Annotated in this window: 90 protein-coding genes, 2 pseudogenes and 1 riboswitch (1 of these 93 only partly in view); of the genes and pseudogenes, 29 read left to right on the plus strand and 63 right to left on the minus strand. The window is 70.8% G+C overall.

The annotated features are described in order from the left end of the window. Positions 1-41: 41 nt before the first annotated feature. Entirely contained in the window at positions 42-1244 is a 1203-nt protein-coding gene (locus OHB04_RS11000) for a hypothetical protein (protein ID WP_326807381.1), read from the minus strand. Between the two features lie 126 nt (positions 1245-1370). After that, positions 1371-1955 (minus strand): TetR/AcrR family transcriptional regulator, encoded by a 585-nt coding sequence (locus tag OHB04_RS11005; RefSeq protein WP_326687492.1) that lies wholly within the window; start codon positions 1953-1955, stop codon positions 1371-1373. A gap of 53 nt (positions 1956-2008) precedes the next feature. Here OHB04_RS11005 and OHB04_RS11010 point away from each other — a divergent pair, with 53 nt between their 5' ends. Next, the gene (locus OHB04_RS11010) at positions 2009-2851 is read left to right on the plus strand and encodes an alpha/beta fold hydrolase (RefSeq protein ID WP_326687493.1); all 843 of its coding nucleotides are present in this window, start codon (positions 2009-2011) and stop codon (positions 2849-2851) included. A gap of 107 nt (positions 2852-2958) precedes the next feature. Here OHB04_RS11010 and OHB04_RS11015 read toward each other — a convergent pair whose 3' ends face one another. The 3 genes from OHB04_RS11015 to OHB04_RS11025 form a co-directional block, all read right to left on the minus strand. Continuing rightward, on the minus strand, positions 2959-3618 hold the full coding sequence (locus tag OHB04_RS11015; RefSeq protein ID WP_326687494.1) for an NADPH-dependent F420 reductase: 660 nt from the start codon (positions 3616-3618) through the stop codon (positions 2959-2961). Between the two features lie 148 nt (positions 3619-3766). Further along, positions 3767-4999: an alpha/beta hydrolase family protein gene (locus OHB04_RS11020; RefSeq protein WP_326687495.1), complete on the minus strand. Its 1233-nt coding sequence runs from the start codon at positions 4997-4999 to the stop codon at positions 3767-3769. 486 nt (positions 5000-5485) lie between these two features. Then, a complete protein-coding gene (locus OHB04_RS11025) occupies positions 5486-5962 on the minus strand; it encodes a phospholipase (RefSeq protein ID WP_326687496.1) in 477 nt (158 codons plus the stop codon). A 151-nt stretch (positions 5963-6113) separates the two neighbouring features. On the opposite strand from OHB04_RS11025, the gene OHB04_RS11030 reads away from it, so the two are divergent. The 6 genes from OHB04_RS11030 to OHB04_RS11055 all read left to right on the plus strand — a co-directional run bounded on the left by OHB04_RS11030 (position 6114) and on the right by OHB04_RS11055 (position 14658). Beyond that, positions 6114-6974, plus strand: coding sequence for an alpha/beta fold hydrolase (locus OHB04_RS11030; RefSeq protein WP_326687497.1), 861 nt, complete (start codon positions 6114-6116; stop codon positions 6972-6974). Next, positions 6974-8281 (plus strand): PP2C family protein-serine/threonine phosphatase, encoded by a 1308-nt coding sequence (locus tag OHB04_RS11035; protein WP_326687498.1) that lies wholly within the window; start codon positions 6974-6976, stop codon positions 8279-8281. Before OHB04_RS11030 ends, OHB04_RS11035 begins: the two co-directional genes overlap by 1 nt. Before the next feature lie 228 nt (positions 8282-8509). Then, positions 8510-10309 (plus strand): sensor histidine kinase, encoded by a 1800-nt coding sequence (locus tag OHB04_RS11040; protein WP_326807382.1) that lies wholly within the window; start codon positions 8510-8512, stop codon positions 10307-10309. A gap of 62 nt (positions 10310-10371) precedes the next feature. Further along, entirely contained in the window at positions 10372-11046 is a 675-nt protein-coding gene (locus tag OHB04_RS11045; protein ID WP_405807560.1) for a response regulator, read from the plus strand. 185 nt (positions 11047-11231) lie between these two features. Beyond that, positions 11232-12017, plus strand: a complete 786-nt coding sequence (locus OHB04_RS11050; protein ID WP_326807383.1) for an ABC transporter ATP-binding protein — start codon at positions 11232-11234, stop codon at positions 12015-12017. A 58-nt stretch (positions 12018-12075) separates the two neighbouring features. Further along, a complete protein-coding gene (locus OHB04_RS11055) occupies positions 12076-14658 on the plus strand; it encodes an ABC transporter permease (protein ID WP_326807384.1) in 2583 nt (860 codons plus the stop codon). Between the two features lie 79 nt (positions 14659-14737). Here OHB04_RS11055 and OHB04_RS11060 read toward each other — a convergent pair whose 3' ends face one another. From OHB04_RS11060 to OHB04_RS11075, 4 genes and pseudogenes are all read right to left on the minus strand, one after another. Then, on the minus strand, positions 14738-14947 hold the full coding sequence (locus tag OHB04_RS11060) for a DUF397 domain-containing protein (RefSeq protein WP_326687503.1): 210 nt from the start codon (positions 14945-14947) through the stop codon (positions 14738-14740). After that, a pseudogene (locus OHB04_RS11065) lies at positions 14929-15734 on the minus strand (DUF5753 domain-containing protein). The gene OHB04_RS11060 and the pseudogene OHB04_RS11065 overlap by 19 nt, the downstream one beginning before the upstream one ends. 317 nt (positions 15735-16051) lie before the next feature. After that, positions 16052-16822, minus strand: a complete 771-nt coding sequence (locus tag OHB04_RS11070; RefSeq protein WP_326807385.1) for an alpha-ketoglutarate-dependent dioxygenase AlkB — start codon at positions 16820-16822, stop codon at positions 16052-16054. Continuing rightward, on the minus strand, positions 16806-18035 hold the full coding sequence (locus tag OHB04_RS11075; RefSeq protein ID WP_326687505.1) for a hypothetical protein: 1230 nt from the start codon (positions 18033-18035) through the stop codon (positions 16806-16808). Before OHB04_RS11075 ends, OHB04_RS11070 begins: the two co-directional genes overlap by 17 nt. 792 nt (positions 18036-18827) lie before the next feature. On the opposite strand from OHB04_RS11075, the gene OHB04_RS11080 reads away from it, so the two are divergent. Beyond that, a complete protein-coding gene (locus tag OHB04_RS11080; protein WP_326807386.1) occupies positions 18828-19196 on the plus strand; it encodes a transposase in 369 nt (122 codons plus the stop codon). Between the two features lie 35 nt (positions 19197-19231). Continuing rightward, positions 19232-19666 carry a transposase gene (locus tag OHB04_RS11085; protein ID WP_326809429.1) on the plus strand — a complete coding sequence of 145 codons (435 nt, stop codon included), beginning with the start codon at positions 19232-19234 and terminating at the stop codon, positions 19664-19666. Here OHB04_RS11085 and OHB04_RS11090 read toward each other — a convergent pair. Continuing rightward, entirely contained in the window at positions 19650-20192 is a 543-nt protein-coding gene (locus OHB04_RS11090; RefSeq protein WP_326687507.1) for a GNAT family N-acetyltransferase, read from the minus strand. The genes OHB04_RS11085 and OHB04_RS11090 overlap by 17 nt on opposite strands. Positions 20193-20464: 272 nt before the next feature. Between OHB04_RS11090 and OHB04_RS11095 the strand changes: the two genes are divergently transcribed. The 3 genes from OHB04_RS11095 (at position 20465) to OHB04_RS11105 (ending at position 22216) form a co-directional block, all read left to right on the plus strand. After that, positions 20465-21445 carry a helix-turn-helix domain-containing protein gene (locus OHB04_RS11095; RefSeq protein WP_326687508.1) on the plus strand — a complete coding sequence of 327 codons (981 nt, stop codon included), beginning with the start codon at positions 20465-20467 and terminating at the stop codon, positions 21443-21445. A gap of 160 nt (positions 21446-21605) precedes the next feature. Continuing rightward, positions 21606-22091, plus strand: coding sequence for a rhodanese-like domain-containing protein (locus OHB04_RS11100; RefSeq protein ID WP_326687509.1), 486 nt, complete (start codon positions 21606-21608; stop codon positions 22089-22091). Then, a complete protein-coding gene (locus tag OHB04_RS11105) occupies positions 22085-22216 on the plus strand; it encodes a hypothetical protein (RefSeq protein ID WP_326687510.1) in 132 nt (43 codons plus the stop codon). Before OHB04_RS11100 ends, OHB04_RS11105 begins: the two co-directional genes overlap by 7 nt. A 249-nt stretch (positions 22217-22465) precedes the next feature. Here OHB04_RS11105 and OHB04_RS11110 read toward each other — a convergent pair whose 3' ends face one another. Both OHB04_RS11110 and OHB04_RS11115 read right to left on the minus strand, forming a co-directional pair. Beyond that, positions 22466-23809 (minus strand): class I SAM-dependent RNA methyltransferase, encoded by a 1344-nt coding sequence (locus OHB04_RS11110; protein ID WP_326687511.1) that lies wholly within the window; start codon positions 23807-23809, stop codon positions 22466-22468. Between the two features lie 226 nt (positions 23810-24035). Beyond that, positions 24036-26183, minus strand: a complete 2148-nt coding sequence (locus OHB04_RS11115) for an APC family permease (protein ID WP_326687512.1) — start codon at positions 26181-26183, stop codon at positions 24036-24038. A 70-nt stretch (positions 26184-26253) separates the two neighbouring features. Here OHB04_RS11115 and OHB04_RS11120 point away from each other — a divergent pair, with 70 nt between their 5' ends. Together OHB04_RS11120 and OHB04_RS11125 are read left to right on the plus strand one after the other, a co-directional pair. After that, positions 26254-26922 (plus strand): potassium channel family protein, encoded by a 669-nt coding sequence (locus OHB04_RS11120; RefSeq protein WP_326687513.1) that lies wholly within the window; start codon positions 26254-26256, stop codon positions 26920-26922. Beyond that, positions 26919-27581, plus strand: a complete 663-nt coding sequence (locus tag OHB04_RS11125; protein WP_326687514.1) for a potassium channel family protein — start codon at positions 26919-26921, stop codon at positions 27579-27581. Before OHB04_RS11120 ends, OHB04_RS11125 begins: the two co-directional genes overlap by 4 nt. A 32-nt stretch (positions 27582-27613) precedes the next feature. On the opposite strand, the gene OHB04_RS11130 is transcribed toward OHB04_RS11125, so the two are convergent. The 7 genes from OHB04_RS11130 to OHB04_RS11160 all read right to left on the minus strand — a co-directional run bounded on the left by OHB04_RS11130 (position 27614) and on the right by OHB04_RS11160 (position 38103). Then, positions 27614-28654 carry a DUF3048 domain-containing protein gene (locus OHB04_RS11130; protein WP_326807387.1) on the minus strand — a complete coding sequence of 347 codons (1041 nt, stop codon included), beginning with the start codon at positions 28652-28654 and terminating at the stop codon, positions 27614-27616. A gap of 126 nt (positions 28655-28780) precedes the next feature. Beyond that, complete coding sequence (locus OHB04_RS11135; RefSeq protein WP_405805861.1) at positions 28781-29590, minus strand: DUF3159 domain-containing protein; 810 nt, start codon at positions 29588-29590, stop codon at positions 28781-28783. Between the two features lie 3 nt (positions 29591-29593). Beyond that, the gene (locus OHB04_RS11140; RefSeq protein ID WP_326687516.1) at positions 29594-29998 is read right to left on the minus strand and encodes an OB-fold nucleic acid binding domain-containing protein; all 405 of its coding nucleotides are present in this window, start codon (positions 29996-29998) and stop codon (positions 29594-29596) included. A gap of 167 nt (positions 29999-30165) precedes the next feature. Then, positions 30166-30852: a response regulator gene (locus OHB04_RS11145; protein WP_326687517.1), complete on the minus strand. Its 687-nt coding sequence runs from the start codon at positions 30850-30852 to the stop codon at positions 30166-30168. 33 nt (positions 30853-30885) lie between these two features. Continuing rightward, positions 30886-33477, minus strand: a complete 2592-nt coding sequence (locus OHB04_RS11150) for a sensor histidine kinase KdpD (RefSeq protein WP_326807388.1) — start codon at positions 33475-33477, stop codon at positions 30886-30888. A 10-nt stretch (positions 33478-33487) separates the two neighbouring features. Next, the gene (locus OHB04_RS11155) at positions 33488-37108 is read right to left on the minus strand and encodes an NACHT domain-containing protein (protein WP_326807389.1); all 3621 of its coding nucleotides are present in this window, start codon (positions 37106-37108) and stop codon (positions 33488-33490) included. 284 nt (positions 37109-37392) lie between these two features. Then, complete coding sequence (locus OHB04_RS11160) at positions 37393-38103, minus strand: ABC transporter ATP-binding protein (protein ID WP_326809430.1); 711 nt, start codon at positions 38101-38103, stop codon at positions 37393-37395. Positions 38104-38321: 218 nt separating this feature from the next. Here OHB04_RS11160 and OHB04_RS11165 point away from each other — a divergent pair, with 218 nt between their 5' ends. Continuing rightward, the gene (locus tag OHB04_RS11165) at positions 38322-39479 is read left to right on the plus strand and encodes a glycoside hydrolase family 88 protein (RefSeq protein WP_326807390.1); all 1158 of its coding nucleotides are present in this window, start codon (positions 38322-38324) and stop codon (positions 39477-39479) included. 80 nt (positions 39480-39559) lie between these two features. Here the strand turns inward: OHB04_RS11165 and OHB04_RS11170 are convergent, their stop codons facing one another. The 7 genes from OHB04_RS11170 to OHB04_RS11200 all read right to left on the minus strand — a co-directional run bounded on the left by OHB04_RS11170 (position 39560) and on the right by OHB04_RS11200 (position 46451). After that, positions 39560-40207 carry a potassium-transporting ATPase subunit C gene (locus OHB04_RS11170; RefSeq protein WP_326807391.1) on the minus strand — a complete coding sequence of 216 codons (648 nt, stop codon included), beginning with the start codon at positions 40205-40207 and terminating at the stop codon, positions 39560-39562. Further along, positions 40207-42345 (minus strand): potassium-transporting ATPase subunit KdpB, encoded by a 2139-nt coding sequence (gene kdpB / locus OHB04_RS11175; protein ID WP_326807392.1) that lies wholly within the window; start codon positions 42343-42345, stop codon positions 40207-40209. Before kdpB ends, OHB04_RS11170 begins: the two co-directional genes overlap by 1 nt. Then, entirely contained in the window at positions 42345-44006 is a 1662-nt protein-coding gene (kdpA, locus tag OHB04_RS11180) for a potassium-transporting ATPase subunit KdpA (RefSeq protein ID WP_326807393.1), read from the minus strand. The genes kdpB and kdpA overlap by 1 nt, the downstream gene beginning before the upstream one ends. 8 nt (positions 44007-44014) lie before the next feature. After that, complete coding sequence (gene kdpF, locus OHB04_RS11185) at positions 44015-44113, minus strand: K(+)-transporting ATPase subunit F (RefSeq protein WP_326687524.1); 99 nt, start codon at positions 44111-44113, stop codon at positions 44015-44017. Between the two features lie 343 nt (positions 44114-44456). Continuing rightward, positions 44457-45248, minus strand: coding sequence for a DUF3710 domain-containing protein (locus tag OHB04_RS11190; RefSeq protein ID WP_326687525.1), 792 nt, complete (start codon positions 45246-45248; stop codon positions 44457-44459). 1 nt (position 45249) lies between these two features. Next, complete coding sequence (gene dut, locus OHB04_RS11195) at positions 45250-45834, minus strand: dUTP diphosphatase (RefSeq protein ID WP_326687526.1); 585 nt, start codon at positions 45832-45834, stop codon at positions 45250-45252. Beyond that, positions 45831-46451 (minus strand): PaaI family thioesterase, encoded by a 621-nt coding sequence (locus OHB04_RS11200; protein WP_442814813.1) that lies wholly within the window; start codon positions 46449-46451, stop codon positions 45831-45833. The genes dut and OHB04_RS11200 overlap by 4 nt, the downstream gene beginning before the upstream one ends. A 57-nt stretch (positions 46452-46508) precedes the next feature. Here OHB04_RS11200 and OHB04_RS11205 point away from each other — a divergent pair, with 57 nt between their 5' ends. After that, a complete protein-coding gene (locus OHB04_RS11205; RefSeq protein WP_326687527.1) occupies positions 46509-46976 on the plus strand; it encodes a DUF3093 domain-containing protein in 468 nt (155 codons plus the stop codon). Between the two features lie 53 nt (positions 46977-47029). On the opposite strand, the pseudogene OHB04_RS11210 reads toward OHB04_RS11205, so the two are convergent. The 4 genes and pseudogenes from OHB04_RS11210 to OHB04_RS11225 all read right to left on the minus strand — a co-directional run. Then, a pseudogene (locus OHB04_RS11210) lies at positions 47030-47839 on the minus strand (hypothetical protein); the annotation flags it as partial. After that, positions 47752-48051, minus strand: a complete 300-nt coding sequence (locus OHB04_RS11215; RefSeq protein ID WP_016910133.1) for a DUF4193 domain-containing protein — start codon at positions 48049-48051, stop codon at positions 47752-47754. The gene OHB04_RS11215 and the pseudogene OHB04_RS11210, both read right to left, overlap by 88 nt. Before the next feature lie 538 nt (positions 48052-48589). Continuing rightward, positions 48590-49867, minus strand: coding sequence for a sensor histidine kinase (locus OHB04_RS11220; protein ID WP_326687529.1), 1278 nt, complete (start codon positions 49865-49867; stop codon positions 48590-48592). 6 nt (positions 49868-49873) lie between these two features. After that, positions 49874-50527 (minus strand): response regulator transcription factor, encoded by a 654-nt coding sequence (locus tag OHB04_RS11225; RefSeq protein WP_326687530.1) that lies wholly within the window; start codon positions 50525-50527, stop codon positions 49874-49876. Between the two features lie 363 nt (positions 50528-50890). Here OHB04_RS11225 and OHB04_RS11230 point away from each other — a divergent pair, with 363 nt between their 5' ends. After that, entirely contained in the window at positions 50891-51070 is a 180-nt protein-coding gene (locus OHB04_RS11230) for a hypothetical protein (protein ID WP_326687531.1), read from the plus strand. Between the two features lie 188 nt (positions 51071-51258). On the opposite strand, the gene OHB04_RS11235 is transcribed toward OHB04_RS11230, so the two are convergent. Further along, a complete protein-coding gene (locus OHB04_RS11235) occupies positions 51259-52089 on the minus strand; it encodes an inositol monophosphatase family protein (protein WP_326687532.1) in 831 nt (276 codons plus the stop codon). Positions 52090-52108: 19 nt separating this feature from the next. Next, on the minus strand, positions 52109-53269 hold the full coding sequence (locus OHB04_RS11240) for a ferrochelatase (protein ID WP_326687533.1): 1161 nt from the start codon (positions 53267-53269) through the stop codon (positions 52109-52111). 168 nt (positions 53270-53437) lie between these two features. Between OHB04_RS11240 and OHB04_RS11245 the strand changes: the two genes are divergently transcribed. Next, positions 53438-54691 (plus strand): MFS transporter, encoded by a 1254-nt coding sequence (locus OHB04_RS11245; RefSeq protein WP_326807395.1) that lies wholly within the window; start codon positions 53438-53440, stop codon positions 54689-54691. Next, complete coding sequence (locus tag OHB04_RS11250; RefSeq protein ID WP_326807396.1) at positions 54648-55979, plus strand: D-arabinono-1,4-lactone oxidase; 1332 nt, start codon at positions 54648-54650, stop codon at positions 55977-55979. The genes OHB04_RS11245 and OHB04_RS11250 overlap by 44 nt, the downstream gene beginning before the upstream one ends. Before the next feature lie 102 nt (positions 55980-56081). On the opposite strand, the gene OHB04_RS11255 is transcribed toward OHB04_RS11250, so the two are convergent. Next, positions 56082-57338 (minus strand): hypothetical protein, encoded by a 1257-nt coding sequence (locus tag OHB04_RS11255; protein WP_326807397.1) that lies wholly within the window; start codon positions 57336-57338, stop codon positions 56082-56084. Between the two features lie 439 nt (positions 57339-57777). Between OHB04_RS11255 and sepH the strand changes: the two genes are divergently transcribed. After that, entirely contained in the window at positions 57778-58884 is a 1107-nt protein-coding gene (gene sepH, locus OHB04_RS11260; protein WP_326807398.1) for a septation protein SepH, read from the plus strand. Positions 58885-58978: 94 nt separating this feature from the next. On the opposite strand, the gene OHB04_RS11265 is transcribed toward sepH, so the two are convergent. Further along, positions 58979-59866 carry a sulfurtransferase gene (locus OHB04_RS11265; protein WP_326687538.1) on the minus strand — a complete coding sequence of 296 codons (888 nt, stop codon included), beginning with the start codon at positions 59864-59866 and terminating at the stop codon, positions 58979-58981. Between the two features lie 251 nt (positions 59867-60117). Between OHB04_RS11265 and OHB04_RS11270 the strand changes: the two genes are divergently transcribed. After that, the gene (locus OHB04_RS11270; RefSeq protein WP_326687539.1) at positions 60118-60912 is read left to right on the plus strand and encodes a VOC family protein; all 795 of its coding nucleotides are present in this window, start codon (positions 60118-60120) and stop codon (positions 60910-60912) included. Here the strand turns inward: OHB04_RS11270 and OHB04_RS11275 are convergent. The 4 genes from OHB04_RS11275 to OHB04_RS11290 all read right to left on the minus strand — a co-directional run bounded on the left by OHB04_RS11275 (position 60878) and on the right by OHB04_RS11290 (position 66505). Beyond that, positions 60878-61621, minus strand: a complete 744-nt coding sequence (locus OHB04_RS11275) for a thymidine kinase (RefSeq protein WP_326807399.1) — start codon at positions 61619-61621, stop codon at positions 60878-60880. The two genes, OHB04_RS11270 and OHB04_RS11275, sit on opposite strands and share 35 nt — an antisense overlap. A 163-nt stretch (positions 61622-61784) precedes the next feature. After that, positions 61785-63086, minus strand: a complete 1302-nt coding sequence (locus tag OHB04_RS11280) for an alkaline phosphatase family protein (protein ID WP_326807400.1) — start codon at positions 63084-63086, stop codon at positions 61785-61787. Continuing rightward, positions 63083-63685, minus strand: coding sequence for a DUF5998 family protein (locus OHB04_RS11285; RefSeq protein WP_326687542.1), 603 nt, complete (start codon positions 63683-63685; stop codon positions 63083-63085). The genes OHB04_RS11280 and OHB04_RS11285 overlap by 4 nt, the downstream gene beginning before the upstream one ends. Positions 63686-63757: 72 nt before the next feature. After that, the gene (locus tag OHB04_RS11290) at positions 63758-66505 is read right to left on the minus strand and encodes a bifunctional acetate--CoA ligase family protein/GNAT family N-acetyltransferase (RefSeq protein ID WP_326687543.1); all 2748 of its coding nucleotides are present in this window, start codon (positions 66503-66505) and stop codon (positions 63758-63760) included. Between the two features lie 161 nt (positions 66506-66666). Here OHB04_RS11290 and OHB04_RS11295 point away from each other — a divergent pair, with 161 nt between their 5' ends. Continuing rightward, positions 66667-66948 carry an HPr family phosphocarrier protein gene (locus OHB04_RS11295; protein ID WP_326687544.1) on the plus strand — a complete coding sequence of 94 codons (282 nt, stop codon included), beginning with the start codon at positions 66667-66669 and terminating at the stop codon, positions 66946-66948. A gap of 136 nt (positions 66949-67084) precedes the next feature. On the opposite strand, the gene OHB04_RS11300 is transcribed toward OHB04_RS11295, so the two are convergent. The 3 genes from OHB04_RS11300 to OHB04_RS11310 all read right to left on the minus strand — a co-directional run bounded on the left by OHB04_RS11300 (position 67085) and on the right by OHB04_RS11310 (position 71125). Then, entirely contained in the window at positions 67085-67918 is an 834-nt protein-coding gene (locus OHB04_RS11300) for a M23 family metallopeptidase (RefSeq protein ID WP_326807401.1), read from the minus strand. A 14-nt stretch (positions 67919-67932) separates the two neighbouring features. Continuing rightward, positions 67933-68090: riboswitch (cyclic di-AMP (ydaO/yuaA leader) on the minus strand. 240 nt (positions 68091-68330) lie between these two features. Beyond that, positions 68331-69701 carry a M16 family metallopeptidase gene (locus tag OHB04_RS11305; RefSeq protein WP_326692678.1) on the minus strand — a complete coding sequence of 457 codons (1371 nt, stop codon included), beginning with the start codon at positions 69699-69701 and terminating at the stop codon, positions 68331-68333. Between the two features lie 38 nt (positions 69702-69739). Then, positions 69740-71125, minus strand: a complete 1386-nt coding sequence (locus tag OHB04_RS11310; protein ID WP_326687546.1) for a M16 family metallopeptidase — start codon at positions 71123-71125, stop codon at positions 69740-69742. A gap of 355 nt (positions 71126-71480) precedes the next feature. Between OHB04_RS11310 and OHB04_RS11315 the strand changes: the two genes are divergently transcribed. Next, the gene (locus tag OHB04_RS11315; protein WP_326687547.1) at positions 71481-73940 is read left to right on the plus strand and encodes a DNA gyrase/topoisomerase IV subunit A; all 2460 of its coding nucleotides are present in this window, start codon (positions 71481-71483) and stop codon (positions 73938-73940) included. A gap of 196 nt (positions 73941-74136) precedes the next feature. Here the strand turns inward: OHB04_RS11315 and OHB04_RS11320 are convergent, their stop codons facing one another. Beyond that, positions 74137-75384, minus strand: coding sequence for a CobW family GTP-binding protein (locus tag OHB04_RS11320; RefSeq protein WP_326807402.1), 1248 nt, complete (start codon positions 75382-75384; stop codon positions 74137-74139). 230 nt (positions 75385-75614) lie between these two features. On the opposite strand from OHB04_RS11320, the gene OHB04_RS11325 reads away from it, so the two are divergent. Both OHB04_RS11325 and OHB04_RS11330 read left to right on the plus strand, forming a co-directional pair. Next, positions 75615-76625, plus strand: coding sequence for a sucrase ferredoxin (locus tag OHB04_RS11325; protein ID WP_326807403.1), 1011 nt, complete (start codon positions 75615-75617; stop codon positions 76623-76625). A gap of 328 nt (positions 76626-76953) precedes the next feature. Then, complete coding sequence (locus tag OHB04_RS11330; protein ID WP_326687550.1) at positions 76954-78693, plus strand: sensor histidine kinase; 1740 nt, start codon at positions 76954-76956, stop codon at positions 78691-78693. Here OHB04_RS11330 and OHB04_RS11335 read toward each other — a convergent pair. The 3 genes from OHB04_RS11335 to OHB04_RS11345 all read right to left on the minus strand — a co-directional run bounded on the left by OHB04_RS11335 (position 78671) and on the right by OHB04_RS11345 (position 83099). Next, a complete protein-coding gene (locus OHB04_RS11335; protein ID WP_326807404.1) occupies positions 78671-80383 on the minus strand; it encodes a solute symporter family protein in 1713 nt (570 codons plus the stop codon). The two genes, OHB04_RS11330 and OHB04_RS11335, sit on opposite strands and share 23 nt — an antisense overlap. Beyond that, complete coding sequence (locus tag OHB04_RS11340; protein ID WP_326687552.1) at positions 80380-80856, minus strand: DUF485 domain-containing protein; 477 nt, start codon at positions 80854-80856, stop codon at positions 80380-80382. The genes OHB04_RS11335 and OHB04_RS11340 overlap by 4 nt, the downstream gene beginning before the upstream one ends. Positions 80857-80975: 119 nt before the next feature. Further along, positions 80976-83099, minus strand: coding sequence for a DNA gyrase/topoisomerase IV subunit B (locus OHB04_RS11345; protein WP_326687553.1), 2124 nt, complete (start codon positions 83097-83099; stop codon positions 80976-80978). Between the two features lie 502 nt (positions 83100-83601). Here OHB04_RS11345 and OHB04_RS11350 point away from each other — a divergent pair. Beyond that, entirely contained in the window at positions 83602-83832 is a 231-nt protein-coding gene (locus tag OHB04_RS11350) for a DUF7455 domain-containing protein (protein ID WP_326687554.1), read from the plus strand. 324 nt (positions 83833-84156) lie between these two features. Here the strand turns inward: OHB04_RS11350 and OHB04_RS11355 are convergent, their stop codons facing one another. The 7 genes from OHB04_RS11355 to OHB04_RS11385 all read right to left on the minus strand — a co-directional run bounded on the left by OHB04_RS11355 (position 84157) and on the right by OHB04_RS11385 (position 96245). After that, entirely contained in the window at positions 84157-84969 is an 813-nt protein-coding gene (locus OHB04_RS11355; protein ID WP_326687555.1) for a serine protease, read from the minus strand. A gap of 267 nt (positions 84970-85236) precedes the next feature. Continuing rightward, complete coding sequence (locus OHB04_RS11360; protein WP_326687556.1) at positions 85237-86835, minus strand: RNA polymerase sigma factor; 1599 nt, start codon at positions 86833-86835, stop codon at positions 85237-85239. A 771-nt stretch (positions 86836-87606) separates the two neighbouring features. Further along, entirely contained in the window at positions 87607-88623 is a 1017-nt protein-coding gene (locus OHB04_RS11365; protein ID WP_326692679.1) for a FadR/GntR family transcriptional regulator, read from the minus strand. Between the two features lie 291 nt (positions 88624-88914). After that, entirely contained in the window at positions 88915-91749 is a 2835-nt protein-coding gene (locus OHB04_RS11370; protein ID WP_326807405.1) for an ATP-binding cassette domain-containing protein, read from the minus strand. A 127-nt stretch (positions 91750-91876) separates the two neighbouring features. Further along, positions 91877-92635, minus strand: coding sequence for an NUDIX hydrolase (locus tag OHB04_RS11375; RefSeq protein ID WP_326687559.1), 759 nt, complete (start codon positions 92633-92635; stop codon positions 91877-91879). Between the two features lie 109 nt (positions 92636-92744). Continuing rightward, positions 92745-94847, minus strand: coding sequence for a glycogen debranching N-terminal domain-containing protein (locus tag OHB04_RS11380; protein ID WP_442814815.1), 2103 nt, complete (start codon positions 94845-94847; stop codon positions 92745-92747). A 114-nt stretch (positions 94848-94961) separates the two neighbouring features. Beyond that, the gene (locus OHB04_RS11385) at positions 94962-96245 is read right to left on the minus strand and encodes a DUF4192 domain-containing protein (RefSeq protein WP_326807407.1); all 1284 of its coding nucleotides are present in this window, start codon (positions 96243-96245) and stop codon (positions 94962-94964) included. A 140-nt stretch (positions 96246-96385) separates the two neighbouring features. Between OHB04_RS11385 and OHB04_RS11390 the strand changes: the two genes are divergently transcribed. Together OHB04_RS11390 and OHB04_RS11395 are read left to right on the plus strand one after the other, a co-directional pair. Then, positions 96386-98584: a DEAD/DEAH box helicase gene (locus tag OHB04_RS11390; protein ID WP_326807408.1), complete on the plus strand. Its 2199-nt coding sequence runs from the start codon at positions 96386-96388 to the stop codon at positions 98582-98584. 160 nt (positions 98585-98744) lie between these two features. Then, complete coding sequence (locus tag OHB04_RS11395) at positions 98745-99491, plus strand: hypothetical protein (RefSeq protein ID WP_405805827.1); 747 nt, start codon at positions 98745-98747, stop codon at positions 99489-99491. Positions 99492-99580: 89 nt separating this feature from the next. On the opposite strand, the gene OHB04_RS11400 is transcribed toward OHB04_RS11395, so the two are convergent. The 8 genes from OHB04_RS11400 to nrdR all read right to left on the minus strand — a co-directional run bounded on the left by OHB04_RS11400 (position 99581) and on the right by nrdR (position 108916). Further along, on the minus strand, positions 99581-100201 hold the full coding sequence (locus OHB04_RS11400) for a hypothetical protein (protein ID WP_326807409.1): 621 nt from the start codon (positions 100199-100201) through the stop codon (positions 99581-99583). 113 nt (positions 100202-100314) lie between these two features. Then, a complete protein-coding gene (locus tag OHB04_RS11405) occupies positions 100315-100992 on the minus strand; it encodes a ribonuclease HII (protein WP_326687564.1) in 678 nt (225 codons plus the stop codon). Between the two features lie 174 nt (positions 100993-101166). Further along, the gene (locus tag OHB04_RS11410) at positions 101167-102321 is read right to left on the minus strand and encodes an ADP-ribosylglycohydrolase family protein (RefSeq protein WP_442814816.1); all 1155 of its coding nucleotides are present in this window, start codon (positions 102319-102321) and stop codon (positions 101167-101169) included. Continuing rightward, a complete protein-coding gene (locus tag OHB04_RS11415) occupies positions 102321-102977 on the minus strand; it encodes a histidine phosphatase family protein (protein ID WP_326687565.1) in 657 nt (218 codons plus the stop codon). Before OHB04_RS11415 ends, OHB04_RS11410 begins: the two co-directional genes overlap by 1 nt. Before the next feature lie 15 nt (positions 102978-102992). Next, positions 102993-103715: a YdbC family protein gene (locus tag OHB04_RS11420; RefSeq protein WP_326687566.1), complete on the minus strand. Its 723-nt coding sequence runs from the start codon at positions 103713-103715 to the stop codon at positions 102993-102995. Between the two features lie 176 nt (positions 103716-103891). Next, positions 103892-104959, minus strand: coding sequence for an outer membrane protein assembly factor BamB family protein (locus tag OHB04_RS11425; RefSeq protein WP_326687567.1), 1068 nt, complete (start codon positions 104957-104959; stop codon positions 103892-103894). A 233-nt stretch (positions 104960-105192) separates the two neighbouring features. Beyond that, positions 105193-108090: a vitamin B12-dependent ribonucleotide reductase gene (locus OHB04_RS11430; protein ID WP_326687568.1), complete on the minus strand. Its 2898-nt coding sequence runs from the start codon at positions 108088-108090 to the stop codon at positions 105193-105195. 166 nt (positions 108091-108256) lie between these two features. After that, positions 108257-108916 carry a transcriptional regulator NrdR gene (nrdR, locus tag OHB04_RS11435; RefSeq protein WP_326687569.1) on the minus strand — a complete coding sequence of 220 codons (660 nt, stop codon included), beginning with the start codon at positions 108914-108916 and terminating at the stop codon, positions 108257-108259. Positions 108917-109376: 460 nt separating this feature from the next. On the opposite strand from nrdR, the gene lexA reads away from it, so the two are divergent. Then, positions 109377-110174 (plus strand): transcriptional repressor LexA, encoded by a 798-nt coding sequence (gene lexA / locus OHB04_RS11440; protein ID WP_326687570.1) that lies wholly within the window; start codon positions 109377-109379, stop codon positions 110172-110174. 210 nt (positions 110175-110384) lie between these two features. Here the strand turns inward: lexA and OHB04_RS11445 are convergent, their stop codons facing one another. The 3 genes from OHB04_RS11445 to OHB04_RS11455 form a co-directional block, all read right to left on the minus strand. Continuing rightward, a complete protein-coding gene (locus OHB04_RS11445; RefSeq protein WP_326687571.1) occupies positions 110385-112361 on the minus strand; it encodes an ATP-dependent DNA helicase in 1977 nt (658 codons plus the stop codon). Between the two features lie 95 nt (positions 112362-112456). Continuing rightward, complete coding sequence (locus OHB04_RS11450; RefSeq protein ID WP_326692681.1) at positions 112457-114196, minus strand: IucA/IucC family protein; 1740 nt, start codon at positions 114194-114196, stop codon at positions 112457-112459. 397 nt (positions 114197-114593) lie between these two features. Further along, on the minus strand, positions 114594-115343 hold the 3' portion of the coding sequence (locus OHB04_RS11455; RefSeq protein WP_326687572.1) for a GNAT family N-acetyltransferase. It continues 9 nt past the right edge of the window; 750 of the gene's 759 nt are visible here — the last part of the coding sequence; its start codon lies beyond the right edge, outside the window; the stop codon is at positions 114594-114596.

Below are 115343 nucleotides of genomic sequence, written 5' to 3' on the forward strand. Positions count from 1 at the left end.
GCGGGCGCGGACGGGCGTGCGTCCGGCGGAGGGCCGCGAGCTCAGTCCGTGCCGCTGTCGCCGGGGAAGCGGGACCAGGTGCGGCCTCCGTCGCGGGAGGTCCACAGGCCCTCGCCCTTCACCCTTCCGTAGGAGGGCGTGGCGGAGTCGGCGATCCCGTAGAGCGTGCGGGCCCGCGCGGTCAGCGAGGTGAAGGCGACGGGCCCGTCGACCTCGTGGAAGGAGCGGTTCCGGCCCTCGTCCGCCAGCCAGTAGGGCCCGCCGTCCTGACCGGCCAGCACTCTCCCGTCGGCCAGGACACCCAGGGACGCCATCGCCGGGTCCTTCTTCAGCCGGTCCAGGGGAAGGTCACGTGAACTGCCCAGCGTGCGCCAGCTCTTGCCGTCGTCCCCGCTGATCAGCAGCCCGTCGACGCGGCCCGCCTCACCGGCGCCACGGCCGTGGCGGGCCAGCGCGAAGACCGCGGTGCCCCCGTCGGCGGCGACCACCGGGACCGACGTACGCTCCGGCAGCGTGTGGCGCCGCGTGTGTCCGTCGCGCACGCTGACGACGCTGTCCCTGGACGCGGTCAGCCGCTGCTCCGCCGCCCATACGACACCCCGGCTGTCGACCGCCAACTCCAGTGCTTCGTCCGACAGTCCGGCGACGGGCGCGAGGGTCCGCGAGGAGGGCCGGTAGACGAGCGTGGGCTCCAGGGCGGAGACGAGCACGTCCCCGCGCCGGGCCCCCAGCGGCTTGTCGCCGGTGCGCACAGAATGCCGCGTGCCGCGCGCGTCGAGGAAGTAAGCGCCCTCGGCGCTCTCGCCCCGGGGCGCCGCGACGAAGCCGTCCGCCGTCCCGACGAAGCGCCGCGTCGCGGCGTCGGCCCGCGTGTGCTCGGCGCGCTCGGCGACCTTCTTCCCGTCCGGCGAGAACAGCCGCCAGGCGAACGCGGCGGGCCCCTCGTCGTCCTCCACGTTCTGCGCGGCGTAGGTCAGCAGCACGGACCCGTCCCCGGCGCGCGCGACCGCCGCCGGGGCCCCGGCGGCGCGGACGACGTCCCGCGCGCGGGGTGAGGGGTCCTCGATCACCTTCCGGTACTTCTCGGCGCGCCCCACGTTCCCGTCTCCGCCCCCGCATCCGGCTCCGAGGAGGGCGACGAGCGCGATCGGGACGGCGAGGGCAGGGCGGACACGGCAGGTCGCGGTACGGCGGCCCTGGTGCCCGGGGCCCTGGTGCCCGGGGCCCTGGTGTCGGGGTGCCATCACCTGTCGCCTCCTCGGCTAGATCTCCGGGCCACCGTATGCGGCGCGGGGTTCGCGGCGCACATGACCGGTGACGCTGTCGGCGGAGGCCCCGCACTCGGCCGCGACAGCGGGCGAAGGACCGGCCTACCGCGCCGTCTTCGCCGACACGGCCAGCGAGCCGACGTACGTCGCGAGCGTGCGGCCGGCGGCGAGGAAGGGTTCGGTGGAGCGCAGCCCCCGGGCCAGCAGGAACGCCCCTTCGAGCGCGGTCAGGAGCGCGTACACCACGCTGCGCGCGTCCGCTTCGGACAGCCCGCGCCCGGCGAGGTAGCAGAAGCCCTCCTCGACCCAGGACTCCATCACCTCCGCCGCCGCCTCCCGGAGTTCGGGTTCGGTGTCGGCGATCTCGGCCGCGACGGTGCCCACGGGGCACATGTTGGCCCAGCCCGTGGTCCGCATGTCCTCACCCGCCGCGACGAAGGCCGCCTCGATTCCGGCGGCGAGATCGTCGTGGCCGTCGAGCAGCATCGGCAGCAGCTGGATGTAGGCGGCTCCGGCCTGCCGCAGAGCAGCCGCCGCGATCTCGCGCTTGCCGCCCCTGAAGTGGTGATAGAGGGAGCCCGTGGGCGCCCCGGCCGCGCGCGCGACCTGATTGATGCCGGTGGCGGCGTACCCCTGCGTCCGCAGCAGCTCCGCCATCGCCAGCGCGATCCGCTCCCCGGTTTCCATGCGGCCATGGTAGAACAATCTCTCTAGAGAGCTCGTTCTAGCGGGAGGCCGCCATGAGGACCGCCGAACTGCCGGCCGGTGTCGTCGAGTACGAGGAGAGCGGGTCGGGCCCACCCGTGGTCCTGCTGCACGGGCTGCTGATGAACCACACGGTGTGGGACCGCGTACTGCCGCTCCTCCCCGAGGGGTTCACCTATGTGCGCCCCGTCCTGCCACTGGGAGCGCATCGCCGCCCGATGAAGCCGGATGCCGACCTGACGCTGCGCGGGCAGGTCCGGGTGGTCGCCGACTTCCTCGACGCGCTCGGCCTGGAGGACGTCACCATGGTGCACAGCGACTGGGGCGGCGGGCTGTTCCTCACCGCGTACGGGCACGACAGGCGCGTCGCCCGCCAAGTGGTGCTCCCCTGCGAGGCGTTCGACAACTTCCCGCCCGGCCTGCCGGGCAAGATGGTGGGAATCGCCGCCCGGATGCCCGGTGGCCTCCAGTTCGCCTGCCGCCAGTTGCGCGTCGGGTGGCTGCGCCGGCTGCCCCCGCTGTTCGGGCAGCTGGCCCGGCATCCGATCCCCGACGACCTCGTCCGCGCGTGGACCGAACCGCTCCTGCGCGACCCCGGCATCCGGCGCGACCTGCGCGCCTACTGCCTCAGTACGTTCGACAAACCCGAGCTCATCCGCGCCACCGAGGCGTTGCGCGGGTTCAAGGGCGACACGCTGGTGCTGTGGTCGCCCGACAACCGGATGATGCCGCCCCAGCACGGCCCCCGGCTGGCCGAACTGCTGCCCGCCGGGCGCTACGCGGAGGTGCCCGGCGCGTACGTGCTCTCGATGCTGGACGCCCCGGAGACCGTCGCCCACGAGATCGGCCGCTTCCTCACCGGTCCCTCCGCCGAGTAGCCGCGCGCGGAGACGCGGTCACACGGGCACACAGCCACGCGCACACAGCCTCGCGCGCGAGACCGCGCGGACAGCCGCACGCGAAGGCAGCGGCCCGCTGTGCTCCGTTACGCCCGGAACTCCGAGGGCCGCTCGGAGGGGGCCGCGGCGAGCGCCGCCGTGACCTCGGTGACATCCCCGCGCAGCCCGTAGACGGGCGTGCCGGGCTGCTGGCGCCAGGAGTCGTCGATGCCGCCCGCGTCCACCGAGTCGAAGCCCAGCTCCCCGATCAGGTCGCGCACGGCCGTCTTCGCGCCCTCGTCGTCCCCGGCCACCGGGAGCGCCAGCCGCCCGGGGTCACCCTCCGGACGCGGCTTGTCGAGGAGGTCCTGGGCGTAGGTGCCGTTGAACGCCTTGACGACGGGATGGCCGAGGTACCGCTCGACCCAGCGGCTCTCCGGCAGCCCCTCCTCGATGGGGGCGATCCTCCCGTCGCGCTGCCGCGGGTAGTAGTTGTTGGTGTCGATCAGGGCGAAGCCCTCCGCGGCCTCGTCGAGCAGGCCCGAGGGCAGGTCCGGGACGCTCTTGAGCGGCACGGTCACCACGACGGCCTCCGCGCCGCGCGCCGCCTCCGACGCGAGGACGGCGGTGGCCCCCGTCTCCTCGGCGAGCGCCGCCAGGGTGTGCGGGTCGCGCGAGTTGGCCACGGACACCTCGTGCCCGAGCGCGGCGAGCCGCCGCGTGAGATTGCCGCCGATGTTCCCCGCGCCGACGATGCCGATCTTCATGAGTCTCCTCCCTTGCCGCGACCACCTGTCGCAGACCACCTGTCGCGCATACGCCAACCCCACCATCGAGCGCGCTATTTCCTCCCGGGTGAGGTGCTTCCGGGCATTCGGGGCTGGGCTCCCCCTCCCCGCGACCGAGGCTTCTGCCTCATCGTGACTGGAAAGCGACCTCGGGGTTGCGGGCGGAGGGCCCGTCGAGCAGGGGCTGGTGGACGCCGCGGAGCTTCTGGTCGAAGAACGCGCCCACGTACGCCGTGGTGATCTCTCCGCAGCGTTCGCCGGACAGGGGCGCCGACGGGTCGGTCTCACCCAGCTGCCCGCCCAGGACGGGCAGGTCGATGAAGGAGAAGTGTCCGGCACCCTCGACAGTGAGCCAGCGCTTCCAGCCGGTGAGGCGCCGCCAGTCACGTGGCCATGTCCTGTCGGCGCTGTCGGGCATGTGGCCGGACTTGGTGCCCAGCAGGAGGAAGGGGCGTCCCAGACCCGAACGCGGCAGCGGCGCGAAGAAGGAGCCGTCGAGATTCACACCGGCACGGATGCGCTGGTCGCGGCCCATCGCGTAGCCGGCGGCGTTGCCGCCGAGCGAGTGTCCGGCCGCGCCGACACGGCGGGCGTCGATCATCTCCGAGTGCTTCCAGAAGGGCGCGGACCCATGGCCGCGGGGCCCGGTCAGCTTGTCGAGGAGGAAGGAGATGTCGCCCGCCCGGCCCACGGCGGCCTTGGCGAGCAGCTTCTTCTCTTCCTCGTCCGACGGCGCCTCTTCGACCTTCTCGCACGCGGTGCAGGTGAGGACGCGGCCCTTGGGGAAGGTCGCGCCGAAAGCCTCGTGGGCGTGGTCCAGGAGGGCGACGACGTAGCCGCGCGAGGCCAGGTCCTCGGACAGGAGGGTGAGGGTGGTCCGGGGGAGGGTGAAGCCGGGCGAGAGCACCACCAGCGGATGCTTGCCCCCGACGGGAGCGGCTCCCGGACGGGCGTGGGTGCGCGTGGCGGCGACTTGGCGGGCGCTGAAAGAGCCGCTCAGCTTCAGGCCCTTGAGGAGCAGCCCGGCCTCCACCCGGGACATGTAAGGAGCGGGGTCTTCATGGCTGCCGGCCTTGGCCGGGTAGTACATCGACACCATGGACTGCCGGGCGGCTCCGGGCTCCCACAGGTCGCGGCGCTCTCGGTCGACGAGATGACGGGTGTCGCGGCCGACGGCGTAGGGGCCGCCGAGTTTCGGGATCTTGAGGCGGACGGAGGAGGAAGAAGCCGAGGCGACGGAGTCGGACGAAGCCGACGGATCCGATGGAGCCGATGGAGCCGATGCGCAGGCCACGGTGGTCAGCAGGGAGCACAGAACGCCAAGAACAGCGGCGGCGGGACGACGAGGGCGCGGGGTCATGACGCGGAGCGTAGGAGGCGCCCCACGGCGTGCCCCACTGACGAAAGTAACCGTCATCGGTGCCCAAAGTCCCTGACGGGACGCGGTATCGCGAGGGGGCCTGGGATAACACGGTGTTCGCTGCGTTCGAAGACGTAACGCGCGGAGCGCCGGCACCGTCCGCAGCTCCGCCCCCGGTCATGAACCCCAGCACCGAGGACACCCGCGCCCGCAGCCTCATCGCCGCGCTGTACGAGTCCCTCGCCGCGCAGCAGGCCGCCCGGGACCGTCCGGTCCGTCGACCACGAGGACCCCGAGGGCCCCGGGGCGAAGGAGAGCCGCATCCGCAAGGCCCGCCTGCTGAACAGCCGGCTGCCGGGCGTGCAGCACGCCCGGCACCCACGCGACGGGACCGCCACCGGAGACAGCCACACGTCAGGCGGCCTCGGTAAGGCACCCTCCATCAGACGGGGTCTCCATCAGACGGTCTCCATCAGACGGCTCCTGTCAGGCAGCCTCGTCCGCTCCCTTGAGGCCGAAGATGTCGACCGCGTGGTAGTACGTCCACGCGGTCGAATTGCAGGCGGTCTTGGTGGCCCCGGAGTAGTTGTTGCAGACGCGCTTGAGGTCCTCGTAGAAGGCGGAGTCGATGCGGGCCTTGTTCGCCGGGAAGGCGCCGGCCGCCTTGTAGTTGCGATAGCCGAAGTCATGGCGGGCGCAAGCGGTCTGGAAGGGGAAGCCGAAGGGGTTGTCGGGCGAGGAACTGCAGTAGTCCGTCGACCAGTCGAAGCCGTAGGCCGCCCACTGCCCCTGGTTTTGCCGGGCGTTGTTCCAGGCGTTGTAGCTCGTGGCGCTGGTCTGCGTCCAGGAGCTGAGGACCTGCGGTTTGTCGGCGGGGGCCGCCGAGGCCGAACTGGCGGGAACGAGCGCCGCGGGCAGCGCCAGAGCGGCGGCGGCGAGGGGAACGGCGAAGCGACGGCGCATGGAGACCTCCGGTATGAGGTGGCCGGGACACCCCGCGGGGGTTTGCGAGGCGGTCCCAGCTTGGCGGCTCCGCATCGTTCTGAATAGGTCATGTCAATTCACATTTGAGTGACCTTCAGGTGTCGACGATGATCGCTGAGTAGGGTGCAAAATGAGCAATGTGGATATTCAAGACAGGCGAGACCGGAATCATGTGACGGTGACCGGGCGTGCCGACGGTCCGGTGGTGATGCTGTCGCACGGCTTCGGGTGCGACCAGAACATGTGGCGTCTGGTGGTACCGACGCTGGAGCCGGATTTCCGCGTGGTGCTCTTCGACCACGTGGGGGCCGGGCGGTCGGACCTGTCGGCCTGGAGCGAGGAGCGCTACAGCACCCTGGAGGGCTACACCGAGGACGTACTGGAGCTGTGCCACGAGCTGGACATGGGGCCTGTGGTGTTCGTCGGCCACTCGGTGAGCGCGATGATGGGCGTGCTGGCAGCCGCGCGGGAGCCGGAGTGCTTCGCCGGGCTGGTCCTGCTCACCCCGTCACCGTGCTACATCGACGACCCCGCCACCGGCTACCGGGGCGGGTTCAGCGCGCCGGACATCGACGAGTTGCTGGAGTCGCTGGAGTCCAACTACCTGGGCTGGTCGAAGACGATGGCGCCGGTCATCATGGGCAACCCGGACCGCCCCGAACTGGGAGAAGAGCTGACCAACAGCTTCTGCCGCACCGACCCGGACATCGCCCGCGTCTTCGCCCGCGTCACCTTCTTGTCCGACAACCGGGCCGACCTCGAAGGCGTCCGGGTCCCGGCCCTCGTAGCGCAGAGCGCCCAGGACGCGATCGCCCCCCGCGAGGTGGGGGACTTCGTGCACTCGCGGATCCAGGGCAGCACGCTGGTCACTCTGCCTGCCACCGGGCACTGCCCCCAGCTCAGCGCCCCCGAGGCCACCGCGGCGGCGATCGCGGAGTTCGCCGCCGAAGTGGCCGGGTCCGGAGCGGCCGGGTCCGGAGCGGCCGGGTGATGTGTGGGGCCGGCGACGGCCGGGATCGCGAGCCCGGCACGGAAAGCGGGGCGGCGGAAAGCGGGGCGGACAACGAGCGTGCACGCTTCTCCTCGCTGCTGGAGGAGAGCGCCGAGGACCTGTACGAGAACGCACCCTGCGGCTATCTCTCCACCCTGCTGGACGGACGGATCGCGAAGGTCAACCACACCCTGCTGAGCTGGCTCGGCTACCGCCGCGAGGATCTGCTCGGCCGCAGACGCTTCGCCGACCTGCTCACCGTCGGCGGCAAGCTCTACCACGAGACCCACTTCGCCCCGTTGCTGCGGATGCAGGGAGAAATCAGCAGTATCGCGCTGGAGCTGGAGGCCGCGGACGGCAGCCGGCTGCCGGTTCTGGTGACCGCCACTCTCCAGAAGAGCGACGAGGGGGAGCCGCTGCTGATCCGCACCACCGTCCTCGACGCACGTGACCGGCGCGCCTACGAGACCGAGCTGCTGCGCGCCCGGCAAGAAGCCGACCGGGAACGCGAACGCCTCCAGCGCCTGGCCACCACGCTCCAGAAGACGCTCATGCCGCCCGTGCTGGAAAATGTGCCCGGCCTGGACGTCTCCGCGTACTACCACGTCGCCTCCGTCGACGAGGTCGGCGGAGACTTCTACGACCTGTTCCCGCTGGCCGCCGGAACCTGGGGGCTGTTCCTCGGCGACGTACGGGGCAAGGGCGCGGGCGCAGCCGCCATCACCTCCCTGGTCCGCTACACCCTGCGCGCGACCGCCGTCTACGAACCCGACCCGGCCGCCGTGCTCGGCCACCTCAACACCGTGCTGAACCGCGAGGCCGACAGCGTCGACCCGCACAGCGCCGACCCGGACGGTGCCGACCCGCGGTTTTGCACCGTCCTCTTCGGCCGGCTCACCCCCGACGACCGGGGCGGCTTCCGCGTCGCGCTGGCCAGCGGCGGACACCCGCCGGCGGTCCTCATGCGCGCGGACGGCAGCGCCGATTTCCTGCCCACCCCGGGCGGACAGATGGTCGGCGCCCTGCCGGCCGCCGACATCGCCACCACCACCGTGCAACTGGCCCCCGGCGACACCCTGCTGCTGTACACCGACGGCCTCACCGAGGCCCGCACCGCCCTGGAAGGCGAACGCTACGGCGACGAGGCCCTGCTGGAGCTGTCCCACTCCCTCTCCCCCACCACCGCCCGCTCCTTGGTGACCACCCTGAAAAACCTGCTGGAATCCCTCGGCGCGGGCGTGGAGGACGACACCGCCCTCCTGGCCATCACGGTGCCCCAGCCGGACGGGGGAGGACAGCACCCGTGAGCGAAGGTCTTGAAGCTCCAGAAGCCCGTGGCCGGTTCCCTCAACGACCTCGCCCGGACTGTGGCCGGTCGTGCCGTGCGTCAGCACTGTGGCAAAGGCCCGGTGTACGTCCCGGTCTTCTCGGTTGAGCCGGAGGCAGGGTTCCGCCTGGCCGCTCCCCCATCCGGCAGAGCTACGTCTCCTCCCCAGGTCGTGTCGTACGCGCATCGCCGCCCTGACAATTGACCGATGGCAACCACCTCCGGCTCTCCCGCCTCCGCCGCCCCCCGAAGCCCTTTTGCGGCCCCTGGTGCACAGGGCCGGGGGCTGTGGCGCGCGTTCGCGGAAGTGACCGCCGCCGGGTTGGTGGTGGCCCTCTCCCACCTGGGCCTCCAGGAACTGGGCGACGCGTATCCCGGCTGGCTGCTGTTCCTTCTCGGTGCCGCCGTCCTCGCCCTGCTCGCCGTCCGCCGTCGCCACCCCGTCACGAGCCTGCTGGGCGTGTCGGCGCTCCTGGGTGTGCTTCCCGCCGCCGGGCTGCCGGCCGCCGTGATCGCGCACACCTCGGCCAGACAGCTGGCGGCCCCCCGGCGGCGTAACACCGCGTTGCTCGCCTCGGCCGTCCTGACCGTGCTGGCCTGCGCCGTCTTCGCCCCCGTCACCGGGTTCGGCGGCCATGCCTTCGGGCTGACGCTCGGGGCCGTGCTCGCTGCCACCACGCTGGTCGTGCCGGGGCTCGTCGGCACCTCCGGCGGACAGCAGGACCGGCTGCTGCGTGCCCTCCAGGAACGGGCCGCCGCAGCGGAGACGGCCCGCCGGCTCGCTGACAGCGAGTCCCGGATCCATGAGCGGTCCCGTATCGCCGCCGAGATGCACGATCTGGTCGGCCACCGGCTCAGTCTGATCTCGCTGCATACGGGCGGCCTGGAGATGGCGCTGCAAAAGGAGTCGCCCGAGCTGCGCGACGAGGCGGCCCTGGTCCGCCGTGCCACCGGGGACGCGATGCGGGAGCTGCGCGAAGTGCTCGGCGTCCTGGGCCCGTTGGGGCAGGACACCGGCACGGGAGCCCTGACCGGCACCACGGGCACCCGGTCCGATGTCGAGGCGCTGGCCGAGGAGTCGCGCAGGGTTGGCATACCGGTCGACCTCACCTGGAACGGGCCCGACCTGGGCGACCGCCCGGCCCAGGTGCGACGCGCGGTGCACCGCGTGGTGCGCGAGTCCCTGACCAACGTGCACCGGTACGCCGCCGGGGCGCACGTCGGCGTGGTGGTCACGCACACCGACGACCGGGTGGACGTGCTCGTACGCAACGGGCGTCCGTCCGTGGCCCCGGAGGCGGCGACGGGGCTCGGCTCCGGGCGCGGCCTCGTCGGGCTGCGGGAGCGGGTGACGCTGCTCGGCGGCACCCTGGAGGCGGAGCCGACTCCGGCCGGAGGCTTCGCCGTGACGGCGCGCATCCCGGCGCAGCCGGATCCGGGAGCGATCCTCGCGAGTACGGAGGCCCCGGCGCCCGACTCGCCCACCGGGCCGGACCCGGCCTCGGGACGGGGCTCCAGCCGCCGGTTCGGCGGTGTCGGGCGCCGGTTCGTGAGCGCTGTCACCGGGCTCCTCGGGCTGGCGGGCGTGGGCGTGATGATGACGCTCGGCCTCCTCCTCGTCACCGAGGCCGCGCCGCAGTCCGAACCGCCCGAGGCCCCGGAACCCCGGGTCGGGATGACCCGCGACCAGGTGGAGGAAGCCGGGGAGTGGGAAGACGCCACGGCACGCGCGGCGGCGACCGGCCACGAGCCGTCCCGCCCGAAGTCCGTGACGAGCTGCATGTATCCGACGGTGTCGTCCGAGGACTTCGTACCGCTGACCGAGGGCGAGGGCAAGCGGCCCACCGGGTCGCCCGAGCCGCGACGCGAGGACGCCGACCCGTACGCCGAGGACGGCCCCGGCAAGCTCTTGATCACCCGGTACTGTTTCCGGGCCGACAAGCTGACCGCGATCGATCGTTTCACCGTGCCGGTGGTGTCGCAGACGCCACCGTGGGAGTCCCCTTGACTGAGCTGCCCGCTTCTTCCGACGACCGCCCGGTCCGGGTCCTCCTCGCCGACGACGAGGAGATGATCCGCACCGGCGTCCGGCTGATCCTCCGCCACGCGGAGGGCATCGAGGTCGTCGGGGAGGCGGCGAACGGCGAGGAGGCGGTACGCGTCGCCACCGAGACCCGTCCCGACGTGGCACTGATCGACGTCCGCATGCCCGTGCTCGACGGGCTCGCCGCGATCGAACGGCTCCTCGCGCTCCGGCCCCCGCCGCAGGTCGTCATGCTCACCACGTTCGGCGACGAGGAGAACGTGACGCACGCCCTGCGGTCCGGCGCCACCGGCTTTCTCCTCAAGGACGAGGGCCCGCAGGAGCTGATCAGCGCAGTGCGGGCCGCCGCGACGGGCGACGCGGTCCTCTCCCCCGGCGTCACCGGCACGGTCATCGCGCGCATGCTGGGCGGCGGCGCGGGCGGCAGTGCCGCTACCGGTTCCGGTACGGCGGAGGCCGAGAAGGCGGGCGGCCCGGCGCCGGACTCCGGCCCGGGACAGCAACTGGCGGCGCTCACCGGCCGGGAGCGCGACGTCCTCGTACTGCTGGGCCGGGGCCTGGCCAACGTCGACATCGGCCGTCAACTGGGCATCGGCATCGGCACGGTGAAGACCCACGTCAGCGCCATCCTGGAGAAGACGGGCACGGACAGCCGGGTCCAGGCGGCGGTGCTGGCACACCGGGCGGGACTGCTGACCTGAGCCCGCACTCTGCCGTTCGGCAGAGACGGGGCGTCCGCCCGGAGGATTACACACGCGCCGTCGACCGACCTTCGACAGGTGCCGGATCCACCTCCCGAGGCCGAGGATCCGGGAGTACGGGGCGACAAGGATGAGAGGCAGTCGCACGTTCTCATCCCCCTCGTCCCCGTATCTCTGGAGCAGCCATGTCGATGCAGGCAGCCGCCCCCGCGCCCGCCCACTCCCCCGCGGGTTCCGCCGCCGCCCGCGCCACCGGGCTGAGCAAGGTCTACGGCGAGAGCGAGACCCGGGTCATCGCCCTGGACTCGGTCTCGGTGGAGTTCGCACGCGGCCGGTTCACCGCGATCATGGGCCCGTCCGGTTCGGGCAAGTCGACGCTGATGCACTGCATGGCGGGCCTCGACTCGGTCTCCGCGGGCTCCGCGCGCATCGGGGACACCGAGCTGACAGGGCTGAAGGACCGGCAGCTCACCCGGCTGCGCCGGGACAGCGTCGGCTTCGTCTTCCAGGCGTTCAACCTGCTGCCCACGCTGACGGCGCTGGAGAACATCACGCTGCCGATGGCCATCGCGGGCCGTAAACCGGACCAGCGGTGGCTGGACACGATCGTGGCGATCGTCGGCCTCTCCGGACGGCTGAACCACCGTCCGTCGCAGCTCTCCGGCGGCCAGCAGCAGCGCGTCGCCGTGGCCCGCGCCCTCGCGTCCCGGCCGGAGATCGTCTTCGCCGACGAGCCGACCGGCAACCTGGACTCGCGCTCCGGCGCCGAGATCCTGAGCTTCCTGCGGGACTCCGTACGGGAGTTGGGCCAGACCGTCGTGATGGTCACCCACGACCCGGTGGCCGCCGCCTACGCCGACCGCGTGGTCTTCCTGGCCGACGGCCGGCTCATCGACGAGCTGCTCTCACCGACCCCCGAGGGCGTACTGGACCGGATGAGGCGCTTCGAGGCGCAGAGCCGTACGAGCTGACAGGCCGCCACTCTCCACCCGCACGACATCCATCACGCATCCCTGGAGTGGGACCCCCATGCTGCGTACAGCCCTGCGCAACGTCTTCGCGCACAAAGCCCGGTTGATCATGACGGCCCTCGCGGTCATGCTCGGCGTCGCCTTCGTCTCCGGCACGCTCGTCTTCGGCGACAGCGTCGCCTCGGCCCTTCGCGGAGCCTCGGCCAAGAACCTGAAGGACGTGGCCGTATCCGTACAGGCCGAGTCGGAGGAGTCCGAGGGCCCCGCCGGCGCGGACGACGGCGGCCGGTCCACAACGCTCACCGGTGACCTGGCCGACAAGGTCCGTACGCTGCCCGGCGTCACGTCCGTACGCGCCACCGTCAACGGCACCGCCACCCTGGCCGCCAAGGACGGCAAGCCGCTGAACGCCGACAACAGTTGGCAGAACCTGGCACTCAACTACGCACCGGACAAGCAGCGGGGCGGAGGGGACAGCCAGTTCCCGCTGGCTTCGGGACGCGGCCCCGCCACCGGCGGCGAGATCGCCCTGGACCGCCGTACAGCCGAGAAGGCCGGCTACGCCATCGGCGACACCGTCCGCTTCGCCACCGACGGCCCGGCCCTCACCAAGAAGCTGGTGGGCACCGTCGACACCGATGACCCGCGCGTCACCGCGGGCGGCAGCCTCGCGCTCCTCGACACCGGGACCGCACAGCGGCTCTTCCTACAGCCGGGCCAGTTCGACGAGCTGACCGTCGACTCGAAGCCCGGCACCGACAACGAGAAGCTCACCCGCGAGATCCGCGAGCTGCTGCCCACCGAGGGCATGACGGTGACCAGCGGCGCCAAGCTCGCGGACGAGCAGGCGAAGCAGATCGCCGACAGCACCAAGGGCCTCACCCGGATTCTCCTGGCCTTCGCCGCGATCGCGCTGTTCGTCGGCGTCTTCATCATCGCCAACACCTTCACCATGCTGATCGCCCAGCGCAGCCGGGAGACAGCGCTGCTGCGCGCCGTGGGGGCCTCGCGCCGCCAGGTCGTCCGCGCGGTCCTCATCGAGGCGGGGCTCCTCGGACTCGGCGCCTCGACGGCCGGTTTCGCGCTGGGGCTGGGCATCGCGACCGCCCTGCGACCGCTGCTGAACGCGAGCGGCGCGGGCCTGCCGGGCGGCCCCCTGGTGATCTCCACGAGCGCACTCGTCTGGTCCGTCGTGGTGGGCGTCGGCGTGACCGTGTTCGCCGCGTGGCTGCCGTCCCGTAAGGCGGCGAAAATCGCCCCGGTCGAGGCGCTGAGCAGCGTCGACCAGGCACCGCCGAAGCGCGGCATGGTGCTCCGCAACAGCATCGGCGGCGTCCTCGCGGGCCCGGGCATCCTGATCATGTTGTACATCTCCACGCAGAAGGACGGCGCCGAGAAAAACATCATGATCGCCATGCTGGGCGCCGTGCTCACGCTCACCGGCATGATCGTGCTGGCACCGCTCCTGTCCCGTCCGCTGGTCTCCTTGGCGGGCGTACTCACCACCCGGCTCTTCGGCGTCAGCGGCAAGCTCGCCAAGGAGAACGCGCTGCGCAACCCGCGCCGCACCGCCGCCACCGCCTCGGCCCTGATGATCGGGCTCACCCTGATCACGGGCATGACCGTGGCCGGCAACTCCACGGAGGCCGCCCTCAAGCAGGAGGCGGTACGCGGCCTGACCGCGGACTACAAGGTGTCCAACGCCGGTTACGGCGGCATCGACCCCGCACTGGGCGCAAAGGTCGCCAAGGTCCCGGACGTGGCGAACTCGGCACCCGTCGCCTCCTCGGGGCTGACGGCACGAGGTGAGTTCGCCCTGCTCACCGGAGCGGACCCGCGACAGCTCGGCAAGGTCTCCGACCTGGACTTCAGCAGCGGCTCGCTCGACGCCATCGGCCCCGGAAAGATCGCGCTCTCCGACGAACTGGCCAAGACGACCGGCCTGTCGACGGGCGACACCTTCCGGGCAACGCTGGGCCTCGACGACGACGCCAAGAAGAAGCTGACCGTCGTCGGCGTCTACGACCGCACCCGCGCCGTCGAGGACGCCATCGGCACCATGCCCGACGTCCTGCCGTACGCCGAGGCCAAGAAGCTCGACAACATCCTGGTCAAGGCCGCACCCGACGCGAATCCGGGCGTCGTCGACCAGGGCATCCGCAAGGCCCTCGGCAACAGCCCGCTCCTCCAGGTACGGAACCAGGAGCAGCTCACCAAGGCAGAGTCCGGCGAGATCGGCATGATGCTCAACATGATGTACGGGCTGCTCGGCATGGCCGTCGTCATCGCGGTCCTCGGCGTCATCAACACCCTGGCCATGTCGGTCTTCGAGCGCACCCGCGAGATCGGCCTGCTGCGCGCGATCGGCCTCGACGACAGGGGCGTCAAGAAGATGGTGCGCCTGGAGTCCGTGGTGATCTCCCTGTTCGGCGCGGTCCTGGGCGTCGCCACCGGCATCTTCCTGGCCTGGTCCTGCGGCAGCCTCACCGGCTCCTCCCTGGCCACGTACGAAACGGTCCTGCCCTGGGCCCGCCTGGGCCTGTTCCTCCTGCTGGGCCTGGTGATCGGAGTCCTGGCAGCGGTATGGCCGGCCCGCCGAGCGGCCCGCCTGAACGTGCTGAACTCGATCGGCGCGCAGTAGCGGGCGTCCGCCCGCCACACGGACGACGGCCTCGCGAGCGGTGTACTCCGCTCGCGAGGCCGCGACGTTCCACTGAGGTTCAGGCGCTCAACTGTCCGTCCCGCACGGCCGTGACGAAGGCCGACCAGCCGTCGGCCGGGAACACCAGCATGGGGCCGTGCGTCGCCTTGCTGTCCCTTACCGGGACGACGGTGGCGAAACCGTCAGCCACCTCGACACACGCACCACCGTCCTGATTGCTGTGAGAGCTTTTGCGCCATGTGACAGCGCTCAGGTCGATGGATCGCATGTCGCTTCCTCCAACATCCGCAAGATGAGTTCGCGCGACTCCGTCCGGGGGAGCGCGAGGTCGCGCACCGCAGAGTACGCCTTCTGGAAACGCACAACCGGGCCGGAATCCTCGATGAGTTCGCCCCGGTACCCGTTCTCGATATACGCGACGGTTCTGCCCTCGGGAAGGAGCAAGTACCACGTGTCGGTGCTCATCAGACCGTGCATCCCCGCGGTTTGCGGAAGCACGTGCACCGCCACGTTGGCCCGCTCCGTAGCATCCAACAGGTGTTGCAGCTGTTCGCTCCACTCCTTCTTGTCCCGCAACGGTGTCCTCACACCGCCTCGGAGAGGATCGTCCGGAACGGAGGCGCGTCGTCCCCGTCCAACAACTCCCGCCGTCCCATCCGAGCTTCGCCCTGCTGGTCCAGTTCCTTCCCCCGGAGGCCGCCCGCAGCGAGCACCTCCCGCGCGTAGGCGGGGGTCTGCAACAACCCCGGCAGCACACTCACGGCGAAGTGCCACAGGCTCACCGCTTCCGACTCCAGCGCCATGTAACGCCGGTACCGCTCGCGGAACTGGGTGTGGTCCCCGGCGGCGATCTCCCACAGGACGAGCAGCAGGCCCGGTGTCCTGTAGTACGTGTCGAGGGCCTGGACGACCTCGGGGCTGCCGAGCGTCTTCCCCTTCTCCATCTAGCCGAACAGGGAGTAGTCCCAGCCCAGTCGCTCGCCGAGCTGCCGCAGGCTCGCCCCGTCCCGAGAAGGACGGGGCCAGGCCTCCGGCCGCGCCCGCCCAGTCCACAAGAATTCCCGTACGACAACCAGCGCGTACGACAGCCAAGGAGTCCCATGTCCAAGCCGCCCCTGCCCCCGAGGCATTCCTCGGCCATCTCCACAGTCGCGGCGTCCTCCTGACCGACCGAACGCAAGCCCGCTGCGATCGATGGGTCACCCGACACCGCCACTACCAAGCAGAAGACTCCGACACTTCCTGATCTGGTCGGCTGACGCCCGCCTGGCCCCACCACGCATCGCCATCGCTGCAGCCCAGATGGCAATGTCTGATACTGGCTCTGCCTGGAGTTGCATGACCATGGATGGTTATTCAAAAGCCCTCAAGGTCAGCCGGGCGGCATCAGATCGCTCTCGCTGATGGTGTACGTCAGCAGGGGGTAAATGAAGTCCGTTTCATTGTTCTCACGGCGCCGTAGTCGGTAAAACTCGCGCCTCTGCTCCTCATCGGCCGACATGAGGCGCGTACCCTGCGGGAGGTATACACGTCCTTCGCGAAACCGAACGAAGGTCTTTGACGTTCGAAAGGTTACACCCAACCATTGGTTGTCCGCCGCTTGGACCGGCGCGTCCAGTACGATCCTGTGCCTGAGTCGCCGATTCGAGTCGACAGAAAACGCGACGATACTGTTGTGGGCGAGGGGGATCTCGAACTTCTCGCCACCTGACTCCTTTGATTCGAAGATCAGCTTCCTGGGCGGGCTCGCTTCGGGGTGTTGGTAGCAGGAGAAGACGGCAATAAACGATTCGTTGGCCAGATCGAGGGCTTGGTCCGAATGGCTGCCCATGGTTGTGTAAGCGTTCGTGTAGCTCTCGATGAGAGCGTTGTTGAAGCCGACCGAAAGCGCCGCACGTTCTTGAATCTGTTGCGCCAGCCGTTCGTGCACCGCCCGGAAACGCTGCGTCGGGCTGCTGTATCGAGTGGTAGTACGTACGAGAGGCACACCACCCGCCTCGTCGATCTTGGTAAGCGCGGCGCCTCGCCGGCCTTTTCCTACGTCTTCCAGACGAGCCGACGCGGACAGCTCCGCAAAGAGATTCTTCTCAGTTGGCAAAGCGCACGAGAGGATCTCATCCGAGATCCTAGACTCGGGGGTCAACGTAATCTCCCGTGTTCATACTGAAGAGAAATTCGTCGCCGTAATCGATGAAGGACGAGGTCCTGTTCTCCTCGGCGTACAGCCTGCGCAGCTCATTCATGCCGGCCGGTGTGGGTGGCCCCAGCTTCACCAAATCTCCGGCCACTTTGAGGAACGTGTGGCCGTTCTTGTGAAGGGCTTCGGCGCTCGAACAGCGCACCACGTATCCCAGGCGGGTCGGGAGCAACTCGGCGTCCAACGTTGAGGGCCGGATTTCGTGCGTATACAGGCGGTTGGTGGACAGCGGCATGAAGAACACGGAGCCGGGATAGAGAGTCACCGTGAACTGCGGGGGGAGCGCGACCCCGTCGCGTTCCTCGGCCGGCCCCTTGAGGCGAAAGTGGAGTTTGGTCAGCCCGCTGGCACCCTTCACACCGTAGTCGAAGACGTCTTCGGCCAGGGGCTGCAGCTTGTCGAGCCGGTCATAGAAGGTGCAGAAGGCCATGATGCCATTGACGGGCATGTCCTTGGTCTTGTCGGCATGGGCCGAGATCTTGGCCTTGGACTGCTTGCGCTCGGCCGTGGCAAAGGTGTTGTGGTAGATCTGAGCGAGGACGTGATTTAGTGGTGCCTGGTTCCGGAAGACAGCGGCGGCCTCGCGGTTCAGAGCCTCGACGATGCGCGTGTCGGTCGGGCGAAAGTTCTCGGTCGGCCCCGAGAGATTTGTGGAGCACCGGAGCAAGCGGAAATGTAGTTCGTCACCGTTTCGCGTGACGGGCGTCAGGTAGATTCCGCTGCGATGAGCTGTTCCCGGCTTGGTGGACTCAGTCAGGGACTGGAACGCGTGCTCCGCACTGATCCGTCCGAAATGATCGGCGCCGAGTCCGAAAAAGCGGCGATAGTACACGCCGACGCCATGTACGCGGACGGGAACTCGGCCGAGGCCGACGAGAGTCCGAGGTTTGTCGACGCCCTCGTGGTAACCGTGTGATAGCTCCCGGATAACAAATACCCGGGCAGCCGCATGCAGTTGGCGGTCGCTGATCCCGGATATATCGCCACACAGGTAGACGGTCTTCTGCGCAAGGTTGGGCGAACCAGAAGCAAGGTCCTCTGGCGTGATTGTGGACCCGAAGAAGTCCCCGATCAAGTCATTATCTTGCAACATCGAAGGCGCAACCAAGATGTTGCTCGCATCCTCGATGCAGGCTTCTGTTAGCCCTGTTGTGCACATCAAACGGTACCTGTCATTTGCAGATCTTGGTGGACTGCTCAAAACCGTGGACATGGCGATGGCCCGCACTCCCTAATTTGCATTGCGAATACGCAAACGAAAGGCGACGGACCGTTGAATCTTGATGCTCTCACGGGGCTCGACAGCGGGCAACGGGTTCTGCCGGTAGCGCGCTCTCCTGGGCCGCGCCCGAGGCCAGGGGCCCTATCCGTGAGCGGCCCTGCGCCGAACCCGCCGCGCATGCGGCCGACCCTGAACCCCCAACGGCAGAGCCCGGCATGCCTGAGCGTCCACGTAGCAACAGGCCGACCGGCCGGGCCCGACTTCAGCCCGGTCTCAGGACGGGCCGGGAAATGCCTCTGGATCGGGCTCCGGGCAGTGCGTTCGACCACCGGGTGGCTGCGAGGCTGTCGGCGAGACGGAGGAGGTCCGCGCTCAGCGGGAAGTCCGCGTTTCACGCGGCTTCGAAGGAACTCTGTACCTCGCGCCCTTCGTCCGCGAGCAGCCGGTGGCACGTCGGGCGAGGCGAGCTTGGAGCGCGGGCCCATCGCCGAGCCGAGGCGCAACTTCGGCCACTTCTCCAGGACTTGATACCGGCGTGGCGTCTTCGGGGGCCTGGGGAGGGTTAGGGGGCTCCGGGGTCCGCCGGGGGCCCGATATAACCAGAAGCTATATGCGCCCCGTACGCGGATGCTGCCTGGCGTCCGCCAAGGCGTGCATCGAAAGTAGATCTTGGTCGGGCTATGATCTTGGTTCCTGGCACGTGGAGATCTGACGGACGAGCAATGGGCGGTGCTGGAACCGTTGTTGCCGAAGGGCAAGAAGCCCGGCCGCCCGCTGACGTGGGCCCGGCGACAGCTGATCGACGGCCTACGGTTCCGGGACCGCACCGGTGTTCCGTGGCGGGACATGCCCGCCGAGTACGGACCCTGGGGTCGGGTGCAGGACCTGTTCCGCCGATGGCAGCGGGACGGCATCTGGCATCGGATCTTCACCGCGGTGCAGGCCTTGGCGGATGCCAAGGAGCTGATCACCTGGGACCTCAACGTAGACTCCATGGTCGTGCGCGCCCACCAGCACGCCGCCGGTGCGCGTAAAAAGGGGAGTTCCAACAGAAACCGCCTGGCGGTGTCGCCTGCGAGCCAGACGACCACGGGCTAGGACGCTTCCGCGACGGTCTTACCACCAAGCTGCACCTGGCCTTCGAACAGAGGCAGAATCCCATGTCCAACGTGATCACGGCCGGGCAGCGCGGGGATTCTCCGCAGTTCGAGGTCGTGCTGGGCCGCATCCGGGTGCCCCGACTGGGGTGCGGCAGGCCCCGCGTGCGCCCGCGACGGGTGCGGGCGGACAAGGCGTACGCGTCCCGCAAGAACCGCGCCTACCTGCGGCGGCGCGGTATCCGCTGCACCATTCCGGACAAGGCCGACCAGGCCTGGAACCGCGAGAAGCGCGGGTTCAGCGGGGGTCGGCCACCGAAGTTCGACCCAGAACCACAAGGCCCGGCACGCGGTCGAGTACGGCAGCAGTCGCCTCAAGAGACATCGAAGCGTGGGACCACCAGGTACGACAAACTCGCGGTCCGCTACGAGGCTGCCGTCCTCGTTGCCGCCATCAACGAGTGGTTGTGACGTACTGGTCCGACGACAACTCGAACACCCGTACTCGCCGACCGCCGGTGGGATTGACGGTCTCACGGACCGGATGCATCCCCAGTTTGGTCATGATCCGTTCGGAGGCGTCGTTGCCCACTTGAGTGATGCTGACGATCCGCTCCAGCCCTCGCTCTTCGAACCCGAACCGTACAGCGGCCGTAGCGGCCTCGGTGGCCAAGCCCTGCCCCCAGTGGGAACGTCCCAGCCGCCAGCCGACCTCAACCGCCGGCAGTACCTCCGGCAAGAAGTCGGGCACCGAAAGGCCGGTGAAACCGGCCAGTTCGCCAGTGGACCGGATCTCCACGGCGAACAGGCCGAAGCCCTGTCCCTCCCACTCGCTCTCCCATGCCTGGACCCCGCCGCGAGTCTGCTGTTCGTCACGGACGCTGCCGTCACGGATCCACCGCATGACCTCGGGGTCTGCATTGACGGCAGCCATGGGCGCAATGTCTTCCTCGCGCCAGCGACGCAGGATCAAACGGGGAGTCTCAAGCGTGACCATCCGATCATTCTGGATCACAAATGGCTCTCCGCCATCCTCACCAGGCACTTTCGAGACACGCCCCTGACGGAACAAGCAACCCTCCCCGTGACCATTCATTAGCGCGCAATCCGGCAGAGTTCCCGGCGGCACCCGGTTCCTGCTCCACCATCGACCAGATCCCCACCCCGTAACGGCCCCGGCTGGGCCCTGGCCCCGCCCCCCGCCCAGTCACCTCATCGCGCCGCCCGCGCCCGCCATGGCTGGATCTTGGTGATTATTAAAATGCGGCCATGACGAAGACGCATGTGGTGGCTGTACTGGCCTTCGACGGAATGGCACCCTTCGAGCTGGGCGTGGTGGCGGAGGTCTTCGGCCTGTCCCGGCCTGAGCTGGGAGACCTGCCCTGGTACGAGCTGCGGGTATGCGCCGAGGAACCCGGCCGGGATCTGCGGGCGGTCGGCGGGTTCACGCTGCGCGCCGAGCACGGGCTCGATGCGCTGGCCGCGGCGGACACGCTGATCGTGCCGGGGGTGGCCAAAGCCGGGGCGGAGGTCTCGCCCGCCCTGGTGGAGGCGCTGCTGCGGGCCCATGCGCGGGGGGCGCGCCTGGTCTCGATCTGCTCGGGGGCGTTCGTGCTGGCCGCGACCGGCCTGCTGGAGGGCCGGCGCGCCACCACCCACTGGCGCTATGCCCGCGCGCTTGCCGAACGGCATCCCGGGATCGAGGTCGACCCCGACGTGCTGTACGTCGACAACGGCGATGTCTTCACCAGCGCGGGCAGCGCGGCCGGTATCGACCTGTGCCTCTACCTGGTCCGGGCTGATCACGGTGCGGCCGTCGCCAACGCGGTGGCGCGCCGCTTCGTCGTTCCGCCGCACCGCGAGGGCGGGCAGGCCCAGTTCATCGAGGCGGCGGTGGGAGAGATCGGCCCCGAGGACGACGGCGTCACGCAGAGCATGAACTGGGCGCTGCGTCATCTGCACACACCTCTGTCCGTGCCCGCCCTGGCCCGGGCTGCGTGCATGTCGGAACGCTCGTACTTGAGGCACTTCACCCGCCGCAACGGCGTGAGCCCCATGCGCTGGGTCATCACTCAGCGGGTGGCTGTCAGCCTGCCGCTGCTCGAGTCCGGCGAGGGCACCGTGGACGAGGTCGCCGCCGCGGTCGGCTTCGACAGCACCGCGACGTACCGGCACCACTTCACCCGCCAGATGCGTACGACGCCGACGGCCTACCGCAAGACGTTCACCCGCGTCCCCGCGCACCCGTAAGGGTCACTCCGTACGACTGGCGGAATCTTGGCGACTTCAGGCATTTACGCCACTCGTGGGGCGGGCCCAGGGATCAAAGGATGGAGACGTCGTCGGCCGGGGATACCCGGCACGGCCCACCGGACCCCGTCCCGACCAGCAGGAACAAGAGGTACTCCCCATGCCTGCCACCGCTTCCGCCGCGATCACCAGTGCCGTCCTGAGCGTGCCCGCCGCCGCCCCGGCCGAGGCCGCCGCCCACTACGCCGCCCGTCTCGCCTTCGAGGCGGATGTCTCCGACGTCCACGCCGATCTGGCATCCGGCTCACCCGGCGTCGTGGTGGTCGACACCCGCAGCAATGCCGCCTGGGACCAGGGTCACATCCCCGGCGCCCTCCACATCCCCACCGCACAGATTGCCGACCTGGCACCGCAGCTGATCGACCCGGCCCAGACCGTGGTCACCTACTGCTGGGGCCCCGGCTGCAACGGCGCGACCCGCGCGGCGCTGGCCTTCGCCCGCCTCGGCTACCAGGTCAAGGAAATGCTCGGCGGCTTCGAGTACTGGGCACGCGAGGGCTTCGCCTACGACTCCGCCACCGGTGCCGAGCAGCGTCCTGTCGACGACCTGGCCGCCCCGCGCTCGGGCATCTCCTGCGCATGCTGAAGGACACCGCACGGCCGGGCGGCGTGATCCGTCCGGCCACCGCGGCCGACCTGCCGGCGACAGCCCACCTGTGCGCCGCCCACGCTGCCTTCGAGCCAGACCTCAAGCCCTGTCTCGGCAACTAAAGCCCGTACGCACCCCGCTCCTACTGCGCCTGGTCGCCGCCAACGACCCAGGAATTCACGCCAAGAGACGGTGAAGTCCGACGGCCAGCAAGTGGCATCCGACCCAACGTTACTCACACGAGAGGCTGCCTGACACCCCATCAGGACGAGCGTCAAGACAGCTACGAAAGCGTCATTTCAGCGCCAAGACATCGCCCGTAACGCCCACACCGCAACACCACACACAATGCCTACGAGAAAAAACGCAGCTCAGGCGCCTTCCTTCACCGGCTCCAGAATCGCCACACACTCCATGTGGTGCGTCATCGGGAAGAGGTCGAAGGCGCGGAGGAAGCGGGGCTTGTAGCCCTGGGCCGCGAAGTAGGTGAGATCGCGGGCCAGGGCCGCGGGGTCGCAGGCCACGTAGGCGATGCGGCGGGGGCCCAGTGCCGCGATGGACTCCACGATGCGCTTGCCCGCGCCGGTCCTGGGCGGGTCGAGGACGACGAGGTCGGCCTCGGTGATGCCGGTGCGGGGCAGGACCTGCTCGACCTTGCCGTGCTCGATCCGTACGCGCGGGAAGTCCTCAAGGTTCTTGCGGGCGTCCGCCGCCGCGCGCTTGCCGGACTCGATGCCCAGCACCGCGCCCTTCTCCCCGATCCGGTCCGCCAGCGCGCCCGCGAACAGGCCCACGCCGCAGTACAGGTCGAGGGCCATCTCGCCCTTGCGCGGGGTGAGTCCGCGCATGACGGCGTCCACCAGGACCTCCGCGGCGCGGGGGTGGACCTGCCAGAAGCCGCCCTCGCCGACGCGCCAGGTGCGGTCGTCGGCCCGCTCGCGGACGAAGTCGCGACCGTGCACGCGGTGCACGGCCCCGTCCTTCTCCCCGACGCGCAGGACGGACACCTCGCGGTCCAGCTCCACGATGGGCAGCCGGCCGCCGGGGCGGGGGGTGAGGATGACCTGGCGGTCGGTGGAGCCGGTGGCGGCGATCGCGTCCACGGACGCGATCTGCGGCCACTCCCGGCTCTCGATGCCCAGTTCCTCGACGCCCGGCGCGGCGATCAGGCAGCGGTCGACGGGCTCCACCTCGTGGGAGCGGTGCCGTCGCAGTCCCGCGCGGCCCTCGGTGTCGACGGCGTACCCCACCCGGGTGCGCCAGGCGGGCACCTCGCCGGGGGCGACCTTGTCGCCGGGGGCGGGCTCGACGGTGCCGTCCCAGGCGACGTCCTCGGGGGTGAGCCCGGCCAGCCGGCTGAGCTGCTCGGTGAGCACGTCGCCCTTGAGCCTGCGCTGCGCTCCCGGCTTGACGTGCTGCCAGTCGCAGCCGCCGCAGCGCCCGGGGCCCGAGAAGGGGCAGGGTGCCTCGATGCGGTCCTTCGCGGGGTCCAGCACCTGTACGGCGTCGGCCCGCAGGAAGCGGGAGTCGGCGCGGCCCTCGGTCACACGGGCCACCACCCGCTCGCCGGGCAGCGTGTGCCGGACGAAGAGGACCTGGCCCTCCTCCGTACGCGCGACACAGTGGCCGCCGTGCGCGACGGGGCCGATCTCGACCTCGTACTCCTCCCCCACCAGGGAGGGGGCGAGCTGTCCTGACGCGCTGGCTTCGGGCATGGCGGAGTGACTCCAGGAACGGGGGCGGCGCGGGCCCGTGCCGGGCCCGGAGAGCGGCGTGGGCCGCGGCGGCGGGAGCCGCTGCGAGCCGCAACCGCCGAGTCTACTTCCCGCGCCGGTCGTCCCCACCCCGCGCCGGTTGTCCCCGTCCGAAGCCCGTACCCGACGCCCTCGCCGACGGCCGAAGCCCGTACCCGACGCCCCGCCGCCGAAGGCAAGGCCCGTGCTACTTCTTCCGCTGCCGCGTCAGACCCGTCGAGCCGTCCGCGCCAGGAGAGCCGTCCGCCCCCGGGGAGCTGCCGGGTGCTCCGGACCCCGGCCCGGACCCCGCCTTGGCGTTCTTCCCGTCCTTGCGGGGCGAGAGCACCGGACCCCGGCGCACCGAGCCCGGCGCGTTCCACTGCTCGCGACGCCTGGCCCGCTTCCTGGCCAGCTCCGAGGACTCCAGCTGATAGGGCACGGAGGTCACCATGACGCCGGGGGTGTAGAGCAGGCGGCCCTTGAGCCGCAGTGCGCTCTGGTTGTGCAGCAGGTGCTCGTACCAGCGGCCGACCACGTATTCGGGGATGAAGACGCTGACCAGGTCGCGCGGCTGTTCCTTGCGCAGCCGCTTGACGTAGTCGATGACGGGCCGGGAGATCTCGCGGTAGGGCGAGTCGAGGATGGTGAGCGGGATGTCGATGCCGCTCTCCTCCCACTCCCTGCGCAGCTGGTCGGTCTCGGCCTGGTCGACGTTGACGGTGACGGCCTCCAGGGTGTCCGAGCGCATCAGTCGGGCGTAGCGCAGGGCCCGCAGCGTCGGCTTGTGCATCTTGGAGACGAGGACGAAGGAATGCACCCGCGAGGGACGCACCTTGGTCCCGCCCGGGTCGTCGGACGCCAGTTCCTCGGAGACCCCGTCGTAGTGCCTGCGGATCGCGGTCATCACGGCGTAGAACAGGCCCATGCCCACCAGGGAGACCCAGGCACCGTGGGTGAACTTCGTCACCAGCACCACCACGAGCACCAGCCCGGTGAAGAAGGCCCCGAAGGTGTTGATGGCCCGGGAACGGATCATGTGGCGGCGGCGTGCCACGTCGGTCTCGTCGGCCAGCAGCCGGTTCCAGTGCCGGACCATGCCGGTCTGGCTGAGCGTGAAGGACACGAAGACGCCCACGATGTACAGCTGGATCAGCCGTGTGGAGTCGGCCCCGTAGACCACCACGAGTATCGCGGCGGCGCCGGCCAGCAGCACGATGCCGTTGGAGAAGGCCAGCCGGTCGCCGCGGGTGTGCAGCTGGCGGGGCAGATAGCGGTCCTGGGCCAGGATCGAGCCGAGGAGCGGGAAGCCGTTGTAGGCGGTGTTGGCCGCCAGGAACAGCACCAGCGCCGTCGCCGCGGAGAGGAAGATGAACGGGAACGTGCCGTCGCCGAACACCGCTGCCGCCACCTGGGAGATGACCGGGTTCTGGGTGTAGCCGGAGCCCACCGGCTTGCCGTCGATCAGCAGGTCCTTGGCCGGGTTCTCGGCCATCTTCACGTCGGTGACGAGCGCGAGCGCGATGATGCCGCAGAACATGGTGACCGCGAGCACGCCCATCATCGCCAAGGTGGTCGCCGCGTTGCGCGACTTGGGCTTGCGGAAGGCGGGCACCCCGTTGCTGATCGCCTCGACGCCGGTGAGCGCCGCGCAGCCCGAGGAGAATGCCCGCAGCAGCAGGAAGGACAGCGCGAAGCCGGTCAGCCCCGACTGCTCGGAGTGGATGTGGTAATCGGCGGTGGGCGCGCGCATCTCGTCACCCAGGAGGACCCCGCGCACCACCCCCCACACCAGCAGCGCGAAGACCCCCACGACGAAGCAGTAGGTGGGAATCGCGAAGAGCTTGCCCGACTCGCGGACCCCGCGCAGGTTCATCAGCGTCAACAGCACGATGACGGCGACGGCGCACAGCGTCTTGTGCTCGACGACGAACGGAATGGCCGACCCGAGGTTCTCCACCCCCGAGGAGATGGAGACGGCGACGGTCAGCACGTAGTCGACGAGCAGCGCGCTGGCGACCGTGAGGCCCGCCCTGCGGCCGAGGTTGGTGGTGGCGACCTCGTAGTCGCCGCCGCCGCTGGGGTAGGCGCGGACGTTCTGCCGGTAGGAGGCGACCACCGTGAACATCAGCACCACCACGGCGACCGCGATCCACGGGCTGAAGTGGTAGGCGGAGACTCCCGCGATCGAGAGGACCAGCAGTACCTCGCCCGGCGCGTACGCCACGGAGGAGAGCGGGTCCGAGGCGAAGACAGGCAGCGCGACACGCTTGGGGAGAAGGGTCTCCCCGAGCTTGTCGCTCCGCAGCGCCCTCCCGAGGAGGAGTCGTTTCGGTACGTCGGTCATCCTGGACACGCAGAGGATCGTATGCGGTCAGTCATGCGATGCTGAGACGGCCCGCTTGTACGGGACGAAGGGACGGGCGTTGCACATTGTGATCATGGGCTGCGGGCGAGTGGGAGCAGAGCTCGCGCAGACCTTGGAGCGACAAGGCCATACGGTGGCGGTCATCGATCAGGACCCCACCGCCTTCCGGCGTCTCGGCTCCGGCTTCGGCGGGCGCCGTGTCACGGGCGTCGGCTTCGACCAGGACACCCTGCGCGAGGCCGGGATAGAGGAGGCGGGAGCCTTCGCCGCGGTCAGCAGTGGCGACAACTCCAACATCATCGCTGCCCGGGTGGCGCGCGAAATGTTCGACACGGCACACGTGGCGGCCCGCATCTACGACCCCAAACGGGCCGAGGTCTACCAGCGGCTCGGCATCCCCACCGTGGCGACCGTGCGCTGGACGGCCGACCAGATGCTGCGCAGGCTGCTGCCCTCCGGCTCCGAGCCGCTGTGGCGGGACCCGAGCGGCTCGGTGCAGCTTGCCGAGGTGCACATCTCCTCCTCGTGGGTCGGCGAGCGCGTCAGCCGTCTCCAGGAGGAGGCGGACGTGCGCATCGCCTACCTCACCCGGCTGGGCGAGGCGGTATTGCCCACGTCGCGGACAGTCCTGCAAGAAGGCGACCTGGTGCATGTGATGATGCGCTGCGACGAGGTCGCGCGCGTGGAGGAAGTGTTCGCGGTGGGGCCTGAGGAGGCACGCTCGTGAGGGTTGCTATCGCCGGTGCGGGCGCCGTGGGCCGCTCCATCGCGGGCGAGCTGCTGGAGAACGGGCACGAGGTGCTGCTCATCGACAAGGCGCCGACGGCCATTTCGGTCGAGCGGGTGCCGCAGGCGGAGTGGCTGCTGGCCGACGCCTGCGAGATCACCTCGCTCGACGAGGCGGCGCTGGAGCGCTGCAACGTGGTGATCGCGGCCACCGGGGACGACAAGGTGAATCTCGTCGTCTCGCTGCTCGGCAAGACCGAGTACGGCGTGCCGCGCGTGGTGGCGCGGGTCAACAACCCCAAGAACGAATGGCTGTTCAACGAGTCCTGGGGCGTCGATGTGGCCGTCTCGACCCCGCGCCTGATGTCGGCGCTGGTCGAGGAGGCGGTCAGCGTGGGCGATCTGGTGCGGCTGATGCGGTTCTCGCAGGGTGACGCGAACCTCGTCGAGCTGACGCTGCCTCCGGAGTCGACGCTGGCGGGCACCCGCGTGGGCGATGTGAGCTGGCCGGAGGACACGTCGCTGGTCACCATCATCCGGGGCAACCGCGTGCTGACGCCGGACCCGGACGACGTACTGGAGGCCGGTGACGAACTGCTGTTCGTGGCGGCCCCGGCGCGCGAGGAACAGCTGGAGGAGCTGCTCTCGGCGAGGGGGTGACGGGGCGGAGGCGACGGGGCGGGGCGGCGCCCTCAGTCCTTCGGTACCAGCGCGGTCCACACCTGGCCGCGCGCGAAGGGCAGCCGGTGTCCCTCGCTGTCGGTGAAGGTGGTGCCCCGGTCCGCCGAGGGGCGTGACCAGCGCGCCCGGTACTCCTTGCCGTCCCGCAGCACCAGTGCCCTCCCCTGGCCGACGGTCTCGGTGTACGGCGTGACGCTGCCCGAGCTGTCCCGGAAGCGGGACGCGCGGGCCGTCACGTACTGGACCACGACCGTGGCCGGGGCGAGCCGCCCGTCGCCGCGTGCGTGCGCGGGGGCTCCGTCCATCGAGACCAGCCAGCGGCGCCGGTCCGCCGACCAGTTGAACGAGAAGCGGGCCGCCGGATAGCGGACACTGTGCTCGCCGACGCGGCGTCCGCCGTCGGGCGCGGGGCCGAAGCGGAACCCGATGTCGCGCGGTGCGGAGGCGTCCTTCGCCGCGTCCACGGCGGTGCGGGCCCGCAGATAGAGGTTGTGCGGGGCCGGGCGGCTCGGGTCCCGCTCATAGCCGTCGCCGAGCTTGCCGGGCGGCACCAGCCGCAGCGGAGCGGCCTCCAGCGTGGGCATCAGCTTCGACTGGACGCCGGAAAAGGCCAGCGCGGGCCTGCCGAACTGCCGCAGCAGCTCCAGGTCGGACTCACGGGCGCTGCGCACCGGGCCGACGCTGGCCGGCACCCGGGAGGCGAAGACGGCCAGGATGCGGCTGAGGCCCGCCTCGACCTCCTCGGTGTAGACGAGGTCGGCCTGATCGAGACCGGTCTGCGGGCGGGCCGGGTCGACGTTGTCGATCTTCACGGCCAGTACGTGGTCGCCCTTTTCGCTGCCCCCGGTGAACGGGGAACGGTCCTGGTCTCCCCTGCTCCCGCTCCCACTCCCGCTGCCGGAGGACTCGCATCCGGTGACCGCGCCCGCCGCGGCGAGGGTCACCGCCGCCAGCGCCGTGCCCAGCACCGCCCTGCGGGAGGCGTACGGCATCGCCGGGCGCCCGCCCGGGCCGTCGGCTTCGGGCCGTCCGGGCTCCGCCGTCCGTTCCATCTCGCACCCCATGTCGCCTCGCCTCCGGTCCCCCGTCTCCTCCGTACCCTGCCCGGGAAGCGGGCAGACGGCGCGCCGTGCGGGGCCGGTCGGTCTAAGACAGGGGGCGGGGGCGGGAGGGGGCTCTCAGCGGCGGTGGCGGCCCGCGGCGCCGGCTTCGGCGGTGGCGGCCTTCGCCGCCTCCTTCTCGGCCTTGGCGGCCTCCGCCTCGGCCTCGATCTCCGCGATGACGTTGATGGGTGCCGGCGCCTTCGCCAGGAAGATCCAGGTGAGGTAGACCGCGAGCAGGAACGGCGGGATCTTCAGCGCGACCGTCACCCAGCCGAACTGCGCCGTGTTGCCCCAGAAGTAGAGCGGGAAGAGGACGGCGCACTTGGCCAGCAGGATGAAGCCCCAGGCGTAACTCGCCTTCGTGTACGCCTTCTTGCGCCCCGGGTTCCGCTTGCGCCAGGACAGGTTCTCCTTGAACACCGGCCCCAGCACCAGGCCGAGCAGCGGTACGCCCGCCATCGACGTGATGAGGTAGGCCAGCGCCAGGCCCAGTGTGTAGAGCATGCCGGGCAGGTAGAAGTCCTTCGCGTTGCCCGTCATCATCGCGAAGAGCACGCCGAAGCCGACCCCGAAGATCCCGCTGAAGGCGTGCTTGACGGTGTCCTTGCGCAGCAGCCGGAAGACGACCATCGCGCCGGAGATCACCAGCGCGGTGATCGCGGCGGTGTGGATGTCCTTGTTCACCGTGTACATCGCGATGAACACCAGGCCGGGCACGGTCGTCTCGACCAGGCCGCGGACGCCGCCGAAGGCTTCGAACAGCGCGGCTTCGGTGACGGCGCGCGATCCGGCCTCCTCCGGTGTGCCGGCTCCGTCGGCTCCGTCGGTCTCATGGGCCGAGGACACCGGCTCGTCCGGTTCCGTCCGCTTGTCGGGGAGGGTCACCCGCTACTCCTGTCCGAGGGGTCGCAGCTCGTATTTGGGGTTGAACATCACGGGACGGCCGTGGTTGGCGGTGATCCGCCCCCAGACGATCAGCTTGCGGCCCGGCTCGATACCCGCGATGGAGCGGCGGCCCAGCCAGACGACGTCCAGCGGGGCCGAGCCGTCGAACAGCTCCGCCTCCAGGGTGGGCACTCCGGCGCGTGGCCGCAGCGTCACGGTGCGCAGCGTACCTGTCACACGCACCATGTCGCGGTCGCTGCACTCGGAGATCCGGGTGCAGCCCGTGCCCTCGGCTTCCTCACGCAGCTCCGCGGAGCGCAGATCCTCCTCGGAGGAGGACAGCCGTTCCAGGAAACGTCGGAACCGTCCGTTGCCGGGGCCCCGCTGCTCTCGGGTGGCGCCAGTCATGGGGCCAGCGTACCGCCGCCACGGCCCCCGCCCCACTTCCACCGGACTCCGGCTGTTTCTCGCGGCGGCGGCCCATCCCCGCTACCTCTCGAACCGGTAGCCCATCCCCGCCTCCGTGACGCTGCATCCTCCCGGGGGACAACCCCCGAACCCCCGGCCCGACGCCGCTACCTCTCGAACCGGTAACCCATCCCCGCCTCCGTGACGAAGTGGCGGGGGTGGGACGGGTCGGTTTCCAGTTTGCGGCGGAGCTGGGCCATGTAGACGCGCAGGTAGTTGGTCTCGGTGCCGTAGGAGGGGCCCCAGACCTCCTTCAGGAGCTGCTTCTGGCTCACCAGGCGGCCCGGGTTGCGGACCAGCACCTCCAGCAGGTGCCACTCGGTGGGGGTGAGGCGTACGTCCTTGCCGTGGCGGTGCACCTTCTTCGCCGCGAGGTCCACGCTGAAGTCGTCGGTCTCGATGACGCCCGCGTCCTCGGGCATCCCGGCGGGCGGCTCGGCCCGTCGCACGGCGGCCCGCAGCCGGGCCAGCAGTTCGTCCATGCCGAAGGGCTTGGTGACGTAGTCGTCGGCGCCGGCGTCCAGCGCCTCGACCTTCTCGTCGGAGGTCTGCCGGGCGGACAGGACTAGGATCGGGATCCTGGTCCAGCCCCGGATGCCGCGGATGACGTCCACGCCGTCCATGTCGGGCAGGCCCAGGTCGAGGACGACGACGTCGGGATGGCGGTCGGCCGCCAGGCGCAGCGCGGTGGCGCCGTCGTGTGCGGCGTCCACCTCGTACTTGCGCGCCTTGAGGTTGATCACAAGGGCGCGGACGATCTGCGGCTCGTCATCGACCACGAGCACCCGGTGCATGCTGTCTTCCTCTCGATTCCGTTGTGAACCCGCTCAGGCGCCCGTGCGCTGCCGCGCGTGCGGTGCGGGGGGCTCGGCACGTACGGGTCTGCGCCCGTGGGCCGCGCGCAGGGTGAGGACCATGGTCATGCCGCCGCCGGGGGTGTCCTCGGCCTCCAGGCTCCCGCCCATGGCCTCGGCGAAGCCGCGGGCGACCGCGAGGCCGAGGCCGACTCCGGCGCCGCCCGGTGCGTCACCGTAGCGCTGGAAGGGCTCGAAGATGCGGCCCTTGTCGCTGTCGGGCACGCCGGGGCCGCGGTCGATGACCCGCACCTCGACGCGTTCGGCGAGCGCACTGGCTTTGACCAGCACCTTCTTGTCGTCGGGGCTGTACTTGACCGCGTTCTCGACGAGGTTGGCGACGGTGCGCTCCAGCAGCCCGGGGTCGACGGCGACCAGCGGCAGCACCTCGGCGACGGCCAGCCGCACGCTGCCCTCGGGGACGCCGCCGAGGGCCTTGGGGACGACCTCCTCCAGGCTGATGTCGCGGATGAGCGGGGTGACGGTGCCGGTCTGGAGGCGGGACATGTCCAGCAGGTTGCCGACGAGGTTGTCGAGCTTGTCGGCGCCCTCCTCGATGGCGCCCAGCAGCTCTGCCTCGTCCTCGGGGGACCACTGGACGTCGTCGGAGCGCAGGGAGGAGACCGAGGCCTTGATGGCGGCCAGCGGGGTGCGCAGGTCGTGCGAGACGGCGGCCAGCAAGGCGGTGCGGATGCGGTTGCCCTCGGCCAGCTCGCGCGCCTGTTCGGCCTCGCCCAGCAGCCGCTGACGGTCCAGGACGCCGACCGCCTGTGCGGCGAAGGCGGACAGCACCCGGCGGTCCTCGGCGGGCAGCACCCGGCCGCACAGGACCAGCATCATGTTGTCGCCGATGGGCATGTCCACGTCGCCGTCCTCGGGCGTCAGCGGAAGCCTGCCGCCCTCGGCGGCGCCGACGCTGCCCGCGCGGGTCCACGGGGCGCGCTCGTCCGCGCGCTCCAGCAGGGCGACGGACTCCATGCCGAAGGTCTCGCGGACCCGGTCCAGCAGCGCGTCGAGGGTGTCCTCGCCACGCAGCACGCTGCCCGCGAGCATGGACAGGATCTCCGACTCGGCGCGCAGCCTGGCCGCCTGGTGGGTGCGGCGGGCCGCCACGTCGACCACGGAGGCGACCGCGACGGCGACGGCGAAGAATACGGCGAGGGAGACGACGTTGCGGAAGTTGTTGATGGTCCAGGTGTGGACGGGCTCGGTGAAGTAGTAGTTCAGCAGCCCCGAGCCCACGGCGGCGGAGGCCAGCGCGGGCAGCAGCCCGCCCACCAGCCCCGCGGCGACGGTCAGCACCAGGAAGAGCAGCACGTCGTTGGCGAAGCCGACGTCCGGGTCGAACGTCAGCATCGCGAAGGTGAGCAGCGCCGGGGCGCCGAAGGCGGTGAGCCAGCCGGCGAGGATCCGGGAGCGGCCCAGCCGCCCGGAGCGGGCGACGGGCAGTCCCCGCCCCTTGGCGACCTCGTCGTGGGTGACGATGTGGACGTCCAGGTCGGGCCCCGAGTCGCGGGCGACGGTGGTGCCGACGCCGGGCCCGAAGACGTACTGCCAGGTCTTGCGGCGGGAGGAGCCCAGCACTATCTGGGTGGCGTTGACGCCGCGCGCGAAGTCCAGCAGGGCCTCGGGGATGTCGTCGCCTATGACGTGGTGGTAGGTGCCGCCGAGGTCCTCGACGAGGGTGCGCTGGACGGCCAGCTCCTTGGGCGAGGCCGAGGTGAGGCCGTCGGCGCGGGCTATGTAGACGGCGAGGATCTCGCTGCCCGAGCCCTTGGCGGCCATGCGGGCCGCGCGGCGGATGAGGGTGCGCCCCTCGGGACCGCCGGTGAGGCCGACGACGATGCGCTCGCGGGCCTGCCAGGTGGAGCGTATGCGGTGCTCGGAGCGGTATTGCTGGAGGTACTCGTCGACCCGGTCGGCGGTCCACAGCAGCGCCAGCTCGCGCAGCGCTGTCAGGTTGCCGGGGCGGAAGTAGTTCGACAGCGCCGCGTCGACCCGGTCGGGCGCGTAGATGTTGCCGTGCGCCATACGGCGGCGCAGCGCCTGGGGCGACATGTCGACCAGCTCGATCTGGTCGGCCCTGCGCACCACCTCGTCGGGCACGGTCTCGCGCTGCCGTACACCGGTGATCGACTCGACGACGTCGCCCAGTGACTCCAGGTGCTGGATGTTGACGGTCGACACGACGTCGATACCCGCCTCCAGCAGCTCCTCGATGTCCTGCCAGCGCTTGGCGTTGCGCGAACCGGGAGCGTTGGTGTGCGCCAGCTCGTCCACGACGGCCACGACGGGGCGGCGCGCGAGCACCGCGTCGGTGTCCATCTCGGTGAACGTCGCACCCCGGTGGGCCACCTCGCGGCGGGGCAGCTGCTCCAGCCCGTGGAGCATCACCTCCGTGCGAGGCCGGTCGTGGTGCTCCACGAAGCCGACGACGACATCGGTGCCCCGTTCGATACGGCGGTGCGCCTCGGACAGGACGGCATAGGTCTTGCCGACACCGGGTGCCGCCCCGAGATAGATGCGCAGCTTTCCGCGCCGCGGCTGCGCTCCTGCTGACGCCATGCGTCCATTGTCACCGCTGCGCGCGGAGATCCCCCGCCGGAGCCGGGGTCAGGACGTCAGGGTTCCGTATGGATGCCCCCGCCGCCACCTCCGGCCCGGCCGCCTCCAGCCAGGCCAGCAGCTGCCTCAGCCGGAGCCTGCGCGGGGCGTACGTCTCGGGATCCGCGATGAGGTGCCGTATCCAGCCGGCTGCCTCATGGGTGGCCTCGGCGGCCTGGATGTCGATGAGGAGGGACAGCTCCGCCCCCTGGGGAGGGGACGGGTTTCCGAGAAGGTAGCGCCACAGCTCGTGCGCGTGAGCGGTCTCCCGCATGGCGGCCAGTTCACGGGCGATGTCACAGCCTCGCGCCCAGAGGAGCCGGCCGGGGGTCCTGGCGACCTCGACCAGGTACGGGGCGGCTTCCCGTCCCTCGACGCGGGTGAGGATCCGCAACGCGTGGGACACGTCGTCGGCGCTCGCGGAGGAAAGAGCGACCAGCTCACGCGCGAGGTGGCTGATGGTGGCGTCCGTCCTGGTCGCTTCGTGCTGAGGAAGGGCGGAAAGGACGCCCCGCAACCAGGCGGAGTCCTGGGCGAGACCGGGAACCTCGCGCCACAGCTCCGTCAGGCGCGGCCCGGCATCCTCGCCTCGTGTCTTCAAGAGCACCTTGGCCGCCCGGGTGTATCCGAAGGCAATGGCGTTGGGCGTCCTGAGCGCCCCTTCCGCCAGGGCGGACGCTCTGTCGTTGTGTCCCGCTTCGAGCAGCGCATCCGCGAGGGTGGAGCGATCGTACTGGCACAGCTGCCGCCCCTCACCCGTCGCCTTCATGATCGCTTCCACGGCGGGGGCGCCCGAGGAATTGACCCAGGCGCGCAGGAGCTCTCCCACCAGGAAGCCTCCCCACGCGTGCTGCGCGAGCGCGCCCCGGGCCAGGTTCGCGATCTCCTCTTCGTGTGCGAACTCCGCGAGGGGCTGCACCAGCACGCCGGGCACCTGTAGAGAGTGCCCCGCATCCGCACCGCTCGCGCGGACGGCGGCCCATACCTCAGCGGCGCCGTCTCCGCCGCGCACGGCCATCCAGATCTGCACCGCCTGGGCCAGATCGGCGGCGGACGGTGAGCCCCCGGCCAGCACCTCACCCGCGATCCTGGCCGCGGCCTCGGGCTCGCCCTCCTTGTCCAGGGCCTCGGCCACAGCGAGACGGGCGCCCTGACCGCCCGCGACCCGCCGCATCCCGAACGCCTCCAGCTCGGCCACGGCGCCGGGACCACCGACCGCGAGCCACGCCTCGGCGGCGCGCCTGACGCATCCCGTCCCCGCTGTCGGCACCCCCAGCGCGGCGCGCGCCATGCGGGCCGCCTCATCGGCCTCGCCCAGGCAGACCAACGTCTCGGCCCCGTACGACAGTTCGTAGTCATCCGTGTCCGGCTCGGTCGCCATGGCCCGGGCCCGGTCGCGCACCGCGTCGCGCGCGGTGTCGCCGAGCGCGCAGGCGACCCGTGCGGCACGGGGAAGCTCCGAGTAGAGCCCGCCGAGGCACGCGCGCAGCAGCCGCTCGGCGACATGCGGGTCGCCCGCACGGCTGTACGCGTCCACGGCGTACAGCCGACGCGACACGTAGATGCCCTCGGAACTCGCGATCCGGTCCAGCAGGGCCAGCACCTCGGGACGCTGTCCGAGCGCCCCCAGCACCTCGAACGCCCGCTTGCTGTCCTCGGCGTCGAGCGCCGAACGCCCGATGGCCTCCAGGTGGTCGAGCACTCGGGTACGGTGCAGCTCGCCGAAGGCGACGCCTTCCGCGAGCAGCATGCCCGCCAGCAGGGGCCGCTGGTGACCGCCGGGAGCTCCGTCCAGCAGGCGTTCGGCGACCAGGTCGGCGGGGCATTCCACCCGCTGGGCCCACATGCAGAAGACGAAGACCGCGAGGGTGCGGTCGTCGCCGGTGAAGCCCCTGCGGATCCAGTCCTCCATGTCGGGGAAGTCCGGTGTGATCGACTCGGCGTAGGAGCGGGCGGCGATGAACTCCGCGAAGGAGTGGTGGAGAAAGCGGTAGTCGTCGCCTTCACTCACCAAGAGCCCGGTGCTCTGAAGGAAGTCGGCCAGATCGGTGTCCCAGCCCTCGTGGGGCGCGCCTTCCCACTGGCGCGCCCACTCGACCGCCGCCTCCCACAGCGAGCCCTCGCCCTCCAGCCGGCAGCGGCCGAGGACGCCGAGAAGTTCGCGTTTGTGGCGGTCGAGTCGCAGGCGGAAGTCCCGGCGTTCCGGATCGTCCTCGAAGTGGCCGCGGACGGTGGCGCGCGCCGCGGGGCGTCCGTGGCCACGGCTCAGCAGATGGTCGCAGAAGTGCTGATAGAGGCTGAGCCGGCTGGTGGGGAGGGGGCGGGCCGGGGCGACGGTGGCGTTGACGGCGGCGATGGTGGCGAGCAACGGATTGTGGACGAGTTCTTTGATGCGGCTGTCCTCAGCCTCCTCGAGGAAGCGGTCAGCCGTGGCCCGGGCACGCTCGGCCTCGCCCTCGTACTGCGCGGCGAACCACTTGCCCGCGAAGTCCCGCAGCTCCGTCTCGCCGAACGGTTCCATGCGGTACGCGCCGACGAGCGGGCCACGCAGCGGGGCGAGTTCGGCCTCCGGCAAAGGACGGCTGGTGACGACGAAGCGGTAGTCGCTGCCGGCGCGGGCGTGTTGGGCGAGGGTGCGGATGACGCCGACCCGGGCGTCCCGGTCGGCGATCTCGTCGAGGCCGTCGACCATGACGAGCCAGCGCGCGCCCAGAACGCGCCCGGCGAAGAGCCCCACGTCCGGTTCGGTGACCAGCGCGCTGCCCAGGCTGCGGCAGACGGCCTGGCGCAGGACGGCACTCCAGGAACCGCTCCGGCCGACGAGAGCGCGGGCGGCGATACGTACGGGGATGACGGGTTCGGCCAGGGGCGCGTTCTCGCCGCTGTCCTTGCGCAGCCAGATGCGCGACAGGGTCCAGGCGAGGTGGCTGGAGAAGGTGGACTTGCCGGCGCCGGGCTCGCCGGTGATCAGAAGGTGCTCGTGCCGGGCGAGCGCGTCGGGCGCCGGGAGCACGGAGTCGGCCGACTCCTCATCGCCGTCGCGCCGGGGCCCGTCGGCGCGGCGGACAGGGTCGGCGGCGCCCACGCCGCCGGGGCCCTGCCCGCCGTCGACCTTCATGACCGAGGTGCGAATGCGCTGGCGTACGTATACCGCGGACAGCGGGGGTTCCTCGACACCGAGCATGTCGTACGGGAGGCGTTCGACGGCCTTGCTCTGCGCCTCTACGAGGTTGCTGACGGCGAGCGTCGGCTTGGGGAGCTGGGTCCAGGAGGTGAGGCGGGGCGCTTCGGCCGACTGACGTTCCTCCTCGGCCCGCTCCATGCCCTGTTTGGCGCGCAGCCACAGCGACTCGACCTCGTCCGGGTCGCGTCGCAGGCCGACGGCGATGGCACGGACGATCTGGAGCGGGAGGAAGCGGGTGGCGTTGTGGAGGTCGTACACCGCGTTCTTGTGGGCGAGTTCGGCCCGGACGACGGCGTGGGGGCTCTCGTACCCGGCGTCGGCCATCGCCTGTCGGAACCACGCCGACAGCTCCTCCAGTTCCAGGAAGCGCTGCGCGGCGCCCTCCTTCGGCGGACGCCCACCCGGCATGTATCCCCCTCGGTTTCCGGCTGTTTCTCCAGCCTAGAGGGAAACCCGTGTCCGTCAGCAGAGTTGGGGCATGCCTCTCGACACCGCACACCCGGCCCTCTTCGCGGCGCTCGCCGCGCTGCCCACCGTCGCGCTGCTCCTGCGCACCTGGATCAGGCACCGTACGGCCGTACGACTGGAGGAGGAGCACACCCGCAGGGTCCGCATGGCGCTGGCGGACTCGCTGGCCGCGCACCGGGCGGAGATCGTACGGGCGTGTGCCGAGCTGGAGTCGGCCTCGCGCGTCACGGAGCGGGCGCGGGTGCCGGGGTCCGCTCCTGGAGTACCCCGTCCTCCAACTCGACCACCCGGTCGGCGAGATCCAGCAGGCTCTCGTCGTGTGTAGCGACGAGAGCGGTGACGGCCTCGCCTTCCGCCGTGGCGTCACCGCGGACCACCGCGCGCAGCAGTTCCATCACCCCGTGCCCCGTCTCCGCGTCGAGCTGGCCGGTGGGCTCGTCGGCCAGGAGGAGGGAGGGGCGGTTGGCGAGAGCGCGGGCTATGGCGACGCGCTGCTGCTGGCCGCCGGAGAGCTCGCCGGGGCGCTGCTGGGCGTGGTCGGTGAGGCCGACCAGGGCGAGCAGCAGCGCGACGCGCTCCTCGCGCTCGGCGGCCGGGACCTTGCGCAGCCGCAGCGGGACGCCGACGTTCTCGGCCGCCGTGAGGACGGGCAGCAGTGCGAAGGACTGGAAGACGAAGCCGATCCGGTCCCTGCGCAGCGCCAGGTTCCCGCTCTCGCCGAGGGTGGCCAGGTCGGTGCCCTCGACGCTGATCCGTCCCTGGTCGGGGGCGTCGAGGCCGGCGACGAGGTTGAGCAGGGTGGTCTTTCCCGACCCCGACCTGCCGCGTACGGCGACGAGTTCGCCGCGCGGGACGCTCAGCGAGACGCCGCGCAGCGCGTGCACGGCGGTCGGGCCGCGTCCATAGGTGCGGTGCACATCCTCGACCTCCACCATGTCCGCCGCCCCGTACCGCTCCCGCTCCAACTGCCCGCCCCCATCCACACGTTCGACCGGCCCCGGCCGCGCGCCAGTATGCGCGGCCCACGGGGCGCACGGCAACGGGAGGGCTTCCCCGTACCGGCGTTCCCCTGCATGATGACGACGCGTCACAAGAGAGAACAGCGTTCACCATACGGAACTGCCCGGAACAGCCATCCTCCGGAGGCGCCCCCATGAACCGACGCCGGCTACTCCTGCGCGCAGCGGCACTGAGCGCCGCCGCCACCCCCTCCCTGCTCCCCCCGCTGCTCCCCTCCGCCCAGGCGGCCCCCGCCCGCGCATCCCGCGCCAAGGCCGGGCCGCCATCACGCGACGAGGTGACCGAGGCGGTCACCAGAGCCGCCGACCACTGGATATCCGCCCACGCCGACCCCGGCAACAACCAATGGGCCCGCGCCACCTTCTTCAGCGGCCTGATGGCCCTGCACCGCGTCACCGGCCAGGCCCGCCATCTCGCCTACGCCCGCTCCTGGGCCGAGAAGCACGACTACGCGCTGCACGACGGCGTCAGCACCCGGCACGCCGACGATCACAACGCGGGACAGGCGTACCTCGACCTGTACGAGGCCGAAGGCTCCCGCGACGAGGCGAAGATCGCCGCCATCGAAGAATCGCTGCACCGGATGACGTTCACCGACCGTCCCGACAAGAACGACGACTGGTGGTGGGACGACGCGCTCCATATGGCGATGCCGCCGTTCGCCCGGATCGCCGTGCTGCGGGGCGAGCCCGCCTACGCGGACAAGCTGTACCGGCTCTACACCCACACCAAGAGTGCCCAGGGCGGCCCGGGCCTGCTCGACCCCGGCACCGGCCTCTGGTACCGCGACGACCGCTTCCTGCCCGGCGGCATCGCCTCGCCCGGCGGCAAACCGGTGCTGTGGTCACGGGGCAACGGGTGGGTGGCGGGCGGCCACGTCAAAACGCTCAAGGCCCTGGCGGGCGGCGCCGCGCATACGCGGGAGTACCGCACGACGCTGGCGCGGCTCCTCGCCGGCGTCCGCGCCGTCCAGCGCGACGACGGCTTCTGGAACGTCAACCTCGCCGATCCCGGGCACCTGCCCGGCCCCGAGACCAGCGGCACGGCGTTCTTCACGTACGCCACCGCGTACGCGCTGCGCGCGGGGCTGGTACCGCCGCACTACGGCGACGTCGTCGCCCGCGCCTGGCGGGGCCTGGTGACCACCGCGCTGCATCCGGACGGCTTCCTCGGCTACGTCCAGGGCGTCGGCGACCGCCCCGAGTCCAGCCAGCCGGTCACCTACGAGACGACGTCCGACTTCGCCGTGGGGGCGTTCCTCCTGGCGGGGGCGGAGCTGCTCACCCGTTGAAGTGGCCGGACGGGGCTGATTTCAGCCCCGTCCGGGGGCACCTCCCGGCCGAAGGCCGGGGGCGGGGCAGAGGGGCCGAATCAACGGGAGGCGGCCCGGCGCACGGCCACGTTCAGCTCCAGGACGTTCACGTGGGGCGCCCCCAGGAACCCCGCGGTGCGCCCATCCGTATGGGCATCCACCAACCCCCGCACGGCGCCCCGCGAAAGCCCGTTCTCCCGCGCGACCCGCGCGGCCTGAAGCCGCGCGTAGTCGGCCGAAACGTGCGGGTCGATCGCCGAGGAGGACCCGGTCACCGCGTCCTTTGGCACCTCGGACTCGGGCACCCCGTTGAAGCGGGCGACCTCGTGCCGCGCCTCGCGCACCGCCTTCACCAGCCGGGGGTCGTCGGCGCCGAGCTGGCTGGAGCCGGTGGCCCGGGGGTCGTAGCCGGAGTGGGAGGGGCGGCCCTGGAAGTACCGGGGGTCGGGCTTGTCCGATCCCGGCCGGTTCCAGCTCTGGCCGATGAGCGAGGAGCCCACCTCCTTGCCGTCGGCCCGCACGGGCGAGCCGTCGGCCTTGTCGTGGAAGGCGGCCTGTGCGACCCCGGTGACGGCCAGCGGGTAGATCACGCCGCAGACGACGGTGAGGACGAGCAGGGCCCGGAGCGCGGCCCACACGAGCCGGCCGCCGTTGCGTACAGAGGTGTTGCGGGGGTACGGGGGCCGTCCCCCGGAAGAACGCGGCATCAGCCCACTCCCGGAATCGCAGTGATGAGCAGGTCGATCAGCTTGATGCCCACGAACGGGGCGACGAGGCCGCCCAGCCCGTAGACGGCGAGGTTGCGCCGCAGCATGCGGTCCGCGCTCATCGGGCGGTAGCGCACGCCGCGCAGCGCGAGGGGCACGAGGGCGACGATGATCAGCGCGTTGAAGATCACCGCCGAGAGGATCGCGGACCGCGGCGAGGACAGGTCCATGATGTTGAGCTTGTCCAGGCCCGGGTAGGCCACGGCGAACATCGCCGGGATGATGGCGAAGTACTTCGCGACATCGTTGGCGATCGAGAAGGTGGTCAGCGCACCGCGCGTGATCAGCAGCTGTTTGCCGATCTCCACGATCTCGATGAGCTTGGTGGGATCGGAGTCCAGGTCCACCATGTTCCCGGCCTCCTTGGCGGCCGAGGTCCCGGTGTTCATGGCCACGCCGACATCGGCCTGGGCCAGCGCGGGCGCGTCGTTGGTGCCGTCTCCGGTCATGGCCACCAGCCGCCCGCCCGCCTGCTCCCGCCGGATGAGGGCCATCTTGTCCTCGGGGGTGGCCTCGGCGAGGAAGTCGTCCACGCCCGCCTCGTCCGCGATGGCCTTGGCCGTCAGCGGGTTGTCGCCCGTGATCATGACGGTCTTGATGCCCATCCGGCGCAGCTCGGCGAAACGCTCGCCCATTCCTTCCTTGATGACGTCCTTGAGGTGGATGACGCCCAGTGCCCGCGCCCCCTCGCCGTCCTCGATCCCGACGACGAGCGGGGTGCCGCCCGCCTGGGAGATCTCCTCCACCGTGCGGTGGACCTCGTCGCCGACCGTGCCGCCGAGCTCCGCCACCCACGCGCACACCGAACCGGCCGCGCCCTTGCGGACCTTGACGCCGTCGGTGTCGACCCCCGACATCCGGGTCTGCGCCGTGAACGGCACGAACGTGGCCCCCTCCAGCTCCCCCTCGTGCCGCTCGCGCAGCCCGTGCCGCTCCTTGGCGAGGACGACCACGGAGCGCCCCTCGGGTGTCTCGTCGGCCAGCGAGCTGAGCTGCGCCGCGTCGGCGAGCGCCGCCTCGCCGGTGCCGGGGGCGGGGACGAAGGCGGCAGCCTGCCGGTCGCCCAGGGTGATGGTGCCGGTCTTGTCCAGCAGCAGCGTGGACACATCTCCGGCGGCCTCCACGGCGCGGCCCGAGGTGGCCAGTACGTTGCGCTGCACCAGCCGGTCCATGCCCGCGATGCCGATGGCCGACAGCAGCGCCCCGATCGTCGTCGGGATGAGGCAGACCAACAGCGCGGTGAGCACCGTCAGGGACTGCTCGGCACCGGCGTGGACCGCGAACGGCTGGAGGGTGACGACCGCGAGCATGAACACGACGGTGAGCGAGGCCAGCAGGATGTTGAGCGCGATCTCGTTCGGCGTCTTCTGCCGCGCGGCACCCTCGACCAGGGCGATCATGCGGTCGATGAAGGTCTCGCCGGGCCTGGTGGTGATCCGTACGACGACGCGGTCGGACAGCACCTTGGTGCCGCCGGTCACCGCGCTGCGGTCGCCGCCCGACTCCCGGATGACCGGGGCGGATTCGCCGGTGATGGCGGACTCGTCGACGGAGGCGACTCCCTCGATGACGTCGCCGTCACCCGGGATCAGGTCGCCCGCCTCGCACACGACGAGGTCGCCGACGCGCAGTTCGGTGCCGGGCACGGTCTCCTGGGCGCCGTCGGCCTGCTCCCGGGAGCCGGTCAGACGGCGCGCGACGCTGTCCGTCTTGGCCTTGCGCAGGGTGTCGGCCTGCGCCTTGCCGCGGCCCTCGGCGACGGCCTCGGCGAGGTTGGCGAACACCACGGTCAGCCACAGCCAGGCCGCGATGACCCAGCCGAACCAGTCGCCGGGGTGCGCCACCGCGAGCGCTGTCGTCAACGCCGAGCCGACCTCGACGACGAACATCACCGGCGACTTGACCATCACGCGCGGATCGAGCTTGCGCAGCGCCTCCGGCAGGGACCTCACCAGCTGGGCGGGGTCGAAGAGGCCACCGCCGACGGGCCCGCCAGGGGTGTGGTGCGCTCCTGGTGCGGGCCCTCCGGACGGGGTGCCGTCCTCGTGCCCGGTACGTACGGGTGTCGCTGGGCTCATCAGGAGAGTCCCTCCGCGAGCGGCCCCAGAGCCAGGGCCGGGAAGAAGGTGAGACCGGCGATGATCGCGATCGCGCCGGTCAACACCCCCGTGAACAGGGGCTTGTCGGTGCGCAGCGTCCCCGCCGTGACGGGCACGGGCGCCTGCTTGCCCAACGACCCGGCGAGCGCGAGCACGAACACCATGGGCACGAAGCGGCCCAGGAGCATGCACAGCCCGAGGGTGGTGTTGAAGAAGGGCGTATCGGCACCGAATCCGGCGAACGCGCTGCCGTTGTTGTTGGACGCGGAGGTGTAGGCGTACAGGACCTCGCTGAAGCCGTGGGCCCCGAGGTTGGTCATGGCCGCCTTGCCGTCGGGCAGGGCCATGGCCGTCGCGGTGCCGCCGAGCACGAGCGCGGGGGTGACGAGGATGGAGGCAGCCGCGAACTTGATCTCGCGGGCGCCGATCTTCTTGCCCAGGTACTCGGGGGTGCGCCCCACCATGAGCCCGGCGATGAAGACGGCGACGACGGCCATGACGAGCATGCCGTAGAGCCCCGAGCCCACGCCTCCGGGCGTGATCTCGCCGAGCATCATCCCGAGCAGGGCCGTCCCGCCGCCGAACGCGGTGAAGGAGTCGTGGAAGGAGTTGACCGCGCCGGTGGAGGTCATGGTGGTGGCCGCGGCGAACAGCGAGGAGCTGCCCTCGCCGAAGCGCTGCTCCTTGCCCTCCATCGCGCCGCCCGCCAGCTGGGCCGCAGCACCGGGGTGGGCGTACTCGGAGGCGGTGATCACGAGGGTGGCGCCGAGCCAGATGACCCCCATCGCGGCGAGGATCGCGTAACCCTGCCGCACGCTGCCGGCCATCTTGCCGAAGGTGCGGGTCAGTGAGAACGGGATGACGAGGATCAAGAAGATCTCCAGCAGGTTGCTGAAGCCGTTGGGATTTTCGAACGGGTGCGCGGAGTTGGCGTTGAAGAAGCCGCCTCCGTTGGTGCCCAGTTCCTTGATGGCCTCCTGGGAGGCGACGGGCCCGCCGGGAAGGTGCTGGGTGTCGCCGGAGAGGGTGTGGACCTCGTGCATGCCGGCGAAGTTCTGGACGGCGCCGGTCGCCACCAGCACGATCGCGCTGAGGAAGGCGATCGGCAGCAGGATGCGGACGGTGCCGCGCACCATGTCGGCCCAGAAGTTGCCCAGCTCGCCGGTGCGCGACCTGGCGAAGCCGCGCACCAGCGCGATGGCGACGGCCATGCCGACGGCGGCCGAGACGAAGTTCTGCACCGCCAGACCGGTCATCTGCGTGAGGTGACCCATGGCCGATTCACCGGCGTACGACTGCCAGTTGGTGTTGGACACGAACGAGGCCGCGGTGTTGAACGCCTGGTCGGGGTCGATGGCCTGGAAGCCCAGCGACATCGGCAGCTTGTCCTGGCAGCGCTGCATCGCGTACAGGAACAGCACGCCCATGGCCGAAAAGGCCAGAGCCGCGCGCAGATAGGCGGGCCAGCGCATCTCGGCGCGGGGGTCGGCGCCGATACAGCGGTATATCAGCCGCTCGACGCGCAGGTGTTTCCCGGAGCTGTAGACGGCGGCCATGTGGTCGCCGAGGGGGCGGTACACCAGCGCGAGCGCTCCCACGAGCGCGACGAGCTGGAGCACGTCCGCGAGGATCGGGCTCATACCGGCGCTCAGAACCTCTCCGGGAAGAAGAGGGCGAGGGCCAGGTAGCCCAGCAGGGCGACGGCGATGACGAGGCCGACAGCGTTCTGGGCGGTCTCGGCGCTCACAGCCTGTCGACCCCCTTGGCGATGAGTGCCACCAGCGCGAAGACGGCGAGCGTGGTGACGACGAAGGCCAGATCGGCCATCGTGCGCTCCTAGGTGAGGTACGGAGTTTCTGACGTCTCCAGAAAACCCCTGTTCCCAGCGCACTCAGCTTCCGTTGACGACCCCCATACGCGCCCCCGGGCGCCTTTGACGGGGCTCATACGCCCGTGACGCGCTCCATACGCCCCGCCCCACCACACTCCCGGAGCCGCTACGCTCCGTAGCATCCGGCACACGAAAGCCGTCGGCCGGACCCCGCCTGGGGATCCGGCCGACGGCTTGCTGTCCTACGCGCGGGAGACGGTCAGCGGACCTCGCTGATCTCCGGACCGCGCTGGAGCTTGTCCAGGCCGCCGGCGAACCGGGAGCCCTCCTCGACGGTCTCCTGCTGGACACCGTCAGGCACCATCTGCGCGTCCTCGGGAAGCTTGAGGACGATCGGGTCGCGGGGCGCCATCGGCGCGTCACCGCGCACCACGACCGCGTCCCGGAAGATCTGCTCCAACAGCCCGGCGGCCTCCGGCTGCACCGCGCCCTGGCCGGAGATCACGCCCCGCAGGAACCAGCGCACGCCATCGACACCGACGAACCGTACGACCTGCACGCCGCCCGTGCCGTCCGGCAGCTGCACCGGCACCTGGGCCCGCAGCTCCCAGCCCAGCGGGCCCTCGACCTCGTCGATGACCCCGCCCTGCTGGGTGATGCCGGAGGCGATCTCCTCGCGCACCTCGTCCCAGATGCCCTCGCGCTTGGGCGCGGCGAACGCCTGGAGCTGGATGGCGCTGTCCTGGAGCACGACGGTGGCCGCGACGATGGCGTCTCCGGCGACCTCGACCCGCAGCTCCATGCCCTCGACACCGGGGACGAAGACGCCACCCAGGTCGACCCTGCCGGAGCTGGGGTCGCTGACCTCGGAGATGTCCCAGGGGCCGTCGGGACGGGGGGCCGGCGGCAGCTTGACCCGGGCGTCCGTGCTCTTGGCCGGGCCCGCGGCAGCGTCGTCCTGCGGCTCGTCCTGGCCGTCCTGTTCCGTCTCGAACTCGTCCGAGGCGCCCGTCTCAGGCTTTTCGCTCTTCTTGCGACGACGTCCGAACACGTCACTGTCCTCTCAGGTCGGAAGCTCGATCGGCACCGACCGCAACGTAATCCTTCTGCTGTGTGGCTGTCTGCTGGGTGTCCCGTGACCCGGCGTGGCCGCCCGTGGAGCCGAATCCCCCTGTGGCCCGCACCGAGCCGGGCAGCTCGTCCACCTCGCGGAAGCGCACCTTCTCCACCTGCTGGACAACGAGTTGGGCGATCCGGTCGAACCGGTCGAACCGCACACTCTCGCGCGGATCCAGATTGGCCACGATCACCTTGATCTCTCCACGGTACCCGGCATCCACCGTTCCCGGCGCATTCACCAGACAGACGCCGCAACGCGCTGCGAGGCCCGACCGGGGGTGCACGAAGGCCGCGTAGCCCTCCGGGAGGGCGAGCGAGACACCGGTCGGAAGGACGGTGCGCTCCCCCGGTGCCAGCACGGCGCTCTCGGTGGTCACCAGATCGCAGCCCGCGTCCCCGGGATGCGCGTAGGAGGGCACCGGTACCTCGGGGTCGACGCGCCTCAGCAGCACCTCAACGGGCCCGCCTCCGGGGGCTGTCGCCTGCGGCCCGGCGGCCGTACCTGCATCATCACTCACGGGTTCACCTCAACGGCGCGGGTGCGCCTGACCTGGTCGGGGTCGTCCATGGCCGCCCGGATCCCGTCCTGGCGGCCGTTCTCGATGAAGTGCTCGGCCGTCACCTCTACGAAGACGGCGTCTGCGCGCACGGCTACGGGCCCGTCGGGCCCGCCTATCCGGCCGACGGCCGTGGAGTAGAACTTGCGGTCGTGCACGGCCGTGGTCCGCGCGTCCAGGTGCAGCACCGTGTCCACGGGCACGGGCCGCAGGAAGTCGGTCTCCAGACGGCCGGTCACGGCGATGACCTGCATCAGCCAGTTCAAGGAGCCCAGCGTCTCTTCGAGGGCGCTGGTCAGCACCCCGCCGTGGGCGAGCCCCGGTGCTCCCTGGTGGGCGGTCTCGACGGTGAACTCCGCCGTGATGCTCACGCCTTCCCCGGCACGTGCCTGGAGGTGGAGGCCGTGCGGCTGGCCGTGGCCGCAGCCGAAGCACAGGTCGTAGTGGGCGCCGAGCAGCTCACCCGGAGCCGGGGCCTGCGGATGCCGCACCGGCGCGACCGCGTCGGCCGGCGGCGTCGTGGGTGTCTTCGGGGGCCCGGGGATCTGGGGGGAGCCGGGAGAATTGGCAGCGCTCACGGGTGCAGACCTTACCGCCGTACGGTGCCCCCTGGCGCGCGTGCCAAGCTTGGAGCCATGGTTCCTCCGGCTCAGTCCTACGACGAACGTCTGACCGCGCCCCGCTCCTGGTGGCTGATCGCCGCCGGTATCGGTGTGGGCTGCGCGCTGATGCTGTTGCCCTTCGGGCTGTTGCCGATGCTGTGCGCCCTGGTGGCGGGTGCCGCGCTGGCCTGCGTATGCGTCAGCACCTACGGGAGCGTACGGGTCCGGGTCGTGGCGGACTCGCTGGTGGCGGGCGACGCGCGCATCCCGCTGTCGGCACTGGGTGAGGTGGCGGAGCTGGACGCGGAGGAGGCCCGCGCCTGGCGTACGTACAAGGCGGACGCGCGTGCGCACATGATGCTGCGCAGCTACATCACGACCGCCGTCCGTATCGAGGTGACCGATCCGCAGGATCCGACCCCGTACGTCTACCTCTCCACCCGGCATCCGGAACGGCTGGCGGCGGCGGTGCGCTCGGCGCATGAGGAGCCGGCGGCGTAACGGCGGGAAACCTGGGAGCCCAGAAGTCCGGAGCCCAGGGAGAGACCTCAGTCCTGGCCGTGGCGCAGGTCCGCGCGGATGCGGGCTGCCAGCTTGGCGGTGTCCCTGCTGTTCATGAACGCGCCGACAGCCGCGCCGATCAGGAACGGGGTGAGGTTGGGAAGGTTGCGCAGCGTGCGCTTCATGATCTGCTGCCGCAGCTGTCGGCGGAACTGCCCGCCCATCGCGGCGTTCAGCGAGGTGGGCCTGGAAATGTCGATGCCCCGCTCGGAGGTCCAGGCGCCCAGATAGGCCGTGCCGCGCTCCCGCACCGTGCCGGGCGGTCTGCGGCCGTAGATCTCGTGCAGCTCGGCTATCAGCTTCAGCTCGACCGCGGCGACTCCGACGACCTCCGCCGCCAGCTCGGCGGGCATCGCGGGCGGCACCGGCAGCATCGCCGCCGCGCCGACACCGGCCCCCACGGTGGCAGCGCTCCTGGTGGCCCCCGTCACCAGCTTGTCGGCCAGCTCTTCGGTGCCGAGGCCGGGAAACTGTGTGCGAAGGGTGTCCAGATCCCGCACCGGCACGCGCGGCGCGGTCTCGATGATGCGCTCGGCGACGACGCCGAGGAACGCGCGGGCCCGCCGTCTGCGAAGCCGGAAGCGCCGCACGTCCTGGGACGAGTGCTTCTCCGGCGCCGCGCCGTCCTCGGCGTACGGCACGAGCGAGGCCGACCGGTCACGTCTGCCTCGCTCGTCGTCACGTGCGTCGTGGACCGCCACGGACCGCGAGCCGCTCAGGCCGCGCAGTCGCGGCAGATCGGCTGACCGTTCTTCTCCGCAGCGAGCTGGGAGCGGTGGTGCACGAGGAAGCAGCTCATGCACGTGAACTCGTCCGCCTGCCGTGGCAGCACACGGACGGACAGCTCCTCGTTGGAGAGGTCCGCGCCGGGCAGCTCAAGCCCTTCGGCCTGCTCGAACTCGTCCACGTCGACATTCGACGCGGACTTGTCGTTCCTCCTGGCCTTGAGCTCTTCAAGGCTGTCCTCGTTGACATCGTCATCGGTCTTGCGTGGGGTGTCGTAATCCGTTGCCATGTCGCTCTCCCCCTCTGGGTGTCTGTGGTGTCTCCAGCGCACGTAACGCGTGAGAGGCCGGACTTGTGCCCGGCCCGAGGCGGAGATTTTGCCTCACATCAAGGTCTGTTACTCAATCGACACCCAACTGCACCCCTGAAGAGGTGATCACGTCGGCTGCCGAGGAGGACCATAAACGGTCCCCGGTCGCGCTGCGCACACGCCATCCCGGGTACTGCCCACGATCTCCACCTGCGGAAACCTGGATTTTCCGGGATTTCTTCCCGCCTACTGGGCGCGCTGTGCACACTATGGAAAATTCGTGTGTGTGATCGATCACAACGGTACCCGAAGTGTCCCGAGTGTCCGTAATTCTGCGCATTACGAACCTCATCGCGGCTACTCCTAGCCACCATTGCGCACTTCCTGTCACCCCCCGGTCTCGCCTGAACTCTTTTCCGCCAACTTCGCCACTCGCCCGCCCCGTCACGCACCGTCGTCACCGGCGCCTGACAGCGGCGGCCTCCGAAGGTGACCCCGTAAGCGGGGTGCGCCGCACTCATACCGGCAGCGCGACCCGCATCACCAGGCCGCCGTTCTCACGGGGCTGCGCGGACACCGTGCCCCCGTGCGCACGCGCCACGGACCGCACGATCGACAACCCGAGCCCGACCCCCTTGTCGCTGCCCGTCCGCTCTGTGCGAAGACGCCGGAAGGGCTCGAAGAGGTTGTCCACCTCATACGCGGGTACGACGGGCCCGGTGTTCTCGACGACCAGAACAGCCTGGCCCGGCTGGGCCTCCGTACTGACCGAGACCCATCCCCCCTCCCGCAGGTTGTAGCGCACGGCATTCTGCACCAGGTTCAGAGCGACGCGCTCCAGCAGGACCCCGTTGCCCTGCGCGTACGTGGGCTGGCGTACTCCCCGCATCTCGACGCCCTTGTTCTCCGCCTCGCCCCGCGTCTGCTCGACCGCCTGCGAGGCGACCTCCGCCAGGTCGATCGGCTTGCGGTCCACCAGCTCGTTCTCGCTCCTGGCGAGCAGCAGCAGGCCCTCCACCAGCTGCTCGCTGCGCTCGTTGGTGGCCAGCAGCGTCTTGCCCAGCTGCTGGAGCTCGGGGGACGCCTGCGGGTCGGCGAGCTGGACCTCCAACAGGGTGCGGTTGATCGCCAGCGGGGTGCGCAGCTCGTGCGAGGCGTTGGCCACGAAGCGCTGCTGCGCCGTGAAGGCCCGGTCCAGCCGGTCGAGCATGTCGTCGAAGGTGTCGGACAGCTCCTTCAGCTCGTCGTCCGGCCCCTCCAGCTCGATCCGCTTGTGCAGGTCGGAGCCGGCGACCTGGCGCGCCGTACGGGTGATGCGGCCGAGGGGCGACAGGACGCGGCCCGCCATCACATAGCCGAAGGCGAAGGCGGCGACGGCCAGGCCGAGCAGCGCCAGCAGCGAGCGGCGCAAGAGCCCGTCCAGCGCCATCCGGCGCTGCGCGTCGGCACAGGCCGACAGACGCTGCATGAAGACCTCGCTGGGCAGCGTCCCGGTCAGCCCGGGGCAGCGGTCGGATGTCGGCTGCGCGTTGCCGTTCAGGATGCGGAAGGGCAGCTGGCTGCTCTCGTCCAGCGCCTGCGCGGCGAGCAGATAGATGATCGTCAGCAGCACCATGCCCGCGATCAGGAACATGCCGCCGTACAGCAGCGTGAGCCGTATCCGGATGGTCGGGCGCAGCCAGGGATAGGAGCGCGGCGTCTCGCGGGGATCCCAGCTGGGTTTGGGCGGCGCGGGCTGCGGCTGTCCGTTGCCCGCACCTGTGCCCGTGCCCGTGGGGGAAGTGGAGGAGGCCATCGCCGGTCAGATCCGGTATCCGGCGCCGGGCACCGTGACGATCACCGCGGGCTCACCCAGCTTGCGGCGCAGCGTCATCACCGTGACACGCACGACATTGGTGAACGGGTCGGTGTTCTCGTCCCACGCCTTCTCCAGCAGCTGCTCCGCCGAGACGACGGTGCCCTCGCCACGCATGAGGACCTCCAGCACCGCGAACTCCTTGGGAGCGAGCTGGATGTCCTTGCCGTCCCTGGAGACTTCGCGGCGGTTGGGGTCCAGCCGGATGCCGGAGCGCTCAAGGACGGGCGGCAGCGCCGTGGTGGTGCGGCGGCCCAGGGCGCGGACCCTGGCGGTCAGCTCGGAGAAGGCGAAGGGCTTGGGCAGGTAGTCGTCAGCACCCAGCTCCAGGCCCTCCACCCGGTCGCTCACATCGCCGGAGGCGGTGAGCATCAGCACCCGGGTGGGCAGACCCAGCTCCACGATGCGGCGGCAGACGTCGTCGCCGTGGACGACGGGCAGGTCGCGGTCGAGCACGACGACGTCGTAGTCGTTGATGTCGATGCGCTCCTGGGCTGCCGCACCGTCGTAGACCACATCGACGGCCATGGCCTCCCGGCGGAGACCGGTCGCCACGGCATCGGCGAGCAACTGCTCGTCCTCGACGACGAGTACGCGCACGGCGCTGTTCCTTCCCTCGTGGGCAATGGGTGTGGGGATCGTGTGTGCTGGGTGACGACAGATGTGTCCTGCGTGACAGCTCCGCACTCCTCCGTGGACTCCATCCTGCCCCGAACATTGATAAATCGGCCGTAAGAGGCGAGGTGAGGGGCCCGGAGGGCGGGGAGTCACGGATTTTTCAAAGGGGTTGAGGTTTCTCTGAGGATCGCGTTGGGGAGGACGAGGACACCACCCGCGATCACGCCCTGTGCGCAGCGTGCCACAACGAGCCGCCGACGCAGTTCCAGGGACCACGCCGTGATCCGCATGTACCACCAACCCTCGGCACACCCCCGTGCCATCGACCCACGACGAGGGGGCACCATGGACGCGTTCACCGCCGGCATCCTGCAGCGCATACGGAGCACCGAGTCCGACCTGAACCACGCACGTGAGTCGGGCGACGACTTCCTCGTGGATGTCGAACAAGCCGAGCTGGAAGACCTGCGGCGCATCGCCGCCGAGCACGGCGTCGAGGTCGGCGCCACCTCCGGCTGCGTCTGACACTTCAGCAGCCCCGCACACACGGGAGGCGGCCCCGGAAGCAGTGCTTCCGGGGCCGCCTCCCGTGTGTGCGGACTCTGCGGACCCTTTCCGCCCGGCCCGGGGTCTCTTCCGCCGACCTTCACGGGCTCTTTCGCCGACGCGCTGTGCGCGGCTCTCCCGCCCGGGCGCACCCGGCGGCGCCTGGTTCAGTCGCGCCAGGCTCCCAGGCTCTCCAGCAGCGGCTGGAGCGTCTCGAAGACCCCCGGTGAGGCCGCGACGGTCAGGTCCCAGTCGGCGGGCAGCCCGGGCCGGCCGCCCGTGAGCGCGCCCGCCTCCCGGGCGATCACGTCACCGGCCGCCAGGTCCCAGGGGTGGAGCCCCCGCTCGTAGAACCCGTCGAGCCGGCCGCAGGCCACATCGCACAGGTCGATCGCCGCGGAGCCCGTACGGCGGATGTCCCGTACCCGCGGCAGCAGTTCCCGGGCCACGGCCGCCTGGGCCACCCGGCGCTCGGTGACATATCCGAAGCCCGTGCCGATCAGCGCCTGGTCCAGCGGCGGCGAGGGCCGGCACGCCAGGCGCCGCCCGTCCCGGTACGCGCCCTGTCCGAGGACCGCGTGCCAGGTCTCCCCGCGCGCCGGCGCCGCCACGACGCCCACGACGCGCTCGCCCAGATACTCGGCGGCGATCGAGACGGCCCAGTCGGGGCGGTCGTAGAGGTAGTTGACGGTGCCGTCCACCGGATCGATCACCCAGCGGACGCCCGAGCTGCCCTCGCTGGAGGCGCCCTCCTCACCGAGGAAGCCGTCGTCGGGGCGGTGGTCGGTCAGGAAACCGGTGATCAGCTTCTCCGAGGCGAGGTCCATCTCGGTGACCACGTCGATCGGGCTGGTCTTGGTCGCGGCGACCCCCAGATCGGCGGGGCGCCCGTCGCGCAGGAGGGTGCCCGCGCGGGCCGCGGCCTCCTGAGCGAGGGCGAGCAGCTCGGCCTTCAGGCTGTCGTCGGCGCTTGGGGACGCGCCCTGGGTCTGCTTCACGTGCGCTGCTCCTCGGTCCTCACTGGTGGGGGTGGTCGGCGCCGGCCGCAGCCGGCTTCGGTGCCCGCGCGGGGCAGCAGCCGACGGGACACACGTCGTGGCTGGGTCCCAGGGCGCCCAGGGCACAACGGGCGGGGTGCTCGGCCCGCTCGGCGGCGGCCCGCTCCAGCACCAGGTCCCGCACGGCGGCGGCGAAGCGCGGATCGGAGCCGACGGTCGGCGAGCGGCGCACCGGCAGGCCCAGCTCGGATGCCTTGGCGGTCGCCTCGGTGTCCAGGTCGTAGAGGACTTCCATGTGGTCGGAGACGAAGCCGATGGGCACCATCACGGCGCCCGGCGCGCCCTGCTTGTGCAGGTCCTCCAGGTGGTCGCAGATGTCGGGCTCCAGCCACGGCACCTGGGGCGGGCCGCTGCGCGACTGGTAGACGAGGCTCCAGGGGTGGGCCGTGCCGGTGCGCTCGCGTACCGCCTCGGCGATCAGCGCGGCCACGTCCAGATGCTGGGCGACATAGGCTCCGCCGTTGCCGTGCGCCTCGACGGGGCCCGAGGTGTCGGCCGCGGCCACGGGGATGGAATGGGTGGTGAAGGCCAGGTGGGCGCCCGCGCGGGCCTCTTGGGGGAGGTCGGCCAGCGAGGCGAGTACGCCCTCGGTCATGGGCTCGACGAAGCCCGGATGGTTGAAGTAGTGCCGCAGCTTGTCCACGCGAGGCGGGCGCAGCCCCTCGGCCTCCAGCGTGGCCAGCGACTCGGCCAGGTTCTCGCGGTACTGCCGGCAGCCGGAATAGGAGGCGTAGGCGCTGGTGGCCAGCACGAGGACGCGGCGGCGGCCGTCGCGGGTCATCTCGCGCAGGGTGTCAGTGAGATAGGGCGCCCAGTTGCGGTTGCCCCAGTAGACCGGCAGGCCGAGGCCGTGCCCGGCGAAGTCCTTACGGAGGGCGTCCAGCAGCGCGCGGTTCTGCGCGTTGATCGGACTGACCCCGCCGAAGAGGTAGTAGTGCTGCCCCACCTCTTCCAGGCGTTCTCGCGGGATTCCCCTCCCCCTGGTCACGTTCTCCAGGAACGGAACGACGTCGTCCGGCCCTTCTGGACCGCCGAAGGACAGCAGCAGGAGCGCGTCGTAGGGCGTCTGGACGGAGTCCGGCGCGGGGCCGGAGCGATCGGGGGGGAGTGCGTCGGACATACGTCGATCCTGCCATCCGGTGTGCCGTGAAAACGGACGCCCTCCCGCCCATAAGCTGTAGAGGCCACACCGTTCCTCGCTGGTGCCTCCGTGTTCTTACTGGTGCCTCCCCGTCCTTCACCGGCCCCCGGCCCCCGGCCCCCGGCCCCCGATCGGCAAGAGTTCCCGTTGGCCAGTCCTTACCGCGCGATCTTCGCCGCACCCGGAAGCAGAACCTTCTCGTCCGCCGGATTCCTCGGCCGTCTGCCGCTGTCCATGATGGGCATCAGCGTCGTCACGATGGTCTCCCAGCTCACGGGGCGCTACGGGCTGGCGGGCGCGCTCTCGGCCACCGTCGCGCTGTCCTCGGCGGTCTTCAGCCCGCAGATATCGCGACTCGTGGACCGCCACGGGCAGCGGCGGGTGATACGCCCCACCGCGCTGATCACGGTGACCGCGGTGGGCGGGCTGGTGGCGGCGGCGCGGGGCGGTGCGCCCGATCCGCTGCTGTTCCTGTTCGCGGCGGGCGCGGGCAGCATGCCGAGCGTCGGGTCGATGGTCAGGGCACGCTGGGCGCACCTCTACCGCGAGGAGCCTCGGCTGCTCCACTCTGCCTTCGCCTTCGAGTCGGTCGTCGACGAGTCCTGCTTCGTGTTCGGGCCGATCCTGGCCATCGGGCTGTCCACCGCGTGGTTCCCCGAGGCAGGCCCTCTGCTGGCGGCCGGATTCCTGCTCGTGGGCGTCCTGTGGCTGAGCGCCCAGCGCGCGACCGAGCCCGTGCCGCACCCGCGTGAGCAGCACAGTGGCGGCTCGGCGCTGCGCACCCCCGGTCTCCAGGTCCTGGTGGCGGCGTTCGCGTTCACCGGCGCGATCTTCGGCTCGGTCGACGTGGCGACCGTGGCCTTCGCCGAGGAGCGGGGCCACAAGGCGCTGGCCAGCGTGACGCTCGCGGTCTATGCGCTGGGCTCGGTGCTGGCGGGCGCCGTCTTCGGACTGCTGCGCCCGGCCGGACCGCCCGCGCGCAGATGGCTGGTGGGTGTCTGCGCGATGGCCGTGAGTATGATCCCTCTCCAACTGGTGGGGAACCTGCCGTCCCCGGCCGTGGCGCTCTTCATCGCGGGCATGACCATTGCCCCGACGATGGTCACCACGATGGCCCTCGTCGAACAGCTCGTCCCGCGCGCGAAGCTGACCGAGGGCATGACATGGACCAGCACGGGGCTGGCGGTCGGGGTGGCGCTGGGGTCGTCGGCCGCCGGCTGGGCGGTCGACTCTCTCGGCGCGGGCCGTGCCTACGGTGTGCCCGCTGCGGCGGGGGCGCTGGCGGCCCTGGTGGCGTTCCTCGGCTACCGCCGGCTGAGCCCTCGGCCGGTGCCGCGGCGAGAGGGGACGGTCGAGGATGGGCGTGCAGCCGACGAGCAGCCGGGCAGCAACGTGGCGTAACTGGGCGGGCAATGTGACGGCCTCCCCGGCCCGTACGGTCTCCCCCTCGACCACGGAGGGCCTCGCCGAGGTGGTGCGCCGCGCAGCCGCGGACGGGCTGAAGGTCAAGGCGGCGGGCACGGGCCACTCGTTCACGGCGGCGGCCGTCACGGACGGGGTGCTCATACGCCCCGACCGCCTGACGGGGGTCCGCTCGGTCGACCGTGCGGCGGGCTCGGTCACCGTCGCGGCCGGCACTCCGATGAAGGTCTTGAACGCCGCACTGGCCGCGCGGGGCCTGTCGCTGACGAACATGGGCGACATCATGGAGCAGACCGTCTCCGGGGCGGTCAGCACCGGCACCCATGGCACGGGCCGCGAGTCCGCCTCCATAGCGGCCCAGGTCAAGGGCCTGGAGCTGGTGCTGGCCGACGGCTCCGTCCAGCGGTGCTCGGCGGAGGGGACCGAGGAGGAGCGGGCGGTGTTCGCCGCCGCCCGGCTGGGTCTGGGCGCGCTGGGCGTCATCACGGAGCTCACCTTCGGCGTCGAGCCCGAGTTCCTGCTCACCGCGCGCGAGGAGCCGATGCCCTTCGACCGGGTCACCAGCGAGTTCGATCAACTGGTGACCGAGAACGAGCATTTCGAGTTCTACTGGTTCCCGCACACCGACGGCTGCAACACCAAGCGCAACAACCGCAGCGCAGGCCCGGCCCGCCCACTGCCCCGCGTACGCGGCTGGGTCGACGACGAGTTGCTGTCCAACGGCGTCTTCCAGGCCGCCTGCTCCCTGGGCAAGGCCGTGCCCGCGACGGTGCCCGGTGTCACCCGCGTGTCCAGCCGCGCCCTGTCGGCCCGTACGTACACCGACATCCCCTACCGGGTCTTCACCAGTCCCCGTCGGGTGCGCTTCGTGGAGATGGAGTACGCCGTCCCCCGCACGGCCCTGGTGGAGGCGCTGCGGGAGCTGAAGGCAATGGTGGAGCGGTCGCGCCTGCGGGTGAGCTTCCCGGTTGAGGTGCGCACGGCGCCCGCCGACGACATCCCGCTGTCCACGGCGAGCGGGCGCGAGACGGCGTATGTGGCGGTGCACATGTACCGGGGCACGCCCCACGAGGACTACTTCAGCGCGGTGGAGCGGATCATGACAGCGCACGCGGGCCGCCCGCACTGGGGAAAGCTGCACAGCCGGGACGCGGAGTACCTGTCCGGGGTGTACCCGCGCTTCGACGAGTTCACGGCGCTGCGCGACCGGCTCGACCCGGACCGGGTCTTCGGCAACGCCTACCTGCGGCGGGTACTGGGCGACTGAGCAGGGCGCCGGACCTCCCAGCCGACCGCGCGCGTACGCGGCGAGGGGCCGGACACCGCCTGTGGTGGGTGTCCGGCCCCTCGCCGCGTACGGCCCGCGTGGTCAGTCCTGCGGGGTCGCCCCCTGCTGGCGCTGCGGGAGCCGGTCGCTGCCGGCCCCGGCGCTCTTGCCGGGGTCGGTGCTGTCGCCGTCGTCCTGCCGGCTGTCGGATCCGTCCGGGTCCGAGCTGCTGTCGGTCTCGCCGCCGCCCTCGGTCGTACCGGGGTGCCGGGTGCTGCCGGGATCCGGGGTGGGCGTCGTCTCGGCGCCCTTGTCACCGGAGCCGGGCTCGCCCGTCCTGTCGCCGCTGCCGGATTGGCTCGGGTCGGCGGAGGGGCTGCCTGAGCCCTTCTGCCCGTCGCTCGAACCGCCGTCGCCGTCCTCGGACTGTCCCGGGTCGGGCGTGGTGGGCGTCGTGTCCGGGCCCGTGTTCCCCGAGGAGCCATGGCCGGGGAACACATCACTGATCGATGTGCCCTTGCCGCCGGAGACGTTGTGCCCGGAGACCAGCTCGTACACCGTTACGCCGCCGACCGAGAGCACGAAGACGACCAGCGCGGGCAGCAGCGTGCGCCGCCAGCCACGCCAGCGGGTGCCGTGTGTGGTGCCCTGCGTGAACTCCCCGTGCCCGGGCGGCTCCACCGCCTTTGGCCCCGCCGGGGCCTCGGCCCGCTCGACGGTGCCCAGCACGCGGGTGGCTTCGTCCTGCTCCGCCTCCCGTACGCCGGGCCGAGGGCCCTGCGCGCCGGGCAGCATCCTCGTGACCATGGAGGTGTCGAGCATCTGCACCTGGTCCAAAGAGCGCTGGCTCGTCGGGATGTCTGCCGGGGTGCCCGTGGGGACGGACTCAGGGCCGGCGGTGGGGATCAGCCGGGTGGCCCGGGTGCTGGTGTGCTGGGCCGCCTGGCCGCTCCCGTTGGTCCCGACCGGGGTGCCCCCGGTGGGATGAGCGGTGTGCTCGTTCGCCTGTGCTCCCCGGAGGGCCTGGGAAGCGTCCAGCCCGCCTTCGTCCTTCCAGCCGCCGGCCGGATCCTGGACGGAGACCTGCCGCGCCTTCGGCGGGACGGTGACTTCCTTGAGCTGCTCGCCGGTCCTGCTGAAGAAGTGCTGGAAGATCGGCCCCCCGCTGGTGGCGACGAGGCTGACCACACCCGCACCCAGGAAGGTGCCGTACACACCGAGCTGGCCGGCCGCGAAAGCGGCGACGACCGCGGCGACGGCGCTTCCCAACACCTGAGCCACGCTCAGGTCAAGACTCTTGCGCTTCTTGTTCCCTTCCTCGTTGTGATCTTGGTGCTCGGGTATGTCCTTCTTATCCATCTACCGCCCTTGATCGCACACTCCCACCACTGTGCACGAATAAGAGACTTTTCAGTGAAGGCGAAGGTTCCGCTTCGGGTGGTTCTGTGAGGATTACCACCCCCATAACCAGGCGAAATGGACCCTTGGGGCGTCAACTCCCTTACTCCGGAGCAACTTCGGCAGCGCGGCTGTCCACCCGGGTGGCACTAATGGAGTAGTGTGACGAGCCCTGGTCTCGGTTCTGACCCGGCGCAGGCTGCTCACGGTGACCACCCTGGTCACGGTGCGTTGTGAGGAGGTAACCGTGCCATAACGGCGGTTCTCGGCAGTGATGAACACTGCTCGGATCCCCGAGGAAGTCGGCAAGGTTGTGGCAGGCTGCACCCGGGCAGGCCACACTCGTCTAGCGGGAGCAGCGACGCACGTGACGTCGGCAGGCACCACCCGGGAGGTCCCCATGCCCGAACTGCGTGTCGTGGCCGTCAGCAACGACGGCACACGACTGGTGCTCAAAGCTGCCGACAGCACGGAATACACGCTTCCGATCGACGAGCGTCTCCGCGCCGCTGTCCGGAACGACCGCGCGCGGCTGGGCCAGATCGAGATCGAAGTGGAAAGCCACCTGCGGCCTCGCGACATCCAGGCGCGTATAAGGTCCGGTGCCTCCGCCGAGGAGGTCGCCTCTCTCGCGGGCATCCCGGTCGACCGCGTACGCCGCTTCGAGGGCCCCGTGCTCGCCGAGCGCGCCTTCATGGCCGAGCGCGCCCGCAAGACGCCGGTGCGCCGCCCCGGTGAGAACGCCGGGCCGCAGCTCGGTGAAGCCGTCAGCGAGCGGCTGCTGCTGCGCGGCGCCGACAAGGAGTCGGTGCACTGGGACTCGTGGCGCCGGGACGACGGCACCTGGGAGGTGCTGCTCGCCTACCGCGTCGCCGCCCAGCCGCACTCGGCGACCTGGACCTACGACCCGCCACGCCGTCTGGTGCAGGCGGTGGACGACGAGGCCAGGGCGCTGATCGGCGAGACCGACGACACTCCGGAGCCCAGCTTCCCGTTCGTCCCCCGTATCGCGCGGCTGCCGCGCGACCGGGGCGAGCGCGAACGCACCGGGCGGCCCGAGCTGGAGCCCGCGGGACTTTCGCCCGCTCCCGGCGACGAGGACGACCGGATGCGCGGCGACGGCAGCGGCGAGCCGGATTCCCTCACCAGCCTGCTGGAGGCCGTGCCGAGCTTCCGCGGCGACATGGTCGTCCCCGACCCGAAGCCGCAGCCTGCCCCGGCCGCCGAGGCGGAGACCGCCGCGGCCCCCGTGGAGCAGGAGGAGGCCGAGTCGGCGAGCGGCGAGCCGGAGGAGGAGCAGGAGGCCATCGAGCCGCCGGCCCCGGCAGCCAGCGCGGGTTCCGCGTACGCCGATGTGCTCATGCCCCGCTCGGTCGGCGCGCACCGCGACCGGCTCAAGGGCAACACCGACCGCCAGGCGGAGGCGGACGGCGTCCGCCCGGGGCGGCGCGCTGCGGTGCCGAGCTGGGACGAGATCGTCTTCGGCACCCGCCGGAAGAAGGACTAAGGGCGTCACCACACGACCGGCGCCGGACCGTTCCGCCAGAAGGAACGGTCCGGCGTGGCCGTACGCGCCCCGTGGGCTGCCGGGGGCTGTCCGCTCAGCCGCGCTCGGCTCCGGTGGCCACCGGGCGGGAGCCGTCGGCCGTCCACTCGCTCCAGGACCCGACGTAGAGCGCGGCGTCGATACCGGCGATGGCCAGCGCCAGCACCTCGTGCGCCGCGGAGACGCCGGAGCCGCAGTAGACCCCGACTTCCGTCTCGGGCCCTGCTCCCAGCGCCTCGAAGCGGCCGGCGAGCGCCTCCCGGGAGCGAAAGGTCCCGGCGTCCGTGACGTTCTCCGTCGTCGGGGCCGAGACGGCGCCCGGGATGTGCCCGGCCACCGGGTCGAGCGGCTCCACCTCGCCCCGGTAGCGCTCGGCGGCGCGGGCGTCCATCAGCAGTCCGCGCCGGGCCAGGGAGGCCGCCTCATCGGCGTCCAGCATCGGCAGCCCGCCGGGCGAGGGGCGGAAGTCGCCCTCGGCGGGCTCGGGGATATCGGTGCTGAGCGGCAGCGCGCCGCCCTCGCTCCCCCGCGCCTCCTGGCCCGGGGCTGTCGCGGCCTGCCACGCCTCCAGACCGCCGTCCAGGACCCGTACGTCCGGATGCCCGGCCCAGCGCAGCATCCACCAGCAGCGCGCGGCGGCCCAGCCGCCGCCCATGCCCCCGCCGTCGTAGACGACCACGGGGCGGTCGGCCGAGACTCCGGCGCGGCGCATGGCCGCGCCGAACACCTCGACCGGCGGCAGCGGGTGGCGGCCCGTACCGGGCTGCGGAGGGCCCGCCAGTTCGCTCTCCAGGTCGATGTAAACGGCGCCCGGCAGATGGCCCTTGCGATAGGCGGGCAGTCCGGGCGGATCACCTGGCTTGTAACGCACGTCGAGCAGGACGGGGGCGGAGCCCGCCGTGATGTCGCCCGCGAGTTCGGGTACGGAGATGATGGGAGTCATGGCGCCATCTTCGCGCAGCCGCGTCATCCCCGGGACCCGGGACCGCACGCCCCATGGCGGCTCGCGGAACGACAGCACACGGATCGGGGATCCTCGGGTCCGAAGCGGAGAGAAAGCGGCGCGGCCGGGGAGCGCCGCACGACAGGTGGTGCAAGCATGCGCACTGGCGAGAAGTCACGGAGCCGCGGCAAGGACGCCGGGGCACTTCCACCGCACGACCGCATCGATGATGGTCTCAAGGAGCGAAGCAGATGACCGAGCAAGCGACTCGGCTACGTCACACACCCGGCTCGCCCGCCTGGGCGAGCCTCATGGCGCATGGGCTGGACGCCGGCAAGGAGTTCTACGGGGAGTTGTTCGGCTGGGAGTTCCGCGCCGGCCCCCAGCAGTTGGGCCCGTATGTGCGCGCTGTCGCACACGGCCACGAGGTCGCCGGGCTGGGCAGGAAGGCGGGCGGCAGGCAACTCCCCGTCGCCTGGCTGCCGTACATGGCCACCGACGACGCCGACGAGACGGCCGCCCGGCTTCGCGAGTACGGCGGGACGGTGGCTGTAGGGCCTCTGGACGCGGAGACGGCGGGGCGTATGGCGATCGCCTCCGACCCGCACGGTGCGGTCTTCGGAGTGTGGCAGGACGCCCACTACCCGGGCCTGGGCACCGCTCCGGTGGGAACGTCGGGCGCCCCGGTCTGGTTCGAACTGGTCACCAAAGAGACGACGACGGTGGTGAAGTTCTACCAGTCGGTGTTCGGCTACGAGGCACACGCCGTGGAGGGGCCGGGCTTCGACTATCTGACCCTCTACGCGGAGGGGGTACCCGTGGCGGGGATCTTGGGGGTCGGTGAATCGCTGCCCCGTGACCGGGGGCCGCACTGGCGCACCTACTTCGCGGTGGACGACCCCGATGCCGCGGCGCGGCGCGCCACCGAGCTGGGCGGGCACGTGGTGCGCGAGCCTTCCGACTCACCCTACGGAAGGGTGGCGACCGTCGCGGACCTGGAGGGTGCGCACTTCAGTGTGATCCGGCCGGCCGAAGCGGATCGCTGAGCCCCGTAGCCTGATGCCGGACCGTCCCGCGTCCGGATGCGGGAGGCGCGGCGGGCGGCTGGGGCATGTCGACCGGCAGCACGTCGGGAGACAGCGCGCCGGCGCCCGCCGAGGCCGCGGTCAGCCGCCGCCGGTGATGGCGCCTGCACAGCACCTCGTACCCCACCTCGCCGCTGGGCTCCCCCACATCGCCGACGACGACCTGCGCGCCCTCGACGACCATGCGGCCACCGACCGTACGCGCGTTGTGCGTGGCGCGGGACCCGCACCAGCAAAGCGCCTCGACCTGGAGGGTCTCCATGCGGTCCGCCAGCTCCATCAGCCGCTGGGAGCCGGGGAAGAGGCGGGTGCGGAAGTCGGTGGCGATGCCGAACGCGAAGACGTCGATGCCCAGTTCGTCGACGACCCTGGCCAGCTGTTCGACCTGGTCGGGCGAGAGGAACTGGGCCTCGTCCACGATCACGTAGTCGGTGCGTCCGCCCGCGGTGAGGTGACGGACCAGGTGGGCCTGGAAGTTGAGGTCCTCGGCCACCTCGACGGCCTCGGCGACCAGCCCGAGCCGGGAGGAGAGCCGGCCTTGGCCCGCCCGGTCGTCGCGGGTGAAGATCATGCCCTGGAGGCCGCGGGCCGAGCGGTTGTGCTCGATCTGTAGCGCGAGCGTGCTCTTTCCGCAGTCCATCGTTCCGGAGAAGAACACCAGCTCTGGCATGGCGTGTTCGGCCTTTCTGACGTGCGGGCGTGTGGGGACGCGGGCGGTACGGGGCTCTGCGGCCACGGTGGGGGACGGCCGTCGGAGCCCGCCGTCGGGCAGCGGCCGTCGGGGCCTCCCAGCAGGTGGGCCTTCCCCGGCGGACGGGGCCTCAAGCGGGCCTTCAGGTGCGGACCTCCAGAAGCGGAACGAGCTGTTCGGCGGCAGTCGCCGAGCCGTGCATCCCGATCAGCTGGGACTCCTTGGGCTCACGGCGGGTGGCCACCACGGCGACATCGTCGCGCATCGCCGCGATGACGTCACCGAGCCTGCCGCGCACCCGGGGCTCGACGCCCGGCCCGAACCAACCCAGCGCGAGGGCCTCTTCGCGGGTGGCCACCCAGGCCTGGTCGGCCAGGACCTCGCGCCAGACGGCGTGCACATCGCCGGCGGCACCCGGTACGGCGTAGACGTGCCGCATCCGGCCCTCGCCGCCGAGCTGGGCGACGCCCGCACTCAGCTCCCAGTCCTCGTCGAAGTCGATCCGGGCCTCGGGCCGCTCGGGAATGTCGACCATGCCGTGATCCGCGGTGATGTAGAGCGCGGAGCGGGGCGGCAGCTGCTCGGCCAGCCGCTGCGCGAGCCGGTCCACGTACATCAGCTGACCGCGCCAGGCGTCCGAGTCCATGCCGTAGCGGTGACCGTTGCCGTCCAGCTCGGCGAAGTAGGTGTAGACGAGCGAGCGGTCCCCGGCGGACAGGCGTTCGGCCGCCAGGTCCATGCGGTCCTCGGCGGACGGGCGGCCCAGGAACGTGCCGCCGGACAGGGCGATCTTGGTGAGCGGGGTGTGTTCGAAGTGCGGGGCCGTCACCTGGCAGGTGGCCACGCCCGCCGCGTCCGCGTGCTGGAAGACGGTGGGGTACGGCTGCCACACGTGCGGGTCGGTCCACGGCTGCCAGCGCAGCTGGTTCATCAGGCGGCCGGTGGCCGGGTCCAGCGCGGTGTATCCGGGCAGCCCGTGCTCGCCCGGCACTCGGCCCGTGCCGACGGAGGCGAGTGAGGTGGCCGTGGTGGAGGGGAAGCCCGAGGTGATCGGCTCGCCCGTGCCCGCGCCCGAAGTCGGCAGCAGCGAGGTGAGGAACGGCGCCTCGTCCGGGTGGGCCTTGATCGCCTCCCAGCCCATGCCGTCCACCAGGAAGACACAGGCCCGGTCGGCGGGCCGGACGGGGATGGCCGCCGTCATGCCGGGGACACCGAGGCCCGCGGCGATGGAGGGCAGCAGGTCGGCAAGGGAGCCGGTGCCGTAGCGGGGGACGGGTGCCGTGCGCGGGTCGAGCGGGGCGTCGTCGTACGCGGCGGCATACGGAACAGCGCCGTTCGACGCGGTGTGGGGGTGTCTGCCGGGGTCCGGGAGCGGAGCCGTGGGCGGGCGCGGAGCCGTGCGGTGCGGGTGCGGGTGCGGGTGCGGGAGACCCTCTCGGGTCACTGCGGGGGCCCGACACGGGTGGTGCCCGCGGTGGCCTCGGAGAGGGCCTGCGCGAAGGCGAGAGTCTGACGGACGGTGTCGGGTCCGTCGCCCGCCTCGCTGACGCGGAGCGAGAGGTCGTCGGCCGTGGAGGAGCCCGTATAGCCGTGATCCGCCTCGCAGTTGGGATCACCGCAGGTCGCGGGCTCCATGTCGAGACGGGAGACGGCGCCCCAGCCGATGGTCAGGACGACCTCGCGGGGCAGGGTGCCGGGGGTGTACGACTCGGGGTTGGCCACGACACGGGAGAGCACGACCGAGGAGATGCGCTCCAGCTTCACGGACTCGGTGGAGGTGGTGGCATAGGGCGAGGGCGAGGTGCCGTCGGCCGCCTGCTCGTCGGTGTGACTGACCAGGAAGCGCGTGCGGGTCAGCACGAGGACCGTGACATGGCGACGGACCTCGTTCGAATCGAACGTCGTCTCCTGGTGCACGAGGTAGGAGGCCACGGGCTCCCCGCCCACCGAGGCTTCCACAGCCTCGGCCACGAGGGCCGGGTAATAGCCACTACGCTCGATCGCCTCGCGCAGCCCCTGGGTCGTCGTACCGGTCTTCGCCATAACAGCCATCCTAAAGGCCCGGGTGCCGACACATCCCCGGCCCGCCCCGCTCCATGCGCCCCGCGCCCGGAGTCAGTACGCCGGGAGCCTGCGCGCCCCCAGGTCGGGGCGCCGCCCGGGGTCGGCCGCACGGACCGAAGCGCTCAGCACGGTCACACCTCGCGGCGCGACGACCACCGGGTCCAGTTCGACGGCGACCACCTCCGGATGGTCGTCCATCAGCAGCGAGACACGCAGCAGCACCTCCTCCAGCGCCGCCATGTCCGAGGGCTCGGCGCCCCGCCATCCGAACAGCAGGGGCGCGGACCGGATCGCGCGGACCAGACCGGCGGCCTCCTTGTCGGTGACCGGGACCAGCCGGTGCGCGGTGTCGCCCAGCAGCTCGGAGGGGGTTCCGGCGAGCCCGAAGGAGAGCACGGCGCCGATGGCCGGGTCCAGGGTGCCTCTGATGACGGTGCCGACGCCGCGCGGCGCCATCGACTGCACCACGGGCCGCAGCTCCTCGGGAGCGCCGAGCGCGGCCGTCAGCTCGCCGTAGGCGCGGCGCAATCCGGTCTCCCCCGCGATGTCCAGCCGCACGCCGCCGAGGTCGGCCCGGTGCCGCAGATGGGACGCTGTGGTCTTGAGCGCGACCGGGTAGCCCAAGGTCCGCGCCGCTTCGGCGGCCGTGTCGGCGTCCGGAGCCGGGAGGGTGGGCTGGACGGCGATGCCGTAGCAGCCCAGCAGCCGAGCGGTGTCCTGGTCGGTGAGGGCCTGGCTGCGGGCGGGCACGTCCGTGACGCGGGCGAGGAGGCTCGCCGCCGCTGCCTCGTCCACCTCGAACTCGGGCACCTTGCCCGGAGCGCCGGCCTCGGCGCGCCAGCGGGCGTAGCGCACCGCCTCGGCCAGCGCGTGGGAGGCCCGCTCGGGGGTGGGGTAGGAGGGCAGCCCGCGCGCCGCGAGTGCCGCCTCCAGCCCCTCCATGGCGAGGTGGACGACGGCGACGGGCTTGCCTCCGGCGGCCTCCGTCGCCTGCTGGAGCGCGTCGGCGAGGGTCTCGACGTAGCCCTGCGGCGGGTCGGCCGCGTCGTGGGTGGGCGCGGTGCCCGGCAGTTCGGCGGGGACCGCCGGGATGACGGTGACCAGGACGGCGTCGGTTCCGGGGTCCGCGAGCGCTTCGCCGAGCGCCGTGCCGAAGTGGCCGGGCCCGGCCGTCCCGGGGAGCGCGACGACCGGCCGGGGGCGCAGCCCGTCGTTGAGGCAGGCGTCGTAGGTGAGCAGGCTGAGCGCGTCGGTGTTGCCGACGATGCCGACGCGTGGCCCGGCCGGGGCGGGCTGCCCCGCGAGCAGGAGACCGGTGTCCAGCAGTTCGGTGAAGGTGTCGACCATGAGGACCCCCGCCTGGCGCAGGAGGGCGTAGACGGTGGCGTCCGGGGCGCGGGAGGCGGGTGCGGCGTGGCCGGGCGGGGGCGCGCTGCCGCGCTGGCGGGCTCCCTTGACGACGACGACCGGCTTGCGCGCGGCCGTGCGCCTGGCGAGCCGGGTGAACTTGCGCGGGTTGCCGATGGATTCGAGGTACATCAGCACGACGTCGGTGTCCGGATCCTCGTCCCAGTGCTGGAGCAGGTCGTTGCCGGAGACGTCGGCGCGGTTGCCGGCGGAGACGAAGGAGGAGGGCCCGATGCCACGCCGGTCGAGCCCGTCGAGCAGGGTGATGCCGATGGCGCCCGACTGGGTGAAGACTCCGGTGCGGCCCCGTGCGGGCATCCGGATGGAGGGAGTCGCGTTGAGCCGCACGTCCGGGCCGGTGTTGATCAGGCCGAGCGCGTTCGGGCCCACCAGGCGCATCCCGTAGGAGCGGGCCAGGCGCACCAGCTCGCGCTGTTCGTCGCGGCCGAAGCCGTCGGAGAGGACGACGAGGCCCTGCACGGCGGCCTCGCCGCACTCGGCGACGACGGAGGAAAGGCCCTCGGCGGGAACGGCGACGACGGCGAGGTCGATGTGCTCGGGGATCTCCCCCACAGAGCGGTAGGCGGGCACTCCCGCGAGCTCGGCGGCGCTCTCGGGCCCGGTGCCGGTGGGGCTGCCCGGCAGCTCACGGTTGACCGCGTACACGCCTCCGGTGAAGCCTCCGGCGCGCAGGCTCTCCAGCACGGTCCGTCCGGCGCCGCCGGGGGTGCGGCTGGCGCCGACGACGGCGACGGAGCCGGGGGCCAGCAGCCGGGCGACGGAGCGGGCCTCGGCACGCTGTTCGCGGGCCCGCATGACGGCCAGGGAGCGCTCGGTGGGTTCGAGGTCGAGGGTGAGGTGGACGGAGCCGTCCTCGAAGCTGCGCTTCTGCGAGTATCCGGCGTCCGTGAACACCTTGATCATCTTGGTGTTGGCGGGCAGCACCTCGGCGGCGAAGCGGCGGATGCCGCGCTCGCGGGCCACGGCGCCGATGTGTTCGAGGAGCGCGGAGGCCACTCCCCTGCCCTGCTGGTCATCCCGGACGAGGAAGGCGACCTCGGCCTCGTCGGCCGGCTCGGCCGCCGGTCTGCCGAGTTCGTCGATGCGGTCGTAGCGGACGGTGGCGATGAACTCACCGCCCACGGTCGCGGCGAGGCCCACGCGGTCGACATAGTCGTGGTGGGTGAAGCGCCTCACGTCCTTGTCGGACAGCCGGGGGTAGGGGGCGAAGAAGCGGTAGTACTTGGACTCGTCCGAGACCTGCTCGTAGAAGCTGACGAGCCGCTCAGCGTCGTCCGGCGTGATGGGCCGGACCCTGGCCGTCCCGCCGTCGCGCAGGACGACATCGGCTTCCCAGTGGGCCGGGTAGGCGCGCTCCTCGGGGCTCGGCATGGGGTCAGCGTACGGCGGTGGGGGCCACGGCGGCGGTCCGGCGGCAACGTATCGTCGCATCTTGGGATCGCCGGATATGCCGGACGGCACCGCGGAATGATGCACTCCGGTCACCGTGCGAGACTGACCTAGAACAACGTTTCGAATCGAAGGGCAACATCATGGTTGAGCGCCGCGTCACCATCGGCTGGGCCGAGGGGCTGCACGCCCGCCCCGCCTCGATCTTCGTCCGTGCCGCATCGGCAGCCGGGGTCCCCGTCACCATCCAGAAGGGCGACGGCAGCCCGGTGAACGCGGCCTCCATGCTGGGCGTGCTCGGCCTGGGCGCCGAGGGCGGCGAGGAGGTCGTCCTGGCCTCGGAGGCGGACGACGCCGCAGAGGCTCTCGACCGTCTGGCCAAGCTGGTCTCGGAGGGCCTGGAGGAGCTTCCGGAGACCGTCTGAGCCATCACGGCGGACAGCACACAACGGATCAGCCCCCGGTCATGGTGACCGGGGGCTGATCCGTATGCGGTGTCCGGATGGCGCGTGCGCCATGCGCCGTCCGGATGGTGCGTGCGCGGCGTGGAGCGCCTGAGTCTCAGACCTTGAGGCCGTGACTGCGCAGGTAGGCGATCGGGTCCATGTCCGAACCGTAGTCGGGGCCGGAGCGGGCCTCGAAGTGCAGGTGCGGGCCGGAGGAGTTGCCCGTGGAGCCGGACAGCGCGATCTGCTGGCCCGCGGTGACGGTCTGGCCGACCGAGACGCTCATCGAGTTGAGGTGGCCGTACTGCGTGTACGTGCCGTCCTTGTGCTTGATCACGATGTTGTTGCCGTACGCGCCGCCGTTGCCGGCCTCCACGACCTCGCCTGCCGCGACGGACTTGACCCGGGTGTTCATGCCCGCGTGGAAGTCGATGCCGGTGTGGCTGCCGGAGGACCACATGCCGCCGCCGGTCTTGTATCCGGTGGAGACGTGGGAGCCGTCGACCGGGAGGACGTAACCGCTCAGCTTGGCGCGCTTCGCGTCGGCGGCGCGAGCCGCCTTGGCCTTCTCGGCGCGGTCCTTCTTGGCCTTCTCGGCCGCGGCCTTGCGCTTGGCCTCGTCCGCCTTCTTCTTGGCCTCCAGCTTGGCCTTGGCCGCCGCTTCCTTGGACTGGGCCTCGGCCTGAGCCTTCTCGGCCTCGATGACCTGGGTGTGCGCCTGCTGGTCCAGGGTCTCGGAGAGCCGGCCGCTCACGCCGAAGGCGTCGTTGAAGCCGGTCTCGTGAACGCGGTTCTGCTCGCCGCTCGAAGCGAAGGCCGGGGAGGCGAGCGTTCCGACGACGCCGACGGTGGCGAGCCCGGCTATGCCTGCGGCTCCGGCACCGGCCCTGCGGGCCTTGCTGGGGCGTCGGTGCTTCCCGGTGGGACGGGTGGGACTGGTGAACGCCATAGAGAGGCGCACTCCTTTCCTTCCTTCTCGCCTACCGGGTTAGCTGACGGGTTCGGAGCAGGAAGGTCTCCTACGGGCTGCCTCTGGCGAGGCGGTCCGATTCACCCCAGGGACTGCGTTGGGTCCCCGGCTCCCCTCGGCTTGCGCCTCGGGAACTCGGCGATCACTGTGCGTCGGCCGCGGGCGCGGTCACTTCTGACGAACAGCGGCAATGACGCTAAACGGGGCCACTTCTGAGCGGCAAACGAATCCCTGTGTTTGTCGCGCACGCCACACCCCGTATCGCCATGTCCGGGTGAGAAGCGGACATTTGGCGGGCCCCGGAAGGGGACGTTCCTCTCACGCCGCCCCCCTCCGGCCCTCGTTCCGGCCCCGCCTGGCGGCCAACGGTCGAAGAGCCCGCCGTCCTCGCTCAGGAGCCCGTGACGACCTTCACCTCTCCGATCCCCAACTCGCGCACCGGGTCCGCGATCTGGGAGGCGTCACCGACCAGCACGGTCACCAGACGGTCGGCCGGGAAGGCGCTGACGGCCGCGGCCGTCGCCTCCACCGTGCCCGCCTCGGCGAGCCGTGCGTAGAGGCGGCCCTGGAAGTCGTCGGGCAGAAACTGCTCGACCTGGTCGGCCAGCGTCCCGGCGACGGCGTCCGACGTCTCGAAGCGCAGCGGGGCGACGCCCACCAGGTTGCGCACGGCCACGTCGCGCTCCTCGTCCGTGAGGCCCTCGGCGGCCAGGACGCGCAGCACCTGCCACAGGTCGGCCAGCGCCGGGCCCGTGACGTCCGTGGCGACCGAGCCGCTGATGGCCAGCAGCGCGGCGCCCGTACCCTCCGCCGAGGACCGCAGCACCTGCCCGAAGGCCCGCACGCCGTAGGTGTAGCCCTTCTCCTCGCGCAGCACGCGGTCCAGCCGCGAGGTGAGGGTGCCGCCCAGGCAGTAGACCCCGAGAAGCTGTGCGGGCCACACGCTGTCGTGCCGGTCGGGGCCGATGCGGCCGATCAGCACCTGGGTCTGCACGGCGCCGGGCCGGTCGACGATGACGACGCGTCCGCTGTCGTCGGCCGAGATGGACGGCATCGGGCGGGCCTCGGCCGCCGTACCCGTCCAGGCGCCCAGGGTGTCGGCGAGCGCCGCGTCCAGGTCCACCCCCTCCAGATCGCCCACCACGACGGCGGTGGCCGTCGCGGGGCGCACGTGGGCCTCGTAGAAGGCGCGCACGGCCGCCGCGTCGATGCGCCGCACCGTCTCCTCCGTGCCCTGCCGGGGGCGGGACATCCGGGACTCGGCGGGGAACAGCTCGCGCGACAGCTCCTTGGCGGCACGCCTGGCGGGGTTGGCCAGCTCGTGCGGGATCTCGTCCAGCCTGTTGGCGACGAGGCGTTCGACCTCGCCGTCGGGGAAGGCGGGAGCGCGCAGCGCGTCGGCCAGCAGGCCCAGCCCCTTGGGCAGCCGGGAGACCGGGACCTCCAGGGAGACGCGCACGCCCGGATGGTCGGCATGCGAGTCGAGCGTGGCACCGCAGCGCTCCAGCTCGGCGGCGAACTCCTCCGCGTCGTGCTTGTCCGTGCCCTCGTTGAGCGCCCGGGCCATGATCGTGGCGACCCCGTCCAGGCCCTCGGGCTCGGCGTCCAGCGGCGCCGGGAGGTTGACCTCGACGGCGACGATCTCCTGGCCGGGGCGGTGGCAGCGCAGCACTGTCAGCCCGTTGGCCAGGGTGCCGCGCTCGGGCGTGGGGAAGGCCCACGGCTTGGGGGTGCCGCTCTGGGGCTGGGGGTGGAATTCCATGGTGGGTGCCGCGGTGCCCGCGCCCGCTCCGGTGTCGCTCACTGACCGGTCTCCTCGTTGTCGTTCTCCACGTGCGCCGCGTTCGCGTCCTGCGCCGTGCTCTCGCCGTCCTCCGCGTGCTCGCCGGCCTCGACCGGCTCGTAGACGAGCACCGCGCGGTTGTCCGGACGCAGCCGCTGCGCCGCGACGGCGCGCACCTCTTCACGGCTGACCTCCAGGACGCGCCCGACGGCCGTCAGCGCGAGCTGCGGGTCTCCGAACAGCACGGCGAACCGGCACAGTTCATCGGCGCGCCCGGCGACCGTGGCGAGCCTGTCGAGCCACTCGCGCTCCAACTGGGCCTGCGCGCGCTCCATCTCCTCCTCGGTCGGCCCCTCCTCGGCGAAGCGGCGCAGCTCGTCGTCGACGGCGGCCTGGATGTCGGCGACCTCCGCACCACCGGATGCCTTGACGTCCAGCCATCCGAGCGAAGGGGCACCGGCGAGGCGCAGCATCCCGAACCCGGCGGCGACGGCGGTGCGGTCGTGCCTCACCAGGCGGGCGTAGAGCCGCGAGGACTCACCGCCGCCCAGCGCGGTCAGCGCCAGGTCGGCGGCGTCGGCCTCGCGGGTGCCGTCGTGCGGCAGGCGGTAGGCGGCCATGAGCGCGCGTGAGGGCACCTCCTCCTCGACGACCTGGCGCTCCTCCTCGCCCATGACGTCCGAAAGGGAGCCGTCGCGCGGGGGGTGCTTGCCCTCGTGTCCGGGGATCGAGCCGAAGTACTTCTCGACCCAGGCGAGCGTCTGCTCCGGGTCGATGTCCCCGACGATGGCGAGCACGGCGTTGTTGGGCGCGTAGTACGTACGGAAGAACTCGCGGGCGTCGTCCAGAGAGGCCGCGTCCAGGTCGGCCATCGAGCCGATGGGCGTGTGGTGGTAGGGGTGGCCCTCGGGGAAGACCATGGCGGTCATCCGCTCGAACGCGGTGCCGTACGGGACGTTGTCGTAGCGCTGGCGGCGCTCGTTCTTGACCACGTCGCGCTGGTTTTCCATCGACTCCTCGTCCAGCGCCGACAGCAGCGAGCCCATCCGGTCGGCCTCCAGCCAGAGCGCCAGCTCCAGCTCGTGGGTCGGCATGGTCTCGAAGTAGTTGGTGCGCTCGAAGCTCGTGGTGCCGTTGAGGGAGCCGCCCGCACCCTGCACCAGCTCGAAGTGCCCGTTGCCCTTCACCTGGGCCGAGCCCTGGAACATCAGGTGCTCGAAGAGGTGCGCGAGGCCGGTGCGGCCCTTCACCTCGTGGCGGGAGCCGACGTCGTACCAGAGGCAGACAGCTGCGACCGGGGTCAGATGATCCTCGGAAAGCACCACACGGAGGCCGTTGGCCAGCCGGTGCTCCGTCGCTGTCAGCCCACCGGTGGCCGGCGGGGGCGTGGCCGTGTGACCCATGGGCGTGGAGTCCCTTCGATCGCGGGAGTTTCCCGGCAGGGCGCCGGGAACTGCGGGGACCGCCTGCGCACCGCGGGCGGCAGACGGCCCTGTCACTGTATGCAACCACGCCGACAACGTGCGAAGTTCCCGTACGGTCTACCTCGCGCGGCCTGTGTACGCCGGGTCGGGGGGCCGCTTGTCAGTGCGGCGGTCCACAATGGTCCGCGTCACAGCTGTGACAGACGAAGCACGGCACGAAGCATGAGCACGAAGCACGCGCACAGGACAGCAAGCACGCAGCGCACACGAAGCACGCGCGCATACGAAAGCACGCAGCGAAGCAGCACGAAGCATCGAAGGAGCCGCAGCCGCGATGGCCCGCCGCAGTAAGAGCCGTACGCCCGGGACGACGCCCGGAGAGGACTTCGAGGAGCGCATCCTCGACATCGACGTCGTCGACGAGATGCAGGGCTCCTATCTGGAGTACGCGTACTCGGTGATCTATTCGCGCGCGCTTCCCGACGCCCGCGACGGGATGAAGCCCGTGCAGCGCCGGATCCTCTACCAGATGCACGAGATGGGCCTGCGCCCCGACCGCTCGTACGTGAAGTGCGCGCGCGTGGTCGGCGAGGTGATGGGAAAGCTCCACCCGCACGGTGACTCCCCCATCTACGACGCGCTGGTGCGCATGGCGCAGGGCTTCTCCATGCGTCTGCCGCTCGTCGACGGACACGGCAACTTCGGCTCGTTGGGCAACGACGACCCTCCGGCCGCGATGCGCTACACGGAGTGCAGGTCGGCCCCCGCAGCCGGGCTGATGGTCGAGTCGATCGACGAGGAGACCGTCGATTTCGGCGCCAACTACGACGGCAGCGAGGAAGAGCCGGTCACCTTGCCGGCCGCCTACCCCAACCTCCTGGTCAACGGCTCGTCGGGCATCGCCGTCGGCATGGCGACGAACATGGCGCCGCACAACCTCTCCGAGGTCATCGCCGCGGCCCGCCATCTGATCAAGCATCCGGGCGCCGACCTGGAAACCCTGATGGGCTTCATCCCCGGCCCCGACCTGCCGACCGGCGGCAAGATCGTCGGTCTGGAGGGCATCAAGGACGCCTACGTCTCCGGGCGCGGCACCTTCAAGATCCGCGCCACGACGGCCGTCGAGCAGGTCACCCCGCGCCGCAAGGGCATCGTGGTCACCGAGCTGCCGTTCGCCGTGGGCCCCGAGAAGGTCATCTCCAAGATCAAGGACCTGGTCAACTCCAAGAAGCTCCAGGGCATCGCGGACGTCAAGGACCTCACCGACCGCGAGCACGGACTGCGCCTGGTCATCGAGATCAAGAACGGCTTCAACCCCGAGGCCGTGCTCACCCAGCTCTACAAACTGACGCCGATGGAGGAGTCCTTCGGCATCAACAACGTCGCACTGGTCGACGGCCAGCCGCTGACGCTCGGCCTCAAGGAACTGCTGGAGGTCTATGTAGACCACCGGTTCAACGTGGTGCGCCGCCGCAGCGAGTTCCGGCGCAGCAAGCGGCGCGACCGGCTGCACCTCGTCGAGGGCCTTCTGGTGGCGCTGGTCGACATCGACGAGGTCATCAGAATCATCCGGTCGAGTGAGAACGCGGCGGAGGCCAAGGGCGCCCTCATCTCCCGCTTCGGACTCAGCGAGATCCAGACCCAGTACATCCTGGACACCCCGCTGCGCCGGCTGACGAAGTTCGACCGCCTGGAGCTGGAGGACGAGCGGGACAGGCTCAAGGGCGAGATCGAGCAGCTGACCCGGATCCTGGACTCGGACGCCGAACTGCGCAAGCTCGTCTCCTCCGAGCTGTCCGCCGTCGCCAAGAAGTACGGCACCCCGCGCCGCACCGAGCTGCTGGACGCCACCGAGGCGCCGGTGGTCTCCGTGCCGCTGGAGGTCGCCGACGACCCGTGCCGCGTGCTCCTGTCCTCCACGGGCCTGCTGGCACGTACCGCGAACGGGGAGACGAGCTTCACCGAGCCCGCCAAACGCCAGAAGCACGACGTGATCGTCTCCGCCGTACCCGCGACCATCCGGGGCGAGGTCGGCGCGGTCACCTCGACCGGACGGCTGCTGCGGCTCACGGTCGTGGACCTGCCCCAGCTGCCGGAGAGCGCCTCCTCCCCCAACCTTGCGGGCGGGGCACCGGTCTCGGAGTTCCTCTCGCTGGGGAGCGACGAGACGCTGATCTGTCTCAGCACACTGGATGAGTCCTCACCCGGGCTCGCGATCGGCACGCAACAAGGCGTCGTTAAACGGGTCGTGCCCGACTACCCCTCGAACAAGGGGGAGTTGGAGGTCATCACGCTCAAGGACGGCGACCGCATCGTCGGCGGCGCCGAGTTGCGCACCGGCGAGGAGGACCTGGTCTTCATCACCGACGAGGCCCAACTGCTGCGCTATCCGGCAGGCCAGGTGCGTCCACAGGGCCGTCCGGCAGGCGGGATGACGGGGATCAAGCTGACCGAGGGCGCCGAGGTGATCTTCTTCGGTGCGGTCGATCCGGCCGTCGACGCGGCTGTGTTCACCGCAGCGGGATCCGAGGGCACGCTGGACGACTCCCTCAGCACGGCCAAGCTCACGCCCTTCGACCAGTACCCGCGCAAGGGACGCGCGACGGGCGGCGTGCGCTGCCAGCGGTTCCTGAAGGGCGAGGACAAGCTTCGGCTCGCCTGGGCGGGCCCCACTCCTGCGTATGCGGCCAACAAGGCCGGCGCCCCGCTGGAGCTGCCCGAGGTGGATCCGCGCCGGGACGGCTCCGGCCTGCCCCTGACAAAGCCGGTGGCGACCGTGGCGGGCCCTGTATGACCTGAGCGGCGGACCAGCCGGTGGCGACCGCCGATGGGGCGGCCCTGGCACGGCAGTAAGGCTGTCGTGCCAGGGCCGCCTCTTTGTGCGGAGAGGGGCGTGCCCTGGGCGGAAGGGATGCCCTTGGGCGGAAGGGATGCCTGGGCGGAAGGGCCTCTGGGGGACGGATCCGGCGGAGTCGGGAGGACGGACGAGGCTAGTGCGGGGCGGGCTCACCGAGGCCGTCGGGCTGCTCGCCGGGGTCGCTGAGGTCGCCCGGACCGCTGAGGTCGTCGAGGTCGCTGAGGTCGCCAGACTCGGCAGCGCCACCGAGGTTGCCGGGGTCGCTGGGATCGTCATCCGCCTCGGCGTCCACATAGCGGAGGATGCCCCACATGGCCCGCGGATCGCCCTCCCCGGGGTGGCCCACGCACGCGTCGAGCCCCTTGCACAGGGCCGCCGCGTCGATGCTGGAGCCGATCATCACCAGCTGGGTCTCCCGCGCCTCTCCTCGTGGCCAGGGCTCGGGCGCGAAGCGCAGGAAGCCACCCACGGCGTGGAGCGCGTATCGATGTGCCGGGTCGGCGGCGCCGAAGTCGACAAAGCCCTTCATCCGGTAGAGCCCGGCCGGCCTGCTGTCCAGGAACGCGAGAAAACGGCGGGGGTCCAGTGGCGTGTCCGAACGGAACTCCACGGCCTCGTAGGCGGCGTGCAGATGCCCGGAGTGATCCTCGCCCACGCCGTGCGCGCCCCCGGGCACCTCTCCGCCCTCCTCCTCGTCCTCGTCCCCGTAGAGCAACGAATCGAACGAGAGCTGCTCGACGGCCGCACGCTCACGCCGCACCCGGTCGAACAGCAAAGCCGGGTCGACGCGGCCGTGGCGTGCCGGGACGACGGGCGTGCCCGGGCTCAGCCGCTCCAGCTCCCCGCGCAGCGCGCGCTGCGCCTCCTCGTCCACCCGGTCGGCCTTGTTGAGCACCAACAGGTCGGCGGCCGAGACATGCCGGTCCAGCTCGGGGTGGCGCTCGCGGACGGCCTCGAACTCGGCGGCGTCCACGACCTCCACGAGCCCGCCGTAGACGATGTGCGGGCTCTCGCTCGCGAGGATCATCCGGATCAGCGTCTCCGGCTCGGCCACCCCGCTCGCCTCGATCACGAGAACGTCCATGCCGGCGGAGGGGCGGGCGAGCACGTCGAGGACCTCGTCCATGTCGCTGGTGTCGACGGCACAGCACAGACAGCCGTCCCCCAGGGAGACCATCGAGTCGACCTGCCCGGACACGGCCATGGCGTCGATCTCGATACTGCCGAAGTCGTTGACGATCGCCCCGATCCGGGTGCCTCTGCTGCGTCGCAGGAGGTGGTTGAGAAGGGTGGTCTTCCCCGAGCCCAGAAACCCGGCCAGAATGATCACCGGAATCCTGCCGCCTACCGCGCCGCGCCCGCTGCCCGCCGCACTGTCCACGCCGTGTGCCCCTCCTCCTGAGCCCTCAGACGCCCGCGAGTGCCCTCCGGCCCCCTCTCGGCCGTCTCGCCGGACGGCTGCCGATCGTAACCGAGACCAGGCGCCCCACAGGCACCCGAGGGGAGCCCGTCCGGGCCCCGCGGAGGGCCCCGGCGCCGAGGTGAAGAGGCTGGCGGTGAAGCCGGGCGCGCGTCCGTGGGGACACGAGTACGCAGGTTAGGCTCGCCTATGTGACGACATGCGCGACGGCCTCCCGGGCGCTGGCCGAGCCCCTCGCCGGGACGGCGGCGACAGCCCGCACGTGGCTGCTGATCGAACAACCCGGCCCCTGGGGCAGGCAGGCGCTGACCGAGAGTCACCTCGACCCCCGGCTGGGCAAGGCCCTGGAAGAGGCGGCGGGCGCGCACGGCGCCCGCGTCGCGCTCATCCGCCGTCCGGGCCGGCACGCCGACGGCGCGGGCGGCCCCGGGCACCACCGCGTCTTCCTGGCCCGCACGGTGCCCGGCGACTCCTGGGTGCGCACGACGGAACTCCCCTCGAGGGGCGGCCTGGAGGCGCTGCGTTCGCTGGACTTCGCCGCGCTGGACGGGCACGACGTCCGGTCCGGAGAAGCTGAAGGATTCCATGGATCCGAGGGACCCCAGGGTCCCGGGGAGCGCGTCGGTGGGTCGGCGACCCTCGGTCCCGAGTGGCGGCCCTACGAGGGGGACCCTCTGGTCCTCGTGTGCACCAACGGCAAGCGCGACCGCTGCTGCGCCCTGCTCGGCAGGCCGCTGGCCGCCGAACTTGAAGCATCCGGCGGAGCAAACGTCTGGGAGATCACCCACATCGGCGGCCACCGCTTCGCCCCCACCCTGCTGGTGCTGCCCTACGGGTACGCCTACGGAAGGCTCGGCGCCTCGGCGGTCAAGGGCGTACTGGACGCTGTGCGGGACGGCCACGTGCTCACGGAGGGCTGTCGCGGGCGCTCGGCCTGGGGCCGCCCGGGGCAGACCGCCGACCTGGCCGTACGCGAGCGCACGGGCGAGGTCCGCGCTCACGCCCTGACCGTCCTGGCCTCCGCCGAGGAGCCGGACGGGGCCCGCTGGAGGGTGACCGTCGGGCACGAGGACGGGCGGCGCTGGCACGTCGTGCTGGCCGAGGCCACCGACGGCCCCGCCCTGGCCGCGAGCTGTGGCGCCGCCCCGGCCACCCCTGTCCGGATGGACGTCGAACGGTTCGAGGCACTGCCGCCGGAGTAGCGCGCCGTGGCGCGAGAGCGCAGGCCGGCCCGTAACGGCGCAGGTCGGCGGGGTGCGCGGACCTGGCGCGTGCGTAGTCGGGGGTCTGCCGGATAGCGTCCGAGTACCGGATGCCGTATTCGCCCATCCGGACGAACAGCCCTCCGATCCTCCGGGCGGCCTCGTCCCCGCCGCCTCCCTGCTCACCTCTCCCCCGCTCACTTCTCCCGCCGTGAGGTCGCCTGTGTCCCTCTCCGGCCCGCACGCCGCACGACGCCGCTCTCCGCTGCGCCTGAGCCGTCCCGGCCGTCTCGGCTGGCCGCGCCGCCTCTCCTCACAGGTGCTGCTCATGCAGCTGGCGGTCGTCACAGGCGTGACCGCGGTGGCCACGGGGCTGTTCCTGGCGCCCTTCAGCTCGCAGCTGGACGACCAGGCCGCGCGGCGTGCGCTGGCCATCGCGCAGGCGACGGCGGCCGAGCCGGGCCTGGACGACCTCGTCACCAAAGGCGCCCGCCCCGCCCCGAACGGTCCCGTCCAACGGGTCGCCGAGCGGGTGCGCCACGCCACGGGCGCCAGCTACATCGTGGTGATGGACACCCGCGGCATCCGGTGGTCGCACGCGGAGCCCGACCGTATCGGCGAGCGCGTCTCCACCGACCCGGGCCCCGCGCTGGCCGGGAAGGAGGTCCATCACATCGACGAGGGCACCCTCGGCCGCTCCGCGCGGGGCAAGGTCCCTCTGCGGGACGGGCACGGCGACGTGGTGGGCGCCGTCTCCGTCGGCATCGCCTACGACAGCGTCCGGGACCGCTTCGTCAGGTCGGTCCCCGGGCTGCTCGCGTACGCGGGCGGGGCACTGGGGGTGGGGGCGCTGGCGGCGCTGCTCATCTTCAGGAGCCTCCAGAAACGCACCCACGACCTGGCCTTCTCCGACATCACCGCGCTGCTGGCCGAGCGGGAAGCGATGCTGCACGGCATCCGGGAGGGCGTCGTGGCACTGGACGCGAAGGGCAGAATCCGGCTGGTCAACGACGAGGCACACCGGCTGCTCGACCTGAAGCCGAAGCACATCGGAGTGCCTCCCCAGGAGGCCCTCGGCCCGGGACGGACAGCCAGGGTGCTGGCCGGCGAGGTGCCGGGAAGGGACCTGCTGACCGTCAGCGGTGGGAGGGTGCTGGTCGCCAACCGGATGCCCACCGACGACGGCGGCGCCGTCGCCACCCTTCGCGACAGGACCGAGCTGGAACTGCTCGGCCGCGAGCTGGACGGCTCCCAGGGCCTCATCGACGCTCTCCGCGCCCAGGACCACGAACACGCCAACCGGATGCACATCCTGCTCGGCCTGCTCCAGCTCGGGATGTACGAGGACGCGGTGGAGTACCTGAGTGAAACGGTCGGGGAGCACCGGGCAACGGCGGAGGAGATCTCCGAGCGGGTACGGGACCCATTGCTGGCCGCGCTGCTCGTGGGCAAGGCGACGGTGGCGGCGGAGCGCGGGGTGGCGCTCCACCTCGCCGAGCGCACGCTCCTGCCCGACCGCCTGGTCGACCCGCCCGAACTCGCCTCGGTGCTGGGCAACCTGGTGGACAACGCCCTCGACGCGGCATCCGGTTCGCCCGGGGGCCGGGTGGAGGTCACGCTCCAGGTGGACGAGGAGCCGCAGCTCGCCGGCCGGCAGGGGGACGAGCACGCCCCGGACGGTGAGCACGCCCGAGACGCCGGAGACGGCGGCCACGGCAGTCCCGCCGCCCCCGGAGCGGCACAGGCTCAGCCCGTGCCTCAGCCCATGCCGGGCACCCCAGGCCGCCTGCCGACCGGTGTCATCCTCCGGGTGAGCGACAACGGGCCGGGCATCCCGCCCGGGCGCCGCGAAGCCGTCTTCGCCGAGGGCTGGTCCACCAAGGAGCCTCCGGCACACGGAAAGCGCGGCCTCGGGCTGGCACTGGTGCGGCGCCTGGCCGAACGGCACGGGGGCACGGCCCGGGTGGGCGAAGGACCGGATGGTGGTGCGGAGTTCACCGTCACGCTCCCCGAGGCCCTCCATCCGGAGAGCGTCCCGACAGTGCTCACACCGCCCCGGCGCCCGTGAGGGAGCGCACCTCCGTCTCCGCGTGCCGTGCTTCATCCGGATGCTCCCTGGAGAGCACGGTGCCCAGCCAGCCCGCGAGGAAGCCCAGCGGGATGGATACCAGGCCGGGGTTCTCCAGCGGGAAACAGGCGAAATCCATGCCAGGGAACAGCGCCTGTGGCGCACCGGAGACCACTGGTGAGAGCACCACCAAGGCCACCGAGGGGACCAGCCCTCCGTAGACCGCCCAGACGGCCCCGCGTGTGGTGAAGCGCCTCCAGAAGAGGGCGTACAGCAGCACGGGCAAGTTGGCGGAGGCCGCCACCGCGAAGGCGAGGCCCACCAGGAAGGCCACGTTCAGCTCCTGAGCGAGCAGGCTCAGACCGACAGCGACGGCCCCCACGGCCCCGGCCGCGACCTTGGCGACCACCACCTCGCTCCGACCCGCGTCCTGCGCCTCTGTCCGCTCCCCGCGACGGCCGGGCCGACCCTTCCTGCCCTTCCCGCTCTTCCCGCTCTTCCCGCCCTTCCCGCCCTTCCCGCCCTTCCCGAGCCTTCGGGGCCTTCCGGCCCTCCCGCCCCTCAAGGAGGCGTACAGGTCGTGTGCCACGGCCGCGGAGGCGGCGAGCGTGATGCCCGCGACGACCGCCAGGATCGTGGCGAACGCGACAGCGGCGGCCAATGCGGAGAGTGCGGCACCGCCGGTGGAGCCGGCGCCGCCGCCCAGTTCCTCCGAGAGCAGTGGGACGGCGGTGTTGCCGGCGGGGCTCGACTGCCGCACGGCATTCGTGCCGACGAGGGCCGCGGCACCGGTACCGAGCACGATGGTCATCAGGTAGAAACTGCCGATGAGCCCGATCGCCCATACGACCGAGCGCCGTGCGGCCCGCGCCGTGGGCACGGTGTAGAAGCGGGCCAGGATGTGCGGCAGTCCGGCTGTCCCCAGGACGAGGGCCAGGCCGAGGCTGATGAAGTCGAAACGAGACGTCCAGCCACCGCCGTAACGCAGCCCCGGCGCGAGGAAGTCCTTTCCGTGGCCGCTGCGTTCGGCCGCGCTGGTCAGGAGTGCTCCCGGATCGCCACCGAAGCGGACGAGCACGAGCACGGTGAGCCCGAGGGCGCCGCCCATCAGCAAAACGGCCTTGACGATCTGGATCCAGGTGGTGGCCCGCATCCCGCCGAGACACACATAAATGATCATCAGCGCTCCCACCCCGAGCACCGTCCAGGTGTGCGCGGCCCCTCCCCCGTTGCCCAGCAGGAGCCCGACGAGGCTGCCAGCGCCGACCATCTGGGCGACGAGGTAGAGCACGGAGACAGTGACCGACGAGGCCCCCAGCGCCACCCGGACAGGCCGCTCGCGCATCCGTGCCGCGACGACATCGGCGAGGGTGAACCTGCCGCAGTTGCGCACCAGTTCGGCCACCAGCAGCAGGACGACCAGCCAGGCTACGAGGAACCCGATCGAGTAGAGCATCCCGTCGTAGCCGTAGAGCGCGATGAGGCCGGAGATGCCGAGGAAGGATGCGGCCGACATGTAGTCACCCGCGATGGCGAATCCATTCTCCACAGGCGAGAAGAGCCTGCCGCCCGCGTAGAACTCCTCCGCGGAGCCGGGGCGTCTGCTGCCCGCCCAGCTGGTGATGGCCAAGGTGGCGGCGACGACGGCGCTGAACAGCAGCAGCGTCAGCGTCTGGTGGCTTCCGGTCACGGTGCGCCCTCCCCCTTGAGTGCGGCCGTGCGCGTCATGTCCTGGGTCTCCCAGCGCAGTTCGAGCGCGAGCCGGTCCCGGCGCAGCCGCGCGTGGCGCGCGTAGGCCCAGGTGAGCAGGAAGGTGGTGGCGAACTGCGCGAGCCCGGCGGCCATCGCGACGTTGAAGACTCCGGCCACGGGACGCGCCATCAGCCCCGGCGCACTGGTGGCGAGCACCACGTAGGCGAGATACCACACCAGGAAGGCGGCGCTGGCGGGCAGCGCGAAGTGCCGGTAGCGGCGGCGCACCTGCTGGAAGGCGGCGCTGCGCTGAACGGTCACATAGACGTCGCCGTGCGCCTCGCCGGACACGCTCTCCTGTGCGCCGTCGCGCACCGGCCCGCGCTGCGGCGGGGGAGGTACGGGAGGCGGGGCACGGTGCTCGGTCCGGCCCGGAGCCAGGGCGTCGGACCAGGGATCATCGATACGCATGCCCCAGGATGTCCGCAACGCCGAGATCACGTTCAGCGCAATCCGGACCCTTCACCCCTTCAGGTGATGCGGCGAAGGAGGAGTGAAGGGCCGGGACTGAGGAGACGCGGCGCTTCGCCTCAGACGTCGATGCGCGAGCGGTCCAGCGTGGCCGCCGAGGAGCTGATGAACTCCCTGCGCGGTGCCACCTCGCTGCCCATGAGCAGGTCGAACGCCTGCTCGGCGGCTTCCAGGTCGCTGATGTTGATACGGCGCAGGGTGCGGTGGCGCGGATCCATGGTGGTCTCGGCGAGCTGGTCGGCGTCCATCTCACCCAGGCCCTTGTAGCGCTGGATCGACTCCTTGTAGCGCACCTTCTTCTGCTCCAGCTCCAGCAGCGTCTGCCGCAGCTCGTTGTCGGAGTAGGTGTACAGGTATTTGTCCTGCCCCTTCTTGGGGCTGACCAGCTCGATCCTGTGCAGCGGCGGCACGGCCGAGAAGACCCGGCCCTGCTCGACCATCGGGCGCATGTAGCGCTGGAAGAGAGTCAGCAGGAGGCAGCGGATGTGGGCGCCGTCCACATCCGCGTCGGCGAGGAAGATCACCTTGCCGTAGCGGGCCTGGTCGATGTCGAAGGTCCGTCCGGACCCGGCTCCTATGACCTGGATGATCGAGCCGCACTCCGCGTTCTTGAGCATGTCCGAGACGGAGGACTTCTGGACGTTGAGGATCTTTCCACGGATCGGCAGCAGCGCCTGGAACTCCGAGTTCCGCGCGACCTTGGCGGTACCCAGCGCGGAGTCGCCCTCCACGATGAACAGCTCGGTGCGGTCGATGTCGTCGGCCCGGCAGTCGGCGAGCTTGGCGGGCAGCGCCGAGGACTCCAGCGCGGTCTTCCTGCGCTGGGCCTCCTTGTGCTGACGGGCCGCGATCCGCGTACGCGCCGCCGCGGCGATCTTCTCCAGCACCGAGCGGGCCTGCGCCTTGGCGTCGCGCTTGGTGGACGTCAAGAACTCCTTCAGCTCCTTGGCGATGACCTGCGAGACGATCCGCGAGGCGGCCGAGGTACCCAGCACCTCCTTGGTCTGGCCCTCGAACTGCGGCTCGGCCAGTCGCACCGTCACCACGGCGGTGAGGCCTTCCACGGCGTCGTCCTTGACGACATCGTCGTCGGCGACCCGCAGGAGCTTCGTCGACCGCAGCGCCTCGTTGACGGTCTTGGTGACCGAACGTTCGAACCCGGACACGTGGGTGCCGCCCTTGGGGGTGGCGATGATGTTCACGAACGACTTGAGCGTCGTGTCGTATCCGGTGCCCCAGCGCAGCGCGACGTCCACGCCCAGCTCGCGCTGCACCTCGGTGGGGATCATGTGCCCACGGTCGTCCAGGACGGGCACGGTCTCCTTGAAGGTGCCCTGCCCCTGGAGCCGCACCACGTCGCACACGGGCTTGTCGGGTGCGAGGTACTCGCAGAACTCGCTGATACCGCCGTCGTAGTGGAAGGTCTCCTCGGTGGCACCCTCGCCGTTCAGGCCGCGCTCGTCGCGCACGATCAGAGTCAGCCCTGGCACGAGGAAGGCGGTCTGCCTGGCACGCGCGTACAGCGTCTCCAGGGAGAGCTTGGCGTCCTTGAGGAAGATCTGCCGGTCCGCCCAGTAGCGCACCCTGGCGCCGGTGCGGTTCTTGGGGATCTTTTTACCCTTGAGCAGACCGGATGCCGGGTCGAAGGGCGCGTCCGGACCCGATTCGGTGAAGATTCCCGGGACCCCGCGCCGGAAGCTGATGGTGTGGGTGCGGCCGTTGCGGTCGACCTCGACGTCCAGGCGCGAGGAGAGCGCGTTGACGACGGAGGCGCCCACTCCGTGCAGGCCACCGGATGCCGCATAGGAGCCACCGCCGAACTTGCCGCCGGCGTGCAGCTTGGTCATGACGACCTCGATGCCGGACAGCCCTGTCTTCGGCTCGACGTCCACCGGAATGCCACGGCCGTTGTCGATGACCTCGACGGAGCCGTCCTCGTACAGGATCACCTCGATGCGGTCGCAGTAGCCGCCCAGGGCCTCGTCGACCGAGTTGTCGATGATTTCCCACAGGCAGTGCAGCAGGCCACGACTGTCCGTCGAGCCGATGTACATGCCCGGACGCTTGCGGACCGCCTCCAGCCCTTCAAGGACAAGCAGGTGCCGCGCGGTGTAATTGGATCCTCCGTCCCGGTCTGCTCCGGTCAGCAGTGCGGTGGACGGCACGGACATATCGGCGGTCACGCGGTTCGCTCCTCGCTGAATTCTGCTTGAGACGGCTGGGTTGCCGCGTCAGAGGGTACCGAGGCCCAGGAGAGCACGTGTCGCGCGACCCAGGCGACGGAACAGGAGAACCGCCATGCTAGCTCATTTTCGATACCCTGTTCGATAACACGTCCGGGTGACACACACATCACGTTCCCTTCCAGGCATGAACCATTTAGGCTCCGGGCACGTCCTCCACAGCGAAGGGCCCGAAGCAGCCCGGAGCCGGACAACGGCACAGCGTCACCAAGAAGAACCTGCCAGCGCCACTGGCAGTGGCCAGCCACCACGAACACCGTCAAAAACTCAACAACAGACTGAACGATCATCCCCTGCAATACGGCCCATTCGCCGCCACCGGCAACATCCCGGCCTCCCGGCAGTTCGATCTCCGGGAATTAAAGGCCACAGCGGGAACGTTTTCGGCCTGGTTGGATGTTGACCCTGGTACGACAGCTCGTCGAGCTAGAGAAGAGGCGACGTGACTACAGTTCTGACCCCCGCGACCCCGCTGACGGCCGCCGACCGCTGTGACCGCTGCAATGCCCAGGCGTACCTGCGCGTTGTTCTGGTGAGTGGCGGAGAGCTGCTGTTCTGCGCCCACCACGGCCGCAAGTTCGAGCCGGAGCTCAAGAAGATCGCCGCGGAGATACAGGACGAGACGGAGAAGCTCACCGCGGCTCCTGTGACCACCGGCGACGACGAACGCTGACGCGTTGACCTGACGCCCCTCGCGTACGCATCCGACGAGCTCACTCCGGCACAGGCCGGCAAGGCGGGCGGTCCCCCGGGTTTCCGGGAGGCCGCCCGCCCTCGTCATTTCGTCCCCCGGCCACGCGGCGGCGTGTGCCCCCTGCGCCCACCGGGCTCTGCCCCCTGCACCCGCAGAGCTGGGCCCCGCGCTCGGAAGGGCGCACCCCGCGTCCCCGGCACCCACACGGTGCGCCCGCCCCGACGCCCGTTCGCGCTTCGGCCAGCCTCGGCACTCACAGCCGTGGCGCCCGCCGAGCGACCCTTCAGCGGGCGCCCACACCGGTCAGCCCCCGAGGGCCCTGGCCACCGAGTCGACCGCTGAGATGCGCGTATAGACCCCTGGACGGCCCCGCTCCCCACAGCCCACGCCCCACGACACCAGGCCCACCAGCTTTTTCTGGGCGATCAGGGGCCCGCCACTGTCGCCCTGGCACGCGTCGTGCCCGCCGGCCTCCACGCCCGCACAGAGCATGGTCCCCGCGTCATAGGTGCCCTCCTGGGAGTTGCCCGGATAGGCCCGCTCACAGGAGGAGTCCGCCAGCACGCTCACCCGGGCGGCCCGCAGCGAGGTCGCGTACGAGCCGCTGCCCGTGGTGTCACCCCAGCCGTAGACGGAGGCCGGAGTGCCCGGGTTGTAGACGGGATCGCCCTTGACCGCCATTGGGATGACGGAGCCCCGCGGCACGGAGGAGGAGAGCCGCAGCACGGCGATGTCACCCTTGTTGCTGGTGCTGTCGTAGGCCGGGTTGACCTTCGTGGACGCGACTGCGATCTCCTTGCCCGTACGGCCCGTGAGATCACCGCGCCCGGTGATGACCCGCAGGTCGCTCACCTGACCGGGATCGGCGCCCAGCACCTCCCGGCTGAGGCAGTGCGCCGCCGTGACCGCCGTGCGAGGACCCACGATCGCTCCCCCGCAGAACTGACCCGAGCGCTCAGGCCCGAACCGGGCACGGCTGGAGAGCGCCACCACCCAGGGGTGGCTCTCCGCACGCACGGGGGAGCCGCCGATGACAGCGCGGTCCGGGTCCTGGTCGTGCGCGGCAGCCGGGGGCGCCAGCGGGGGGAGCAGAGCCACTATCAGCGCCGTCACCATGGCGGAGAGAAGACTTCCCAGGCTCTTCGGGATTCGGGCGACGCGTGTTCGCTCACAGCGCATCAGTCGCATAGGAACCGACCTCCTGACCGTACGGAACTACGTGACTACCCAGGGTGTTCCGGCTCTACGCTCGGCGCATCCCGGGCCGCGGGTGCGTGCTCCGTCACCCGTCCGGCAGCGCGAAAGGCCGGGACCCCCTCTTCCGGGGGTCACCGGCCTTTCGCGGTCGGCCCTGCGCGGGCCTTTTCCGGGCTTCGCCCTCGCTCAGTCGAGGTAGTCCCGCAGGACCTGCGATCGGGAGGGGTGGCGCAGCTTCGACATCGTCTTCGACTCGATCTGACGGATGCGCTCGCGCGTCACGCCGTAGACCTTGCCGATCTCATCCAGCGTCTTGGGCTGGCCGTCGGTCAGACCGAAACGCATCGAGACGACGCCCGCCTCGCGCTCGCTGAGCGTGTCGAGGACGGAGTGGAGCTGCTCCTGGAGGAGCGTGAAGCTGACGGCGTCCGCCGGGACGACCGCTTCCGAGTCCTCGATCAGGTCACCGAACTCGCTGTCGCCGTCCTCGCCGAGCGGGGTGTGCAGCGAGATCGGCTCGCGGCCGTACTTCTGGACCTCGACGACCTTCTCGGGCGTCATGTCCAGCTCCTTGGCCAGCTCCTCCGGGGTGGGCTCACGGCCCAGGTCCTGGAGCATCTGGCGCTGCACACGCGCGAGCTTGTTGATGACCTCGACCATGTGCACCGGGATACGGATGGTGCGGGCCTGGTCGGCCATCGCGCGGGTGATGGCCTGACGGATCCACCACGTCGCGTACGTCGAGAACTTGTAGCCCTTGGTGTAGTCGAACTTCTCGACGGCGCGGATCAGACCGAGGTTGCCCTCCTGGATCAGGTCCAGGAACAGCATGCCACGGCCCGTGTAGCGCTTGGCCAGGGAGACCACGAGGCGGAGGTTGGCCTCCAGCAGGTGGTTCTTGGCCCGGCGGCCGTCCTCGGCGATGATCTCCAGCTCTCGCTGGAGCTTCGGCGCGAGCTTGTCCGCGGCGGCCAGCTTGTCCTCGGCGAAGAGCCCGGCCTCGATCCGCTTCGCGAGCTCCACCTCCTGCTCGGCGTTGAGGAGCGGGACCTTGCCGATCTGCTTGAGGTAGTCCTTGACCGGGTCGGCCGTCGCACCGGCAGCAGCGACCTGCTGCGCCGGGGCGTCGTCCTCGTCGTCGTCGGAGAGAACGAAACCCTCGTTCTCGTTCTTGACCTCGGCGGCAGGGCCGTCCTCGGCACCGGGCTTGCCCGACGGCTTGCCCGGGAGCTCCTCCGTCATCTCCTCGTCGCCCTCAAGGAGTTCATCGACGACGGACTTCTTGGCGGTGGTCTTCTTGGGAGCCGCGGCCTTCTTTGCGGCGGCCTTCTTCGCCGCCGGCTTCTTTGCGGCGGCCTTCTTGGCCGCGGGCTTCACAGGGTCGCCCTCGGACCCGGCGCCCGCGATGGGGTCGTCCGCCCCCGCGGTCACAGCCGGTGCGGGAGCGGCGCTCGCCGGGGTGGCCTTCTTAGGAGCAGTGGGCTTGGCGGCGACCGTCTTGGTGGCGGTGCGCTTGGCCGGGGTCTTCGCTGCGACGCTCTTACGGGTGCGCTTGGGCGCCTCCGCGGCACTCACCATCAGCGTCACACCCTCCTCGTCGAGGATCTGGTTGAGGCTGCGCAGAACGTTCTTCCACTGGGTTGGCGGAATCTGGTCAGCCTCGAAGGCCCGACGTACGTCATCGCCGGCGATCTGCCCCTCAGCCTTCCCCCGCTCGATGAGCGCCATCACGGACTCGGACTCGGCGATCTCCGCAGGGAGAGTACGGGATGTGCTGGCCGACACGAACAACCTCTCGGAACGATGGAAACGGCGGACCACCGGTGGGGATGAACCGGCGGCGCGGGCGGAGCAGTGGAGAAATAACGGCTTGGGCAAAAGCCCCGAATGGAGCGCCCATATTCCTTCCTCGGCTGTCACCTCTTGAGTCATCGCGCTGGGACGCGAAGCGTTACGCCCAATTCACGTGGCCCGAGTCACACCCCGTACCCGCCCTTATGCGGGTGCCACTGGACAAAACACCCCTCAGTGGCAGAACTGGCGGCCCCGCGCGTACGGCCGTGCCACCGGGTTCCGGTGGCACGGCCGTACGTACCGCAGGGCCTGGGGAGGGCCGGAGCCGCGAAGGAACCGTCCATCGGCGGAAGCCTCGGAGGACACGGAGGGCGCGGCCGGACCCGCGAGGATCAAGGCTCCTCGGCCGGGCCCGCCGGTAACCGCCGGGGCCGTCAGGTCCGCCGGGGCCGTCAGGTCCGCCGGAGCCGTCAGGTCCGCCGGAGCCGGGAAGCTGCCAGAGCCCTCAGGTCCTTCGGAACCCCTCGGAGCCGTCGGACCCATGGGCCGGGCCGGACCGGGTTCTGGAGGTGTCGCGGTGCTTCTGGAGGTGCCGCGGTGCTTCGGATGCTGCGGTCTTACGCGTGCGCTTCGTAGGTGCTGCGGACTGGGCGAATAGTGCGGGTGATGTTGGCGGTACGGAGTGACGCGGCCTTGGTCGAACGGCGTTCGGCTCTCGGCTCTCGGCGGAGCCGAACGTCCGGCATCGCGCGGAGTGAATCGTCAGTGCTCGCGCGGAGCGGGCACCACGTGGTCGGCACCGCCCGGCGCGCCCGCTCCCGGCTGCGGCGGCTGGGTCGCTCCCGCAGGAACGGTGTGCCCCGCAGGACCCGCCTGCGCCGGCTGCCCAGCCGGAGCGGGCTGCCCGGGCGCCGGCTGTGCGCCTTGACCTGCCGCGACCGGCTCGGTGTGGGCGCCGAGCAGCTGGCGCATAGCGGCCTCGGCGACGGCGGCCTCGCCCGACACAAGGGCCTCGACAACCCGGCGGTGGTGGGCGACGGATGTCTCGGTCGGCCGCTCGCAGCCGGTGGCAGGGCCACCGGAGACCTGAAGCGCGGAGGAGACGATCCCGGAGAGGTGCTCCAGCAACCGGTTGCCGGCGGCCTGGAGGATCAGACCGTGAAACTCGGCGTCGGCGCGGGAGAACGTGAGCCCGTCCCCCTGCGCGAGCGCGTGGCCCATGATCTCGACCATGTCGGCCAGCCGCTGCTGGACATCGTCACGGCTCTGCCCGGCGGCGAGGCGCGCAGCCAGCGGTTCGATGGTCCAACGCAGCTCGCACAGCTCGCGCCGCTGGCCTTCCCGCTGGGGGCCGAAGGCCCGCCATTCGATGATGTCGGGATCCAGCAGATTCCAGTCGCTGACGGGACGCACGCGGGTGCCCACGTTGGGCCGCGCGCTGACGAGGCCCTTGGCCTCGAGGACCCGGAGGGACTCGCGCACAACCGTACGCGAGACCTCGAAGCGCTGGCCGATCTCCTCCGGGACGAGCGGGCGGTCGGCCCCCAGATCCCCCGAGACGATCATCTGACCGAGCTGCTGGACGAGTTGGCCGTGCAGACCACGGCCACGGCTACCGGTCGCACGCCGGCCCACACGATTCATGTCAGCCTCAGAACCCTCCCACGCCGAGGCGTTGGTGGTGGTACGCGCCGTTCCCGTGGACTCGGCGTACGCGTAGCGGTCCAGCTCGCCCGGGCCAACGAGGCCGGTGTCGACGGGGCGAGCCGCGGTCATCATGGAGTGCGCAAGGGTAGTCACGACCATTTGTGTCGGCGGGGCTTGAGACGGCCTTGAGGGCTATGGTGAAAAGCACACGAAAGGGTGATCGCTGACTTTCGCACAATTGACGCCTTATCGGAATGGACGGACGGCGTCATCGGTGGTCAGCGCCATCTCGAGCTTCCGGACACCCGGTTGGCGGTGATCGCCGATGAACATCTGACGGAATTCGGTGAACTCGGGAGCGATTGCCTCCCGGGTCGGCAGACCCCGCTCCGGCCGGAGACGACACCCGCCGGAGCGGCGGAGCTACCTCTGTCTTGGACGTCCGCGAAGCGAGGTCAGGACATAGACACAGAGAAGAACGGTCAGCGACAGCGCCAACGCCCGGCCAACCGGTTGAGCGCCGATGCGCAGCACGACCGCGAACCACTGCTCCGCCCCCGAGGGCCAGGGAACCAGCATCGTCGACCGCAGCCGTTCAGGCAGCCCTTCGAGGGACTGAGCACCGGGGCCTCCCAGCAACTTGCGAACCATCGGGGCCACCAATAGCGGAACGGCGACAACAGCCGCCGCTCCAGCGGCCGTTGACCGGGACGTTCCTGCCGCCAGCACACCCGCCCACCCGCAGCCGATGCACAGCATCAGTACAACCGCGACCTGCGCTCCGAGGGAGAGCCCGGTCTCTCCCGATCCAGACGGCCCGACTGGAACAAGGAGACCGGAGAGGCTGGAGAGATCGAAAGTACCGGCGGGAAAGGTCAGCGCGCCGCTGTCCATTCCGTACAGCAAGGTGAGCGCAGCCCCATTGACCACCGCTGTCACCAGGCACAGCGCTACAGCCGTGCCCGCCGAGACCAGAAGCTTGGCTCCCAGCAGCCCTAGGCGGCGGGGCACCGGCACATGAGCGGGAACGAGGGCTGGGTATCTGAACTCCTGACCGAACGCCAGGGCCCCTAGCAATCCCGCAGCGAGTGCCGCGGGCGGCACGAAGAACGGTGACCCCGGAGGCCAGCCGGTCAACAGCTTCACCGCCGGTGACAGCCCCGCTGCGTGCTCGCTCGTGGCGCCTCCACCGACGCGAGCGACGACCAGGGCGACCGCCAGCGCCGACAGCAGCGCTGACACCAGCACCAGCCACGGCGTCCGCACCCCGAACAGCCGCCGCAGCTCATACCGCACCGGCGCCACCGGCCCCGGCCTCCGGGCCGCAGACAACCGAGGCGGCAACCCCGCCGACATGCGCCCGTCCGGGCGAATATCCGATGGTGCGGGGGATGTGGGGGCGGATGGGGCCGAAGCAGCTGGAGGGGTCGAGGTCGCTGGAGTGGCTGGAGAGTTCGGAGCGACGGGGGAGGGGGAGGGGGAGGGGGAGGGGGAGGGTCGGGATGGTGGTGTGGGTGGGGGCGAGGCGGAAGTCTCGGAAGTGGCGGGGTCTTCAAGAGCCTCGTTGGAAGGGGGGTCTGTGAGGTCACCCGAAGGGACCGAAACCGATGTGGCACTTGAGGCAGTCGAGATATCCGAGACCGCCGAGACATGAGAAGCCGCAGCCAAGGGAGTGGCGGAGGTCGCGGAATGGCGTGACTCCTCATCCCCGTCGCCCTCCCCCATGGCCGCCGGCACCAGCGCACCTTCCGAATCGTCTCGGTGCCCCGCCTGCTCCGACTCGCCCAGCCGTTCATCGAGGCCCGGGGCCTCTTCCGACCTGATTCCGCCCCCTTCCGTCTCGGCGTCCACGACGGCCTCGGAGCCTTTGCGGTGCCCGTCGCCATCACCGCGTCCGCCGCCGCCCGAACTGGGGCCCGGGTTCGGGCCTGAGTCGCTGCTGGCGAAGTTGCTGAACCCCAACCCCGCGACGGTCTCGGCGTCCGTCCTGGCATCGGTCTCGACTGCATCCACCCGGTCCGGCACCCCCGGCGCAGGTACCGAAACGTGTCCCGCCGCCGTTCCGGACACGCTCACGCCCCGGAGCCCAACCTCGGACTCGGCCTCGGGCTGAAGCAGGGGCTGGGACTGGGGCTGGGGCTCGCTCTCATCCTCGGTCGCGTGGTCGCCCTCAGTCTCGACCGCGACTTCCACCTCGCAGTCGATACGGGCGGGCTCAACCAGCGTGACGGCGCCCCCGCCTCTTACCTCCGACCCCGCGAGGCGGACGCTGTTCACCCCGGCGGGCAAGCCCTCTGTCCGAACCCCCGTCACTTCCCCGGATGCCCGCCCATCAGCCCGCGCCAGCGGCCCGGGACGGTGGCTGTCCCCGGTGTCGCCGATCTCCTCTGCCAACTGGTGCACGAGGATGCCGTGCCGATAGGCCGACTCCCCCACCGCCGCGCAGTTGCTCCCGTACACCGAAACCCGGCTCCCCCCGTCGCACACCACTTCAACAACCCCCCGTCCCCTCCGGGAACGCTCAGCGCTACGCGCCTCCTGAGTCAGCACCGCCGCGAACCGCTCGGCATGAGGCGTCCGCACCGCCACGCGGGGACGCAATCGCGTCTTGGCAAAGTCCTTGGCGTCCTGGTCCGCCACCAGCCTGCCGCCGTCGACCGAGATGACCCGGTCAGCGATCCGCGCCGCCTCCTTCGGATCCCGAGAAGTGGTGAGCACCAGCCCGCCCTGCTCCGCGTATCCCCGCAGCAGCCCGTTGAGCCAGCTCGCCTCGCGAGGGGACAACCCCCGCGCCGGCTCGTCCAGCACCAGCGTGTGCGGATCACCCAGCAGCGCGGCGGCGATTCCGAGCCGACGGTCCATCCCCAGCGAGAAGTCCCCCAGCCGGTGGTGGTCAAGGCCGCTCAGCCCCACCACGTCCAGCACATCGTCCGCCCGCTCCAGCGGCACTCCCGCCACCGCCGTCAGCATCCGCAGGTGCCCCCGCGCCGTGCGAGCCGGATGTCCTGGGACGTCCCCGAGCAGCACCCCGATCTCCCGGGCGGGGTGGGGGATCCGGTGCACCGAGCGCCCGCGGAACAGCGCCACGCCACGTCCCGGGAGGAGTTGCAGCATCAGCCGCAGCGCCTCGCTCTTACCCGAACCAGCCGGCCCCAGCAGCACAGTGACCTTGCCGGGGCACGCCTCGAAGGTGAGGTCGTCGACACTCGGCAGGCGCTTGCGCCTGGGCGTGCTGGTGAGTCCGATGGCCTGGATCATCGCTTCTCCCGCAAAACGCGTGGCGGACGCACTCCTGCAAGATAACGCGACATTTTCGACTTTCCGGGCAACCCGCTCTACGGGCGTTCCCTACGGATCGCGTGCCCGCCCCCGAACCGGCCTCGACTCAGACCTCTGGCCGCAGCATCGGAGGGTTCAGCAACGTCGCCCCTCCCGCCCTGAACAACTGTGCGGGCCGGCCTCCCTGACGGGTCGTCGTCCCGCCGGTCGGCACCAGAAACCCCGGGGTCCCCGTCACCTTCCGGTGGAAGTTCCGCGGGTCGAGGGCCACTCCCCACACCGCTTCATAGACCCTGCGCAGCTCGCCCACAGTGAACTCCGGTGGGCAGAAAGCGGTGGCGAGCGAGGAGTACTCGATCTTCGACCGTGCACGCTCCACTCCGTCCCGCAGGATCTGGTCGTGGTCGAAGGCGAGTGGTGCCTGCTGCTCGGCGTTGTCCCACCCTGTTCCGTCGCCGGACCCGAAGAGACTGTCGACCGGCGCCCACCGGGCACTGCGCGCGTCGCCGCCCGGAGTCGGCGAGGGCAGGTCGGGGGCGAGTACGAGGTGGGCAACACTGACGACACGCATCCTGGGATCCCGCTGGGGTGCGCCGTAGGTGGCGAGCTGCTCAAGATGCGCGCCCGCATCCTGGTCCTCCGGAACGTGTGACCGCAGCCCCGTCTCCTCGGTGAGCTCGCGCGCCGCTGCCGCTTCGAGGTCTTCGTCCCCGCGGACGAAGCCACCCGGCAGTGCCCACCTCCCCTGATATGGGGGCTCTCCGCGGCGGACCGCCAGGGCGCACAGCGCATGTTTGCGCACGGTGAGCACCACGAGGTCGACGGTGACGGCAAAGGGCGGGAAGGCCGACGGGTCGTAGGGCATGGCGTGATCATAGTCGTCTCCCTGACGATAAACAGTCCGTTCTCCAGCACCGCTCCCACCTCCTCCCTCCCCTCCCGCACATCGGTCCCCGCTCAGTCGAAGGGCTGCCTCAGCTGCTCAGATGCAAGCCCTCCGCCGCCTCTTCGACCATCGCCATGCCGAGCCGGCTGATCCGCACCGCGAACGGCTCCCCCGCCACCCTCAGCCCACTGAGCCTGAGGGCTCCCAGAGGGGCCGATTCCACCGGCCGCACCACCACCATCCCGGCGGGAACGTCTGGCCTCACCCCGGCAAGGGTGGCGAGCAGGTACACAGCGCCGGCCGCGGCGACAGCCGAGGGCCGGCATGCCGCCGGATGCGGCAACGGCGCACTTCCTTCGGTGCGCTGTTCCGCTGCGTACATCTCCGGCAGCCGGTATCCGAACGCCTCCGCCGCGTCCACGACCCCTCGAAGCAGCGAGCAGGCCTCCTTCTCGTATCCGGCCGCGGACAGCCCAGCGACCGCCAAGGCCGTCTCCTGGATCCGCACCGCGCCGGTGCGGTGGCCGAAGGGGTTGTGCCCGTCCTCGCCTGTGCCCAGGCTTCGCAGTCCCCACCCGGAGTCCAGCGGGGGTCCGCCGAGAAGCCGGGCGAGCTGCGCCGTTCGTACTTGGTCGAGCATGCCTGGAGCCATTTGGCCCTTCGGGGACAGTCCTGTGTCCAACAGCTCGACGGCTGCCGAGCCGAGATGGCTGTCCCAGGCCCCCGTGCGTGACAGCAGGGCCAGCGGTCGGCCGCCTCCTGGGTCATCGCGCCAGAACTCCCCCGCGAAGTTCCTTCGCAACTCCCCTGCCCAGTCGCGCAGTTCGGATCCTCCCTGCCTGCCGCAGGTGTCCAGCAGCTCGGAACCGAGCACCGCCGCACGGTGAGCCTGTGCCTGGACTTCGCAGCGGTAGGGACCATCCGGAGCCGGATCGGGGAGGAAGACCCCGCCGTCAGATGCCTTCAGCATCCACCGCAGACAGCGTTCGACTGGTGCCAGAAGCCCTTCGACGTCCCGCTCCGGCAGCCCCCAGAGCCTTGCTTCTGCCAGCAGCGTGGGCAGGAGCAGCGTGGCCTCGATTCCCGTGCAACTCGGCACAGCCCCGGGACCGGTGCGACGAAGCGCCCCTGGGATCTTGCCGTTGTCCTGCCCTCGACCCGCGTACTGGCTGCGCGCGAGGGTGCGCATCGTCCCTGCGGCCAGTCCCGTCCCCAGGGGGAGCAGCATCCGAGCAGCGCGCAACGACTCGGCCGGGGCCAAAGAGCAGCGCCACGGCATCCCCGCCGCCAGGTGGAGGTCGGACGGACTCTCAGTATCGCGAAGCAACAAGGCTCCAAGATCATCGAGGCTTGTCCTCAGCAGCCGGTGGACCCTGACATCGTCGCTCTCCGCCCGGAACGAGCCCCAGGAGGCGGGGTCGTCGGCCTGTGTCCCCCTCGAACCGACCTCCGTACGTGGGCTTCCGCTGTGGAGCCGGGTCCGGGACTCGTGCTCGGGCTCATGCAGCTCGATGCCAAGAACGATGCAACGGCTCTCCCCCGGATCCAGATGCCAGTCCCACTGGAGAACTCCTGCTGATGCCCAGGCGGTGTCGGGCCCGGGGCGAGCTGTGACGGTGACATGCGCACCGTGGTCGGTCCAGCGCAGCCCGCTCACATGGACCGCCGGCGTCAGTTCGGTTCCAGGCGCGCCGACGGCGATGGCCCCCAGCGTCGCGAGGTCGGTGCCCAGACGCAGCTCTACAGGGATACGGAGGGGCCGGGGGGCGTGACTGCGCACGGTGATCCGCTCGGTGCCCTCGGCCGACCGCAGTCGTTCCACTGTGACCTGTGGATCCGGCCCGCTGTCCGACGGGGTGCGCGCTGCCGCGAGGAACCGCGCCTGGCGCGCACTCACCATCCGCCCCTGGAGCGGCACAGGCTCCTGACCTGACAGATGGAGCTGGCACCGGGCAAGGACCCGCTTCCCCCTGTCGTAGAAGCCGTCAAGCCCTTCTCCCCTCAGCTGGCCATGTTCTGGAGAGATCACCAGCGCGGGCGCGGCGGCACAGATGAGGGACGAGTGCACCGGCCTATGTTCAAGCGGGCGCCGGACTGGAACTCCCGCACGCCCCCGCTGCGGCGGGGCCTGGCCGGGCGCCGACGACCGTGCTGTGGCAGGCCGTGGTGGCGTCTTCGTTCCCGTGCTCATGGACATACGCGTTCCTCCGCTTCCTCTTCTCGGTGGACCGGCCGAGGCCGGGGCTGGCAGGGGTGTGGGTGCGCGCCGTCCGCCACTCAGGTGAACGGTGGGCGGCCTTGGGGGTCACGGGGCGCTGCCCTGGGCGGCGTCGGACTGCTCTCCTTCGTCATCGGACGTGCGCCGGTCTCGGTCGGCCCTCAGGCAGCGGCGCAGCAGCTCGGGGTCGAGTCCTTCGTTGCACGCCTGGTTGAGGAGTTGCGCGAAGAGGTAATCCGGATCGGTGCGCAGAGCGAGTCCGAGGGCTACCCGGGCTGTGGGGCCGTCGCCTCCCGACCAGGCAACCCAGCCGGTCAAGGTGAGCAGGGCCGCGGCATGCTCGGTGTAGGGACCGACGCAACGGCGGGAGAGAGCCCTCCAGAGGCGAAGAGCCGGACCTACGTCCATGCCTTCCATCCACTCCGCCGCCTGGTCCCGCGTCCTGCGGTCCTGGATGCCGAGGATCACAGCGGCGGACTCGTCATGGCTGAGCAGCCCGTCGTCATGCGCGTCGGCGGCTGTGTGGGTGCCCGCTGTCGTCGGTGCGGAGTGGTGGAGGCGGTCCATCAGATGTCCGACCAGCGCCAGGGTGTCGCTCCGCACCTGCTCACGGCCCTCGACGGTGAGCATCCGTTGGGTCAGGTCCGCGCTCATCGAGTCGAGCACCCGCTCCTGTTCTTCCGCGAACGGCGGCCCGAGCGGAGCGAGGCGCCTTTCCATGTCGCGGAGGGAACCGTGTACCTGCACACCGGCATAGGTCGCCGCGGCGGCCATCGCCGAGGTGCCTGGCTCGGCCAGCGGCATGCCTTCGGGCACGCAGCAGCGGGGGTCCGGGCAGCAGTAGGAAAAGTAGCGTCCGTCGGAGAGGCACAGCGCTTCGTAGACGGGCATGTCCAGCTCACCGCACGCGATGCGCAGCCGCTGCACGAGCGGCTGGAGCCGCTCCATGATCTCTTTACCGCTGCTGCCTTCGCCTGGCTCCTGGCAGAGGAAGATGATGGCGCCGTCCGGACTGGAGCCTCGTGCCCGCGAGCTGGCGTCCAGGCATTCGGCCACCTGCGGTGCCAATGCCATCCGTTCCTCTTCCGTTTCGGGAATCCCGATCCTGAGACGACCGCCGAAGCGCCCCCGCGGCCCGTGCAGAGCTACGGCGACGATGGAGTCGTCAGGGTAGAACCCGAGGAGATACGGCAGCGCGTCAGCCAGCTCGGCGGGCCCCCGCAGGGAAATGTCGCTTCCCTCACTCTCAGAGAGAGCCCCGGCGGCCTTGTCCGTGAGCTTGTCCTCGGGGTGTTCCTGTCGCCGTCGGTCGCCTCCCGCGTGAGGGAAGTGCGGTTCGTTGCCGCTGGAGTCGCGGTCGTGGTGTGTCATGCCTCGACGGTGTCGTGCAGCGGAAAGAGGGGTCGCGAGTTATGCACAGACCGGGATCACTTATCTGCTCGTCATACAAATCCTGGGTTTTCCACAAGCCGGGTTCGTCGGCGGCCGATGGGATCGGGTTGCATGGACGCATGAGTGACACAGAGCTGCGCCGAGAGGCCGACGCCGTGCTGGCGAATCTGGTCGGCGAACGTGAGGAGCCAGCCCGGCTGCGCACCGACCAGTGGCGAGCTATCGAAGCCCTGGTCGCGGAGCGACGGCGGGCTCTGGTGGTCCAGCGCACGGGCTGGGGCAAGTCAGCCGTCTATTTCGTGGCTACCGCCCTGCTGCGTAGGCGGGGCGCAGGACCGACCGTCATCGTCTCCCCGCTCCTGGCGCTGATGCGCAACCAGGTCGAGGCGGCGGCCCGAGCCGGAATCCACGCGCGCACCATCAATTCCTCCAATCCGGAGGACTGGGGCACGGTCCAGGCAGAAGTCGCCGCAGGAGACGTGGACGTCCTGCTGGTCAGCCCGGAGCGCCTCAACAACCCGGACTTCCGCGACCAGGTGCTGCCCCAGCTGACCGCCTCCACCGGTCTGCTCGTCGTCGACGAGGCACACTGCATCTCCGACTGGGGACATGACTTCCGCCCCGACTACCGCCGGCTTCGCACCATGTTGGCGGAATTGCCCCACGGCGTGCCGGTGCTGGCGACCACAGCGACAGCGAACGCCCGCGTCACGGCCGACGTGGCCGAGCAACTCGGCACCGGCAAGGGAGCCGAGAGCGACGACGGGGAGGAGACGGCCGGGGTGGCTCCGGCTCTTGTCCTGCGCGGCTCCCTGGACAGAGAGAGCCTGAGTCTGAACGTGCTCCACCTCCCGGACGCCCCGCACCGCCTCGCATGGCTCGGAGAACATCTCAAGGCGCTGCCGGGTTCCGGCATCATCTACACCCTCACCGTGGCCACGGCCGAGGAAGTCGCCGCCTTCCTCCGTCAATGCGGACACGAAGTCGCCTCGTACACCGGCAAGACCGAGAACGCGGACCGGGAAGCCGCTGAGGCCGACCTTCTGGCCAACCGTGTCAAGGCTCTGGTGGCCACCTCAGCCCTGGGTATGGGTTTCGACAAGCCCGACCTCGGCTTTGTCGTCCACCTCGGCTCGCCGTCCTCCCCCATCGCCTACTACCAGCAGGTGGGCCGCGCGGGCCGCGGTGTGGATCACGCGGAGGTTCTCCTCCTGCCGGGCCAGGAAGACGAAGCAATCTGGCGGTATTTCGCGTCGCTGGCCTTTCCCCCGGAGGAACAGGTGCGCCGCACACTCGATGTGCTGGCTGCCTCCGAGCGCCCCTTGTCCCTTCCCGCCCTGGAACCGAGGGTGGAGCTTCGCAGGTCACGGCTGGAGGTGATGCTGAAGGTCCTCGACGTCGATGGCGCCGTACGACGCGTCAAGGGTGGCTGGATCGCGACAGGCAACCCATGGGAGTACGACGCCGAACGGTACGACTGGGTGGAGCGCCAGCGCCAGGCCGAGCAGGGGGCGATGCGTGCCTATGCCGATACCACGGAGTGCCGGATGGAATTCCTCCGGCGAGAGCTCGACGACGAAGGGGCCGCACCCTGCGGCAGGTGCGACAACTGTGCCGGCAGGAGGTTCACCGAGGAGGTGGACGAGTCGCTCGTCGTCGCAGCTCGGGGGGAGCTGCGAAGGCCGGGGGTCCGGGTAGAACCCCGCAAGATGTGGCCCACCGGTTTGGAAGCTGTCGGCATGGGCTTCAAGGGTCGTATTCCGGAACAGCAGCAGGCCGGACCAGGCCGGGCTCTGGGGAGGCTCACCGACATCGGCTGGGGGAACAGGCTGCGCCCGTTGCTCTCCGTGCAGGGTGGCGACGGGCCGGTGCCCGACGATGTGCTCCAGGGCGCCGTGACCGTTCTCTCCGACTGGGCCAAGCACCCCGAGGGCTGGGCGTCCGGGTCTCCAGGGGCACCCGAGCGACCGGTCGGGATCGTGGCGATCGAGTCCCATACGCGGCCACAGTTGGTGCGGTCCTTCGCGGAACGGCTCGCAGACATCGGTCGGATGCCGCTTCTGGGTGCCTTGATCAGCGTGGACGAGTACGGCGTGAAAGGAGCACCCCGCAGCAACGGTGCACAGCGGCTCAGGACGGTGCATGAGGCACTGACTCTGCCCGCGGAGCTGGCCGACTCCGTCGCAGCGATGGGTGGCCCCGTGCTGCTGGTGGACGATTTCACCGACACCGGCTGGACCCTAGCCGTTGCCGCCAGGATGCTCCGCCAAGCCGGTGCGAAGGGGGTGTTGCCGCTGGTCCTCGCGGTTCAGAACTGACAGCCGTTGAGGAAGGAGAGGCAAGGAAGGGGAAACGAGGGACACAGGGGGAATAACGAGAGGAGACAGCCTCAGAAGGCCGCGTGATGCACCAATTGTTCGTTGCCGCCTCCTCCCGAGGCCGCGAGAATTGGAGCGGTTTCAGGACGAAGGGAGGAATGTGACCTTCGGCTTTGCTCCGTCCCCTGCAAGCGACCCCGTCTCCCGGCTCGGCCGTATGCTCCAGCCGGCCGAGTGGGCCGCGGCCGGCATCCCGCTCCTGCGCGATCCCCGTGAAATCGTCACCGGACTCTATGAACGTCATCTCCCCAGGCCGTCCACCACAGTGATAGCGGTGCTGGGGCCCGAGGAACGGCTCGTAGCCAGCGCGTCGTTCAGCCAGCACCCCGCCCACCCCGACGGCTGGGAGTACCGCAACGCCCTGCTTGGTCAGCTACGACGGGTCATCCCGCACGACCTGCGCCTCAGGGCCCCCGTCCGCACCGCGGTGCTCCTTTGCTGCCGGCTGGGTGAGCAGGGCTGGACAGCGGTGGACGGTGCCTGGATGTGGGGCCTGCGCGACGCCTGCACGCTGCACGGGTTGCGCTGCGGGGCCTACATCACATTGACGCCGTCAGGGTGGCAGGTGCTCGGAGAGGGACGGAGCGGACGTCGCCCCTCGGCTGTGACCGCACAAGAGGGGTCTTGGTCCACCGATCCGGCTGCCTCGGATGACGGCACGCACACCCCTGCCCCGTCATCTCCGTCCTCGGCCCGGAAAACGGGCACGGTGGCCAACGGGCAGCCGGCGCCCTTGGCCTCCAGCGCGACCGCAACAGCCTGGGCTCCGCGCCAGAGCCCTCCGGGGCGAGCCAACGGCAACGATGCCGTCGGCAGACAGCGACCGCGCCCGGCGGCAGCACTCTAGCCATCCGGGAGAGGAGGCACCCGCCCCGTCGGCCCCTGGGAAATACCCACAGAGCCGAGCGACTGCCCGGCCCTGGCGGTCCCCGGGGCTCAGAGCAGAGCGCGCAGGCGGTCGGGGTCGCCGCACACGATGAGCTGCTCGGTGGCCTTCTCCAGGGCCGCCGGTAGTGCGGCGGCGGCCTCGGGGTCGGTGCCTCCGTTGACCGCGAGCAGAACGATGGTGCGCTGTGTGGTGCGGGCTATGGCGGAAGCGTGGGCGCAGAAGATGTCCTCGCCGTCGGCAAGTTGGCGCCAATAGGCGTCCTCGCCGAAGGAGAGTTCGTGCTGCGCCCAGGGGTGCTGTTCCCCGGTGGTGAGCATGAGGATCTCGCCGGGGGCACGGCCCTCGTCGAGGAGCTTGTCGACGGCCTCGTCGGCAACCTCCACCGCGGTCGCGTCAGTCGCTGCGACCAGTTGGATCTGCGCGGTGGCGGGGGCCGGGGAAGCAGGCGGGCGCTGGGCCGGCGAATTCTCCTGGCGGGGGGCGCCGGGACGGCCCGGGGTGCTGGGGCCCTTGCTGTCCGCGCGCGGGGGTGCGGGACGCGGGGAAGGCCGCGGGCCGGGAACGGGTGCTGCGGCGTGGGGTGCCTGCGGAGTTCGGGCTGCTCCCGCCGCATTGCGGGGGCCCGGGACGCTCTCGTAAATCTGTGACTCCTTGGGAGTGAGAGACATGAGGTGTTGTCTATCAAATGACGGAATAGGACGTGTCAGCGGGTACGGGATCCAGGAGAGGCTTCCGGGGGTGGCTCCGGTACGTCGTGACGGCGTCGCCCGGCGGGGCCGGGTCAGAAGAGGCCGATCTGTTCTGTGGGCTCGCTCCGGGTGCGCTTGAGGTGCTTCCAGCGGGTCAGGGCGTCCATGTAGGACCAGGACAGCCGGTGGTGCGGCGTGGGACCGCGCTCCTGCAAGGCTGCCTTGTGCACGGGCGAGGGGTAGCCGGCGTTGTCCTGGAAGGCGAAGTCGGCGTACTCCGGGGCGAGTTCGGTCATGAGCGCGTCCCTGCGGACCTTGGCGATGACCGAGGCCGCAGCGACGGCGACACAGGTCTGGTCGCCCTTGATGACCGTGCGAACCCGCCAAGGGGCTCCGAGGTAGTCGTGTTTGCCGTCCAGGATAATGGCGTCGGGGCGTTCGGGCAGGCCCTCCAGGGCGCGGATGGCGGCGAGCCGGAGGGCGGCGGTCATGCCGTGCTCGTCGATCTCCTCCGGAGAGGAGTGACCGAGAGAGTAGGCAGTGACCCAGCTGCTCAGCTCCGCGGCCAGCTCGCTGCGGCGTGGCTCGGGGATGAGCTTGGAGTCGGTCAGGGTGGAGGGCGGGCGGCGCAGTCCTGTGATCGCGGCGCAGACCGTGACAGGTCCCGCCCAGGCTCCGCGGCCGACCTCGTCCACTCCGGCGACGATCTTCGCACCGGTGGTTGCGCGGAGCGATCGCTCGACGCGGTGGGTTGGGGGCTCGTACGGCATGGCATTAGCAAGCGTATCCGCTGGGGATGCGGTGAGTTCAGCCGAGTCCGCCAAAGGGCGAGAAAGTTCGCCGACGATCGCGGAAGGGGGTGGGGTGGTGACGGAGAGTCCGCGAATTGGGCCGCTTTCGCTTCGTGTCTCCCTACGGCTTCAGGTCCACCTTTCCCTCCGGCTTCAGGTCTCCGGTCGCCGCCGCTCCAGCGACTCGGTGAGCCAGGCGGGAAGTGGCTCGGTGCCGGCGTCCCAGTCGGCGGGCGGAGCTGCCGCGGCACGTCGGGGGCTCCCAGGGCTGCCGGGTCCTCCGGCGGCCAGGATGCCGCCGATGATCGCGCAGGTGGTGTCCACGTCACCCCCGGCGCCGATCGCGCGCCACACCGCCTCTCGGAAGTCGCCGATGTACCGGGCGACTGCCCACAGGGCGAACGGCACGGTGTCCTGCGCACTGGTGCGGCGCCCGCAGCCGAGGACGGCGGCGACGGTGCCGACGTCGGCGTAGTCGAGCATGTCGACGGCTCGGCGCAGTCCGGCGTGAACGGCGCCGCGCGGGACGAGGTGCTGGACGCGGACGAGAAGCTCCTCGCCCTGCGATGCCCGCGAGGACACCGGGGTCCCCGTCGTGCTGCCCGCCGCTCCCATCGGCCCCTTCAGCCTCTCCGGCGACTCCAGCCCTCCCGGTCCTGCCTGGCGCGCGTGCCTCACCCCGTCCGGGGGCTCCGCACGCGCCACCAATGCCGCCGCAGCGGCGACCGCGCGAGCGCCCGCGATCGCCTCCGCGTGCTGGTGAGTGACCTCGGCCGAGCGTTCCGCTTCCTCGGCGGCGCGCTCGGGATCGTCCGCGAACCAGGCGCCGAGGGGAGCCACGCGCATGGCCGCGCCGTTCCCCCACGAGCCTTGGCCCTCGAAGAGGCCCGCTGCCAACTCGCGCCAGTCGCCGCCCTCCTGGCGGATGAGGCGGAGCATGCGGTTCACGGCGGGGCCGTAGCCCCGGTCGAAGTCGTGGTGTTCGGCGAAGGAGGCAGCCAGAGCGTCCTGGTCGACGCGGCCGTGCGCGACCAGGACAGCTACGACCGAGACCGCCATCTCCGTGTCGTCGGTCCACTGCCATGGGCCCGGCGGCAGCGCGCGCCTCCGAAGGAGGGGAAAATTACCGGGGACGAAGAACTGCGATCCCAGAGCATCGCCCACGGCCAGCCCTCGCAGGCTGGCGAGGGCCGCGGAGAGCCGTTCGCCTTGCGAACGCGGCCTCGCGCTTCCCGGGCCACCACCGCCGGGGCCACCGCTCCCAGGACCGCTGTTCGCTGATGTCGGCGTCGGCGTCGGCGTCGACATCAGCGGTCTCCGTACGGGCGAGGCGTCTGCCAGCGTTCGAAGGGGCGGTCCAGGTGGTATCGGCCGCCTTGTCCGAGCAGGAGCGCGCGGGTCTCGCCGTTGCCCGGATTGGAGAGGGACTCGAACTCCTCTACGGTCCAGTGGAACCAGCGCATGCAGAAGAGGCGCATCGTGAGCCCGTGTGTGACCAGCAGGACGTTCGGCGGGTTGTCAGGGGCGTCGAAGCTGCGCCAGAGGCTCTCCAGGAACGCGCCCACCCTGTCGTACACGTCGGCGCCGGACTCACCCTGGGCGAAGCGGTAGAAGAAGTGCCCATAGGCGTCGCGGTACTTCTTCTGCTGTTGTACGTCTTCCCTGTCCTGCCAGTTGCCCCAGTCCTGCTCGCGCAGCCGGGGCTCCTCACGGACACGCAGCTTCGAGGAGTCGAGCGCGAGCCCGGCGAGGGTGTCGCGGGTGCGGCGGTAGGGGGAGACATACGCGGATACCCGTTCGGACCCGAAGGCCTCGCGCAGTCGCTTACCCGCGTCCTCGGCCTGCCGCACACCGCGTTCGGTGAGGGCCAGCGCGTGATCGGGTACGCGTTCGTAAATGCTGTCGTCGGCGTTTCCCTCCGACTCTCCGTGCCGCAGGAGGACGATACGACGAGGACGTGCCATGGTCACCACACTAGGTCAGACAGTCCAGCCCGGCTCCAGGTCGATCACGTCTCCTGAGACGTCGGTGACGTCGGCGCCCGTCTGGGCGCGCAGGGCCAGCCGCTCGACGCGGTCAGCACGGTACTTTCCGTGTTCGGCGGCCGAGTCCCACATCGAAAGGACCAGAAACTCGTCCTCGGCGTGTGCCTCCGCCTGCGGCTCGGTGCGGGCCTGTTCCTCGGTGCCGGCCAGCGGCTCGGTGCGGTCCTGTGCTCCCGTACGCGTCCGGGCCCCGGTGCGTGTCCGGGGCTCGGTGTGTGCCTGTGCGAAGACCCCGCGCAGCATGCCTGGCGATCCGGCCATTGCCGGGTTCCACACCTTCTCCTGCATCAAGATGTAGTGCTCGGCCCGCTCGGGGCGCACTCGGCAATGGGCCACCCGCAGCAGGTCCGCATCGGTGAAGACGGGACGGAAGCCGGTTTTCACATCGAAGCGGTATTCGAAGAGCCGCACCTGCGCCTCCTTGTACGTGCCGACCTGCGAGGCGTGGAGCCGGTCGTGCGAGCGCGCCATGAACGAGTCGTAGAAGGCGCGGCTCTCCCAGAAGCCGAAGAGGTGCGCGACCCCGCTCTGAGCACGGCTCCAGCCACCGCCCTGGCCACGGAACCCAGGCTCTCCGAGCAGCCCAGCCCACTTCCGCTGCGCCCTTGCGAACCCTGGGCGATCGACGACGGTGCAGCGCATCCACTTGACCAGCACCGCGCTATCGTACGGCCATCCCGGTGACGGCTCGGCCCCTCGCGCATCAGTTCCCAGGGCATCCACCCGGCAGTGCGGGGACATGCACGCGACCCCGACCGCACCCCGTTGCGCTCTTCGTCCCGGGGCTCACGGCCTCTCGTCCCGGGGCTCACGGCCTCACCGGCCTCGCAAAGTCACGAGGTCAGAGCCACAGCCCGCAGCGTGCCCCGCCCCACCACGGCCAGTAGGTCGCCACCGAGGCCTCGCAGCGCAAGGGCACGGCCCGGTGGTCTGGACCGTATGCGGTGGACGATCCGGCCCTCGCGCTCCAGCAGACAGAGGACCCCGCTGTCGCCGACCACCGCGAATCCCGCGCCCGATACCAGGCCAGGAACAGGGACCACATCACCCACCAGCGGCTCCCGCACGTCCACACGCCCCACCACCCGGCCGTTCTCGGGCGCGACAGCCAGTCGGCCACACGCCCCATCTGATGCGACGCGCGCCTCCCTCACCCACACCACCCCACCGGCGAACTCCGCAGCACTGGCAGCGAGGTCGGCGTCATGACTCAGGAACGGTTCGACATGCCCGGAGCACAGCCGCAAGGTCACAAGGGACCGCCTGCCGCACCGCGCAAGGCACCGGTCCTGGCCGATCGCCGTGAACGCGGGGCGGTGGTCGGTTTCGGTCAGCGCTTCCGGGAGCCTCCAGCGCGACAGCTCCTGGCCACTGCCCGGATCGATGAGCCGGACGTCCGTCCCGCTGCCGACCAGCACCCCACCGCCCCAGACCAGGGGCTTCGCGGTGCGCGCAGGCTCCGGGGTACGCCAGAGCGGCCGACCGTCGACGAGCCGGAACGCGGTCAACGGCGTGTAGCCGCGCCATCCTCCTGTCACCACCGTGTCCCCGGCGATCACCGGTGACCTGCAATAGCGCGGCAGGCCCACGCTCCATACCCCAGCGCCGTCGGTGAGCCGGAGACACGACAGCCGGTCGTTTTCCTGTACGAGAACAGAGCCAGCGCCGGGACCGGGGGCGGGGGCGGTGACGACGTCGTAAGGGCGCGTGCGGATCCCGGTGTCCCAGCGCACTGCCCCCTCGTGCCGGTCGAGGCACACCAGCCGGGTGCGGCGCTCGTGGACAACGACATGCTCGCCGACCCCGGCCAAGGTCCCGGCGTCGCCCCGTTGGTGAAGCTGCCGGATCCACAGCGTCCGCGCGTCCATCGGGTGAGTCCACCAGTCGACGTCCGCGTCCACAACGCACTTCCCTCACGGACCTCGCGGACCTCACGGACCTCACGGACCTCGCGGACCTCGCGGACCTCGCGGACCTCATGACGTCGCGGACCTGGCGGACCTCACGGACCTGGCGATCCCTCGCCCTCTCCCCCACGGAAGGCGCCGAAGACCCAGAGCACGGCCACAGAACCACAGCACACAGCAGAGGAGGGGGAGCCGGCCCTTGGCCGCCTCCCCCTCCTCATGGGCGACTAGCTGCAGCCGCTGGTCGAGCCGCAGCCCTCGCACAGGTAGCAGCTACCGGCGCGGCGCATCTTGGTGCCGCAGGAGAAGCAGAGCGGAGCGTCGGCGTTGAGGCCGAGCTGCATCTCCATCAGCTCCGTGGAGTTGTGCGCCTCCCTGGGTGCGGGAGCCGCAGCCTCCGGTTCGGTGGCGGTCCGCTGGACATCCTTGGCGTCCTTGGCCTCCTCCTTCGGCGCGACCCGCTCCGCCTTGGGCGCGGACTGGGCCAGCCCGTCGGCGTCGAAGTCCTCGTCGGACGATTCGTACGAGCCGGTCTCCAGGTGCCGCTCCCGCTCGGCCGCCGAGTGGATACCCAGGGCCGAACGCGTCTCGAACGGCAGGAAGTCCAGCGCCAGGCGACGGAAGATGTAGTCGACGATCGACTGCGCCATCCGCACGTCCGAGTCGTCCGTCATACCGGCAGGCTCGAAGCGCATGTTGGTGAACTTCGAAACGTAGGTCTCCAGCGGCACTCCGTACTGAAGGCCGACAGAGACCGCGATGGAGAAGGCGTCCATCATGCCCGCGAGGGTCGAACCCTGCTTGGACATCTTCAAGAAGACCTCACCCAGGCCGTCGTCCGGGTAGGAGTTGGCCGTCATGTAGCCCTCGGCGCCTCCCACCGTGAAGGAGGTGGTGATGCCGGGACGACCCTTCGGGAGGCGGCGGCGGACGGGACGGTACTCGATGACCTTCTCGGGCTCGGGCTGCTCGTCCTTCTTCTCGTCCTTGGCCTTCGCGGACAGCGGCTGACCGACCTTGCTGTTCTCGACGTAGACGGCGAGCGCCTTGGTGCCGAGCTTCCAGCCCTGGAGGTAGATCTCCTCGACGTCCTCAACCGTGCTGCTCGCGGGCATGTTCACGGTCTTGGAGATGGCGCCGGACAGGAACGGCTGGGCCGCCGCCATCATCCGGACGTGTCCCATCGGGGAGATGGAGCGCTCGCCCATGGCGCAGTCGAAGATCTCGTAGTGCTCCGGCTTGAGGCCTGGCGCGTCCACGACGTTGCCGTGCTCGGCGATGTGCTCGACGATCGCCTCGATCTGCTCCGGCTGGTATCCGAGGCGCTTGAGGGCCTTGGGCACCGTGTTGTTGACGATCTGCATCGAGCCGCCGCCGACGAGCTTCTTGAACTTGACCAGGGCCAGGTCGGGCTCGACGCCAGTGGTGTCACAGTCCATCATCAGGCCGATGGTGCCGGTCGGGGCCAGCACGGACGCCTGCGCGTTGCGGAAGCCGTTCTTCTTGCCGAGCCGCTGCACGTCCTGCCATGCCTCGGTGGCCGCGGCCCACACCGGGTTGTCGAGGTCGTCGGCACGCGGGGCGCTGTCGTTGGCGTCGCCGTGCTGCTTCATGACGCGCTTGTGGGCGTCCGCGTTACGGGCGTAGCCCTCGTACGGGCCGACGACCGCGGCCAGCTCGGCCGAGCGCTTGTACGACGTGCCGGTCATCAAGGAGGTGATGGCACCGGCCAGGGCACGGCCGCCGTCGCTGTCGTAGGCGTGGCCGGTGGCCATCAGCAGGGCGCCGAGGTTGGCGTAGCCGATGCCCAGCTGGCGGAAGGCGCGGGTCGTCTCGCCGATCTTCTCCGTGGGGAAGTCCGCGAAGCAGATGGAGATGTCCATCGCGGTGATGACCAGCTCGGTGACCTTCGCGAAGCGCTCCGCGTCGAAGGACTGGTTGCCCTTGTCGTCGTCGCGCAGGAACTTCATGAGGTTGAGCGACGCCAGGTTGCACGAGGAGTTGTCCAGGTGCATGTACTCGCTGCACGGGTTGGAGGCGGTGATACGGCCCGTCTCCGGCGAGGTGTGCCAGTGGTTGATGGTGTCGTCGTACTGAATGCCGGGGTCGGCACAGACGTGGGCGGCCTCGGCCATCTTGCGGAAGAGGGACTTGGCGTCCACCTCCTCGACCGTCTCACCCGTCATGCGCCCACGCAGCGGGAACTTCGCGCCGGACTCGACGGCCTTCATGAACTCGTCGTTCACGCGCACGGAGTTATTGGCGTTCTGGTACTGGACGGAGGCGATGTCGTCGCCGCCCAGGTCCATGTCGAAGCCCGCGTCCCGCAGGGCCCGGATCTTCTCCTCCTCCTTCACCTTGGTCTCGATGAAGGCCTCGACGTCGGGGTGGTCGACATCCAGGACGACCATCTTGGCCGCGCGGCGGGTGGCGCCGCCCGACTTGATCGTCCCGGCGCTGGCGTCGGCACCGCGCATGAAGGAGACAGGACCGGAGGCGTTGCCGCCGGAGGAGAGCAGTTCCTTGGAGGAACGGATGCGGGAGAGGTTCAGACCGGCGCCCGAGCCCCCCTTGAAGATCATTCCCTCTTCCTTGTACCAGTCGAGAATCGACTCCATGGAGTCGTCGACGGACAGGATGAAACAGGCACTGACCTGCTGCGGCTGCTTGGTGCCTACGTTGAACCACACCGGGGAGTTGAAGGCGAAGACCTGGTGCAGCACGGCATATGCCAGCTCGTGCTCGAAGATCTCGGCGTCCTCGGGAGAGGCGAAGTAACCGTTCTCCTCACCCGAAGCCCGGTAGGTCTTCACCACGCGGTCGATCAGCTCCTTGAGGCTGCTCTCCCGCTGCGGGGTGCCCACAGCTCCCCGGAAATACTTGCTCGTAACGATGTTGACCGCGTTCACCGACCAGAAGTCGGGGAACTCGACGCCACGCTGCTCGAAGTTGATCGAGCCGTCGCGCCAATTGGTCATGACGACGTCGCGGCGCTCCCAGTTCACCTCGTCGTACGGATGCACGCCGGGAGTCGTGTGGATGCGCTCGATGCGCAGCCCCTTGTTCGCCTTGCTGCTGCCCTTCGCGCGGGAGCCGCGTGCCGGGCCGCTCGTCGTCTCTGTCATTCCGCCTCCCTGTGTGGGGCATAACGCCCCAACATGCCCCGGTTCTTCCCCGAGAACTGTGCCTGTCTGTTGACCCGGACACGGTGTGTGGCCAGGCCAGGTCTCTGTGTGTGCCGGGCACCCATGGCCCGGCGTTTCGGCCCCGCTCGCGGCGGCGGCCGGCCGCTCAGTCGGCGGCTACGGACGCGGGGGCACCGGAGGCGCCGTTGCCCCCGCCGCGCTCACCGGGCCGCTGGCCCCCTCCACCGCTGTCGCCCCCGGCGGAGTTGCCCGCTCTCTGCCCGCCTTCCGCGGAGCCGCCCTGTGCGGAGCCGTCCCGTGCCGAGCCGCCCTGTGCGGAGTCCCTTCCCACGGAGCCGTCACTTCCGGCGGCGGCGGGCGGGTGCGCGTCGCGCAGTTCGGCTATGGCCGCCTCGAAGTCCTCCAGGGACTCGAACGCCTTGTAGACCGAGGCGAATCGCAGGTAGGCGACCAGGTCGAGATCCTGGAGCGGGCCGAGTATGGCCAGCCCGACGTCATGGGTGGACAGCTCGGCGCTGCCGGTGGCGCGGACTGCTTCCTCCACGCGCTGGCCGAGCTGGGCCAGGGCATCCTCGGTGACGGGCCTGCCCTGGCACGCCTTGCGGACACCAGCGATGACCTTGTCCCTGCTGAAGGGCTCGGTGACTCCGCTGCGCTTGATCACTGTCAGTGACGCGTTCTCCACGGTGGTGAAGCGACGGGAGCAATGGGGGCACTGGCGCCGCCGCCTGATCGCCGCGCCGTCGTCGGCCGTACGACTGTCGACCACGCGGCTGTCGGGGTGCCGGCAGAAGGGGCAGTGCATCGAATTCACCCTCCCAGGGCTCTCGGAGCCCTCACCGTGCATGACAGATAACGCCGGAGCAGCCCCGTCACAGAGGCCCCTCGACGCGCACCCCAGCATAGGCGAAGTTCTCCCGGAGTGAGCACCGGGGACCACAACTTCTGGTGGCGCGCGCTCATCAAACCACTAGATCTGGTAGCCAGACATCATCGCGGCCCCTACGCGTGTCGCGCTCGGCGCGGCCCGAGCCTACGCGAAGCGGGGTGCTCGGAGAGGCGCGGGGCGCGCCTGCGAGACTGTGCACGACGGCGGCGGAGGCCGGCCCCTTGCGGCGGCTGGACCCCCAGGGCGCGACCCATACACCCCTTGAGCGGGCAGAGTCCGGTGAACTGGGAATTTTCACTCGAACGTGTGTTTGGCGCAACCTTTCGAAACCAACTACCGTTGTCCAACTAGGGAGAACCGTTCGAGAGGGGCCGACGTGACCACGACAGCAGACAGCGCCACCATCACCTCCCAGAACCGCTCAGCGCAGGCAATCGACGAGATTCAGCCGGTGAATGACGCCATGAACGCAGAGACTCAGGAAGGTCCACAGGCGAAGCGCTCGCTGCCAGGGCGACCTCCCGGCATCCGGGCGGACAGTTCCGGGCTCACGGACCGGCAGCGACGGGTGATCGAGGTGATCCGCGACTCCGTCCAGCGGCGCGGCTACCCGCCGTCCATGCGCGAGATCGGCCAGGCCGTGGGCCTCTCCAGCACCTCCTCGGTGGCGCACCAGCTCATGGCACTGGAGCGGAAGGGTTTCCTCCGTCGTGACCCGCACCGCCCTCGCGCCTACGAGGTGCGCGGCTCGGACACGCCCAGCACGGCGCAGGCCGCGGCCGACACGACAGGCAAGCCGTCCGCCTCCTACGTCCCGCTGGTGGGCCGGATCGCAGCCGGGGGGCCCATCCTCGCCGAGGAGTCGGTCGAGGATGTCTTCCCGCTGCCACGCCAGCTCGTCGGCGACGGCGATCTGTTCGTCCTCAAGGTCATCGGAGATTCGATGGTCGAGGCCGCGATCTGCGACGGGGACTGGGTCACCGTCAGGCGCCAGCCGGTTGCCGAGAACGGCGACATCGTGGCCGCGATGCTCGACGGGGAGGCGACCGTCAAGCGCTTCAAGCGCGAGGACGGGCACGTCTGGCTGTTGCCGCACAACGCCTCGTACCAGCCGATCCCGGGCGATGACGCCACCATCCTCGGCAAGGTCGTCGCCGTACTGCGGAGGGTCTGAGACCTCCCGCCCCCTGATTCTCGTCTCCCGGAAAGACCTTTCCGGCACGCTGTACGGCCCCTCGCGGCCGGAGGCTCACGGGCCGCTGGTTCCCTCCGCACCGGAACCGGCGGCCCGTCGCCATGCCTGCGGGCCGTACGACGTGTCTGCGGGCCCTCGCCCGTGCCTGCGGCCCGTCGCCATGTCTGCGGGCCGCACCCCTGAAAGCCCTCAGGGCTGCTTGGCCGCCTCGTCGATGGCGGCCAGGGATCGGCGCACCTGGTTGCGGTCGGTCGTGTACCAGAAGCTGGGCATGGAGGCGCGCAGGAAGCTGCCGTACCGCGCACGCTCCAACCGGGGGTCGAGGACCGCGACCACTCCCCTGTCCCCCGTTGCCCGCACCAGCCTGCCCGCGCCCTGGGCCATCAGCAGCGCCGCGTGCGTCGCCGCGACGGCCATGAAGCCGTTGCCCCCCGACTGCTCCACGGCCTTTTGCCGGGCGCTCATCAGCGGGTCGTCCGGACGGGGGAAGGGCACGCGGTCCATGACCACCAACTGGCAGCTCGGGCCCGGCACATCGACGCCCTGCCACAGCGAGAGCGTGCCGAACAGACAGGTCTCCGGGTCCTCGGAGAACCGGCGGATCAGCTCCCCCAGCGTCTCCTCACCCTGGAGGAGGATCGGCAGCCCCAGCCGCCCCCGCAGTTCCTCGGCCGCCGTCTGGGCACCTCTCATTGAGGAGAAGAGCCCGAGCGTGCGCCCGCCGGCGGCCTCGACCAGCTCCGCCAGCTCATCCAGCATGTCGGCGCGTGAGGCGTCCCGGCCGGGCGGCGAGAGGTGCTTGGCGACGTAGAGGATGCCCTGCTTGCCGTAGTCGAACGGGGAACCGACATCGAGCCCCTTCCACGGGGGCGTCTGCGACTCCTCGTCGTCGTCACCGATGCCCTCGGGGGCGAGGCCGAGGGACGCGCCGACCCCGTTGAAGTCCCCGCCCAGCTTGAGCGTGGCGGAGGTGAGAATGACGGAGCGGTCCGTGAACAGCTTCTCGCGCAGCAGCCCGGAGACCGTCAGGGGAGCCACCCGCAGGGAGGCGCCGTAGCGGTCGTGGCGTTCATACCAGACGACGTCGAACTCGGAGCCCTCCAGGATTCGTTCGGCGACGTCGTGCACAGTCTCGACCGCGGCCTTGGCCTGCTTGCGGACCGCGTCCTCGTCCTGGACGGACTTGTCACGGGTGTTGCCCAGGGCGCTCAGGCAGTTGCGGCCCGCGTCGCGCAGCGCCATCAGGGCGTACCCGAGGTCCTCGGGGACCGCTTCCAGGCGGCCCGGGAGAGCCAGCTCCATCAGCCGCTCGAACGTCTCGGAGGCCGTCTGGAGCTGGTCGGCCGCCTTCTCGTCGACGAGCTTGGCGGCGCGGCGCACCGCGCGGTTCACTCCGCCCGGGGTCAGCTCGCCGGTGGCCACGCCGGTGACGCGGGAGACCAGCTCGTGCGCCTCGTCGACGATCAGCACCTCGTGGCCGGGCAGGACCGGGGCGCCCTCGATGGCGTCGATGGCCAGCAGCGCGTGGTTGGTGACGATCACGTCGGCGAGCTTGGCGCGCTCCCGCGCCGCCTCGGCGAAGCACTCGGCTCCGTAGGCGCACTTGCTGGCGCCCAGGCACTCGCGGGAGGCCACCGAGACCTGCGACCAGGCGCGGTCGGAGACGCCCGGGGTGAGGTCGTCCCGATCGCCCGTCTCCGTCTCGTCCGACCAGTCGCGCAGACGGAGCAGGTCCTTGCCGAGGCGGGAGGTGGGGGCCGCGCCCTCGAAGGGGTCGAAGAGCCCGTCCTCCTCTTCCTGCGGTACGCCTTCATGGAGGCGGTGCAGACACAGGTAGTTCGACCGACCCTTGAGCATGGCGAATTCGGGGCGGCGGCGCAGCAGCGGGTGCAGCGCGTCGACCGTGCGCGGCAGGTCGCGCTCGACGAGCTGACGCTGGAGCGCGAGCGTGGCGGTGGCGACCACCACGCGCTCGCCGTGCGCGAGCGCCGGGACCAGATATCCCAGCGACTTGCCGGTGCCGGTGCCCGCCTGCACGAGGAGGTGGCGTCCGTCGTCAACGGCCTCGGCGACGGCGTCGGCCATGGCGGCCTGACCTGGGCGTTCAGTACCCCCGACGGCAGTGACGGCGGCCTGGAGGAGTTCGGTGAGGGCGGGCTTGCTCATAGATCCGACACCCTACGCGGCGGCACTGACACTCCGCCTCACGGAGACCGGCTCCTTCCGGCTCCTTCCAGCCATGACCGGTTCGGTCCGTACGGCTACGGTCCGTGCAAGGGATTGCGCACTGTCCCGTGCACGGCGGCGTGGGGACGCTCGGACCTGTCACGGTAGCCGTCCATATGCAGACGGTTGCGATTGAGGCAAAGTCGCTCGATGCGGGGAGTGAGCAGGTCGAAGGTCTCGAAGCGGGGCTTCAGGGCGGGGAAGCGCTCCTGGTAGCGGTCGATCTCGGCACGCAGGAGTGACCAGAAGCTGTCCTCGGGCACCCCGAGTTGTTCCTCGCACAGGGGTGCGAGGAAGCGGAAGACGCCCACGAAGAGCGCGGAGTGGATGAACTGCGTGAGGAACGTGGGGGGTTCGCTCAGCAGCACCGAACGTACGTCCTCAGGCATGGAGTCCAGTTCGGGCACCGGTTGGGCGCTGATGTTGACGTCGTCGACGAAGTCCTTGATCGCCAGCCGTACGGGCACGTCCTGCTCGTCGAAGACGACGATCGCGTTCTCCCCGTGGGGCGAGAAGACGGTGCCGTAGCGGTAGAGGAAGTGCAGCAGCGGCGGCAGCAGCGCGGCGAACAAGTGACGCAGCCACGCTCTGGGCTCCAGGCCCGAGCGGCGCACGAGTTCGGCGGTGAGGGCCCGCCCCGCGGCATCCGTGTGGATGAGGGCCGCGAGAGTGCGGGCGTGTTCGTCGGGAGCGAGGTAGGGGGCCAGCGGCTCGCGCCAGATACAGCCGAGCAACTCGCGGTACTGGTATGGGGCCTCGGGCAGTTTGTCGTAGACCGGGTGGGCGACGGCGACAGACGCGACCTCGCCCAGCAGGACGACCCGGCACTCCTGGGACAGGAAGGGGTCCCCGTCGCGCAGGCTCTGCACCCAGGAGGTGACGGCCGGGGCCGCCAGCGTCCGTTCGGTCGGCAGACCGCGCCACACCAGGGTGTTCAAGATGGCGAGCGGCAGCTTGACGGTGTGCCGGTCGGGCCTGCTGGTGTTGAGGAACGTGCGTACGGACTGCTGGGGCAGCCGCTGATCGCCGTCCGTGCTGAGCGGCACGATGGCTCCCTCGGCGAGCGAGGAGGCGAACAGGGGCGCGATGGTCTCGTCCCACTGCCAGGGATGCACGGGTAGGTAGAGATACTCCTGCGGGGGGAGCCCGCGCGAGCGCAGCGTCTCGTGGAAGCCGAGGAGCGTCTCGGGGCTCAGCTCGCGTGCGTACAGCTGGTGCGGCCGGCCCAGGCGGGGCACCCCCCGGTACTCCGCCAGTCCCTCGCGTACGGCGATCCAGGGAAGCGGGCCCGCGGTGCGGCCCTCCGGTGCCCAGCGCGCGGTGTCGGTCGCGGAGAATCCGAGGCGCCCCTTGTTGGCGACCAGCCAGGGGTGTCCGTCCATGTGGCCCTCCAGCTGCGCGTAGCCGAGGGAGGCGAGTTCGGCGACGGGCAGCTCGGAGGCCAGCAGCCGGGCGTCGGCGGTGAGGGTGGCGGTCAGCTCGCGCAGGTAGTGGCCCGTGGTGTCACAGCTGAGGCCGAGCAGGTTGTGGGCACGGGCGAAGAAGACCAGCGGATCGAGTCCGTCGTCCAGCGAGGAGGGATCGACGCTCCAGTGACCGTAGGCGCCCCGTCGGGCGCGGAAGCGGACGGTGAGGGCGTCGTCGACGATCAGCTTGTACGCGTCGGCTGCGGGCCCCGGCTCGGGGTGGGGCTGGAGGATCTCCTCGTAGGCGAACTCGGAGATCATCTTGGCGAGCAGCCGACGGGCGGCGTGGCCCCAGTGCTGCCGGTCCAGGCCGGCGGGGAGGGCTAGCGGGACGGAGTCGTTCGACGAGGATCCGATCGAGGGTTGGGACACGGGGTTGCTCCTTGTGGGAGGGGGACGGTTTCGGTGTGCGGTGCGGCAGAGGTACGAGGAGTACGGAGAGGCTGCGGGCGGGTCCTGGACGGTGGCCCTTTGGGGGACGGGCCACTGGAGGGCCGGCCGTTGGCCGGGGGCCGAGGGCGACAGCCGGGTGCCGGGGACCGGATGGTGGCCGGAGGCGGTGGCCGGGACGGGGCCGTCGGCCGGATGCCGGTCCGCCCGGAACTCGGAGCATCCGGTCGTCCGGTCCACCGGGGAGTCCGGTCGCCCGGTCCTCCGGGCATCCGGACGGCGAGCCGCCGGGGCGTCGGCCCTCGGACCCGACCGCTCAGAGCGCGTGGCGCAGCGCGCGGTCCCGGACCATCAGGGCGGCGCGTTTGGCGGGGAGCTGGACCTCGGCGCTGAGGCGGAATCCGGCGCCCAGGAAGGCGGCGACGGAGGGGATGTTGCGTACGTCGGGCTCGGCCAGCACGCGTGAGCACAGCGGGCGCCGGTCGAGCACCAGGTCGGCGACGGCCCGCAGCAGGGACGTGCCGACGCCCCTCCCCCGGTGAGCCACTCCGCCGATCAGCAGATGGATGCCGGTGTCGTGCGGCCGGGTGGGGCAATAGCGCGCCAAGGGGTCGAGATCGGCGCGGTACAGCTCCCAGTAGCTCATGGGCGCGCCGTCGAGCACCCCCAGGCAGGGCACGCTGCGTCCGTCGCCTTCCAGTTGGGGGCGCAGGTGGGCCTCGGTGACCCGTTCGGGGCCCGCCAGCTCCCAGAATGCCGCGACGGCTGGATCGTTCATCCAGGCGGAGATCAGCGGCAGATCGCGCCCGAGGTGCACGGGGGCGAGCTGGAAGTGCCCCACGCCGGTCTCGGCGGCCGGCCAGCCGGCGGGTGAGTCGAGCAGCCCGCCGTGCTGCGGGGGTCCGGCGCAGGTCTCCGGCGGGCCGTATCCCTCCCGCTGCGCGAGCAGGTCGTTCCACTGCTGCGGCAGTTCGAGGTTCAGGGTGTCGTCATTGCTGGTGCTGGAGCCGGGATCCACCGTGCCGAGGCCGGGGGGACCGGCGGGTGGTGCGGAACCTGGCTGGGG

The sequence above is a fragment of the Streptomyces sp. NBC_01775 genome, from assembly GCF_035917675.1.
In the GTDB taxonomy this organism is placed as follows: domain Bacteria; phylum Actinomycetota; class Actinomycetes; order Streptomycetales; family Streptomycetaceae; genus Streptomyces.

Excerpts from the sequence above, each read along its gene's own strand:
- OHB04_RS11000 (WP_326807381.1), bottom strand. The coding sequence starts at position 1,244 with ATGGCACCCCGACACCAGGGCCCCGGGCACCAGGGCCCCGGGCACCAG.
- OHB04_RS11005 (WP_326687492.1), bottom strand. The coding sequence starts at position 1,955 with ATGGAAACCGGGGAGCGGATCGCGCTGGCGATGGCGGAGCTGCTGCGG.
- OHB04_RS11010 (WP_326687493.1), top strand. The coding sequence starts at position 2,009 with ATGAGGACCGCCGAACTGCCGGCCGGTGTCGTCGAGTACGAGGAGAGC.
- OHB04_RS11015 (WP_326687494.1), bottom strand. The coding sequence starts at position 3,618 with ATGAAGATCGGCATCGTCGGCGCGGGGAACATCGGCGGCAATCTCACG.
- OHB04_RS11020 (WP_326687495.1), bottom strand. The coding sequence starts at position 4,999 with ATGACCCCGCGCCCTCGTCGTCCCGCCGCCGCTGTTCTTGGCGTTCTG.
- OHB04_RS11025 (WP_326687496.1), bottom strand. The coding sequence starts at position 5,962 with ATGCGCCGTCGCTTCGCCGTTCCCCTCGCCGCCGCCGCTCTGGCGCTG.
- OHB04_RS11030 (WP_326687497.1), top strand. The coding sequence starts at position 6,114 with ATGAGCAATGTGGATATTCAAGACAGGCGAGACCGGAATCATGTGACG.
- OHB04_RS11035 (WP_326687498.1), top strand. The coding sequence starts at position 6,974 with ATGTGTGGGGCCGGCGACGGCCGGGATCGCGAGCCCGGCACGGAAAGC.
- OHB04_RS11040 (WP_326807382.1), top strand. The coding sequence starts at position 8,510 with ATGGCAACCACCTCCGGCTCTCCCGCCTCCGCCGCCCCCCGAAGCCCT.
- OHB04_RS11045 (WP_405807560.1), top strand. The coding sequence starts at position 10,372 with ATGATCCGCACCGGCGTCCGGCTGATCCTCCGCCACGCGGAGGGCATC.
- OHB04_RS11050 (WP_326807383.1), top strand. The coding sequence starts at position 11,232 with ATGTCGATGCAGGCAGCCGCCCCCGCGCCCGCCCACTCCCCCGCGGGT.
- OHB04_RS11055 (WP_326807384.1), top strand. The coding sequence starts at position 12,076 with ATGCTGCGTACAGCCCTGCGCAACGTCTTCGCGCACAAAGCCCGGTTG.
- OHB04_RS11060 (WP_326687503.1), bottom strand. The coding sequence starts at position 14,947 with ATGCGATCCATCGACCTGAGCGCTGTCACATGGCGCAAAAGCTCTCAC.
- OHB04_RS11075 (WP_326687505.1), bottom strand. The coding sequence starts at position 18,035 with ATGTGCACAACAGGGCTAACAGAAGCCTGCATCGAGGATGCGAGCAAC.
- OHB04_RS11090 (WP_326687507.1), bottom strand. The coding sequence starts at position 20,192 with ATGGTCACGCTTGAGACTCCCCGTTTGATCCTGCGTCGCTGGCGCGAG.
- OHB04_RS11095 (WP_326687508.1), top strand. The coding sequence starts at position 20,465 with ATGACGAAGACGCATGTGGTGGCTGTACTGGCCTTCGACGGAATGGCA.
- OHB04_RS11100 (WP_326687509.1), top strand. The coding sequence starts at position 21,606 with ATGCCTGCCACCGCTTCCGCCGCGATCACCAGTGCCGTCCTGAGCGTG.
- OHB04_RS11105 (WP_326687510.1), top strand. The coding sequence starts at position 22,085 with ATGCTGAAGGACACCGCACGGCCGGGCGGCGTGATCCGTCCGGCCACC.
- OHB04_RS11110 (WP_326687511.1), bottom strand. The coding sequence starts at position 23,809 with ATGCCCGAAGCCAGCGCGTCAGGACAGCTCGCCCCCTCCCTGGTGGGG.
- OHB04_RS11130 (WP_326807387.1), bottom strand. The coding sequence starts at position 28,654 with ATGGAACGGACGGCGGAGCCCGGACGGCCCGAAGCCGACGGCCCGGGC.
- OHB04_RS11140 (WP_326687516.1), bottom strand. The coding sequence starts at position 29,998 with ATGACTGGCGCCACCCGAGAGCAGCGGGGCCCCGGCAACGGACGGTTC.
- OHB04_RS11145 (WP_326687517.1), bottom strand. The coding sequence starts at position 30,852 with ATGCACCGGGTGCTCGTGGTCGATGACGAGCCGCAGATCGTCCGCGCC.
- OHB04_RS11150 (WP_326807388.1), bottom strand. The coding sequence starts at position 33,477 with ATGGCGTCAGCAGGAGCGCAGCCGCGGCGCGGAAAGCTGCGCATCTAT.
- OHB04_RS11155 (WP_326807389.1), bottom strand. The coding sequence starts at position 37,108 with ATGCCGGGTGGGCGTCCGCCGAAGGAGGGCGCCGCGCAGCGCTTCCTG.
- OHB04_RS11160 (WP_326809430.1), bottom strand. The coding sequence starts at position 38,103 with ATGGTGGAGGTCGAGGATGTGCACCGCACCTATGGACGCGGCCCGACC.
- OHB04_RS11165 (WP_326807390.1), top strand. The coding sequence starts at position 38,322 with ATGAACCGACGCCGGCTACTCCTGCGCGCAGCGGCACTGAGCGCCGCC.
- OHB04_RS11170 (WP_326807391.1), bottom strand. The coding sequence starts at position 40,207 with ATGCCGCGTTCTTCCGGGGGACGGCCCCCGTACCCCCGCAACACCTCT.
- kdpB (WP_326807392.1), bottom strand. The coding sequence starts at position 42,345 with ATGAGCCCAGCGACACCCGTACGTACCGGGCACGAGGACGGCACCCCG.
- kdpA (WP_326807393.1), bottom strand. The coding sequence starts at position 44,006 with ATGAGCCCGATCCTCGCGGACGTGCTCCAGCTCGTCGCGCTCGTGGGA.
- OHB04_RS11205 (WP_326687527.1), top strand. The coding sequence starts at position 46,509 with ATGGTTCCTCCGGCTCAGTCCTACGACGAACGTCTGACCGCGCCCCGC.
- OHB04_RS11215 (WP_016910133.1), bottom strand. The coding sequence starts at position 48,051 with ATGGCAACGGATTACGACACCCCACGCAAGACCGATGACGATGTCAAC.
- OHB04_RS11220 (WP_326687529.1), bottom strand. The coding sequence starts at position 49,867 with ATGGCCTCCTCCACTTCCCCCACGGGCACGGGCACAGGTGCGGGCAAC.
- OHB04_RS11230 (WP_326687531.1), top strand. The coding sequence starts at position 50,891 with ATGGACGCGTTCACCGCCGGCATCCTGCAGCGCATACGGAGCACCGAG.
- OHB04_RS11240 (WP_326687533.1), bottom strand. The coding sequence starts at position 53,269 with ATGTCCGACGCACTCCCCCCCGATCGCTCCGGCCCCGCGCCGGACTCC.
- OHB04_RS11250 (WP_326807396.1), top strand. The coding sequence starts at position 54,648 with ATGGGCGTGCAGCCGACGAGCAGCCGGGCAGCAACGTGGCGTAACTGG.
- OHB04_RS11255 (WP_326807397.1), bottom strand. The coding sequence starts at position 57,338 with ATGGATAAGAAGGACATACCCGAGCACCAAGATCACAACGAGGAAGGG.
- sepH (WP_326807398.1), top strand. The coding sequence starts at position 57,778 with ATGCCCGAACTGCGTGTCGTGGCCGTCAGCAACGACGGCACACGACTG.
- OHB04_RS11265 (WP_326687538.1), bottom strand. The coding sequence starts at position 59,866 with ATGACTCCCATCATCTCCGTACCCGAACTCGCGGGCGACATCACGGCG.
- OHB04_RS11270 (WP_326687539.1), top strand. The coding sequence starts at position 60,118 with ATGACCGAGCAAGCGACTCGGCTACGTCACACACCCGGCTCGCCCGCC.
- OHB04_RS11275 (WP_326807399.1), bottom strand. The coding sequence starts at position 61,621 with ATGCCAGAGCTGGTGTTCTTCTCCGGAACGATGGACTGCGGAAAGAGC.
- OHB04_RS11285 (WP_326687542.1), bottom strand. The coding sequence starts at position 63,685 with ATGGCGAAGACCGGTACGACGACCCAGGGGCTGCGCGAGGCGATCGAG.
- OHB04_RS11290 (WP_326687543.1), bottom strand. The coding sequence starts at position 66,505 with ATGCCGAGCCCCGAGGAGCGCGCCTACCCGGCCCACTGGGAAGCCGAT.
- OHB04_RS11295 (WP_326687544.1), top strand. The coding sequence starts at position 66,667 with ATGGTTGAGCGCCGCGTCACCATCGGCTGGGCCGAGGGGCTGCACGCC.
- OHB04_RS11300 (WP_326807401.1), bottom strand. The coding sequence starts at position 67,918 with ATGGCGTTCACCAGTCCCACCCGTCCCACCGGGAAGCACCGACGCCCC.
- OHB04_RS11305 (WP_326692678.1), bottom strand. The coding sequence starts at position 69,701 with ATGGAATTCCACCCCCAGCCCCAGAGCGGCACCCCCAAGCCGTGGGCC.
- OHB04_RS11310 (WP_326687546.1), bottom strand. The coding sequence starts at position 71,125 with ATGGGTCACACGGCCACGCCCCCGCCGGCCACCGGTGGGCTGACAGCG.
- OHB04_RS11315 (WP_326687547.1), top strand. The coding sequence starts at position 71,481 with ATGGCCCGCCGCAGTAAGAGCCGTACGCCCGGGACGACGCCCGGAGAG.
- OHB04_RS11330 (WP_326687550.1), top strand. The coding sequence starts at position 76,954 with ATGCAGCTGGCGGTCGTCACAGGCGTGACCGCGGTGGCCACGGGGCTG.
- OHB04_RS11340 (WP_326687552.1), bottom strand. The coding sequence starts at position 80,856 with ATGCGTATCGATGATCCCTGGTCCGACGCCCTGGCTCCGGGCCGGACC.
- OHB04_RS11355 (WP_326687555.1), bottom strand. The coding sequence starts at position 84,969 with ATGGTGACGGCGCTGATAGTGGCTCTGCTCCCCCCGCTGGCGCCCCCG.
- OHB04_RS11365 (WP_326692679.1), bottom strand. The coding sequence starts at position 88,623 with ATGATGACCGCGGCTCGCCCCGTCGACACCGGCCTCGTTGGCCCGGGC.
- OHB04_RS11370 (WP_326807405.1), bottom strand. The coding sequence starts at position 91,749 with ATGATCCAGGCCATCGGACTCACCAGCACGCCCAGGCGCAAGCGCCTG.
- OHB04_RS11375 (WP_326687559.1), bottom strand. The coding sequence starts at position 92,635 with ATGCCCTACGACCCGTCGGCCTTCCCGCCCTTTGCCGTCACCGTCGAC.
- OHB04_RS11380 (WP_442814815.1), bottom strand. The coding sequence starts at position 94,847 with ATGAGCACGGGAACGAAGACGCCACCACGGCCTGCCACAGCACGGTCG.
- OHB04_RS11385 (WP_326807407.1), bottom strand. The coding sequence starts at position 96,245 with ATGACACACCACGACCGCGACTCCAGCGGCAACGAACCGCACTTCCCT.
- OHB04_RS11390 (WP_326807408.1), top strand. The coding sequence starts at position 96,386 with ATGAGTGACACAGAGCTGCGCCGAGAGGCCGACGCCGTGCTGGCGAAT.
- OHB04_RS11400 (WP_326807409.1), bottom strand. The coding sequence starts at position 100,201 with ATGTCTCTCACTCCCAAGGAGTCACAGATTTACGAGAGCGTCCCGGGC.
- OHB04_RS11405 (WP_326687564.1), bottom strand. The coding sequence starts at position 100,992 with ATGCCGTACGAGCCCCCAACCCACCGCGTCGAGCGATCGCTCCGCGCA.
- OHB04_RS11410 (WP_442814816.1), bottom strand. The coding sequence starts at position 102,321 with ATGTCGACGCCGACGCCGACGCCGACATCAGCGAACAGCGGTCCTGGG.
- OHB04_RS11415 (WP_326687565.1), bottom strand. The coding sequence starts at position 102,977 with ATGGCACGTCCTCGTCGTATCGTCCTCCTGCGGCACGGAGAGTCGGAG.
- OHB04_RS11430 (WP_326687568.1), bottom strand. The coding sequence starts at position 108,090 with ATGACAGAGACGACGAGCGGCCCGGCACGCGGCTCCCGCGCGAAGGGC.
- nrdR (WP_326687569.1), bottom strand. The coding sequence starts at position 108,916 with ATGCACTGCCCCTTCTGCCGGCACCCCGACAGCCGCGTGGTCGACAGT.
- OHB04_RS11445 (WP_326687571.1), bottom strand. The coding sequence starts at position 112,361 with ATGAGCAAGCCCGCCCTCACCGAACTCCTCCAGGCCGCCGTCACTGCC.